The following is a 115,343-nucleotide window of genomic DNA, read 5'->3' on the forward strand; positions in this document are numbered from 1 at the left end:
CACCAACCCTACTTTAGGGAGTGACCTTGGTTGATAGTAGCGACCACAGCCTTAAGGAGTGACCTTTAGTGCAGTCACCAACCCTACTTAAGGAGTGACCTTTAGTGCAGCCACCAATCCTACTTAAGGAGTGACCTTTAGTACGGGCACCAACCCTACTTTAGGGAGTGACCTTGGTTGATAGTAGCGACCACAGCCTTAAGGAGTGACCTTTAGTGCAGTCACCAACCCTACTTAAGGAGTGACCTTTAGTGCAGCCACCAATCCTACTTAAGGAGTGACCTTTAGTACGGGCACCAACCCTACTTTAGGGAGTGACCTTGGTTGATAGTAGCGACCACAGCCTTAAGGAGTGACCTTTAGTGCAGTCACCAATCCTACTTAGGGAGTGACCCTGGTTGATAGTAGCGACCACAGCCTTAAGGAGTGACCTTTAGCGTAGGTGGCAACCCTACTCTTAGCGACTTGTTGTGGTCAGAGTAAAAGTACTTCTATAGGGCAACTATTTATAAAAGATTTAAGGAGAGACCATTGCTACAGCTCAAAATGCAAACGATAAAATCTGTGCATATTACTGTGCTAATACTGTTAGCATTTTGTGAAGATACTGTTTATACGTATGTATAAGAATTATTTTTAGGTAGCGACCAAAGTGGCTGTTAAGTAGTGACCGTTTGACATTTTAAGTAGTGACTAAACCTTTTACAAGTAGTGACTATAGATTGGTTAAGTAGTGACTGTTTCTCTATTTACGGAGTGACTATTTATTTATAAGTAGCGACCATTAGATATAAAGTGTGACCATTCCAAATTTAAGTAGTGACTGTTTGTTATCCACAGTCTAACTCATTGTTTTTTAAGGGTTTTTTCTTTGTCGTATTATATATCTAACTAGTATCTATAAACTTTATATATTGGCTCTATTCAAAGACCTACTAAGGAAGATATTGGCCACAAAGTATTTTTTAATTTAAAAAAGAAAATAAGCACAAATTTTGATCAACTTCTAACGGAACAAGCATTCATATAACTAGAAATTACTTTGGTCACCCATAATTCCTTGAACTCTACGACTCTAATAGTTATTCTTTGGCAGAATAGTCACAGTTCTACCTTCGTTACTACTGGTGATAGAGGCTTTAAACATCAATAACTAGGTGAGCAATGCCAGCAAAAGCAAAATCAGGAGGGTCGGTCTATCGAGTTAGACAGCGCCACTTAGGCCAGCTGAAGCTTTATAGTGAACTCGAGTGCCTCACCAAGATAGAACGAAAGTTTCTGCTTGGATTAATTGAACTCTGCTCTACCCGTGAAGATACGATGGATCCGGAGACCTCTGCTATTGATGTCACTAGAACTGAACTTCAGGAATGGCTAAGTGAAAAGAGTATTGGTAGCGGCAATACCATCATCAAGAAACGATCTAATGCATTGACAGAAATCGGGCTTTTCAAAAAGGAAAAGTTCCAGAGACCTAAATGTAAACCAGCCGATTTGTTCATTCTTACTGATGCATCTGAAGTCATAGATGCACCAACTCAAGTCAAGCAATTTAAAGATCACCGCCCTCACCGGCTAAAATTGAAAGAAATCAAGACTCAGCTTATAGAGGCCGATTCACAAATTCTCGATACCTCTCAAATACGCCTTGCTCGATCCGAAAGACTTTGGAATGGAGTGTTTGGTTCGTGTATGCGTTCGTCGCGGACCGATCCTCGAAGAAATCAACACTTTTCCACTATTTATCGTTTTGGTAGTGACCAAATAGAAATTGTAACGTCGAGCCAGACTGACAGTGAAATTTGCCACGTTGATGACCAGCGTACTATCCGCGCAATAATCACTATGGTTTGCTTGCAAATTTCTGAACGAATGGATCTCAGCAAAGAGATAAAAAATGAGTTTTACATAGATATTGTTGATTTGTGCAGAATCATGGGGCTCGATGGTTCTGGTGCAAATCGTGATACCGTTCGAGACTCTATGAAGCGGTTATATAGTACAAATTTCAATGTACTTATTGATTCTGATAGTGAGACGGGGCACAAATTTGCTGCACAATTCGGAATTACTCCTGGTGCTGATGATTTAAACTTTCGCTTCCTTACAGAATTAGATTCATCGATTGATCGAGAATATGGGGGTGGATCTATCAGACGTCCTCGTTGGTATAGGATTGCGTTACATTCAAAAACCTTTCAAGACATTGCCGATGTAAATGTCATCTCAACTTTTATTGATAACAAAGATATCCTCACTGTTTCTTCTGGGTTGATCCATATTTTTTATACTTGGTGCTGCATTCATGTTAAGCGTCACGGGAATAGAAGCGTAAATATTACTCTTCCAGACCTCCAGCGGTATATGATCCCCAGCGCCCGCTATGATAATTTCAGAGATAGATTTCTGATGGCACTTAAAAATCATCAGGAAAAATCCAATGAACCCTGGAATAACGATGGGTTTAACATCATCAAGCTCTTCGGATATGTAGTAAAGATGGAGCCCGATATGGCTAATGAATTTATTTTCAACGCCTACCGAGATAAAAGTGATCCAATAATAGGTGACAAATCTATCCATAACCGATTGCTCAAATCCAATAAAAGGCAGGGCCAACTCGAACTCGATTAGATAGTAATAGTGACTGATGGGGCTGGCAAATAAAAATAACAGAAACCCCCAAAGCTGCTCCTTTTATACAGCACTACCCTCCCAACAAATAGCTAACTATGTTTCACATATGTCGACCTGCTACATATTTGTAGCGATATCTCCTGCCTTCTTTATTAAACATAAATAACTATAGTAACTTCCTTTCACTGTGTCTTTAATCTGTGGAGGGTATTTCATGTTGAATTGGGATAAAAATATCAGTGAAGATGTAACATCTAAAGGTTCTGATAAACCTGGGGCTCTTGAGCTGGCCAGAAAAAACCTAGACTCGTTGGATATTGAGCAGGGTATAAAAGAGCTTGAAATGGGTGCTGCCCGGATACAGGTTGATGATAAACGTATGATCAACTGCAGGGCAGACCTAAACCAGCTAGTTCCCTTCAAATACGACTGGGCCTGGCAAAAATATCTAGATGCCTGTGCAAACCATTGGATGCCTCAAGAAATTTCAATGGCAAGAGATATTACTCTATGGCGAGACTCCGGTGGACTATCAGATGATGAGCGATTGATTATTAAACGCAGCCTCGGTTACTTTTCCTCTGCAGATTCACTGGTTGCTAATAATCTTGTTTTAGCTATTTATCGCTTAATAACCAACCCTGAGTGTCGCCAATACCTACTCCGTCAAGCCTTTGAAGAGGCAATTCATACGCATGCCTATCAATATTGTGTTGAGTCACTTGGAATGGACGAAGGTGAAGTTTTCAATATGTATCGAGAGGTACCAGCAGTAGCGAAGAAAGCAGCTTGGAGTCTTTCCCATACAAAATCCATCAGCGACCCAAACTTTAAAACAGGCTCAAACGAAACTGATCAAGAACTTCTACGAAATCTTATAGCTTTTTATGTGGTGACTGAAGGAATCTTTTTCTACTGCGGCTTTAGCCAGATTCTTTCTATGGGCCGACGTAACAAAATGAGCGGGGTTGCTGAGCAGTTCCAATACATTCTTCGTGATGAATCAATGCATTTGAATTTCGGTATTGACATAATCAATCAAATAAAATTAGAAAACCCTCATCTTTGGACTGATAGCTTCCAAGAAGAAGTAATTCAAATGATTCTGGAAGGTATGGAGCTCGAAATAGAATATGCGAGAGACACTATGCCTCGTGGAATTCTTGGGATGAATGCTATGATGATGGAAGAATACCTTCAGTTCATAGCAAATCGTCGACTTAACCAATTAGGATTAAAAGAGCATTTCCCGGGTAAAAATAATCCATTTCCCTGGATGTCTGAAATGATAGATCTACGCAAAGACCGGAATTTTTTTGAAACACGTGTAATTGAGTATCAAACTGGAGGAGCATTACAGTGGTAATATATTGTGAATCACAATATTCCTCATATTTTTCGCTGTAGCTCTGGACCCAATTACATTATCTAGCTAACTAGCTAGCAGCAAATAAATTAAGCAGATCGACTAAACAATTAGGGCTAAAGACTAAACTACACCGTTTAGCCAATCTGCTTCTTGCCTTTAATGTGTAACATGTTACGCTTTAAATATTACATCGACACCCAATCATTTGCCATGGACACTACGAAAAATCTCATAGCAACTTTGCTTATTGCGCTCCGGAATTACCAAACAATGCTCGCCCTTGATCTTTTGCCTTCCTTTATAAAAGAATTGGCCACCAAGCTTGATATAGATGGTGAGTCAAAGCATGAGACCATTATTAAGGTTGAAGCTTTAGTTAAACTCTTTAACAAAAGGCTTTCTAGCAATCCAGGGGCCCAACCTTCCTTAAACGTCAATGGCGTACAAACTTTATTTATAGCCATTTCTGCTATACACCTGCACTATAGTCTGACTTCTGATCATGATCTAAACTATATTTCAGACGTCTGTGCTGAGTTAAGTATTACAAAACCAACCCATCAAAGTATTTCGCGAATTTTTCAGCGAATTTGTGAAGGAATGAAAATGAGTGAATATAATCGTCACCAACTTCAAGAGGCCTTTGCCAGAAATAGATCAACTCAAATTGAAGATTTACTCAGCCCTATCATGGTGCCCGCAAGGCCTATCTTTTATCATTATTGTTAACTTCATAAAGTTCTGCCGCATCATTATTATTAATCGGTAAAATATTTGTTAATTTTTTACCAATGATCTCCCTAATTTGCTCTTTGTGAAATCTCGATCTATTAAGAGCCTCAAGATCAACTCTATACAGATGAAGGAATGGTGCGGTTCTTCGATACTCTCTTAAAGAGCCATTCACTAATACTGGTAAAAACTGTGATCGCCGTAACTGATTATTAACCATTGCAAATCCTTGAGCCAAAGGTATTGGCCGTGACCTCATGAATCTCCCACGATGTTTGATAGGAATAGTCATCATGTGGTTATAATCCAAATTAAATAGCCATCCTGGGTGAATGTAGATACCTGTTGGTTTAATTGACTCTTCATTAACTCCTATGAATTTCTCAGTACCATAAATTTCCGGTAAGACAACCAATGTCTCAGATCTAACTCCAGTTACATTGATGGTATAAGTACCGTACAACTGGGATAGTCCAGGTGAATATACACACAGTCGGCATTCAAATTTCAGTACAAACTCCAATGCCATATGCTTCTTTTGGAAGTCGTCTATATCCCATATTAGATCCCTATTCTCCTGTAGATACCAACGTTTCCTTTCGGATGTTTCTTCCATTAAGAAAAGTCTCTTCCTAAATAAACATTTAGTGGATTAATCGTTGTAATTTATGTAAGTAGTTCGCTTTAGAAGCCACTCTACTACATGTTAATCAGGGCTTATTGATAGGCAATTAAAAAATTCACTTTTTGAAAGTTTCTAACAGAAATTCCCAAATACTTTTGAAGTACAAAGAAGTGTGATGATTTCCAGAGTAATTGACACTCATGCTTTATGCGTTACTTTCGATACATGAATCATTGATCATTGGTGCAAAGATTATGACCAGGACATATTTGGATAGAGCAAAAGATTGGATTGAGAAATCTGAAGATGTTGATGTTGAGAATATTGAAGCAACTATTCAACGTTTTGAGATTGAGATGAAAAAAAGTAATTCCGGTACATTTAAAAACGGATGCAGGTTTCTAGATCTAGGTATGACAATTGATTATCTGAAGGAACAACTGCATGAACTAGGTGCACTTCCTTGTGATCAAACAAGAAATAATAAATCAATTCAAAAAGATCCTGTACCTGATGAGCATGATTATAAATTTGATCCATCTTCACTTGTTGATATGAGTAAGGTCGAAACTGTAACACTTAGTGATCAGGAGCGGGAGACGGCACTTTCAAAAATCAAGCAACTGCCGGGAATCATCTCTGGAACAGATTTAACTGAAAAACGCAATTCAGCATAATTGCTTAAATAGTAGTGTGTTGTCTTAAAGATAGGCTTCGCGCAATACCGCTGCCTATATAAATCTGCATCATGCATTAATGCTGCACGTATGCCTTTTTTATGATGCGTTTTTTTCTTTTTCTTCTATTTTTTCGTGTTGAATAGTTGCCATGTACATATACTTGAGCCGTGTTTTTACGACAGATGTTTACTTTCCACCTAATTTGGCACTTTGCTCAGACGGAGTATGTTGCTGACAGTGGTGAGTTCAGCATAACAAGGGACGGAGGAAGTTATGGGCGTAGATGAAGGCCGGAATATCATAAATAATAATTTGGACATCAAAGATCGCCTTTCAAGCTGGAGGCGAGATACACAAAGCAACATAGAAACCTCTACCCAAAGGACCCTAGAAACACATGCGCAGGCCCTATCATCTCCCACTCGTTCCTTGAGTTCTCATGATCAATTAGAAGTTGAAATGAGAAAGATCATGCAGACAGCTGTCGATAAAGCTGATGAGATGAAAAAGTTTAATGTGAATCAGGATGAAATACGTAAAGCTATTCTCCCGGCGATTCAAGATCTGAAATCTCCATATCCATCGGGTTCTCCCGAAACAGCAAAATTTGAAGCACTACAAAAATCTATCTCTGACCGAGTCGATGCCGAGATAGTTGGCGTAAACTCAATTCATAGACGCAATATGCGGACATAATTTTCTCAAAACCATAATGAATGGAGGCAGTATGTTGATACTTACAAGACGTATAGGTGAAACTTTAATGATTGGTGATGATATCACTGTGTCAGTAGCGGGGGTTCAAGGAAATCAAGTTCGCTTAGCCATCGATGCTCCGAGGTCTGTTCCAGTGCATCGTGAGGAGATCTATAAAAAAATTATTAATGGTCGCCAGCAAGGAACTCCTGAGCCTGAAACTTCACAGAGTACCGCTGCATAATAAATTAAATGTAGAGTTTTACCTGGGAAGGCGTCGCTGCCTTCTCAGGTAAAAATTTCATTAAGTGGGATTTTGGGGTTCTATAGTTTCTAGCAAATTTGCTAAGTGATTTACTCCAGATACGTTGGTCTCATTCTCATACAGGAGATCAGCAATGAGCAACCAAAATCAAGATGTAACTTTTTATCATACCGTAGGAATCCCCGAAATCACCCCCTTACCAATGGGGGCTCCAGTTAAATTCTTTGCCCCTATAATTGATGTTGCAATTCAACGTGGAATCATAAGGTTAAAACACCATATTCAAATTAACCCTAAATCAGAAGAGTGGATCTCATTCGGATGGATGGACGGCGGATTAAGTTCTCCATTTGTTGGTAGCGTGATAGGCGCATTTCGGAAGAGATGTGAGATGGTTGATTATGCACCTGCTCGAGAACAATATTTTCAACCTGAATTTTCCATTCAATTTAGCTGGGATTGGGAGAGAATTGCGGATTTAGCAAAAGAGACATTGATTCAAGGGTACGACATTAGTTACCAGGAGAAAAAGGTGGAGCTCCTGAAGAATGTTAAGGCATTAAATATTAACCCTGAGATGTAATCTCAGCTAGTCCTCTGGTGATATTACATGAATATAGAGAACCTAATTGCAGATATTATCAATTACTATCAAGAAGATAACATGAGGGTAATTGGTTTGATTACTTGGTTAATAGCCTGGCGTGCAGCATACCTTCTATCAAAAAGTCCAGTTCATGCATTTAAGGCACACATTCTTTACACGTTGTCAAATATCTGCTTACTAATTTTCAATCTCTACTATGAACACTTTGAAATGTCTTTGATGGCTCTAACTTTCCTTTTTACATCTTTAAAAGGTTGCTACACATACCGCTCAGAAAGTAAAGAGGAATTGCTAGCGAATACAAATTTATAAACTAGTAACGCCCAGACACCCAGATTAGGTTTATCCACAATTATTGTGGAAAACCTTGTGAATTAGGTTTGATCTGTTTGGAGTTCATTAGCTTTACGTAACTGAATGTTTTTTAACCACAATCTTGTTGTAGTCGGATAGGTATTTAGAAATAAGAGAGGCTGTTTTAGTGAAGACAAATAGAATTCATTTCTGGGGTTCAATTTCGATACCCTCAGGCCTAAGCAGTATTAGAGTAAATGCTGTTGGACTTGAAATTAACAAATCAGAATGCGGTGAACATCTAAAGCTTCACATAGTAACCGATCAAGGTAATGTTCTACCTGGAGGGATATTGATTCCCTTGAACGGAAATTTCATATGCGAATGCTGTGAAGCTTTATTGACCCATACTCAGGATACTTCAAGTATAGATGTTTGGGATTCTATTTCAATTCCCTCAAATGGTAATGAGGTAACCTCCGATAAACTAGAAATTATCCAGTCTGAGTGTGGTAAATATTTAAATCTTCGAGTAGTTAGTGATAAAGGTAATGTTCTACCTGGAGGAATATCGATTCCCTCAGAAAGCAATTCGATACGTGAATGTTGTGAAGCTCTGCTAGCTCACACTCAGGATGATGCGGACATAGATATAAAATCTACAAGCCAGCACTCTAGAATTAGAACAGAAGCGACCGAAACACTCTTAAGATAAGGACTGGAATATGATTACAGGAGAAGTTAAGCGATATAACGATTCACGGAAATTTGGTTTTATTCGCAATGGAAGTGGGCCCGACATTTACGTTCATGCTGCTGAATTAAGGAATTGCAAGTTTTTAAAAAGTGGTGTTCGTGTTCGCTTTGAAGTAGAAGCTACTGACAAAGGGCTTGAAGCAAAAAATGTAAACTTGATTCGGCGTTCTCGCAATAATTCTATTCAAGATCAACACTTTGCTCACTGTTCCTAGGTTTAAGATCCTGGATCCGTTTTTGTCTTTTCTATCGCGACTCCTATCGGAGTCGCTCTCATCAAGTGGCCTCTTATAGGAAGCTTCAAGCCAGTTTGGATGTTCCATATATTTGGTTACGTTGACTGCCTGTTCCAACAACAGTCAACGAGGTCTTTTAATGGTTCAGGAGTTAATAACAGGCACTACTTTGCCTAGTATCTTCCGGCAAGTTTCGCTAGTTCCATGTAACAACACAGTTTCTTATCGCCTTTTAATTGGTAATGTTTGTTTAGAGGTCCGCAACTTAGATTTAGCTTCCTATGCAACTTTCTCTATTCCGGAGAAAGAGCATGAATATCGAATTTCAATGTTTGATATCACTAGTCCATATAATGAAAATAAGTTGTCGACGCTAAGAATCCTAATTATGGCTGCTTATTGTATCTACTGTAAATTGAATGTCGACTCTGACCTTGAATTTCAAATTGTAGATGACGAGTGCCTTGAACTCGAACATTTCACACGAGACATAGCTTCCTCTATTCCCGATTCTATTCTTGAGGAAGAATTGGTTATAGACGATGAAGAGGGGAAAGCGTCTGGCATCTACTATTTTGTACTAGCAGAAGAGGTAGAGAAAAATAACACTAGCTATTGCTTTATTGAGTTGGGCCTAGATATGCCTGGCTACTGTGACGATAATTATGATGCCGCAGTAAGCCTATTTGTACTTCCCAACTTGGATGAAAATTCTAAGCGTAAATTGATAGGGCAGAGGCGAAAATCATATGTTGATCGTTATCTGTTCAATATAGATTACCTCTTTACAAATTTTAAGACAGAAACTTTTTCTCTCTTTGGCGACCAATTTTCAAAAGCTTGCATGCAGTCGGTATCAGAATTCTTAGCTGAATCTGCCCAAGAGTGGTGCTACTTAGCGACTAAGAATGCTCTCAGAAGTTTGTGTCCATCTCTTGTTGAAATACAAATTGAAACAGATTCATCATATGACGATGGTGGAAATTATTTTACTTACTTATCCGTGGTTACATTCATTTCGAGAATTAATGAATACCCGTACCATTATAGCTCTGAGGGCTTTTTAGCTGACAGTGATTTACTGAATGATAAAGGTGAATTTGGAGGTGAGGAATTTGAGAATTTATCTGAGATTCTTGGTACTGACTTCGTTACTAACCAGGTTTTCAAACTAGTGGAATCACTCACTAGGTTAATGATGTATAACGGCATACATTCGGAATTATTTAATATTGGTATTAATGAGGACATAGAATGAAACTACATGCTGCGACAGCTATGTTCCCTGGAGACAGCTATGATTCGGCTCTATCGAAGTTGGCGTCAAATAAAGTCATCGATGCTGGACAGTCGGTATCAATTGCACACGTACAACTATGCCCTCAAAACCATGGAAAATTGTCCATCGAGGGCCTTAATCTCTTAAAGACGCGTTTTAACGATAGTCAGTTTCGCTTACATGCTACCTGTAGGCTCTCGGTCAATGGTTACCGGCGTTATGATGCCTCTACGCCTTTTGAGGCAAGCCGGTCCTATTTTCAAGAGATGTCTGAATTGTCGAAGTTTGTTAATGCTCCTGCTTACTCTCTACACTCAGGGCGAAGAAGTGAAAGCACTCTTGAAAGCATGATTAGTAATGTATTTTATATCCAGGACCTATTTGACTGTCCAGTTGCAGTTGAAGGGCTTTATCCTGCGAAAGGGAATAGGCTTCTAGTATCCACCTGGGAAGAGTATAAAAAACTCATGCTTTCTGGTGTCTTTTATGCTTTGGATATGAGTCATCTAAATATAGTTGCTACAAAGGAAAGATATTGGGATCTTGAGCTTCTCGTAGAGCTATTGTCCCACCCACATTGTATTGAGGTACATATCAGCGGTAATAATGGATATGCAGATAAGCATGAGCCCATTTTTGTAGAAACTTTACCGGCTTGGTGGCAGTTCATGGATCACGTAGGACCTAATGCAGTTATTTTCACTGAGAGTAATCAATACATGTATTCTAAAAAGGGAGTAGGACAATGATAACCTTAAAGGTCGAAGCTAAAGCCCTATCTAATGAACTGCACTTTTTGGACAAAGATGTGGCTGGAACTTATTCTGTTTCAGTACCTGATGATATAGATGGGCAATCTCTTGCTAATGTTGCTTTAGATATTTTCCACACTTCTATTTCTGTTAAATGTTTAGAAGATTTCTCTTTTCAAGTAAGTGATCTAGATGGAAATCGCATACAGTGCCATGACGGAGATGGGGGCTACTCCTATTCTGGAGAGGGGACTGTAATACCTGATAGGTAAGTTGCTATTTGGGCAGGGTTCCCTGCCCTATTTGTAAGTTCCACTTCTTTTACTTCAAATACGGCACCTATCGCGGCCCCTATCGGGCCCACTCTCATAAAGTGGTCTATGCCCGTTCCCAGCTAAATCACTTCTAATAGCAAGTTGCTTTACGTTCATAAGCTCATTTAGCAAGTAAGAGAAATTGATAATGAAGTATCAATTTACAGTTTCAGCAGAAGGTATAAAGCGTACATTGGCGGATACTTTCACCAGCGACATAACCTTTCTCACCGAGCTTTGTCAAAATGCTCAGAGAGCTGGTGCTTCTCAGGTCAGTATAGATTATCTCGAATCGGAAAGGATCTTGATTATTACCGATAATGGGGTTGGTTTCTCAGAAACTGGCTGGGAGTCATTCTTTACTGTCGGCCAAAGTGGATGGGGTAAAGAGGTAATACAAACGCAAAATCCTTTTGGTATTGGCTGTGCAGCATGCCTTTATTCTGCTTCAGAGATTTGTATTAGGTCCGGCGAATATCAAGTGCACTTTTTTACGGAAGCTCTACTTGGGGGTGATGATGTAGAGCGGGAAAAACTGGATGATGAAATCACTGGTTCCATCATCATGCTTAAACTAAAAGCAGAGATCAATATTGATCAGATACTTCACTCAGTAAAATCTACTTTTGAGGCTTTCTCCATTCCAATCATTCTAAACAATGAGATTATCTCAAGACCTCTAGCATTAGATTCTGATAGAAATTTCATTGAAACTGAGCTTGGTCATCTTACATTAGTAAAGCCGGATTTAAATGATTCTGTTAGTCGATCATCTATAAGGGGTTTCAACGTAGGTTATATTTTACAAGGTTTTAAGCTGAAGGATTCAGCCAGTATTCCTAATGCATGGATACATTTAAGACCTGAAAAATATAGAGCCCGTGTCCCCGATAGGGATTGTCTAGTTGGGGATGTCTCATCTATTCAAAAGAGAGCTAAGGAGATCCTAAAGGAAGTTTACCGACAACAACTTGAAGATAAGCATAAACAGGTCGGACTCGATGAATTTTCTAAGCATCATTGGTTTGAAGCAAATGCTTTTGCTCCCGAGCTTATTGAGAAGGCACCGGCTCCAAGCTTTTTATTCTTTACACCTGGGACTATACCTTTTGAGGGCTATGACGATAAGTTTAGTAATGGCGAAGTCTATAACGGGAATTCAATAGAGCTTTATACACCTAAAGATTTTTTGGATAGATATGTATTTGAATTGAACTCAGAGTGTGTTTTTGATGAGTATGACGCTGATTCTTTCATATTTGGTAATTATGCCCATTTGCTCAGTGATCTATATCTCGATCCTCGCGATATACCTTTCAATCATTGGTTACAAGATAAATTAGTTAAATGGAATAATAATGATGAGATCGGCTCAACATTATTACCTAAAGGTGATGTAAGAGAATTTACAGTATCAACAGCAGGTTTTTTTAATAAGCAAGTAGTTCTTTGTGACAGTTATGAACTCACGGTAGATGGGCTAACGAATAAAAATGGTGAGCCAGTTAATCTAGGTTCTGTCACCTCTGAGACAGTAGCTATTAGTTTTGCAAGTGCTATCTATATACCTTCGAAATGCACGTCAATTGAATCTGTCTGTCGCCAAACAGTTAATGTAAACAAAGGTCATTGGGAGTTTGAGGTGGATGAAGAATACCTCTCACAAATAGTAAAAGAACTATGGTCCGTCACTCATATTAAACGAGGGGGGAGTATTAGCGATCTACTACTAAATATTATTAGCGAGCATGATGCAGAAATTAAGGTGCTCGCCAATGAGTTAGAAAACAAGGAATACCACATAACTTTTACTCCTGACGCTTCAATGGAGATAACAGAAATTTTTCATTAGGTCTATTTATCGGCTGGAGGTTTATCTCCAGCCTCCTTTCAGCTGCTCCGCCGCAGATTGCCTATCGGCAATTTTTAATTGGGTTAATTGGGTGGAATATTACGCATTTCCTTTCTTTCATGCTTATTTCTCTTGCTTTGGTATGTTGTTTCAAATTAATTAGAGGTGAGTATTTATGACCCATATTGAACTGTGTTTACTGAATCAGTATTTAATAAATTACTGTCGATATGAAATGGAGCCGGTACTGCGTTGCATTAGAGATGAAAGCTGGAGTTTGTTCTTTCAGAAGTGTGATGTTGGTTTCCCTTTTTTAGAATTTCATGCTGTTGTTGTAGAAGGAGGGGAAGTCTCTGAGATGCCTTTTAATAAATGGCTGGGTTATCTGCAGAGCATTGACTGTGTGAAAATTGATTTACGTCACTCTAGTGATACATAGCTATATGCAAAAGAACTTTTGAAAAGATGTGAGAGGTCGATTAATGGTGAAGCGTCGAATTTTAATCGTCTATTTTCACGGGATACATAACGCCTAATTTCTATTTAGTGGGTGGTGGAGGTATTTGACAGTGAAGCGCAACATGTTACGCTTTTAAACGTGTGGGAGACCACCGTACCGGAAGGGTGTTAAAGGTTCTTGTTTTTATGAATCAAACGAATTTTAGTTCGCGATTCTGTATTGCTGCTCCTTTGCGTACCAAAAGTCTCCCACCTTTTAGTTTGTCTGTGGTTCATCGTTCATTTTGTGTGGTCCTTTTAAATACTCTTTTCTGGAAGAGTTACAACAATTAAGTGGAGACTATGATGAATTCTGAATCTTTTTATTTAGAGTGCTTTGAGATACTTCGTACAGGTAAACCTGCGGTAGTGGTTGAGGTGGCGGAATTAATTGCTGCCGGCGTTCCACCAGTTCAGGTTCCAGAACGTATTCCAAAAAAAATGTTACAGAACAACCCTACCTCAATGCCACTTCTTATTGAGAATGCGGCCTGTTACTTGAGATCAGTTGTGCCAATAGTATCTGGGACGGTAGCTCATCTCCTACATTGAAATTACTTTGGGAAAAATATATGGCCTCACGAGAACTTAGTCTTAGTTATAGCCCCTCAAATCGAGCAAAAGTAAAGACGTACTTGCAATTAGTTCTAGGGGCTGTGCCTGACGATGCAATGGTTGATAGATTTTTAGGGAATATCCATGTCTTAGATCGACTTTTTCGTGAAATTACTTTTGCCGAGAAATCAAAGTTAATTGAAATGGAAACTGCCTACCATTCAATAGTTGAAGGTGGTGAGCACACCCAACGCGCATCTTAATTGCGGGTTATATGGCTGTATCATTAAATATCATTTTTTTTGTAGCGTATTTGGAGACCTTACCGCTTACTTGTAAAGAACTACCTAATAATCACATCTTGCATGGGGAGTAAGGAGTTATGAATTCGGTGATTCGAAAAGAGGTTGAGCTGGAAGTTCCTAAAAGCCAAATTGTCAAAGAAATTCATTTTTCATTTGCGCATTTGCATCCTGATGACTCTGATATTTTGAAAGAAATATGCTTATTTAATTCTGGCCCAAGTCTTGTTCAGGTTGTCCCTATAACGGTTTCTCCATGGCCTGGAGGTTGGAAAGTGGAGCTTTCAGCCGATGCTAAATGTATTTTTTTACAAGGTGGTTTTTTTACAAAGCATTTTATACGTCTTTGCGATGTAGCCTTTAACTATGATTGCAGCAGAATACTTTTTCTAAAGAGTGTTGCACCAATCCCACATCTCCAGATATTTGAACATGAATACTGATGAATGGGTTATCGCTTTAAATTTGTGGCAATTTGGATTCTGCTATCTGGACATCATGGACCCATTTAAAGCAATTTCTTCCTTGGTTTCTAAGTAGCTTAAGACTTTCTCGTTGATTTGACGTTTATGCATGTTGCATTACTTTGTCATTTAAAGGGGGATCAAACGGTTTATATGTAGAACTTTTAAGTTCGCTGATATAGATCGTTAATTCCCACTATATGTTTTTGCAGGTGGGGAACCACCGTACTCATGGAGAGGGATTGTGGCTTCAAAATTAGTTTGTGACCGGAGACGGGCATCGGTTGAGAATATAGCATTTATTATTACAAATCGACTTGTTGTGAATGGGCCTACGGTTAAGTCTTGGGAAGAAGCTGAAACGAATGAAGGAGCAGCTTTTTATAGACCCGTTGTAGAACAACCCTTTCTGGATTTTGTGACCGTTCGTCCACATCTTAATCCTAGAACTTACAAAATATCAGTCGAGGCTTTGGGGATTTCTGTCACCTTGTTTTTACAGGATTTTCTTAAAACTGATAGCCGGTTTCGTGATTTCTCGGATGGCTTTGAGGCACTTTACAGTTCGGCCTTAGCCCATCCAGAAATGGAGCCGATATTAGCAACTATGTCATAAGGGAATGGACATGAAGATCTTAGAAATTGATGGTACCGAGAACCCGCTTCGCTGGATTGGTTCAGAGTCTGAACAGCTCCAGTTTGAACAGGCAATTTTTTTAAAAGCGGCTTCGATGAGTTCAGATTACAGAGGTGGGGAATGGAGGTATCTCGGCTTCTTGAATAGAGCAGAGAGTAATGTATTTATGGCTCCTCGTACTGACGTTCAGTTTTATATCAAAGATGAGCAATTCTTGAGGTTTAACATGTGCGCGGAGTCCTTTGGGTTAGAGGCCACCATCCGGGCGATGGAAGGCTTTGCCCGGCAAAGGAAATTTAACTTCCTTAATTCACGAATTAAGAGTCTTAGAGGTATTCAGAGGGTTTTAGGTAAAAGAGGAAATGTCTTCGGCGGTGGTTTCAATAATGCCTGTGGTTAAAGCTACTGCCCTCGATGCTCTGTATGGACTCTTTCTTAGAGAAGGGCGCTTTGATTATTCAGACGAATTAATTTGTCAAAATCAGATAGAGAAGTTCTTGACTGCGAGAGATATTAAATACTTTCGGGAGCATAGCCTTAGTGGCGCCGAGGTAACAGATTTCTATTTCCCAAACTCGAAGCTGGTATTAGAGGTTAAGGCTGGAAAGAACTGGAGTAAACGCCGAGTTTATCGCCAGGTGGAGCGATATTGCGCCCACCCTGATGTTGAGGGGCTTCTACTCGCTACAGGTAAGGTCCAGGGTTTACCCGAAGCGATTAACGGATGCCCAGTTCGAATTTATCAAATGGGGTTAGGCTTTCTATGACTTCACGCACCTATGGCAATCTATTTTTTTCATCGGAAAGTGGGCATTGGATTATCGATAAACTCGAACCTCACGTCGCTCTTCGGTTTAAGCAACTTTTCCCTCGTGTGCCTAAACATTCCTCTGGGCCATTTAATCTTAATGCGAATGTTGATACCGCTGCTGACCTTCAATGGTTTTTAAAGCGATACCCTCTGTGTGTCAGAGGTGATGATGCGGACCTTCTAGAAGGCCACGCTTCGGCTTTTTATGCGGAGCAAGCTGAGGCTGAACGCATACTCCTCCCTGAATGGGAACCTACTATAAGGCCTGGGTTATTACCTGGTGAGAGGCATCGTAATTACCAACTACAGGCATTGGATTTCATAGACAGAGTAAGGCAGTTACTCTTAGTTGATGATATTGGACTCGGCAAGACATACGAAGGACTCGGTGTTGCCTTGCTCACTAATGCTTTACCACAGATTATTGTGGTGGAGCCTCATAACCAAATTCAATGGATACAGAAAGCTTCTTCTTTTATAAATTTGAGAGTGCATGCTGCTAAGGGAACTAGGCCTTATGATTTACCTAATGCGGATATTTATATTTTTAAGTATACGCAGTTGGCAGGCTGGGTTGATGTACTTACAACTGGTTGGCTTCAATCCATTGTTTTTGATGAAATTCAGAACTTAAGAAATGGAGCATCTTCGGCGAAAGGTCAGGCAGCTTCTGAAATTATCCAGACGATAGATATTCGTGTCGGGCTTTCTGCTACACCTTTATATAATTTCGGAATTGAGATTTTCAACATCATTGATTGTTTCATTAAGCCTGGTTTGCTTGGATCACGCCAGGACTTCCTTCGCGAATGGTGTACGGATTCTGATGGAAGAAGAGGAATTGTTCAGGACCCGGACGCGCTCGGAACCTATCTTAGAGAATCTCTGGTGTTTTTAAGAAGAACTAAGGCTGATGTAGGCCAAGAGGCTAAACAAGTTGCACCTCATATTGAATGGGTTGAAGCCGATCAAGACGGGGTTAAGGAAAGTGAAGAGCTTGCTGAACAACTGGCGATCAGAACTCTCAATAGCGGATTTGCAGAAGCAGGCCGGGCAGCAAGGGAGTTTGATCTACGTCTTCGCGAGTTGACCGGTATTGCAAAAGCTAAGGCGACTGCAGGTTATGTCAGAATGTTAATTGAAACGGGCACCCCTGTTTTATTATTTGGATGGCACAGAGAGGTCTACCGTATTTGGGCCAAAGAGCTGGCGGACTTGAACCCGCTATTTTATACCGGTACTGAATCGCCCACTCAGAAGGAGAAAGCAAAGAAGGATTTCATCGAGGGTAAATCTGACCTTTTGATCATGAGTTTAAGATCCGGTGCCGGGGCTGATGGAATACAGCATCGCTGTTCAACAGCTGTTTTTGGGGAGTTTGATTGGTCACCAGAAATTCATAAACAGTGTATTGGTCGTCTTGATCGTGATGGACAACTGTATGAGGTTTTTGCGTTTTATGTTGCAACTAATTTTGGTTCCGACCCACACCTCATTGACGTCCTTGGTCTAAAGGCAGGTCAGAGTCGAGGTATTAAAGATCCAGGAATGAAGGAGAAAGTGTATCAAGCGGATGTTAACCGTATTAAGAATCTCGCCCGTGATTATTTGAAATTAAGAGGTTGTGCTCTGCCGGATGTAGACGCTTTATCGAATGCTTCGAATGATGGAATGGAGTTGCCAGCTAAAGACCAACTGGCTTTAATTTGACTCGTCTTGCCTTGCCCTGCCCTGCCTTGTTTCAGATACCGTCCTGGGGCACAGACAATTTATCAATGATATCTAGGTTCCCTGTCCTGGTTCTCGGAAACCCGGGGACAGGAATATACAGAAAGTGTCTGATGAATCGGTATGTAGAAATTATCAACCCACTTAAGATTTAATATTCTAATGCGCTGAAATGACCGAGGCTTTGGGTGCTATAAGTCTGCGGTATCACAGGTTGTATAAAGGTGAGGGTCTATCACAATAAAAACTTCCTCGTCGGATGGATCATAGAGCCACGTTTTTATTACGGTGAACTCAGCTAGTTTCTTTTCTCCGAGCATCATTATTTTATTCGTTGATTGACGCCTCAGCCATTTCAAGATTTCATCCTTGGATCTCAGGCCGCTAGTAGCCTCTAAAATTTCCGTGATTGCTACCCACCTGGTGTCATAAGCACTCAATTTTAGGATGGTCACTTTATCGGTATCAGATAGTTTTTGGCATGTCTTAGCGTTGTCTAGGGCTGACCCCGATATTTTTTTAATCATTTTATATAACTCAAGCAGAAGTCATCAGCTTGTAGGTACCTTTCTGAAGTGTTAAACCAGTTTAACGATTCCTATTCGATGTCCAGATTTGGATGAGAGTGAATATGCGAGATTTCGATATACTGGGGATTCGGGATAGCATGATTCAACTCATCATTCGAGAGAGTTACAGTAAAACCTATTACTGAAAATAGAGCTATAGATGGCTATACAGGTAGAGCTAGTTTTGTCGTTTTCCATTAGCCTTATCATTTGTAAACCCATCATTAAGACCTAGTGCCCTTACCGAATTCACTTTGAGGGATACTACAGGCTCCCCTCCCTTTTCCCTTCCTTGCCCCGTAATAAAAACACCGTGGATGTTCTTGGAATTCCAACCGTTAAACTGGTTTAACAGCTGATTAGTGCGTTTTTCAGCACGACGCTCCGGTTGCTATCCTCCTCTGCTCTGTAAAGCTCAAATATTTGTGCGGTTTTCGTCATGTATCTTCTATCACATATAATCTGAAAACCAGGTACTTTTGTTTCTGCGCAGAAACATACCCCTCTGTCCGACACAGCCCTAGGGTACCTTTTTACACCTTCAAAGTTAGCGTGGAGACGGCTGCAACCCCGATGGCTACTAGCTTTCCTGTAAAACTAAGTAATATATGTTTCTGCGCAGAAACATATTTTGAAAATGAGGAGCAAGGTGTTTTTCGTGCCTAACACACCAAGCTTGGCTACTAGATAGAGCCCCTTTTTTCTTGAACTAATTGATTTAACTCACTTTTTGTTTCCGCATACCTATCAATGGGACAGGCACTGTAAATCTGTGTTTCCGCGCAGAAACATTTTTGCTTGGAGAAGTTAGGCATAGAGGATATTATCCTTGAATGCTGTTTCTGCGCAGAAACAAAAGGAGAGTATACGAATGAGCCTAATAGCACCTACACCCCAAAGAGGTACCGGCCCCAGAAGGGAGAACCAACACTATGATATGGTTCGTCCTGCCCCCTACCTGTCTAAGGTTCAGGTTGATAGTCTGACTTACGACCGTCTTTTGGAACTGACAAAAGAGTTGATGGCACCAGCGGGAGAGATTATCGCCAGGCCATACAGGGATCACTATGAGGTGATTTTTGGTGTGGAGTACTTAAGGGCTTATCAGGAAATCTTACCAAGGGGGCAAGCTCTCCTAACCATCTACTCGTATTCAGATCAAGAGGCGGTAAAGTTTGCTATAGATCGTGCAACAACCCACTTCAATTTAACGCCAATACAGATAGCGGAAACATATAAAGACGTACTGAAACATTTTGGTTGGCGTAATGCTGAATTGGCAAGAGCTCTAAATTTACAAAGATCTACAATTTCAAACCGCTTGAAGTTGACTGAGTTAGTGGATCAAGTACGGCAGTATTTACAGACGGGGCAGCTCCTACATGAGCATGGCAAGATGCTTTGCCGGTTACCCCCCAAGGAACAGATTCGTTATGCAAAATTAGCAGTTCAACATAACTGGGATACGAGGGATTTATATAAAAGAATTCATCCCGACTGGAAGCCGAAGGGTGGTGTAGGTGTAGGCGAGGCCCAAATAGACAAAGGTGCGGATCATCTTCGCCTGGAAACTATGATGGGAGATATTCTCGGGTCCCCTTTTGCCATCGATGTTGATAAACGAAAGGGTTACAAAGGAAAAGTAGGGGTTAAATTTTTTAGTCTTGCGGAGCTTTCTGGACTGATTGAGAAAATTGGAGCTAGTACCTCTGATGAAAACCGGTGGAAAGGTTCAATTCAACTGACTATCGACGGTCACGACCATCTCAACCATATCCTTTCTGATTTATCTCCTAAAAAGGACTTTGATTGAGAGTGAACTGGTGTTGCGCTGAAGCCTAGGGTTTGGAAGTTGAAACTTTTAACTGTGTGATGGGGGTGGCGCAGACCGTTAAGCCCGTTTAATCATCATTATGATACCCTTCGGACCTTTCTGCTTTGGCCGTCCTTATTTACTGACCCTTCGGCCAAGCATGAAGTAGTCCCCTCCCCCATATCCTTGCCTTTGTCACTTCCAAATTGAGTTATAGTCACTACCTAACCTAATTACGCTACATGCATGCTCTAGCTTTAAGCACTAATCTTTTTGACGGCGATCACAACGCCGCGCAACGTCGTTCGGTCATAGTCATGGTCACTACCATTGTCTCTATCCAGTATTCCCGCAGTCCTTTCATTGTTGGTGTTAAACCAGCTTAACACTTAGTGTTCACCCAAGCTCAGAACGGTCACTACTTAAGCCTATCTAGTGGAGGCTCCTGGTTACCTAAAGTGCCTAGAGGATCGCACCTAAGACATTTTAGGTGCTAGCGGGATATGGAATGGACAGTGCGTCCCGGGCCAGGGGATTAAATAAGAAAGTGGAAAGTGATGAGGTACTTATCGGTCGCTGATACAAGCCGTGCCCTGAGTGAGATTTGATCACTCCGTATAACAACCAAGTAACGAACTAGCACCTGGATAAACCTAAAGTGGATCTTGGAAAGTCGAGAGTGGTAGTAACGGCCCCACAAAAGTGACCAAAGGTTATATCGCGGTTATAGAACCCACCTTAAATATTGGGGGTGGGGGCGCTTTGTTAAACTGGTTTAACACTGCTTCAATGCCAAATTTGAATGCTGCCGTTAAACTGGTTTAACAGGGCTTAGTGATATATCTAGGGTGTCGAATGCATAGTTAACTGTTAAGTTGGTTTAACGCTTGTAAAAGAATAGCCGTGTCCTAGTAAGTAGGGTTCGTTAAATTGGTTTAACACTCTCTAGAATCGAACGCAAAGAACGCAAAACCTGCATCCCTCGTACTCTAACTCCTCCCATTGATTCCGTAGTGAAGACCCGTTCACCCCCACATCACTCGCCCTTAGGGCTGTGAAATATAAAGAAAACTGAATCAGACAATGTAAAGAAGATAATTTCCCGCAAAATTTACAAGTCCAAATCTGGGGGTACGTTACTATCTGAAACCAAGTAAGGGATACAAAGATGAATAACCAAGTCAATATGCTCCAAAAACAAGGTTGGAAATCCTTAGCCGAAAAGGAAGCACACGAAGCATTTCTAGATTGCAGGCCGGGACGCAGAAAAGAATTTGAGTTGGTAGCCGATCAACTGGCTAATAATGAAACTTGCGATGATGAAGAACTGAAAGAGTTTTTCCTGGAGAATGGTGTGGATGAAAGTACCGCCGCACAGGCTATAGGGTTGCGAAGTAAATTTCTTGAAAACCCTTTATCCGAATTGTGTTACAGAGAGGGGAAATTGGCTGTTAGATATCATCGTTTATCTGATAGTTAAGATTGGGACATGCCCAATCTTAACTCATACGCGATTTTGCTATAGAGATAACTGAGAGTTAGCCGGGCTAGGATTCATTAGCTTGGCTACTATCTATTTCTTTTTCCTGCGAAGACTCTGCTTGAACTTGCCCTTTAAAAATGAGACCAGTTAGGAAGTCGCGGCCGAAATAAACTGCAGCACCTAAACCGATAATCGATAATATAGGCAGAGCAAGGAAAGTAGAAGCGGAGAAGCCGAACAATAAAAAGCCCATTAGCGCTGTGAAAAAAATAGAGCATACAGCTACTAATGAAAGCAGTACTATTGCACGGGACAAGGACTTAGTAACCGTTTTATCCCCCCAACTAATAGTTACTTCACCCGATAAATTTTTAAACATACTTTAGTCCTTTTAAGGTTAACGAATAGATAGCCAAATAAAGCAGCAACCATGCTATGCAGCTGTATATTGAAAAAACAGAAAAAACTGGACTTTTCGATAGTTTGCTTTTCATCACGCCTTTAGCCGGCCAGTTGAATACCAATTAGATTCATAATTAAGTGGCCAAGTCAGATTCCTTCCGATTTGCGATTAAGAGAAAATTCGATACGTTTATTTCTTCTGGCGGGAAATCGCCGTACCTTTGTAGGGGGATAAACAATGACTAAATATCTACAACACACATATACCAAAGTGGCAGACCATCGCGGGAAAAAAAGGATTTGGCTACAAGGCCTGAGACTTGAACTAGCAGGCTTTGTGAAAGGCGCTACCTACCGTACCGATTACGATATTGAACGAGGACTTATTGAACTAACACTAGATGAAGAAGGTAATCGTAGGGTTTCTGGAAAGAAAAAAGGTGAGGGTTTCCAGTCAGTTGTCGATATCTGTAATGCAGATGTTATAGATGTTACACAAGGCAAAGAGCTCGTGCGGGTAGATTTTGCAGTAGGGTTTGTACGTATATCTGTACACCACTTGGTAAATAAAAAAACAGAGCGTGAACAAAGGTTTGTACAAAACCTAAATGCAGGGAAGCTTACAGAAGGAACACTATGTTCTGGTATCGGAGTGGCTACAGCTGCAATTCATGAAGGCTTAAGAGAGCAGGGAATAAAATCATCCGTAAGCTGGATAGTTGATAGAGAAAGAAAATATCTCCAGGTTGCTAGTGACAATAATAACGCGATTGATAACAACACGACTATCTTCGAGGCGACCCTTGAGGAACTAGAGCCTGAACTATTATCACCGGTTGATATCCTCCAGGTTTCATTGCCTTGTACCTTACATTCAAAATCAGGAAAAGCTAAAAACAAAAGACAGGTAACTGAGGATCACGCTGATGCCACCAGTATTTTTGGTTTTATAAGAGCGCTCGATAAAGCTAACCCAAGCGTAATCGCCTTGGAGAATATCGTAGAAGCGACATTTTCAGCCACCTATGCACTAATCGAAGGCATGCTTGAGGTGCTTGGGTACAGAGTGTACAAAAACCAACTGGCTCTAGATTCGGAGCAGGCTGGTTCATTTGAACAACGCACTAGAGACTGGTGCATTGCTGTATCTGCCGGGCTGCCAGAACTAGATACAAGCAAAATCCCAGCATTTAAGCGTCGCTACCAAATATTAGGAGACCTTAAAGAGCATGTCGCTGACGATGACCCAGCGTGGTCAGACAATGCTTCTTTGAAAACTAAAGCGGTTAGGGATAAACAAAAGGGTAATAACTTCCAGCGTCATCTAGTTGATGATGATTCAACCTTTGTTAAGTGCATAGGCAGGTACTATTCCAAACGTCGATCGACGGAAAGTATGATTGTAAGGGAGGATGGCAAAGAGCGCTTGTTAACCCCGACAGAACACTGCCGGGCAAAAGGAATTCCTGAGTCATTCATCCAAGGAGTATCAGCTACCACAGCTCATGAAGGGTTAGGTCAATCAATTTTATGGGGCCATGGTCGCGGGGTAGGGCAGCTGATCGCTAGAGATATATGTCGGCCTCTACTGTCTAAATTGACTCCGCTCCCTGATGTGACTGATATGTACACATTGGTCAATGAGTCTGCGCGCCAAATGAGTTTACTGTAGCAAGATATTAACGCCTCTGCCCCGCATCGATAATTGATCAGCGGGGCAGTTTTAAGGGTTCTGTAGTAATTGAAAAGTATTTGGTGTAAACGCTATTCGATTTGTTTTGGTTTAGTGGTGTTAAAGCCAGCTAGAAACCATGAAAGCAAGGTTGGGTCTCTGGATGGCAATTAAAAAGTATTTAGAAGCAGGACTGGAATGGATTTCTGGCAAGTCCAGAATAACAGTCGTCTTTAACGGGAACTTCATCATCATCAGGGTCTACCCTGACTACCCGTCTGATCAACATGAAGTCTCTCTATTTTTGAAAATTTACGAACATGAGAAAAGTGTCAAGGTTGTTGATCTAGTAGGTAATGGGTACGGCTCGGGTTTACAGGAAGGTGGATATGGAGCTCTGATTTTTAATCTGGGTCTTCAAGCAATCTACTCCTTCTTTGAAGTTAAATATGGCTCTGATGAAGCAACTAGTATCCGAGTGCATGGATATTTATCTTCCGTTGGGGACCCGATAAATGAGCCAGAAAAATCACAATGCAAGGAGCGAAGAAAAGGATTTTGGAGTGGCTTTGGTTTTGAGCTGAAAGAACTTAGCAAAAGTACAATTCAAATGACCGCGTGCCTAAAGGAGTTAAAGTTAAGACGTGGTACGCCTACAATTAATGGCACCCCCAGAGTAATTAATCTTGATAATTTTTGGCCCCAGGAAAAGCGGCCCAGCATCTTAAGTGAAGACATAGATGCCCTTAAAGAAATTGACTTAACCAAGTTCAGTCTCACCTCTTGTCCAAAGGAGGTAGATGTAGAATCTGCCTGGAGAGGGTTACTAAAGTGGTCAAAAGTAGTTCGATATACAATATGGTTAGGTTTTTGTACTTTGATTGGCTATCTCTCTTTCCTTACTCCCAATACAATAGATTCGCTCATATTTTTAGCCTGCGGTACTTTCTGCGGGTATCTTGTCGCAGTCTATTTAGAGAATCGATTGTGGCGTTATCTCCCATCTTATAAAAGACATCAAGTCCTTCAAGATAAGAGGTGTAAGAAGATTGCCGAAGTTAAAGAATCTATTCAGTACCTTGAAAGGTCAAATAATGGATTTCTATGGCGTCTTAAGGTGGCAATTCCACCAGAGGAACGTAATAGGTTTGATGTATTTGAAGAAATGATTAATGCATCGAACAAGCAATATTTTTCCTCGGTTTCAGAATATTATGTAGAGTATGAATACTACCTAAGTAAAGCTCAGAAAAATGTGAACTCGGATGAGCGACGCTTAGAGAAAATCTAGCCCAATAAGATACATTTCCAACTAAGTTGCAGATTGTTATCACACGGATACGTTGGTCTCTCCAACTAATGACCGTAGGTGAATACATGTACTGCAGACACTATGACCTGCCCATAGATGATGACTACGAGTTTGTCTATCAAGCTCATCGACGTGAAACAAAAACTGAGCGATATACACCCACGTTTCAAGTTGATTCTCACAGGACAAAGATTTTCCCCGTTCGAACTTCAGTAGAAGTAGCCGTGACGGACCTTTTGAGTAAAGGCCTGGACGGTCAGGTGATACGTTCAGTCAAAACGGCAAATATCGGAAGTGGTGACGAAAAAATTCCAAAAATTCCAGCTGGTTGTGCTGCTAGGGTTTGGATCGATACAAGTGAAACTACTGCAGATATCAACCATAAAACAAAAGAAGAACATGAAAAAGATGGGTTTATTGTAAGTGAGTTATATAGGGGGCCCTTTCCACTGTTAGATTGCTACAAAATAATTTCTGAGCTTAAAGATCAAATTCCCGACCTGGGGGTGATCAAACTTGGCCCAGCATATAACGTGGCTGAAATAATAAAATTTGAGGAAACAAGCACGGTACATATAGACAACGGGTATTTATGTATACGATTAAGCCGTAAAACGTTAGAGGAAAAAATTGATGATTGGCACAACGGTCCAGGTGATACTGAATTGCATGAACACCTCATTATGCCATTCAATGCATATTCATATTATGCCCGCCACCCTGGGAACTGTATTTTTTTAGAAGAAAATACTGGGAGCTGAACGTATGTCACTTAGACTCACTGAAGCCCAAGTTCTTGACCACCAAAAGCGGATCGCGAGAGGTAGAACAAAAAACATAGGTTCAACCGATGCTGCAACGCATGGCTACAACCTTCAGCAGCATACAGTCAATGCATTAGAGCTCGGCACAAGACGTTGCCCGAGCTCGCCCCTTATCGTAACACTTAATCTCGGCTTGAAGGCTCTAGTAGCGGATGATGGAAACCCAAAGCCTTATGAGCGTATTGAACAAGCCATAACCCTCTTGTGGCTGGAATGTATTGTACCCGAGGCCTATACAATGACCACTGCAATCCCTTTAGGCGGATATCGTCCGGCTGGGGTAGGGGGACAAATGAGAGGGGAGGGAGCAAAGCATGGGTTTCCTGATCTTCTCATGGATAAAGTAAATCAGGACTACCATGGTTTACGGATTGAAATGAAAAAGTTTTGCCCAAATGCAAAACCATCAACAGAACAGCATGATTGGCTTACTAGGTTATCAAAAGAAGGTTACCGAGCTGTTCTCTGCCGTGGACATCAAGCAGCGATTAAAGTATTCAGTGAATACTTAGAGTTAAACACCCCCATACAAAAAGTCGATCTTCCCGAGTGGGCTATCGTTAACTATTAATCTTGGAACGTGACTGAGTATATCTTGAGTAGGAGATATACTTAGTTCCGTTAAACCAGTTTAACGTATCGGGAACTTGCTATCGCAAGCTCCCTTTATTAAGTGGGTTAACCCTACCCATACGATTCTAGCAAGATCGAATAATCCCATAGTGCTGCTACGTTACAAAACGTATTCGAAATGTAAGCGATTAAACAGCGAGATATAAATATGGGTTGGCTTTTTGGCTGGGATAGTAAAAAAGATCTGATACAACATTTAGAAACAAATGGTTTTTACTCGCCAGGGTATAAGTTATTAAGGAATAGTCTTGTTGGGAATAATCACTGGAGTTTGTTAGAGAGGCCAGATGGGACAGTAACAATTTCTTTGGAACTGATTTCAGTGTCGGAAGGTAAATGGGGTTATAAAGATTTATGCGAAGATATGGGGCCGACGCATGTTAACTGTCCAATCACCTTTATAAATCTGGCATCTCCTTCTCAATCAAAATATGCAAAGGAATGGCGTGAGCGAGTACATTCCTATCATGAACACAAGAGAAACAGGCCTAAATATGCCAATGGGCAAATATGGAATATCTATGGTAAGGAATATAGGTTAGATAAGAAGGCAGAAAAAAGAAAAGGTTGGGTTGGAACTCTAATAGAAACAGGACAACTTTTTAGGATACCGTTTCGACACTTGGCAAGCGGAGAGTTAATTTCTTAGCAGTAAATCGGTGCTCAAACAGCTCAAAACGATTAAAAAACTAGCACTAGATAAATACACGTTGAAGGAAAAAATGGAAATAGAAGTTACAAACTGCCGCACTTTGAGAATAAACGCGCCGGAATGGTACCAGGCCCCAGATTTCCTAAGGTGGCTAAATAATCAGGATCAAGAAAGTAATCCACTTATGACATGGCATAGAAAAGGAGCCGCTCCTACAGAATGGTCCGACATTATTGTATTTGTTGACCCAAGTATGAGTGGGGAAGGTTCAGACCAAAATGTGATGCCTAAAGTGTATTGGGATTTTATTATAGAGAAATGTCGCTTGGTATTCACCAAACAGACAGCACCAGAATTATTTTCTATGCAGACAAATCCCCACATCATTGTGAGAATCACAAATTTACAAGAATAGTATCGTCCACTAGCAATATATGGGCCGTTAAGGAATGTTTATTCCTTTCCATGAGCTAGGATCGTTCCTTAGGCCCAATATCTCTAATGCCTAAAGGCATTTATGTCTCTAAAACCTATCTAAACAATACGAAATGTATGTTGGTATTCTCTGCCTCTTGCATTTTTGTGAGGTCATTATGTCAAAGCAAATTCTCCCTCATGAATTAGCAGAAATAGTCACAGGACTTTTAGTGAAGCCTCAGGTACTCGGTGAATTAGAATCTACTCAAAAACACCAAGCATTTTTTCTTGATATTGGTTACGTTGTTGCCAAACATTGTGGTGGTTCGGTGAACTGGGTTCATGACACTGATACGAAAGAAAACTATCTCTCCGATGAATATAGCTCTCCACTATTAAGTATTAGACCAAACGAGTGCCTTCCCAGCCTATGCAGCAATATTTGGTCTTACTATGACCCCCAAGGATGGGAAGATGAATATCTTGATTCTGAAGAAGCTGAAACAATGGAGCAGCTATCAACAGAATCTATTTCTTTAATCAGGAGCGAATTACAGGGGTTACTTTGTAATTTTCAAGTGACAGAAGAAAAAGATTGCCAAGAAGAGAACTATAAAGTGGTTGCTATAAGTACCGGCCATTTGTCGATAGAAGATCGTGATACCTTGATTGAGGCTGGAAATAACGGAGATCAAATGGTGATGCAACGGGACTCAGGATTTTTCCTGAAGCTCTTTGAGGACGAGACTCTAAATAGAGGACGATTTGGTAACAGCGAAACAATGGAGAATATAATTCAGTGGGCTTACAAAGCCAATTATCGAATGATAGAACTCGATAGCTGTGCGGAAGCGGTGCCGCACTTTCCAATATTTGACTGGTAGAGTGAAAAAGGGAAAACCCTAGTCAGCTATTATCTAAATAACCGCTGTGAAGGTATTTATCGTATACCTGGTTTACAGTAGGAACTTTGACATTTCCACGATTCAAGCAGCCTAGATCATTCACTGATACGTTACATCTGTCTTCGGAAATCACAAGGTAGATTAGCAATGCAAGAAATTAACATAATCCCAAACGATGAATCTGTATCTGTGGCTTCGTTGGAAAGAGAAGCTATCAATATGTTGGAAAGTGTTTTAGCTAATTATGAATTGGAATCAGATGTATATTTATTTGAAAGTGCGCATGGGCATATCGCTAAATTCAAGTGTAAAGAAGGTTGCTATATTAAGCGTAATGAAAATAGTCCTCGAAGGCTAACCAAGGAGGACGCTGAATTCTTTCTTACGTTACCAGGCCTACGTTGGTTCAATTATTGTGAGGGATTCATCGAAGTTGGTTTTGATGAAGAAGCCTATAAAACAGTATCCAGCAAAGAAAGAGATAAATTCTTCCATGCAGGTGTAAATCTATTTGCCCACACACAAGCAATTCAACTGCCTTTAGCTGGGAAAAACGCTGAGTGAATATCATCGCTAATACAGTGTGCCCCTATGAGTGGTATTTTTAGGGGCTAGAAACTTGTAGACTTAAAAATAATTATGTAAAGGAAAGTTATTTATTGTGATGCATCCTGAATCTAAAAAAGAAAGTTCTTTAAAGAGTAGAGCGGAAGCCATCTTTGAATCGCTTGGTTCCGATAGAGGATTTAAGGCACTCGAAGACTACCACGACAGGTTGATTTCCATAGAAGAACTAGATGTGAACCTAACAAGAATAGAGGCGGAAGAAAAGGACACCTCCCAAAGGCGCAACCTTCGATTTGACAATTACATCAGGGTAGCGGCTAATGATGTATCTTCCCTACGTCGCGTCGACGTTTACCGCGTTATGGACTTGTCTTGCAGTAGAACTGGAATGGCAAAGTATTTAAAAAGACATAGGCCGGATCTGAATGATGAAGTTGATGAAGTACATGAAGAATTAACGGGTTTCAAACTGAAGTGACTTATAGACGGCATATCTGCCGTCTCCCCTACATGCACCATGCGTGCACGATACAATATATTCCTACTTTTCGAAACATTTTACTTTTATCCGCCCACCTTAGCTTCTATTTTTTGTTTACCGAAAAACACAACTCCTAATTAAGAAGTACTAAACACAGATTACTTTGCGTAAAAAAGAAAATACTTTTTGTTAGGTCTTGTAGATCAATTTAAGGTGCATTTATGAATCCGAATCCTGGGACACTAACCGGCGAAAAAGAAACAAAGGTTGCAAATCATGCGCCAGAAGCACTATGGAAAATATGTGACCTAAGCAACATGACAATGGCGCTAAAGTTTGTTACTAGTTTAAATGAATCACTTTGTGCGTATTCACAAACACAGGAACATGTTTTCGGTGAGTATACTATAGAGCCAGTAAAACAGGACTCGGTATCCCTCGTCGTAGTGCCAAAACCCCTAAGCCTTGAACGATTCAGCCAGGTTCCAAAACATGCTATTAGTCCAACAGGTATACGTATATATCCAGGTTGGTACTTCGATAAGAGAGTCCCTTATTTAATAACTGTACCTGTAAACAACGGCAAGGAGACAGTAAGAAGTAAGCCACTGCTTCCAGGGAAAGCATTTTCACTTTCTGATAAACATCCAGCGACTGAAAAAAACAAACGCTTTTTGCCCGTGTTACTAAAAAGTGAACTTAGGGAATTCAATCAACGTGAACCCTATGTCCACTTACATAGATTAATGGTAGATAAGATAGAGATGTTATCTTCTTTCGATCGAGGTCGACTTTCAGCTTTAATTCTAGAGCGTCGTAGTAATCTCTATCATCATGAGTCGAGCTTGACTCAGAAAGGCTGATAGCTATCGCTATCCTGACAAATTTAGAAACTAAGCCTTGGGAGTAATTAAGCGAACCAAATAGAGGGTATCGTGAAAAAGTATAATCCAAAATCCACTGAAATATCCCCTTCCGGGGAGCGAGACAATCATGTTGGTTCAAGGGAAGCTGGAATAGGGATAAAGTACGGCATTCATGAGTATTTCAAACGGAGAATGTTGCGTAGTTCCTTATCTAGTGAAACTTATATACGATCTAAACCAACCATCTCAAATAGCACAATAAATTCCTCTACAGCATCACTTGTTTAAACCATATAGCATCACATTTGGTGGTGCGTAAGATTTCCTCAATAGATGCAGCATTATTCTAGCCTGATACGTTGCTCCCATAATTAACTAGGAGCAACGTGTTATGGCATTTAGCTTATTCAAAACCATAGAACAAGATCTTCTGATCAATACTGACGATAAAACGATCTCAGTAATTCCAGAATTGGCAACGAAAGATTATGCCAAAGTTAAATCCATATTAAACCGTCTTGGAGGTGTCTGGAGAAAAAGCCAGCAAGTTTTTGAATTTAAAAAATGTCCTAAAGCCTTAATTGATCGAGTTCTTACGCTAGGATCTCGCCAGATTAACAAATTTCAATTCTATCCAACACCTGCTGAAGTATTTCAGTACATCACTGAATACACACCTTTGAGCTACATTGGCGCTTCTGGAAAGACTATCCGCGTATTAGAGCCCTCGGCAGGTGAGGGTAGTCTCGTTCGCCAGCTGATGGATTTCGGAAGGCAAGAGGAACGGGATTTTGTTATAGACGGTTATGATATAGACCCATTAAACGTCATTTTTTGCCAGGAAGCTGGATTAAATATTTCTCAAGCAGATTTTCTTAATACTGAACCTAAAGCAGATTACGACCTAGTATTGATGAATCCTCCATTTAGCGGTGATGTATTTATTAAGCATCTCCGTCATGCTCAGAGATACTTGAAGTCAGATGGAATCTTGATTTCTGTAGTACCTACTGAGTGGATTTTAGATCATAAAAGTAGGAAAAATCGATCTTGGTTATTTGAGCAGGCACAGCTGGATAGCATTGAGGATATGAACCCTGGTAACTTTTTTGAGCCAGGTACCTTCAAAGGTGTAAGTATATCAACCACTGTAATTTGCCTACGCTCTGAAGAGGCAGCAAAGAAAACTTTGAATAGTGATGAATTTAAAGTATCAGCGGTAGAGACGTTCGACGCTTGGATAAGCAACTGTGGTGCAATGGAAGAACACTCAAATAAGTTGATTGCGGATATCGAACAGCGACCCAGTGAAATTATTGATAGTGTCGGTGCATTAGTTAGCAATATCTTAAAAGTTCGGGATTCCGACACCATACACTTATATGACAGATTTGAAGCCGACTATATAAATTTACTGGTAGAGAAGTGGTTCCCAGATCACGCTAAAGTACTCAAACCCTCCTCCGATCCTCAACAATTGGACCTGATATCACTGTTTGATAGTGGTCGAGCAGCATAACCACAGCCTTGCTGTATATATACAGCAACCTCACCCCCAAAGTCTGGTTATCAAAAGGTTCGAACCCTAATATACGGCATGTCGTCTTCACGATGAATTGGAGACGACTTTCTAAGGGATGAGAGCCCTACAACCAACTAAAGATCTAAATGGTGTCAAAGATGACTACTTTCTTTTTAGCTTACTCCGCCCTGGTACTGTCACCATTTGCATTTTGGCTAATCAAGCCGATCCAAGCTACTGAAGCTTAATTTCTAGTGTGTCACTAGAAGAAATGAAGCAAATAACTATATCTCTAACCAGTTTGAACTAAACATTCAGTTGGAAATGGCAGCCAAGTTCCATTTCCACTAAAGATGCAGACCGAGTCATTTTCAGTACGTTTAAAACATAAAGTTAACGAACTGGAGAAAATAATGACTACTTTCTATTTAGCATATTGTGCCTTAGTCCTATCCCCATTTATCTTTTGGCTAATACCTACTAAATCTTCCATTCCAGGCAGGTAACAACCCAAATAAGGCCCTCCGAGTAGGGCCAACTCTTCTTTGACAATGCAGAAAGTGTTCTAAATCACAATAAGTTATAAAGGTTTAAAGTATGAATTACCAAGCTAAGGTACAACAGAACTTATTACACCTTGGTACTCCCTCTAAGGACTGGGAAGCACTACCAATTCTTGGAATGGAAGATGTGCAAATCGATGGCAGTAAATCTAAGAAAATGCCCCGATTCTCTTTTCCAGCGGGTTATAAAACAGCTCCATCACTGTATACAGGCAAATGCTGTAATTTATGTGGGACAAACATCAAAAATGTTTACTGGATTAAGAATGATAAACGCCGTTGGACTATGCCTGTAGGTAGTGAATGTGTAAGTCACTTTGGATCTGGCGATTCCGGTCATAACATTGTGCAAAAAACTATCTGGGAAAGAGATAGCGAGCTTCTAATAAGCCTGATTGAACTACGTAGAGATCTTTGGGGAAGATATAGCAAACGCAAATTAATCGGTCCTGGTAGATACGAAAGTAAAATTTACCCTCATACAATTCAAGAAAAAAGGGCGGGTGACCTACATAAAAAAATCAATAATTGTCTTGGTAGGATGACTAGCGAAAGTGGTAAAGCTGCTACTACTCGTTGGGCAAATAAATACCGAGAACAAGCGGAGCTATTAATGAAAGAGAGTCTGAGCATGATGAAGGGACGGGAGACACAAATTGATATATAAGGTGGGACTTAACTGAAGGAAAATTAGGGCAATATAGCCCTACTGTAAATAGTGAGGGTTTGAGAATGATTTCAATCACCAAAAAATCTTTGAGAGAACTAGCAAATAATGACTGGGATCAGACACTGATTACTATAAATTTTAGAAAAATAGATTACCTAAGTCGAGTTGCTGAAACTGCAATTAACTTTCCTAACTTTAGCTATTTAGTGAAGCCCTGTTGGGAGCTTAAACAGCAGGTAGCATTCTGGATATACTGCTCAGCATTAGCCTTTCAATTTTGGGAGTTAGATATAGACGGAGGGCTAAAGAAGTACTGCTATGGAAATATGACCGGATCTACAGCTATGTTTCGATGTCTCCGTGATAATTGGATCGACGGAGAGCTACCGTTGTCAGACGTATCTTATGTGCTTTCAAATTCGCCAAATAGCAATATGCGAATAGAGATTGCTATCGAACTATCGTCAGAGAAGAAAAAACTCTATGAAATCGCTGAAATTCTTATAGCTAGAGCTACACGTGGCCAAGTGAGTGTTTCAGATGCATCTTTGCTGGTGGATGCGTTTCCAAAATCCTTTTCAGATCCCTACCTTAAAAAGGCCCAGCTGGCACTTACGGCCATAGCTAGCCTTGTATATGAATCAATGGGGGTGCCTGTAAACTGCGATCTTACAGCTCTAGCAGACTACCAGGTGCCGCGAGTTCTACGTGCATTAGGAATAATTGAATATTCACCAAAACTAGCCACTCTAGTTGACAATCAAATAGAGCTTGAAGTTAATGGTTGTTTAGAGCGAGCAATTCGAGCTGCTACTATCGTATCAGTCGAAAATATTGCCAATAGATTTAATCGCCCAGAAGTCATTATTGATAATATCCTCTGGCAAAGCCAAGATCTAGCGAAATCAACAAAATTCCATCTAACTCAGACTACTTTCTATTAGATGGCAGAGTTGACTAGACGATCTAGGTTTGTCTGAAAGGGAAGTGATAGTAGCTTCTAGCCTGTTTGACCACTTTGATATTTTAAGTACTTTTATTCCATCGAAAACACAGGTGGGAACTAATTTTGAAAAAACAAATTCTTAGCAACTTGAAAAAAAATAGAGTTTTAGACAGCCACAGAGCCATGGTTGACGGATACTCTACGCCCCTGGCTGGTTGCAATTCCACAATTTGTCAAAGAGATTGTTTGCGGAAAGATCCACAGTTGGCGTGTAGAGAAATATGGAATCCTGAAAAATGCACTGTTTTTATACCAGTAATTAGTCATTAGAAATGTTTATCATTTAGTGGGTCATGGGTTCATATTTCCTGTGAATTTGTAGCGATAAGTAAATCGGGTACATTGAAGGCATGTGGTAAGCCACGGTACTGACTAACAGGAGATCCCAATGACACAAAATAACACTTTGAAACAGTTGCAAACTCGTGATGACTGGCGTGAAATCTTAAACTCACACCATACAGACCGTCTGTATGTGTTAGGTACAAATATTAGCGTTTCCTGTTCTGATTTTTCGACACTAAGGCTTGGCGATTACACAAATGCTTTCATGCGCGGAAAAGTGTGTGTCGATTATGCTTTTTATGCTTCCGGCCCAGAACAACTTTTTGATTTTCTAGAGAAGTATAATTTTGATCCTCAAATTATATTGAGTGCCTGCAATAAGGTAGAGTTTGAAAACCCGTATTCTCAAGTTCCTTTTGAAGGACTAAGACTAGCCAAATCAGAAAAAAAAGGTGTAAATACTTTTTCCCCTCTTCTATTGGATAGATTAAAACCTCTAAAAGTAATACCCAAAAAATGGATAAATAGTCATGTGGTGCGTTTACTAGCTAATGGACAGTTCGAGGACCTACGCATCACAACCCGTCTAACAGATGATTATGCTTTTGATGCTGCGTATAACTTCGGAGCCGGTAGTGTTGACACTAACTCGATGATTAAGAAGTTGGTCGAAAGTCCCAGTGGTTGGTGGTTTAGTGGTACCACAGAAGATGGTGGGGAGTTAGGTATAAATTGCCATCACTTTGACTATAGAAGTTGTACCGTTCGGCTAAATGCCCCCGCGCCTTAATTGTCTGTAGAGCCTTCGATTACGGAGGCTCTAGCTCTTTGATCTTATAACCATTAGCTCAGAAAAAACCGCATGATCACCGAAAAACACATAGTGACTACTTTCCATCAAGTATTAAAAAGAGTTGCAGAAGTAGTACCACTTGAAAGATGGACGCTAACACCAAAGGGGGTAGACTTTACAACAGAAAAAACAAAGTATGGTTTGGCTACGCCACAAGGGCAAGTACTCATCAACCGGGCTTTTATTGGCACTGAGGCTTACACCAAATTAGAATTCACATTGGCCCATGAACTCGCCCACCTAGCGGTGGGCTTGCATCACCACCACGACCGATATTTTCGAGAAATGGAGCGAGCTTTTGGTGTAGACCTGGAGCGCGACCTGTCAGATGAAATTAGCCAAGTTATGCGACAAATTGGTTTTAAGTACACATTGTTGGCGCATCTAAAGAATGGTGATGTTTTTGAACTTGGAGGAGTACACCGAAAATCCAAAGCTTACACTGAATACCCTAAAAGTGGCCGTTATACAAAGAGTATAGAAGGGGTCGGTGTAATTCGATTCGAATACCTAGCCAATACTACCTAAACCTCCGTGCAACCCCGGTCTATCGTCCGGGGTTGATTCACACCTCAAAATACTTTTCAAACTCTACATACTGAGGGCTACGTTCCTTATGGCATCGAGTGTCCGTGTGTTCAAATATTGCTCAGCTAGCTACCCAAGAGGATGGAGTTCACAAAAACCTCTTGTACCGATTTGATTAGGATGGCTGTAACCTGGCTTCGGTCGCTATCGCGACCTAAAACGGACGGCTATCGCCGCCGTAAAGGCAGCTAGATGCCGACTTTCCCTACATTTCTCACTTTTTCAGTAGCTTCGATGAGACCACGGGCCCCAGAATCATTTCATGAAGTGGGTAAAAGGGCTGCGTTTCCACCTGATTTGAATCTTGGCTTAGGGCGGGTACGTTCACCCTAGATCTTAAAAACTATCTCAAGTAAGGAGAGAATGGATATGGGTATCCCAAATAGCTTGCGTGCGATGCACGGCGCACATAAAGGAAAGATGACAAAGGGCAACATGTTCTTTGCGGAGCTTGATCTCCTGAAGGAAGAGGAAGGCTTCAATATAGGTCGAGATTATGAAGATCCTGATGTGATTCAGCATATTCGTAATCTGGCTGATGCCTATAAGGCTGGAGAAACGCTGCCCCCACTCACTGTCCAAGTGAGGGATGGTGAAATCTATGTCCGTGAAGGTCATTGCCGGCGTCGAGGAGCCCTGTTAGCTCGATCTGAGGGAGCAGAAATCTCACGTCTTCCCCTTATCGAGTCAAAGGGTGATGATATTGACCAGACAATGATACTACTAACGAGTCATGACGGTCTGAAACTTAAGCCCGTTGGGCGTGCGAAAATCTATGCCAAGCTCATTAATATGGGCCTAACTGAGGAAGAGGTGGCAAAGCGCAATAAGAAAACCGTCGCCCATGTTCAGCAGTACCTTCAAGTTCACAATATGCCTTTGAAGATGAAGGATCTAATTAATAAAGAGGTCGTTTCTTGGAGCATGGCGCTGGATCTGTATAAAGAGTATGGAACCAAAGCAGTTGATATTTTGGAGGCTCAAATTCAAGATGATGATGAAGTTAAGCCTTCTGCTAAGAGTGAAGATGGCCAAGGGACAGCGACTAACCAGGACGTTCCAGGGACTGTAAAGGCTAAGCCCAAGCGCATCACTCGAAAGGCTATTGATGAAGCAACGGGCTTCCGTTCCAGATTGACTGGGGGAGTAGTTAAAAACGTAACCAATCAACTTGGATCAATAGTGAAGAGTTTGGATGCTGCTGAAGATGAAGGCGATCACATTGTGATGCGTATAAGCAAGGAGGAAGCCGAGTCCATACGCAGTTTGCATAAAACTATCCTTCCTGGAAGTAAGAGCAGCGGAAAGACAAAGCACCAGGATAAAAGTGAAACTACTGACGTCGATGCGGCTCAAGCTTTGGCGCAAGCCGAGGAGAAGTTGAAAGACGAAGGCTGCGATTTCTCAGATAGAGACAAGTGTATTGAAGTACTTCAACAGAAACCTCTAATTGCTGCTTATGAAGCTAAGTATATAGGTGAAGGTGCTGTAGCTTAGTTGGGCAACCAGTGATTAGTCTCTTTTTAGCGCTTGGTTATATCGTTAAGTTGATAAAACATCTAAGTGATTTGACTCATATTGTTAGGAATAACGACCAAGCGCTTAATATGAATCCTTGTATATAAGACCATAGAGTATTGATTTATTGGTGTTTACTGTTCAGGTATCTTACTGGTGAGGTAGGACATGGCTATAACGAATACTTTATTAAAAGCAGGTGTAGCAGTTTTCATATCTACTCTGCTTTTACCAATTATTGCTTTCTCTAAAAGCAGTAAAGATATTGATTTTTCTCCTCTGGATAGAAAACTTTTCATCTTCCCTGTGTGTAATGTTAAAAATCTTGGGAAAACAACAAGTGTTTTGCTGTCTAGTGACTTGGTACAAAGCTCTTACCTCGATGAGCTTGGGGCAATCCCTGATGGTGCCTACACCATATTAAAGTGTCTTCCAATATTGCCGGAATCTAATGCAGACAGACAGAAGTATTCATGGGTGATAACCCGGGCTGGCGATGGCCTCGGAATGACATGGAATTGGCATGAGGGAATTCCCTAGTAAATCTATATCAGATTAAATCGTAATTTTTCTAGAAGTATCAACAGGCGGTACCAATAAATTAAATCTCACTAAAGGAGAAATACAATGGGTGTTTCACATGCTCCACGCATCAAAAGATTTGCCGTAAATCACGGATGTATTAACTACTTGAATGATGGTGGTCGACGAAATTTTAAAAAATCCTTCCATAAACATAATGAAGCCATGGAGTACGCTCAAGAACTCGGTAAGAAATATCAAAGCGGTTGGATTCAGATTGAAGATCGAGCGAAAGAAACTTACGAAGAATACAACGTAACAGTTTATGGCGACTTGAAAATTCGAGAACCAAGCTGTGAGTCAAGACAAGAGAAAATTGCGTAGTAAAGTTCTTTGTCACTTATAAAGCCCGCATACTGCGGGCTTTAGCTGTAAAGGAGAGGGAGAAAGAGTCCAAAATACAGATTAATCCCTCAGGAAATAAAACTCAGCTGAAAAGATGACATCTAACATGAATGATACAGTCAACGTTTCACAAATTGATATTGTCTCCGCTATTTTGAATAAAATACATGAAGCCTGCCCGAATCAATTATTGTCCCCTTGTCAGGTAAATACTATTCACAACGCAGCTACTATGGTACTTGAAGTACTACACACACGGGAAGTACGAGCTGCTCCAGGAATCGGTTTAGAGGCTTGGTTAAGAACAGAAGATGTTGGGGCTAGTAGCAAGTTCATGGCTTCAATTTTGGCACAGGAACACGGCATTAAAGCTATGCCAACTCACCCCATTGATCCAAGTGACTTTGCTCGGTGCAGAAAATTGTTGTCTGCAGTTCCAGAGTTGGAGGATAGGCTCGAGCTAATGGCAGACCAATCTGAAGTATGGAAGAGGTTGGTTGAGCGCTGGAGTGAGATTTGTGAATTGATGGATGAAGAGGCCCCAAATTGGACTTCTGGTGAAGGACGCTGTCCTAAAACATTCTCCCTTATGAAAGAGCTCGGCTGTTAGTAGTGTCTATAGATTTCCTGAAAACCCAGGCTCTAATCTAGATGGAGTACGGAACGTGAGAAATAAGTATCGCTACGGTTTATTTTTTTCCCAATACCAGATGATCCATCAGTTGCTTTACTAGAGGAAGCTGAAAGTAAGGCACGTGAGATGTCAAACAATAATAACGGTGCGGCCGTTGCTATTTGGGATGAAGATGATAACACATTGATACTTTATGCTGGTTATGAAGTATTTGAGCCTGCATGTTAGTGAAAATTGATTAAATGCTTAGCTATGAAATAATCATGTTCATAGCTTTCAGAAAATATACCGGCTACAAATTATTGGAGACTGTAACTATGCTGGAAGAACATCCGGAAGTGAAACGATGGGTGTTGACCCAAGGAACATCTAAGCCCCTTACTGTAGGTACGAAAGTTAGGTTGCCCGATGATCATGACTTCAAGAGTGATTGGCCTGATACTTATCTCATAGTTGGATTAATAGCAGAGGGTGAAGGTAATTTAAATATTAGTATCTCAGATTCATTTGATAATGCATCGACTGATGGCTGGCAAGTGGATGACTTTATAGCTGTGTAAAGATGCAAAACCAGGGTTAGCACTTTTTATGAGAATTATTTGAACTTAGAATTATTTTCATTAGGTGGGTAGTGACTATTTCTTTTGTTCTTGAAATGTACTGATGTTGGGGTACGTTAATTCATCAATTGAAAATAGTGAAACTGGTTAAAGGAGTTTCTGGTAATGAAATTAGCCAATGATCTGAGAGCCTTGGTTTGTGAAATTAAGGAGCAGGAACAACTAGCAGAGCTCCATAATAAAGACATGTGTACGGGACTTAAGTTCGCGCGTGTCATGGTGGAAACTCTTTTAGAACAGCATGGATATGACCGGCCTGTAGATGTACGATCAGAATCAAAGAGCAATGGTTTGGTTCTAGAAGGACCACCGTAACATTGTAAGAGTTATTTCTCTCTGCTGCTTTGAACCCCAAGGTCTGGAAATTTTTTGAAAAGCCTTTTTACATTCTCCTTGGAATCAGCGTGTATATCTCTATCACGCACTGGTATTTCAGGCCAATTATCGCCATCCAGCTCTTTTTTGAGCCTTTCAATGTCTTCGGGATTGCTGACCACAAACTGTTTGTCAAACGATGAAGTAGGCATATCGACCTCATTCAATAATGATTTAACTGATTATATATATCATGCAGGAGATACAAAATGGGTAATTATGTAATTGTGAAGAATGATAAGGGGCAAAAGATAGGATCAATGAATTTATCACTGGACTGCTTTGCAATTGTCAATCAGATTACCGTGAAATACACGGGGTCCTATCTTCCCTTGGATGGAGATATTAATACAGCACTAAAAGCCGTTTATTCTCATTGTGAGAAGCATGAAGAAATAATGTTACTTTTATTTATCAATGAAAAATCAACTTTTGATAGGAATGACATGCCTCATTTTGAAAAGGCGCTATCTTCCTGGGAGTATAGTAATCAAAACCCAAAAAAGTTCTTGTCTTTTATTCTTGGCCTTTTGAGAGATCATGAGAGCGTTTCAACAGAATATTCCGGTGTGAGCACATCTACGATTAGTGTAACAAGTTAATTTTTATAGGTGATTTGATAGCCTGTGCCTGGAGAAGGCACTGGCTATCCAGGATAGAAGGTATTAATTAGCTGTTTACTTTAAAATAATTGACTCTGCAGCCCATACTTTAATAAAGAACGAGAGCCAAGATTTTCTTCTATATGTCTGGTTATTGATTGCATCAATGCATGATGTAATCTGTAATCTATACTTTGTCCCAATGTTTCAATAGCCTGTTCTTTTGCCATCCAGCTTACATTGAAGCTTTCAGGGATACTCATCAATCGTTGCATTAGTCTCTGACTCGGCTTATAAATGCGACCTTCGTGCTCTATATAAACTCCATCCGATATCCCTCTATCCTGGCTTTTTAAAAAGGTTGGAGTAAATAAAGAATCAATAGTGACGAAAGGTGGCATATTACGAGATTTAGTTTCCCTGGCTTTTATAAATTTTCTGTCTGTGACATCGTTACACTCGGACAAATGCTCCAGTATTTCAGTCTTTAGAACACTGGAGACCTTACCAGTCGGTTCAGGTGGAATGTAATTCGGATAGATTGAACCCACCATATAGTAACGTTCTCGATTTTGAGTGGCCCCATAGTCAGTTGAATTTAGAGTCATCTCACTGACGTTATATCCGAGACGACGCAGGGTAGTCGTCATAATTTTCCCTGCACCAGAACCTCTAAAGCTTTTAACGTTTTCAACAGCTACCACTGCGGGATCAATAATTTCCACTTGCTTTAGCATTGGATAGACCATGTCATACATGGTGGATAAATCATCAAAGGATTGTTGTTTTGCTTTGGGGGATTTGGTAGGGGAATGGTCATCACAGCCGAGTGAAAAATGACAAAGGCTAATCGGTGGTGCATCAGAAAGAATTTTTGAAAGTCTATCAAGTTCTATATTATAGATATCTTCATTTAGCAGAACTTTAGGTGACCCATTTACCAGTGTATTTAGCGCATGTACTTCTGTTAGATTTCTTCTTTGTGAGATGTCCCTAGCCTCTATAGGCCTGTGCTCTAAAACAATCTCGGCTTTCCATCCCATAGACTCCATACAATGGATATCCACTCCACCGGTTAAGCCCACAAAGGCATTAAAAGGTGAAGTTTTCTTTAGTTTGGAGTGTATTGCATGGACCCGATTGGCCATCGGTGTGAACTTGATAGCTTCCTTCCTCATCTCAACATGAAACCGTTCAGTGTAGGATGGGAAAGTTTCCCCTATTAATTTCTGACTGCCGAACTCAATTACTGACTCTAAGGGATTGTTGGATCTGGCACGCTTATAGCCCCTACTGTAAACCTGATATTTTCCGTCTGGGTCATGAACCACCTTAAAACCCTTTAAGCCTGGTCCCGCTTCAACAACAGATAGACGGTCGCCAGGTGTGTACCCCATAACCTGCAGAAAATTTGTTGATAGCCTTGCCTTCCTTTTACCACTGACGACATTAAAGGCTAGGTTTTTGGTAATAAGATCAGGTGTACTCGTATGCATGCTTTAACCCAGGGATACTAATTATGGTATCCAGTGTAACCTTGAAGAGTGTTTTTGCAACAGATATTTTAGGCGTGTATAGTTATATATAGGGGTTTTGGTTACCAAATATGGTATTTATATGAGTAAAGGGCTATCTGGTAGAAGAGCTCTATCAGAGCATGAGAAAGAAGCTAAGGCTGCGTTTAACAGGCAGGCATCTGACTGGATAAGGAGCGAAATTCTTCGATCAGGTCTTTCTAGAGATGAGGTGGCACGACGCCTGTCAGAAAAGCGAGAAAGAGATATCTCCGTAAAACATTTCAATAAAATGCTTAGCAATGGGACAAATGATCAGGGTTTCATATTCGAAATTGCCAGCATAATAGGTATAACAATTATTGGAGTACCTACCAGGTAATATACCCAAGGAAGGAGTGACAATGAAGAAAAAGGGTAGGGTAGTTCGCGTACGTCCTGCAGGTCATGATCACCAAGTGGTTAGCGTTGAAGGTGTGTCTGGCAAATATATGAAAAAACCTTGTGGTGATTGTCCTTGGAAAAAAGATAGTGTTGGGATATTCCCTTCAGAAGCATTTAGGCTTTCAGCCCCTACTTCATATGATATGGCTAAAGAAGAATTTTCGTGCCATTGTGCAGGGGTCGATAGTCCGAAAACATGTGCAGGATTTCTTCTGAAAGGGGCGGATCATAATTTATCTGTGCGCCTTGCTCGTATGCGAGGCGAAATTAAGGATGACATTCAAGATGGTGGGGTGGACCTCTTTGATAGTTACCGTGAGATGGCCATTGCTAATGGTGTTGACCCTGATGATGAATGCCTAAAGGAATCACGAGAGGATTAATAAAAGCAAACTATTAGTCATAGTGGAATGTATGGATGCCAGGAAGGTTATCAAATGAGTAATTCTAACCACGGATACACAACAGGCCATAATGGTCACCAGTATGAAATTCTATTTGATTCTCTAAGGCGACGCTTGTGGATCAATGCTGATGATGGTTCTGCTGTTGCCAGATTCAATACAGCTACAGGTGTTGATATTCACAATACAGCCAGTGACCAAATGGCTGGTGCCCCTGAGTGCTTATGGTGCACTCATGGAAAACCTGATTACAAAACATGGCAGGAATTTATCAAGTTCGTGAGACATCAGTTTGGCATAAAGTTGTTTGTAGACGATATAGATGTAAGCTTACTACTCAAGTAATTAGTTGGGTGAAGAGGCTTGAATAGGCGGAAAATGCACGGCCACTATTGATGGACCAATATTCTTGATGAATTTTGGAGATTGAGAGTATATTCCTTGATTTCCCCCTAAAACTAAGATTACTAGCTTCGTTAGTCTGGTGGCGCTAATAGCTAGAATCGACAGTACTTATGTATATAAACTTAAAATTGTAAAAGGCTATATTTAGCGATCCTATCTATCTTCACTTTTAGGAAGATAATAATTGAAGGCCCATCTCCCTCTTGTTAAATACTCTATTCCGTAATCAAAATCCGAAAGGGATAAAGAAATGCGTACTTGGCTAAAAGCGAGTGGTTGGAAGCGGACTCAATCTTCATCGGTAACAGTAGAAAAGCTCGATGCACTGGGAGAGTCAATCGAACTTCTCTCATCTTACTGTACCAACCCAAAACTAGAAGACCTGCAGGTACTTATAGCAATAGGTGCTGAGTGTACAGATAAGCGTGAAGTACTGGTTGAGACGATTATTAGTAAGCTGCCAGGCATTGACAAAAAACAAGTTGCCAGCAGTTTGAAAGAACTTCAGGGTGCTAAAATGTCTTCTAGCAATTCACCCTTGATTGATATCAAAAAATCCTCCGACGCCTCCGGTGAGAAGATAAGCTTGACCTCATTTGGAATGCAGATCCTTAACAGAGTGCTACAAAGACTTTCTCCGCCTAGATCAACGGATGCGGTGAAGCCTGCAATTGGAGGAGGTGAAAATGAATTTACACCTGTTATTGAGGGGATAGGGATTAACGGAGAAAATATTCATATTCCAAGCTCTTTTACCATTATCACGGGCGCTTCTTCAACAGGGAAAGTCGACCTATTGATGACTAGTTTAGCTCGACAAGCGATCGAACAGGGTGCTTTCACTTATTGGTTGACTGAAACATCAGAACCGAGAGTCTCTTGGGCTTTGTATGGTATAGCTGACAGGACATGTAGAAGCCATGCTTTTTATGTTAATGGCAACTACTCATATATGGATGAAGCATTAGAGGAAGTGTTTATTCAAGATGGTATATGCATAGATATAATAGATAAGTCAAAGGGGGCTTCAATAAAGAGCCGGCTGGCCGATCTCGTGGAAATGACAAAAAAACTAGAGCATCTTGAGCGTAGCTGCCTAGTTGTAATTGATGCTGATGATGCTATAGGGCAGCTTGATAGGGAAGATTTAGTAAATATAGAGATATTACAAAAGGCAAGATTCAACATCATAATATCTAATGAGTGGAGCGATCCAAGTTCTTACCAAATTTTACGCGAGGAATTTGGGTTTAATCATCTACTAATGCCCACTGCTGCAGAAAAGTTATCGGCTCTAGTGGGTGATTTGGTTGAACAAGATGATGTTTATGAGATAGGAAAGTATCCAGGTAGAGCATTGTTGCTTTCTGGTTCGCCTAGTTCAGGTATAGATTCATCTCCCACAATGCTAGAACTAAAGGTTGAATCCCCTACAATGCCTGAAAAAATGCGCCTATCTAATAAAAAAATGGAAACTCCGCTAAAAGTCGTAAATTGCTAGATAAACATGGTTTTTAAGACGGCATGAGTTGCAAGGCCTGTTGTTATGGCCTTGCATGGCTCAAGGAAGAGAACTTAGAAAGTGAAAAGGCTTATCAAGATATACGAACTTACTAAATGGCTTTTAAAATCTGAAGGCCAACAATTAAAAGAAAAACTTCAACTTAGGCCTCTAAAGCCCTTTATACACCCCCATAGAACACAACTACCAACTGTAGATTATGAAACTCGATGCTTTTTAGAGCAGTTCCGGAATTTCGAGTTAGATGGCTACCTCCCCGGGCTTTCCAAAGAAAATTGGACATTGACACAAACCGCTTTAAACAAACTTATTTCATCAAGGTCATATAGAACCGAATTCCCTATGGCTTTTTTACATGGCTGTATGGCTAGCAAAAGCAATATGAGCACCAACCCAGATCGAGCGTCACAGAACTCTATGGCCGCTATGGGGCGCTTGGTAAACGACTTACGGGATTTAGAAGGCAAGAATGGTGAAGATGTTATTAAGGCCTGTATGGCTTGGAGAGAGCTCAGGTTAAGCCAGGGGATCCGGTTAGTTACAGATAATTGGCATAAACGATTCTACTGGGCAAATTCTGGTGGCTCCCACCACATGGCAGTATTGTGCCATGAGCTCCTAGAGCAAAATAGGAGTTGGGATCCAGAAGTAGAAATATGTGAATACTCATTGAACCTTGGGTGCTTAGACAAGCTCACCAACCATGTTTCCATCATCGTTGTGATGCGAGATGAAGAGCTGTTTGGGGGTGACCAAATATTTCAGAGATTACCTAAAACGCTCTCACATGAAGATATAAGGGTCGGCTTGGGGGTGTCTGTACCGATGCCTAGTCATTATCGATCTCCATTTAGGGATTACCAGATGGTCCTAGTGGATCATAGCCAGCGCCACTCAGATCTTGCTTGGGCACACCTCAAAGATGCTGTAGATAATGGGGTGGCCTTACATTTCAAAGACTTTTTAACGGCTTGGGTCTCACCAAAGGCAAGCCAACTCAGCATGCCGGAACACACGCCTGTAAGCCCATCATAGACCTAAGCAAAAAACACAATATATTGTGTTTCACAAAAATATAACCCCGCATTTTCGGGTACGTGACCACTATATGTTGTGTTTATACCAGATAGGGTAAGGACGATAGTCCAGCGCGAGGCATATATGTTGCGTTTTCAACACAATTTGTTTGTTTCTTACTCATCTACTCATTAATCTCTGAATGTTCAAAACTAAAGAGAGGGGATTTGGTGTATGAGTAAAGATAAAACAGATAATAGCCGTACAAAGACACATACTCCTGGATTTATCGTTTCTCAGGAAGAGCATGAAGAGCTCAGCCAGGAAGATAGAGAACGATTTAAGCATATTATAAAAGAACCATCCTTGACCCCACCTGAGCACTTTAGTACCCCAGAGGAACAAAGTAATGAATAAGGGGCTTACAGAGGGGGAAGCAAAATCTATTATTATGAACTTTGCAGGCCTACTAAACTTTAAGACTCCTTTAGATTACCGAGTCAGAGCTAGTTGGAAAGAGCTTTACGGGATTGATGGAACGGGTGGCGGTGGCTACCACTCCGCCAAAGCTCCGGGAGAGCGAGGAATTATAGCAATTGCTGCCGGGAACCATAAAAGTGCTACGGCATTAAAGAAAACCTTGCAGCATGAAGTTTTAGGTCACTTCCTAATCAATACTTATTCACCCACAGAAAAACGACAGGTACTTGAGAATATTATTCTCTCGCAAGAATCCCCCTCTCTCATGGGTAGTTGGAATAGGGTTAGAGCGCTATATCCAGAAATGTCCATTTCAATGCAAGCTGAAGAGGTATATGCCCGAGTCTCTGAGCATTTAAATCTCTCAAAAAAACCAATTTTTCATGAAGATCCTTGTCTCAAGAAAGAATGTCAGCCTTTAACTCTAAATGATTTAGAGAATAGTATTTTAAATCGTATATGTGATTTGAAAGAGGGTTTATTAGAGCAAAAGACATTCCCGGATAATGATGTTCACAAAGGAGTATTTATCAGCTCGAGCCTAGAAAAAAAACTGGAAAGGTGGAGGAGTGATCATGGGGTTGTCAACGACGATCCATCTCCCCCAGGTACTGGGCCGAGAATCTAAATTATTTAGCTCATGTAATCTTTAGCACCTTGTTATATTAAAAAGGAATCCATCATGCTCAAATCTAAAAGTGTATCTGCTACTCAATTAATGTCTGCTTTAAACGAGGCAAATCAGGAAATAGGGGAGCTTAGAAGTGATCTTAAAAAGAAGGATGCAAAAATTAAAACATTGGAAGTTGATGTTTCCTCAAAAAAAATGAGAATAAAAGAGCTTGAAGCTAAATTAGATTGTCAAAGTAAGGTTGTGGAAGATACACTTGGATTAAATCTTGCCAGGATGGAGCCAAAAGGGAATAACTCATATTTTACAGATAAAAGCTTGTCGCTTATCAAGTTCATATTTAAAAACTTAATATGCGAGACTATTTCTAATCTATCTGCCGATAAATTAGCAGAAGATAAAATATACAAGGTGTATATGAATAAAATGCCTGGTTACATCGATTCAACGCCATATGAAGAGCAGCCGAAGGAAGTAATGAATCAGATACAGTTTTTAGTAGCGGGCGTAAAAGCATTTATAAGATCATGAGTTGAGTTTTCGCTTATTACCTTTAGTTGTTCTTTCCAGGTGGATGGAGGTACAATTATATGCAAGTTTAGAATGACGAAGAAAAATTAGAAGTGATTGGGTGGGTTATAATAATTTTACCTTTCTGCAATCATTTATAATCTATAGGTTTTAGTGTGAGCGCACTAGGAAAATGCAAGGATCTTGGAGTATGAGCAAAAAACAAACTATTTCTTCCCTGGAACTTCTCTCAGAATTAAATAATGCAAAGCAGAAAGTAGCTTACTTGATACGCGAGAGAAAGGATCTGGAGGAGGCCATTAAAAAAATTGAGAGCAACCTTTTCAAAGTGATTGAACTAGCTTTCAAGGATGATAGCGAGGAAAGAATAAAAAGTCTGAAAAATAAATTTAGAGTATCAGAGAAAAAATTCCAGGTCGATGAAGAATATCTCAGTAGCGAAAACAATAAGACACTACTATATAGTCTCGACGGAAAAAGTTCAGTTTGTGGCCTAAAGGGTGAAAAGGTTCTTGAGACTGGAGAATCAGATACTATTTCAGTGACTGAGCTTATGTCAGCCTTGGATACGGCTAACCAAAAAATAGGTGAACTGACAAGTGAACTTGAAAACACCAAGATATGCAGCGAACAGAGAAAACATAGAATTGATGATCTAGAATCTCAACTGTCTAAGGCAAAAAAACCTCAACTAAGACGGGTTTTATAAGCACTAGAGCAGTGTAAAACCTCTAACAATTAACCCTTCTGATTGATGTCATTCTTTTTTCCTTTTCCTTGTGAATTGACGGGTCCCCCAGCTATTGTACGTTAAGGGTAACTAATAGGGGGGACTCGATAATGTCAACACGCTCGCTAATTGTTGTTAAAACTCACCTAAATTCATTTAGAAGTATTTGTGTTCATAGCCTGGGTTACCCAGAGTACCAGGGTGAAATTCTTGTAAAGTATTTCAATAACCATGAAAAAGCTTTAGATCTTGTAAATCTGGGAGATCTATCTTACGTGGGAGAAGGTTCTAAGACTAAGGTTCTGTCCAATGGTAACGCATTTCATGAAAGCAGCTCATTAGAAGGAGCAATCTTGGCCCATCCCTATGGCAAGCAAGAATATAATTACTATTTTGACGGTCAGCAATGGCATATAGAAGATCCTCATCGAGGATCTGATTCACCTAACAGTTTTGAGCAGCTTAATGAAGCTTTAACTCCATGTGAGGAGGGTGTTAGCTACCAGGAATATAAGATAAGTAAAAATAGCAAATTTCTAGCTAAGAAAGTAATTCTAAAATTTGGCGTTTATACAAATAATAAAGTAAACAAGCAATCAGAGTGGTCAGGCAGATACCGTGCAAATCTGAGGTTAGTTGGCTCGATTAAGGATTCATGTTTTCGAGATTATTAGTAGGGGATGTCACAACATGGTACCAGGTGAAAAAAACAGAATTCCGAAGCCAATTGACCAAGGAAAGCACTGTGAAAGTGGCATCTATTATCTTTGGGATAATTATAAAAAGTTCAACCGGTTAATAAGATCTGGAGATGAACCTCTTTTAACTGTTGAATCTGATCGATATGTATGCGGTCTTCCATTGCCTAGCTTTCAAAGAACTTTTTGTTGGAGCGAGGCGCAGCAAGTAGCTTTCATTGAGAGTGCATGGTTGGGCCTGCATCTTGGAACGTTCACGCATCACCATATAGATTGGGAGATTGATGGTACTCCAAAACCATTCTCTGGGTGGGTAATTGATGGGCAGCAACGCCTTACCTCAGTTCAAAATTATTTGGAGGATAAGTTTAAAATTTTTAATCTGTATTTCTCGGAACTGAACAAGATCGAAAGATCTCGCTTCATGAGAATAAAATTTGCTCATTATGAAGCTAAGCTCTCAAATGAATTGCAAATCAGAAACCTGTATAATCGGCTGGCTTTTGGCGGTACTGCACATAAAGCACATGAAAAAGCATAATACTTTGCTGTTAAAATGTGGCTACTGTTGCCAGTAGCCATGGTGAGCAAGTCCAGTTTATTTCCTATCTAGGCAGGAAATAATGTAATCCATCAATTTAGATTTTTACCCGCACACCCGCCGTGTATTTAATGCCCGAATAATATCATTAAGCCCCTTGTTGGCCCCACCTGGCATTTTTGTAGTCTCCAGGGACCTTAGTAGGGTGGTTGCTTTTGATAATTTAACGTATGAGTTATAGGTTTTGTCTTCAATGGCTAAGAGTAGAGATAGAATTTTATCAGCATCGCTATCTCCGAATTCAAGGCCTCTGTATTTATTACCGGCTTCTTTTACGATTGCTCTGATATCTGAAATAGAAACATAGTAAACGGGTTGCCTACTTTTATCACCATCATCAGGAGTAAGACTATTTTGGGTGGTTGGCCTCCCATGGTATCCACAGACAAGACAATGAGGTTCATTGTTATCAATTGCACCGATAATTTTATGCTCGCAAATTGCCGACATTAAGCTTGAGCCAGTTTTAGGTAGCAATTGCCGAATTCTTCGGCGCTCCCGCTTAATCTCCTGAATACTGCCTTTTGGTTCGCTACTTGGAGGAATAATAATATCTGTCCAAGATTGATTATCAGAGGGAGTTTTACTGGGTAAGGTGTCAAGTAAGGATTTATTAAAGTTCTCCTCTAAAACCTTAATTACTTGGTTCCAGGGCAGATCGATGCCATTTTCGGCAGCTAGTCGCTGCTGAGCAACAGCTAACTGAATATTTTCGGCCTTGGCCAATTTTTTAGCGTCTTTTTTAACATTAATTAAAGTGCGGCCGGATGGGAATTTTAGATATTCCTGAGTCATGCAATCACCCATTGAGTATGTATAGCGATGGCTGCCGACTAACCACACGCCTATAACAATGTGTGATTAAAATTAAATGGAACTGCGACCTGAAGTAGTCTTTGCCTACACTTAGCGTAGTCGGCTAGCGGGCTTTGCAGTGAGCCCATGCATAAGATTGTATAGCAACTCTGACAGTTTCTACAGCCGAAAAATAAAAAAGTCTACTTTCTCTCTAGATGCGTTATTTCTCCATCTTCTGAAAATTTAACAGTTTTAAGCTCATAGAACTCAGATAGTAGATCCAGCATTTGAATTAAGGCCACATCTTTAGCCGTTGTGCCCACAGAGCCACGGACTTTACGGCTAACGTTCTCTCTAGTCTGCTTTGTGTCCTTTAATGACATCCATTTGGCCACATGGCCCTGGCTTAAGCCAAGTTTTTTAATAGTTCCATCAAATAACTTACGGCGCTGTTCAGCGGTTGACATAGATATACCTTCTCGATATACGAAACCTTGCCGTGAAACAATAATTCTTCACTCAATGGTAAGTCGCCCCGGTAAGGTCTACTTGACGAAGACCTCCGAGGCTCTATTACTACTTAAGCAGCTTTCTGAAAACCTAATTTCAGAATGTTAGACGGCTCTAATTTAAAGTTTGTTTTAAAACAATCAGCTGCCTCTGCAACGGAAATATCCATCTCCTCTGCAGCCTCTTGGGCTGTCTTTAACCAACCCTTGAGCCTGCCAAATTCTACATTCAAACGACACATGAAAGCCTGATTAAATTTGATGTGAAGATTACCGTTCATAAAGGCTTTTACATTCATTAAGATCATGTCTTTTTGGGTATGGTGATCACGGTAATAAAATTCACAGGATTTGTTAGCTTCCCACGTAAAATCCATAGGTCGTGTATTGTCAGTCGTATCAAATCCAAGATTGTTTGCAACTATGAGAATATCCACCAAAAACCAATACGCCCGCTCGGAAAGACCGTTGTATTTAGACTTTTCCCAATTCCACTCAGAAATAAATAGACCGCCTTCATGCTGAAGAATAGCACGAGTTTCGAGTGAAAAACGGCACAGGTTATAGGGTTTTCGAACGTAGCGCCAGTCCTCGTCGCGGAAGATCTGTTGATTAGACTTGTAAAGAGTAACATTGGCGCGCTCCACCATTCGTTCAACGATGGATACAAGTTGATCATCGTAATAATAGTTCGCGTTCTTAATCACCCAGATAACAACGGCATAGACGTTAGATACATTGAAATCAACATCAGTGTGTGATGTAAGCGTATTGAGCAATTTTTCACGTGTCGATTTAGTGAGCTTGCTGGTTATCGTGTTTAAATTGTTAAAAAGTTCTAGCCAATACTTATTTTTCAACCCTGAAATTTTTGTGCGCAATCCTTCTTTCACAGACCTTAAACTCACAGCCAACTCTGTTAATAGCACCGGATCAAGAGTTTCTAATGATTTATAATTGTTAACCAGCAAATCCATATCATGCTCGTAAAGACTGACTAGAGCAGTGACTACATCTGATCCAACAATTAGTGCTTGATCCAAACGTTCCTTCCAAGGGCTTATATCAATATTTTCGTTATAACTTTTATCCTCCGATGTCTTGATGTCAAAATTCGCATCGAACCACAACTCAAAGGGGTCGGTATCAGCAGAACAATCACGCCTATTGGAACCGCGTGATGCCAACTGGACCTTGACGATTGCCACTTTGGCGCGGGCTTGTCGTTCAGCATTAAGAAAGTCGAAACTGCCGATCACTTTTGCTTCTGCGTTACGCAACATCAAAGCGTTCTCTATATTTCTATCTGACTCCCAGCGCTCTGGTATTACAAAATAGGCATAACCCGCTTTGGTCTCTCGAATGATTTTTGCTGTCCACACCGAATATTCACTGTAGGGAGGATTGCAAAATACGATATCAACAGATTTGTCTATCAGTATTTGTTGCTGAAATTCAGCACCAATCACGAAGATAGAATGATCCATAGCGGCAACCAAAGGTTCCGCTTTTTCGATGGCATACCGCTTGCCATCAGTGAGATACATTAGGCTTCGCCCGTCACCGGCACCACAATCCAAAACTGATGGGTTGGATTCGATAGCATAATTATTGGTCATTTCATCAATATCACGCTTTACTGCATTAAGGATTTCTTCTGTGGTTGGATACCATTCAAAATCTTGATCTTGGGCCTTAATTTGAGATACCAGTGATGAAACGGATGGTGAGGTTTCGGTGGAGGGTAGTTTCTGCATTGTTTTTCCTCGCTAAGTTTTATATCGATAGCTGGTGGTACCAACACCAACTAAAATCACTATACCCGCATAATGCGGGTATAGCAACGCTTTTACTTGCAAAAGAAAGGCTTCTGATAGTTTGAATATGTAAAACGACTACGGGTTTACCCTCGCCTGACTTGGCCTAACCACTGAGACCGCTAATCGCCAGGCTAATCTGACGAGGAGGAGGGTACTTATGCTGAGGTCTTCCAGTTGACACAGAAACACCATACTTTGACAATGGAGCCCTTACCTCATAGCAATTCCTCGCTAAGTGGTAAGTAGCCCCGATGGGTACCACCTGCTTGCAGGCCATCGGGGCATCTTATTAGCCTGCCTTTAAACATTGGCATTCTGAGCACTCATTGGATAAAGCCATCCCTGAGCCTTTAGGTAGTTGATTTGCTCCTTATGAAGTAAACGATAGGGATTAACATGGAACAACTTCTCGCTTTGCTCGCAAGCTACGATGTGCTGTTCCTCGGCCACTCTGTCCCCTTATACGTTGTCTTAGCTGCTGCATTATTTGCCTTTGTATTTCTAGGCTCTTACCCGCTTAAACGAAGAAAGCCCTGGAGAATAGCGGCATCCAAAAAATGGCTGCGACAATTCAGGGCCAACAAAGACAAATACACCCCTGTGCAGCGTTTCACCTACATAAGAAAAGTGGATCATTTCCTCTGGGAAGAGATTTTAATGAGCTGCTTTGAGGAACGAGGCTACCCCATTATCCGAACCAAGATGACTAGAGATGGCGGTAGCGACGGCTTCGTGACGATTAATGATGATTTTGTCGTGATACAGGCAAAACGATATAAGGGCCGGATATCGAAAGCTCATGTGGTTGAACTTGATCGCTTGGTTAATCACAACAGACGCCATGACAAAGGGCTTTTTATCCATACAGGTAAAACCTCAACCCCCATTATGGAGTTTTTCCGGTCGAATGATCATATGGAGATCCTTAGTGGCGTAGATCGTATTTTAAGCTTCCTCGACGGTGAGGAATTATCGCTATTTGGAAATAGGCTTAACAAGCCAAAGGCTATGCGTTGAGATAGTCTAGGTATCGATCAACCGCTAAGAAGGTGACTCTTACTTGCAGGGAGCCTTAGCTATCCATGAAGAACGGAGATAACGTTGTATATTGACAACTGTTGCAGTTATGCAATAGTTGCACAAATGCAACTATTATTTAGGGGGTCTCCGTATGAAAAAATGGCTACGCGCTGTAGGCTGGAAACGCTCAACAACCTCATCCCCTACAGCGCAAAAATTAGATGTACTCGGCGAGTCTCTAGATCTATTAACGTCGTTTGGTGAAAAACTAAACATTGAAAGCGTTCAATTGCTTATCGCCATAGGTGTTCTTAGTTCGGAGGACTCATGGGTAAGTATAAAGTCGCTTAAAGAAAAATCTCCGATAGCGGCTAATCATCGAATATCTCGATCCTTAAAGCAGCTTCAAGGAGATTTTGGCCTGTTCAGCGGTGTCACTAAAAACGCCCCGCTAATTAAAATGCGCCCCTCTTTGGCTTCCAGTCGTGAAAAAGAGGTCAAACTGACCGACTTTGGCAAGCTCATACTTCATCGCGTACTTCAGCTTCTCCATCCAGCCTCGGCGAGGCATCCAGATGGGTACGATAATTCGATAGTTCCTTGTTACATACCGCTACTAGAGGGGACTATTGATAACAAAGAAATTCAGCCTATGGCTGCTCCTAGACTGCTGCTTACTGGTTCAGCAGGTTATGGCAAATCTACAGTTGCGCTAGCGCTGGCAGCTGACGCCATTCGTAATGGTGCCGTCGTGTTCTTTATTGATACGTTCAGGTCATTAGAGTCAGCTCAAACACTACGTATTGCCGCAGATGGAAGCTACCGTGCTCATGCTTTTTTTGTAAACAACCTCGATCAAACGGACAAGACACCCGTTGAAGAAGTGTTTTGGCGGCAAGGTGTATGCGTCCATCATCTCGTCCCTCATCTGCATGGTATGGAAAAGGCACCAGGAATACTCAAAGAGCAGCTTGGTCTGCTTATAGCGCAAATTGCCAAGGCTGCACGAACCTCTCAAAACTCAGTGCATGTGGTGATAGACGGACTAGGAAGCCTTTCTGTGCTTTCCGGCTGCAATAAGCACATTGGAGAGCTAATTGAACTGGGTGCCTCCGTTCATATCTCAGAGCAGAATTCCAGTGCGTCGGATTACGAGACATTTTTCGATCTGGATTTTGCACAAGCCATCTTTAGAGTTGAAGATAACGATCTTTATGCAAAGCAATCAAAACTCGATCCACGAGTTTTTGCCGAAGTGCCCGAAGGGCAAATTGTTTGGCGGTCTTCCGGTGGGGAATACAACGGCCCAATCCAATTACATATAACTATTTAATGGACATTTTGTGCTTAGAGCGAGCCCTTATGTCCATCAATATAGGAAACACATGGACTTAAAATCTTTAAGCCTAGCAGCCCGTTTATAACGCTCCAGTGGGACAACTCACGGTGCCGGCGACGGAGGTATTGAGGAAGGGAAACTCACGTGCAAAAAAAGCCCCAACAATCTTTATTGGGGCTTTTTATATTATCGAGCTCAAGATTTACTTATGAATCTTTATTACTCACCGACTCTTTCGTGATTGCTTGTTTAGGGGGGGGTATGAAAAGTTCTTTATCGCTACCGCCATTTGATTCGGAGTAAGTGACGGTTTTAAGAACTCCGCCAGGGGAAAAAATAAGTTGAGCGTTTCGACTAACCGACTCTGTTTTTGTCAGGAATGAGCCAGCAACCGGAATCCATTCAGCACCATTACTCTTAGCTTCCGAATAGTAGTAAGTCCAAATTTCCTCGCCAAAGTTTCCCTTGGTGACTGAATTTGGACTTCCCAATTTTGTACGGACTTGATCACTGGTGGTTACGCCTTGTTGAAAAGAATTAATATCATCAGCCGTAAATTGTGTGCCCTGTTGGACATTGGCACAAGCCGTCATCAGAAGTGCAGTACACAAGAAAACAAGTATTTTCATGTAAAGGTTTCCCTTAAAATAGTTTTAAAAAGTAAGAAGCTTTTCCGATCAAGAAATTAGATTATCTTTTACGGCATAGGGATTTAACAAGGCTATATAGCTGCCAAGTTAACAAAAAGGCATATTTTTCTCTAAAAAAAATCTTTCATGCTGAATAGCTGCGTGTTGCAAGCTGTGAGCTTTATTATTTTTATGTAAAAGAAAAAGGTTTCACTTTTTACTTCGAGTGGCGATGCAGTGAGTATGGGGGTGATTAAGTATATTTAAATCGATTGAAGCGTATTGGATAATTTAAAGAGTCATTTAGTGGGAACGGGGATGACTTCCTTGTAAGTCTGACGTTGAGATCAACTGTAACGATATGAAAATAATTTTATCGGATCATCTTTCGTGTAAGTATCATTCTTTTATTAAGGTGTCGTAGTTCTTAGGCTATCTGGTGCCTGTATTTCAAGATTACAAGGGAAAGCACCTTAGCAGCAAAGAAATTATGAGGATTATAGGAAGATGGCAAGGCGACTTAACCGAGCAGAGCTAATAGAGCGATTTTCAGAGCTTCGATCTGGATATTGGGATATAATATTTCACACCAAGATACCCGAAAATGAAAAGCGAGGTTTTGCCTCATATTTTAGATCTGCCGATGCCTATGTTGTTGAGTTGGGTGGGACTAGCATCATGAAAGAATTTAATGGCACCTGTGCTGATTGCGGATTTACGTCACTTATTAGGGAAAGGAGCACTTAGGGGAGATGAAAATTAGTTATTTAATAGCTCTCTTATTCGTGATACCACATCAAGGCCTTAGTAGTGACTTCGATCCAGGCGAGATCAGATATATAGGAGAGGTGAAGAGGATTACCAAATCTGGCTCTCATCTGGATTATCAGCACTACTGTCACCTGAATACAGTCTACTTAAGTGGCAGTGAAACTAAGCTTGAGTCGATGGCGTTAGTTTGGAATCACGAAACAGGCCAACCCCTGAAGTGCTCCGAATACGAGACGTATACCAAAAGGCGACCTGTAGAGCAGTAATGGAAATTCACCGCTCTAACAAAGAAGAAGTCCTGGGAGCATACACGCCGAGGACAAAAGTGATTTGTAACAAATCAGCCCATTTCGTAACCTAATTTCTTAGCTATCGGCAGAAGTATCTCCTCTAGGTCAGGGTCACAAAGCAGACGATTGAATGTCGGATCATCGGGTATTGCCGTTTGCGCCTGCTCATATAATGCTACACAGGGCTCATTACCATTCATGCTGGAACTGTACAAAAGCCCCTCTATCTTGCCTACGGTAGCGTAATATTTGTAAAAGGCTTTGGACCAGTTTCTTGCTGATGATCTTGTGCCAGTATTAATTGCTTGTGAAGCCCCAACTCTTGTTGGGAATTGACCCGTAAGGTCCAGCAATTGAACATCACGATCAAGCATAAAGATACCTAAGGCTGGTTGATTGCCTTCACGATCTACAAATCTCTTCTCCTGATAAACTTCAGCCAGGCAGGTTTCTATTGCAGATTCTCCCAGTGCACCATAGAGAATTCCCCTTGCTTGTACATAGGAGTTATTCCCCTCGTCGCTTTCATGGTGATCAAAGCGATTGCCCGTTGGCCCGTAATACCGAAATCCCCCCCAGCTCGATTTGCCCCGACCGCCGCGCTTGTAAATCCGAAATATCCTCGATCCTTTCTCTAGTACCACAACTTCAGGAGGAGTCTCTTCTATTTTTTTTATGTCTGGTGTACGCGGTAGTTTCGGCATCCATTAAACCTCTGCCAATTCAATTACCATTTTCGGATCCCCGCCGCTCACTAACCACTGAGCCGGGGTATATGGCTGACCATCTGGACCTATTAACTCTTCACTAGCGCTTGTAAAAAATCGGTGTACAGCCAATGGGTGCCAGTCGCGGACAATCTCAAGAAGCATGGGTAAGTTAGGCAGCGGTCCGTTTGAATCAAACTGGAAGAGTGGTAGTCGGCGATCTTGCTGCGTACCGATCGCGTATAACTTTCCTGTCAGTACCAGCTGCCGAATACGTGAAGGGCTAACCCCTAGTCTATCTCCAGCTTCTTTTGTGGTTAGAGACTCACCATATAGTTTCTTGTATTCACTCGCCGTATCACTTCTGGCACGAAGGATATCTACTACGCTGGCGCGCTCTTTTGCTCCACCGGCTGCTAGCTCTCCAAGTTCAGCTCTAGTAAGGCCCCCTTGTGCTGGAGCATCGTTACTAGCCATATCCTCCAAGGCCTGATCTAGTAAGGCGTTGGGTTCCACCCCCAATTCTTTAAGTTGGGCTGCAACCTTTAACAAGCGATCCAGATCAACGCCTTCGCTCAAGAGCTGCTTGCTGACGGCCTTTCTATGCTTACCACCTACTTTTGAGCTACCTTTTCGTGCTGGCAGGCTCTTTTCAGCCCCTCCGGCCATCATTACTTTTGTGCTTACTCCGTTCATATCGGTCCCACCTTTCCTGAAACCTGAGATTTGCGATGTGTAACGACGTTACATGCCGTTAGTATAGCGATATTACTGCCGATCACCAAGTGATCAAATGGCCTTTACCGGGCGATTGCCTTTCGGAAGGTGGCATTACCTGGTCCTGATGGGGGCAGGCTCGGATAGATAATGGTTTGGCTTATATATACGACGATGTACCAGTAGCCAGGTTGCGTGCAATTTGTGACTGCTCAGTCGGTAGTCGCATATTTAAAGGTGTGAAAGCCCAGTTTAAGCGCTTGCCGATATAGAAGTTGATGGGCTTTAGGCCAACTGGTTTACGGAAAGGTGTGTATCTCTTACTGGAATCTGGGAAGGGCGTGCCCTAACTAAAGGTCATAAAAATAGCCACACATATTCTTTTATTTCTAGCCATCAATATCACTGATACAAAATAACATATCAATAAGTTAAAAAAGCTTCGTGCAATCTCCTCCTAGATTTCGTCAAATAGACCTACAGGAATAGGGCTTATTCAAATTTGAAAGTATAGGGGGATTAGAAGTGGAAATAACGACCGATGGAAACACGGCTAATAAAGTAAATAGTTTACCGCAACCGCATTCACTAGAGGCAGAGCGGTTTGTTCTTGGTGGCCTGATATCGGATCCAGACCGTATCGATGCGGTCACCGAACAACTGGATAAAGAAGATTTCTTTAGTATGAGCCATCGCAATATCTTTGCGGTAATTCGCGAGATGAAAGATGATGAGCTGTCCATAAATATCGACTCCCTCGCTGAGGCGCTAGACCGCCGCGATCTAATAAGCCAAGTGGGCGGTCCCGCTTACCTAGAAAGTTTGGTTGCGAATACTCTCTCTGCAGCGCATATAGTTTCTTATGCCAAGATAGTGAGTGAGCGCTCCACTTTGCGCCAGATGATCACCGCTGCCGGCTAGGTTGGCAGGTCCCTATTTACCCCTGAATAGCAGCAAGATGCTAGGAGCGGTCAAAGTGTGCTGTTGAAAAAAAAATAGTAAGATCTGCTCAGGAATGTTCAAAGGATTGATTTGTACATGCTATCTCGCCTATTTGCCTCACGTCAGCGTCCCTTTATCCCTCGACGCCGTGAGAGTGAAACCATTGCTATCGATCTATCTGGCAGCCAGCTGGCATTCAGCCTTCCGCCAAACTCCTGTCATGACAGCTTTGGCGATTCCAGCCAGGAGGCACCACAAGGCATCAATATTTTTGATAACAGCAATTACGTTGATGATAGTGGCTATGAAGACTGGAAGCGCGAGGGGGTGGCCAGCCAGACGCTAATGAAGCGCAGCTGGGAGCTGTTTGGCCCCATATGGCGTGGCCGTCCTATCGGCACGATTGATTATGTGCTGACATTGAATCGTCATGACAAGTTGCCCAGCAATATGAGTTGCTTTAATCCACAGCACTTTGAGCAAGTGATCATGCGCAGTCTGTATTACTGGGGGCCCTGCCACCCTGACGATTATGTGCAAAAGGCTCCCCTTAATTGGCAGCTGCGCAAGCTGGATGGGGCAACTGCTATCTTTTTTGAGAAGCATGACGATCATCCCCTCCAGAGTTTGGAGGCAAACCCTTACTACCGTACCTACTTTTCTAGTGAATTTTTTATTCCTATAGATCGGCGTCATTACGTTGATCTTCATTTCCGTTATCTGGGCTATGCGCCAGTAAAGCCTTGCCTCGCTGCCATGAATAGTATCCGTGATGCAGTCTGCGATAGTGTCTCTATTCAATTCGGTAGTGGAGCTCAGTCACAACTATTACAGGCGCAGGAGCGGTGGCCAGAGGCCAGAGCTAGTGATAAGCGGGGAATTGAGGCCTGGACTTATCCCGAGTGGCGCCGAGGAGGGGAGTTTGGTGGTGACATTATTATCACTAAGCCTGGCAGTCCGCCTCCAGCTTGGCAGATGTAAGGTTTTAAGCGTACTCAATACCTAAAGCACCATAAAACTCGATAATAGCAAGGAGCAGCTATGAGATCAGGGAGTGTCGCCTGGAAAGCCATCGTGGAACAAGGCGAAAACCTCAATATCAATCGCAGTGTCTATGTGCTTAAGCAGCACTACCCTATCTGGGATCTACTCAAGCGCGAGCATCCTGGCAACTACTACAAAACTAGTTTAGTGCGAGCTGTATACAGTTTGGCTATAACCCCCGGTGGGCGCGAGAACAGCCTCTGTGCTCTGAACTTGGATGGAGCGCAGATCAACTACCAGATAGATACTGATGGCGATGTCCTGATATACGGCTTAAATATCGATAGCAGTATTTCAGCACCTGAAATGAATCAAGCTACAGGCTTGTATCAGGTGAAGAAAAATAGAAGAGAGTGGAAAACGAGCTCACATCGACAAACCAGCATGGATCATAGCCATCACTGGAACAATGCACATTACGCAGCTGTTAGCGGTAAGTTTGATAGTAAAGAGGAGGCCGGCCGGCTGCTAATCACGCATATTGCCAATGCCTACAATGGGGCTCTAAATTCCCACGACTTATCCGGTAATGGAAAGCACTACTCCCTCTTTTGGCAAAACGGCCAACATAAAGAGTCACCCAACAGTCAGGCCCTCACAGCACTTATCCAGCAGGCTCAGGCCAATAATGCCCGTATCCATTGGTTGGTGCATGGTGAGGGCGCAGGTACTTTTGTGAAAGCTCTACAGTGCCTGGTAAAGCAGCCAGGCATAAGTGACCTAGTAGCAAAGCAAAATAAACTCTCCCAGCAGAGTGTGTTTTTCTCCAACCCCCGTGGTGGAAATACCCGCAAGAAAGACCTAGAAAAGTTCTGTATAGATGCAGGGATGCACTTGATTGGAGTGAATATCAATAGCTTTGACATGAGAAACTCAGATGCCCGACAAGATGCGCGGACAGAAGCAATTCTAATACTCGCCAAGTATGGTATTGGGGGTGGGGTAACTGCCACCGGTTGGGATGATTTCCAACAGGCTCTGGACCATTGGGAAGCTGCAAAAACCACGCTAGCAGTCATTGGATTTAGTTTGGCTGGTTATGTTTTGGGTAAAGATGCACTGTCAAAAAATGGTGGCTATGCCCGTAATATGCCAAGAGCAGTAAGCAATACCTGGGGCAGCGGTAACAAGCACTGGGCCGCATGAACGGAGATTGAGGGTATTGCATGCATGCTTGTATGGGGTTTTAGTTGGCACATATCGATACAATTAGCTTTATCTGAGGGTCCGGCCAGTGAAAATTGAAATAAATCCGAGCGTAGTTAAGGAATTTGAGTACATAGTAGAGATGCACAAAAAGCATGGAGCTCCCAATGAGTTTGGAACCGTTAGCGAATTAATTTCCTATGTCCTCTCAAGCATTGCGGATGGTAGCCGTCGTCCAGGTTCATGGGAGCGCCAACTTCTTCTACCTATGGGCTTGGTTGCACAAACCGAGGAACACGAAGTTTACCGAAGCTTTTATGGAGCTCCGACCGAAGAGGTAGAAGCTCAACAATAAACAAGGAAAGTTTAGTTTTAAGTAGTGGCAACAAGCTCAGGGCAGACTAAAAGTAATTTGTGTGAGTAGTGCTAGAGTAGACAATTGACACCCCCAGATGTGTAAAGTAATCATTACGTGCTTTGGATTACTTTAGCGCCATAGAGGGCTGCTTGTCCTTTGCCCTAAACAGGTCTAGCACAGCATTTATTTTATCCATGATATAACCAGTTTGGATGTCATCACCGTCTGAAAGGCTATTAAATTTCTTTTTAGCCTTTTCCTGCCACTCATGTATAGATGCTTCCAGTGGGCCGGTATCTGATTGTGAATCACGAAGCATTTCGGATAAGCGTGTTGTTCTATCTTTAACCCTGTCAATGAGCTGTGTTGGATCCGCTTCTTTTTTCATGCTCCCGGGAGGTTGGATAGACTCTAGCTGATTCTCTATATCCCTTTGGAGTCCCTTAAATTCCGAATCAACCCTCTCCTTCTTCCATGACTCAATGCTAGAGGGATTAAGGGAGTCATTAGCAGCTAATGCAGCGGGAGAAAAGCGGGTCCTTGGGCTTAATTGATCCTGGCCATCTAATGCTGGCGTATCATCTTTTAAGGCATTAACGCTGGCACCAATAGCCATACCAACACCGGCAAAAACTCCATTCAGTATACGGCCAAAAGCGTGTCCTACGGCCCCTACCAGGTTTGTCTGTTGCATTTGATTAGAGTTAGGGACATTCTGTGTTGCAACTTCTTCAGCGCTGTCAGGTTCGCTTGAATCAAGTTTCGGAGCCGGTTCTTCTTGGGATAGGTCATTGGTGCGTAGCTTCTCTTCCCACTTCTCAACTATAGGAGCCCTTTGGAGTACGTCTCGATCTGCCAACTCTTTACTAGCATTTGCTTCTACAGCTTTCCCAAGTTCTTTGTTATGCCTAACCAGGTTGTCTTCACAAATAGATAGAATATCCTCAGCGTCCTTACCCTTAAAATACTGCTGGCACACCTCGACGGAAACGTGGCCCCCTTGGAGCGCAATCAATACTTTCTCTGGATCTAGACTCCGACCACCGTCATCGATTTCAGATTGTAATGTTTGATCTGAAAGAGTGTGTGCGCCATTGGTACTAATATCGTTTAAGCGTCTTGCGGTAAAATCCTTTTCCTGGGCTTTGTCATCGTCGGTTTTCAGCAAACCATCAATTACTCTATTCCCAGAAAACCCCGTCTCAAGTTTCTCCTTTTCCAGATTAAGACTTTGCTTTTCAGACACTAGATTGAAATCACCGCTATTGACGGCAGTTAGGAGGGCTTTTAGCTTCCCTTCGCTCCCTATGGATGAGTCATTTTGAGAGGTCGGTGCACCGTTATTTTCAATATTTACGCTAGAGGTAGGTGAGTTCATAGTTTTTACTGTTAAGTATATGAATTTGCATACTCTCATATCTCTGTAAGCAATTTATGTCAATGGTTGGTAGGCAAGTTATTTTACATAGGCGCTAATCATGCCGCACCGCTGCACGTTGTGAGAGAAAAATAATACTGTGGGTAATTTGGGGGCGAGCTTTATAAAGTGATTAGATGTCTCTGTTGGTTTTTATGAATCTATAAAACACCCCCAATCTGCTGCTGCCATGCAGGTACAGGAAAAAAGATAAGAATTGAGTGGAAAGAACTGTAATTTCCTGTTGAGTTGCACCCTAATGTTGGTTAAGTACTTTGAGTTCATAGCAAGAGACCGCCTGTTGGGGGTGCCGATTACTTCAAGGGAGATTTGAAATGGCAGCTACTAATAATGCAGTTCTGACAAAGAATGAAGAAATTTACCAACACGCACCTAGCAGTGAACGTAATATGCCTTGGCTGCATGGTGTGGAGTATATGACAGCTGATTCTGCCGGTTATGTTTACTGGAAAGGTCTGCATATTGAGCACTGCGATTCTCCTTATGAATCGTCGAGCGCTAAAGAAATTCAGGATCTTGCAAAGCGCTGTCTGCACCTTGAGAGCCTCGGTATTAGGCCAGGTACAGAGACCGCTATATGGCACTGGAATTGGATGAAAGATCTGACTTCCGATCATCCATGGTTGGGTTTCTTTAAGCATGCTCCAAGGCTATGGGAAAGTGATGGCTCTCTGGCTATTGTGATGGCAGAAAATCGCCTAGCAATCTTTACCAGTGGCAATATTGAGTTTTTTAAAAGCATTGGTACTTTTTTGGAGTCCAAAGGATATGAGTGCGACCCGGAAGAAGTCGACTGCGATAAGTTACGCATGGCTGGTTTTGATACTCCGAAAGAAGGCCAGAAAGAACTACTAGATATTGTTGATGTCCCTCTTGCTAGGGTTGTCTCATTGTTAGAAAAATATCATGTCCCCCGTGACCTTTATCAAATTGATGGGCGCTCGGTACCGGATTTCACTCTGGATGAGTTTGAGGATCTGGTTGAAGCGGTAGGTAACATTGAGCAATTAGAATTTGAGTCGTTAACAAGTGGGCCTGAGGTAACAAGCAAGCAGCATAGTCTAGTGAAGAGAGCACAAGAAGCAGGGTATGTCCGCAACCAGTTTAGCCCTTGTCATTCTAGCTTGACGAAGAAGGGCAAAAAGGCCTGGAGTCGCCTTCTTGAAGAAGCATCAAGGGAATATCTGAAAGTAAACGAATATAAGATTAGATATAACAGATTATGGGGTTCCTGGGTTCTACATCATAAGGAGGTTGGTGTTTGCGGTGAGTACCATAAACGAAGCAAAGCTGTTGAGGTGGCTCAAAAAGGATAGTTTTATTTTTTATACCTTGGAAATTTTGTATTGAAATTTCCTGGTTTCCAATTGAGTTGCACCCTGAATTTAGTTGAGTACTTTGGATTCTTGTCAGGAGGGCGCCTGCTGGGGGTGCCGAATATTTCAAGGGAGATTTGAAATGGTAGCTACTAACGCAGTTCTGAGAAAGAGTGAAAACGTTTACCAGCGCGTATCTGGCGCTGAATCTAGTGGGCCTTGGCTGCATGGTGTGGAACATATGCAGGCAGATCCTGCTGGTAATATTCTCTGGAAGGGGCAAAAGATTGAGTATTATCGATCCCCTTATGATTCGTGTAACGCTGAACAGTTTCAGGGCTTGGCAGAACGCTGTCTCTTCCTGGAAGGGCTTGGCATTACGCCAAACAAAAGCACCGTCATTTGGCATTGGGCCTTATTGAAAGATCTGTCAGTGGATAATCCGTGGCTAGATTTTTTTAAGCATAACCCGACTATATGGACAAATGGTGAGGCTCTTGTTTTTGAGACGGAGAAGAGGCGCTTAGTGGTTTTTTCCGATAATAACATTGAGTTATTTGAAGACATTGATGCTTATTTAGATTCTAAGGGGATTGAGTACAACCCGAAGGATATACATTATTATAAGCTTGTTAAGCGAGCAGGTTTAACAGTCCCTTTAATTCCAGATAGAAGAATTCCGGTGGGCTGTACCGATCTTGCTGAAGTTATTTCGTTTTTGGAAGACAACAAAGTACCACATGATCTCCTTTCCGCCTGAGTTGCGCTCTAAAAGTAGTTGAGTACTTTGGACTCATAACAAAGCGCTACCTGTTCGGGGTGGCGCGAATATTTGGAGAGATCGTATGGCAACTACTAACTTGGATCAAATGAAGCACATCAATGGGCAGCCGGTGACCGAGGCTGATGTAAAGGTTGGTTTGGCGGTAATGTTTCCAACTGCCGTTGGCGGCTCTGTTAAGTATGAGTGTGTATCAAAAAAATCAGATGTTGCTGAATTTAAGTCGCAAAATAAAAATTGGCCTGATTCTTTTGATGTACGTTTCAGCCAGCCAGAGTTTACTGTAGATGAGTTTGAAAATTTAGCTGAAGCTCTTAGAAAGTTTAACACGTCGGGGGAAGCAGTTACGAGCGAGGAACGTAGTCTGGTGTTACGTGCACAAGAGTTAGGGTATGCGCGTCAATTTAGTCATACCCAGGCTAGCTGGACGGAGAAAGGAGTTGAATCCAGCGAGCGAGCGCATGCTGCTAAAAATGCCAGCAAAGGTTAGCTCTAAGTGTTGCGAGCGCCGGCAGTGGTCGGCGTGCATTAATTCTACCAAATCAAGAAGAGGAGAATGGAGTGTTAACGTTTGTTACAGATATCAAATCGCCTGGAGAGCCAGACATTCTAGCGGGCCTTGAAACTTACGATTTGGTTTTAGGACAGCTTGACAGCAACAATGATAGTTTACAGGCGTTACGATTTTCAGCTCCGAAAGGTGGTTGGAATCACAATGAGCTCACCCTATACGCCAATCTGTTAGATGTAGGGGATGCCTATTTAATCCCACCCAGTGAAACGTTGAACTTAGGGATGGCCTGCTGGATAGGAAGTACCGAAGTCTGAATTTCCACTTGGCTTGATGTGTGTGGTTTTTAAGTTACGTTGTAAGCGATAAAGTTCAGAGTTGTTGAGCTTGGTTCGATGGTTTGAAAGAGTCTGTATATTTCTTGGGGATTGATATGAAAAACAAAATTTATATGGTGCTAATGGAGGCCCTTTCAGAAATAGAGGATAGCATTTCGTGTGGCTTTAAGGTCTTATCCATAGGTGACCAAGGGGGTCGGGTAGAGTTTGAAGATCGGTACCAACTTTCAGTTGTGCCGGATGGTGATAACTTCGAGCTAGCAATCTACGGGGTTGATGGAAGGTTGGCTCCAGAGTTATTTGATGATTCAGATAATGTGCATGATGTGAAGCGTGGTAGTGATACGTATGATATTCACTATTACTTGAAAAAACTATCAAGCACTAAGACTCTAACTGAGCGTCTGTGGGCCAGTGAAGAAGCCGATGAACTAACAAATCAGGCTGCATGGAGGATCGAGCAGCTGGAAGTGGATTTAAAAGCCGCACTGCAAAATAAAGTTCAGGCATAATACTAAGTATAGCTAACACAAGGATTAAGTTAGGCGCGTTTCATGAGTCAATCGAAAGAAATTCCAATAAGTATTAAAGGATTACCAATGGATTTGGGGGTGTTGGAGGCCGAGGTTCGAAAGTTGGAGATAAAGCCATTCGCTAACGATTTCTTTTGGGTAGGTGATTGGTGTATATCAGCCAATGCTTGCGGTTACTTCATGAGCTCTAAATGTGGTTCGAAGTTTTCCTTTCGTGAAAATGAAGTTGAAATTATGCTGGGGATACTGAAAGGAATCATAGAGGGAACTCTGAATCAAGTATATTGTGATTATGCTGCTTCAGGTGTATGGATAGATGGTAAATTAATTTCTAGTAAAATTAATAAGAAAGATGTTGGCTTTAAAGATGGGGATTACTTCGAACAGGCCCTTATTGAGCTAAATCTGCAAGTAAAAAAGTATGGTCGTTACACTTGGCGTACTGAGGGTTGTTTAGTCGCCTTAGTAACCACTTAAGGATGTCACCCCCAATAAAGACTTATATAAGTAGTTTAGCGCGTAACTAAAGTAAAGCCTGAAACAAGAGGATGTGGCCAATGTTCATAGGAATGAAAAGTCAGACTAACATTGAAAATGTTGAAAATTGTATTGAGTGTGGTATGGCTGCGAATATTGATCCATGGCTGCATGAGGAGAGATACAAACACCCTCCAGTGGTATTAAGAGATGGGCAGCGCTTAGTTCATGACGGAACAGGTGTATTTGTTAGTGAGGATATCAAGAGAACTGATTAGGTAGATGTATACCTGGGGTTGATAACACCGGCTATAAGGCAGTTGTTTATATATCATAGATGTTAAAAAGGATCGCTGTATGCAGGCTGTAGTTAAAATGTGGATCAGAAGTAAGGGTTATGGGTTTCTCGAGAACGGGAATGGGCCTGATGTTTTTGTGAGAAAGGCTGAGCTTCAGAATTGTCATTACCTAAAGCCAGGCGCCGTAGTTAATTTTGAATGTCACGCAAGTGACCGAGGACTTGTGGCGAAAAATGTGACAATTGAAAAGTTCCCCAGCCAGGGCTTTTCAGAATACGGAAAACCAGCGCATATCGGCGTAATGACATAAGGGCTTTGAAGACAACGGAAGTGAATGATTTGCTAAAAACCCTGCCGCAACTTCCACAGCGCCAAGACTCTGTAGAATGTCAATTGGTAGATCTGTACACAATAGCTAATAAGTTAGGTTTATATGATGCTGTTGATTACCTGACTGCTAGCACTACTAAAAAATAGAACATTCAAAGAACATTAAGTGGAAGTTAGATTTCGCTCTTACATCAATGGATTATCCGTCTACTTCTGATAGGCGGATTCCCTCACACTCTCTTTTCCTTCCAGCCAGTTTGCCTCGATATAATATTTCGATACTTTGAGCCTCTCAATAAGGCAATCCAATGAGGGCTGACTGACTTTATAGCAGGCATTAGTAGACGGATATGAGCCTGATTGCTAAACCAGTGGCAATGGAGCTCCTCAGCTGCGACATAGCTTGAACATCCTCTCCCACTTGATGGGATGTGCACCCCCAAGCATCCAGGCAGCGTAAAACAATGGTAACAAGTATAGGGATATAGGAAATATGAGAGAGGAAGCGGAAACTAAATCTGGTCACACCATCCTTCTTTGTGAACTTAGAAGGTGGAAGCCAGAGCATCCAAGATATGGGATTAGTTATGCAAGCACGGGAATTCTTGAGGGAAATAACAAAAAGAGAATTAGACGTGCATTTGAAGCCCTTAAGAATTCCACAGCGTCCCATATCGATGAAATGAGAGAGGTTGCGAGTTTGGCCTACTAATCGGGATAAAAGGGCTTTAATATCTTAATCTCAGATAAGAGTTCCTTAAAAAACATGAATAAAATCGTCAACTTGCGACCAGTCGATCCTAGCCTTTCATCAGTTGAAGTAGAGCTGGATGCATTAGAAAAAGAGCTTGAAAAAATTAGCGGAGAGCTTGAGAGAATTTTTGGGGTTAGTACATATGAAGAGGAACATAGCATCAAGTATGTACGAAGGGCCCTGAATAATGCTCTTGTAAGGTCTTATAGAGCAAAACAAATCAGTAGAGGTTTAAGAGTAACCAGGACCTGAAATACTTTTCATGAGCTATACATAGTTGAGCTTACTACCTATTGGTCTCTATACCCTGCTTTCCACTCAGTTTGCCTGAACAATAGTTTTCGATACGTTGAGCTTATCAATAAGGTCATCCATTGGGGGTGACTATTTCCTGAAACGAAGCTGGAGCCATTATGACTGTGAATATCACTATCTACACGGACGGCGCATGCCGTGGTAATCCAGGCCCGGGTGGCTGGGGTGCTGTAATAAAGCATGCTGACTGGGAGTATGAGATTAGCGGAGGTGATGCTGAGACCACAAACAACAAAATGGAATTGCTTGCTGCAATTAAGGCCCTCGAAGTTCTTGAAAAGGTTGAACAGAAGGGTGGTTTTGTAAAAGAGCTCGCAGTAGAGATATATACGGACTCGCAGTATGTGCGGCAAGGTATCACTAACTGGATAAAAAATTGGAAACGTAATGGTTGGAAATCAGCTAGTAGGAAGCCTGTAAAGAATGCAGACCTATGGAGGAGCCTTGAAAAGATATCCTCAAAATACAATGTGGAGTGGCATTGGGTTAAAGGTCATGCCGGCCACCCCGGAAATGAACGTGCTGATAGATTAGCAACTAGCGCGATCGGGCAACCAGTAACCAACAAGTCAACGAAGGGACAAAACCTGCTGGTTGAGTAATATTAATTTTAATGGCTGACTATGTGAAAGTCGGCCTTCATTTTCTCAGTTCAGAATACAGGTGATGATATGCAAGCTACTAAAGTGACAGGAACAGGCTATGTCGCTACTTCAGAGATTGATACTGAAGAACAGATTGCCTTTTACGGAGAGGGTGAAACTGCAAAAAAGGCATTAGAAGTCTTCCAAACATCTGGAGAATTCAAGGATTATTGTGACTGTAACAGTGTTAATGACGGGGAGGAAGTCGAAGTTCGTATATATAAAGCTATTTACAAGGACGATCCTGAATGGAATGAGGAAGAGTTCAATGAAGATTTTGATTGGGTAGTTGGTGAATGTGTTGATACTAAACAGTTGACATATTACAAGTGAGATCTATGCGATGCTACTTGATGATTATATTAAGGCTCGCTCTGTAATTGAGTCGCAGCTGATCCAGGAGGTTAAACGAGCCAACGGAAAGAAAGGTTGCTTGGAAGGGCCTGCTGCCGCTAATAAAGATCCAGCTGTACTTTCTCTTCGTTCTAAGCTAGCAAGCCTTGACCTCTCAATGTTCCCGGAGGATTGAGAAGACCTCAACTTTAAGCCCCGCTTTACGACACCTTTGATCTAGCGTCGAAGGTGTCGCTTACCTCCTTATCAATTTGACAGCCTTAAAAAATACTTTACGTTCTCCGCTTCATCTCAGGAAGACTTTCATGGTGACCAGAAGTGTTTAAATATAAAAACTGCATCAAGAATTTTGAGCGCCAGCCGGATTGGATTGAGGTACCCAAAAAAAACATTGTGTATCAGCAGTCAGACTACTCTGTAGTTCGAGTTAGTGAAGGACGTGGATTTCCTGGAGCAGATACTTACCACCTTGTTAAGGGTGATTTATGTGTTTATTCAAGTGAGCGCAAGTCGATAGTAGGATGGCAACTTGTAATAGAAGATATTTGGAACAGGGATGTCGGAAGATCAAGCGCGATTAAAAGAGCTGTCGAAATTCTACTCTATGAAACAGGCGACCCGTTTTGGGCTAATCATAACCTTTAATAAGATTCACAGCTGAACCCGCTTGGTTGGCTTAGCTCCACATCATCATAACAACATTGAGTGGGTAGGGAGGGTTCTACTAGATTTGTCTCCTTGCCCGAGAGCGTTACGTTGAACTCATCAATTAATCAGGCCTACTTCGGTAGCCATACAGCCAAAAGGTGATTCAATGGAAAATCAAAGCACTTCATTCACAAAGTCCTTTCTAAAAGATGTCGTAAACAGTATTCATTCCTTTCTTTATAACGGTGAGCGCAAGAAGTTCAAAAACATTAAAGATGCTGCTAAGGGTATGAAGTCAGTCTGGGAGCAGCTGGAGTTCGGTCTTGAAGACCCTGTTGACAAAGAGTGGCAAGAGGTAGGCCTGGGGGTGTTGGATCGCATCATAAAAGGAGAGCTTGTAGGTTTCAGCGCTGAGGAGCATTTACACGGTGTAAATGGTATGTTCAATCAAACCGCTACATGCGCAACAAATGCTATTTGACCAGACTAAGGGGGGGGAGAGCCCCCTTCAATTCAATCATACAAAATGTACCAAATTGCACGGATCTTCACTTGAATTGTACTAAGTACTGCTGTCCATTAACTTTCCTACGAGAATACTAAGGGAGTAGGACGGACCTAGTAGCTCTAGAAGCCAAACTACGGTACCAACTGCTACGGCCTTTCACATAACTCGTACCAGGCTTAAGCCAATACGCTATCAATACGTCTCTACTAAAAAATTATCGTACATTTTCCAGGCGAGTTGCAACGGGGATCAGAAGGGATACTTTGTGGTGCTCATAAGAAGCACTTATCAGGAATCCTCAATGACTAAGATAGAAAAGGTTAACCAATTCAGAACAGTAATAGTTGAAACCCTTGTAGGGTTAGGGTGGGTAGCAACTGATGGCATAAATACTTTTGCAGTTGCTCAAAGAGAGTACGATACACTGGCTGGCCCCAATACCTGCCTAGCTTGGTTTAACCCCTTCTTCGACTGCCCTGGTAGATTGTCTGCTCAGTACGTCACAGAGGGAGAAAATATCTTAACCGCCTCATCATTTAGTACAGGCCTAGATATGAGCCCAGAAGAAGTAATGGTAGGTACAAAAGCGTTTGCTGCAGAGGTTGAAGAGAAGATCAGAGGCACCCGAATGGTTCGCAACCAAAGCTAGGCCTTGTGAGTATCCATATGGGGGTGAACCGCAGATCGTAAGTGAACTTTCTTCTATAGCCTAGACCGCCGGGATATGGCGGTCTACTGTCCTATCAATCAAACATCGCGAGTAGCTAAAATTATTTCAACTCTCGCAATGTGTATTTAACTGCTGGAGCAAACCCTTGTGCGGCTGCTTCAGATATCAGTTTCTCCCCAAGAACCTTCTGTCCATCATAGATATTTTTTGCGCCTTGAATAAACAGAGCCTCAGGAATCCCTTTTGATATTAAAGCCGGAAGTCGGCCATTCTCCTCTTGGTAATAGTGCTTGACGAGCCACAAAGATGCTTGACTTTGACCATTGTCTGCTAACAAAGTCATCTCCGGTCGCAATTTTTCCAGTTCCACTGATTGCTCATACCTTGAAGCGGCTGTGATTATCGGGTCTTTAGCCAAAACAACAAAAAGAAAAACTGAAGCGATGAATATTAGGATCTTTTTCGAGACTACCGTTTCCTTAACCCCTCCGTCTTTTGTATATGTAATGATTTTAATTGGTGATTTATCTGTAGCGACATAATTCATCAGCTGCTCCCCTATGTATTGATGACCTCAAGGTTTTAAGTGCAAATAACGGTATGGCAAAGGAATTACTTCGCAGTTTTAATAACTCTTAATTGTTTGGCATGATATTAGCCTTCAATCAATTTCAAATAGTTATGTCATTAGGTGGAAATGAAAGTTCTAGTAGATTTTGGTCAATTTCCATTTGATTTTGAACCTGGTTAAGACGGGTTATATTAAAGCTGTAGATAACGAAACGGCGGAGGCGCCCATGAAACAGGTAAATCTTGGAGGTAGAAGTAAAGCTTTTCTAGTTATGCTGCTGATTTGGCAGGTGTTGAAGTTAGGCCTATTCATCTGCGTATGTGCCGCTATCTGTATTGGTATTGCTGCTGCAGCTGGTGTACCCCTATTACTGATTGGCTTAGGTGCTCTTCTGATGTTCCCAGGCGTTAGCCCTGAGCGTAAACGCGCTTGGGCCATAGCCTGGTGGTAACCAAGTGTCGTTAGGTTTTATTCTGAGTTCTGGTGGATCAATTTAAGGAATGTTGGGGGTGTATGTTATGAAAACAGCTGAGCAGCAGTACCTAGCTTTATGCCGGCGAATTCTTGAGGAAGGTGTGCTGATTAAGAACCAGCGGACCAATAAAGGGTGCCTGACGGTAATTAATGCTGACTTTGAGTATGACGCTAGTGGAGGAGGGTTCCCTTTGGTGACCACTCGTAAAGCCTTTTGGCGTAATGCAGTAGCGGAGATGATCGGATATTTGCGGGGGTATGACAACGCTAATCAATTTGCATCAATTGGCTGTAACACTTGGTTTGCCAACGCCAACGAGACTCCCGCATGGTTAGACAACCCTCACCGCAAGGGTAAAGATGATATAGGTCGGGCGTATGGTGTCCAGCTTCGCAACTGGCGGAATCCCGAAGGTGGAAAAGTAGACCAGTTACATAAGGTAGTTGACGCCCTCAAAGCCGGGTATGACAACCGACGCTTAATTATGACATTTCATAACCCTGGGGAACTAGATCGTGCGGCACTTGATGCGTGTATGCATACTCATCATTTCAGTGTGCTAGAGGGTACTTTATACCTTACCAGCTATCAGCGAAGCATTGATGTGCCGCTAGGGTTAGTATTTAACATGCCACAAACTGTATTCTTGCTCAGAATCATCGCTCAAATAAGCGGTTTGAAGCCTGGCAAGGTGTTTCATAAGTTAGTGAATTGCCATATATATGACAATCAAATTGAGCTGATGCGGGAGCAAGTTGAGCGGGTTCCTCTTGAACAGCCGACCCTGCATATCTCAGACAGAATAAAAACACTTAACGATTTAGAAACTTGGGTTGACCCTCAAGATCCGGAACAATTTTGGGTGGAGGGCTATGAACATCACCCTGCTATAAAATACCCATTCGCGTGTTAAAAGGTTCAACAGATAAAACACCCTCTAAGTCATAACGCCCCTATTGGTTCGCCAGCCTAGTGGGGCTTTTCCTTTCTCACTTGGAGTGTAAATTAGGGGTATCCGGATTTAACGATTGACTTGCACTAGCTGTAACATTGGCAACAAATCGGATTCTAGTGTTGGCGCCGGAAGCCAGTTAACCTATCGTTAAAAACGTGGAAGACGGTTTACAAGTTTTGTGGCTCTATGGTGAGCCTGAATATAGCCCAATCAGGGGGCTGATGTTGACTGGCAGCATGAAATGGCTAGAAGGCCAGAAACAAAGGGAGGCTGGAAGATGGCAGGAAACCAGATTGCCGGCTATTTAACAATCAATGGAGAGAAGCTTCTTGTTCTAGCTCGCCGGAGCGGATGGAAACGGTATTTTAAGCTGAGAGTAACGGGCGCTGATGGAGTATTTTTTGAAGATGAATCTGGCTACATCCAGGATCTGGAAAATACTCATGGTGGTTATGTGACCGATTTGAAAGCCGGTCTGACACTGCAAATTGAATAACGCCGGAAGCCGGCATCGATGACGCGGTAGACTTAAAGTGACGGTAGACAGGGAGTGGCAGCAGGGGGTTCGGCCCCTTTCTTTTTTGACCATGACAAACATTTTGATTTGGCCTGACTACAACGTAGTCAACGTGGCAGAGCTGGAACACGACTACCAGGTGCAGGCCGAAGTTTCTGAACCACCCTCACACTGCCCTCATTGTCACCCCCTAAAATCCGGATACCCTAAATAAGTCAGCCAGCCGCTTGCAGAATGGTAGATATAAGGCTGGTATTCTTTATTGTTTATGGCAGACTTACTGGGGGTGATCTAAGGGAGAGGACGACAAGCGGCAATTTTGCTTTAAATTCGATTCAAGTTGAATCGCTATCGCAAAGTTTCTACAACAGCATTTCCCAACGATTTTCTTTTTTCTTTTCATTTTCAATGCAAGTTGAATCTGTTTGCAAAAGTTTTAGCTAAACTATAGCGCCAGCGCTAGCCTTCTATCGAAGCCTAGCGAAATCTAGGCTAGGTTGGCTTCATTCTATAAACAGGCATATTAGCTAGGCTCCTCCTCCCCTCCTGTCTTATCACACACACAGTCCTCAGGCCCCGGTATCCGGTCGTAGCGACCTAGCTGGCGATTCCAGAGCAGGCTCCTATCGAAGCCTAGTTCCCGCCTATTACACACAAGGAAGGCTGAAAAGTTGCTTCCGCCCCCCCTCAATATCAAGTAAACCTCAAAACACAATATGTAGTATGTGGGTATCGGATTTCCCCGGGGTTATACCGATGCTTAGCACAATATATTGTGTTTAGCCCTTAAGCTAATCCGCTTGCAAGTGCTTAATGGAGAGGTTGTTTCATTTAGTGGAGTAAGGATGGGGGTGTTCTGCCTAAATTGCGTGCCCCTCTGGATTGGGTACTTTGAGTGCATATCAAGGTACTTCATTCATTTATTTACATCTGGAGGTCGGCTATGAGCCACGATTCCAAATCCAACTCCCAAGACCCTGTTGCCGCTTTCCTCGCGAAAGGCGGGAAGATTCAAAACATTGAACCAGGTGTTCGCTCGCTTAGCGAAGGCGAGGTATATGCCAAAGCATCTGGTCGTGATGACCTGGCTGGCGATTCTTATACGGACAGTCGTATGCGTGAGGCGGAGAATCAGACGGTGCTAGAGCAGCACCATCCTTATTACCGTTAATAGGTAGATCCTCTGAGCCCAGCGCAAGCCGGGCTTAGCCTATTGCTTAGATCACAATGGACTGCGGAGAAAGAAGATGTTGAATTGGGATAAATACAGTGAAGAGAAGGGCGCTGGAGCCGATATGTGCGAGGCTGAGGCACTTCAAGTACAGAAGATTAATACGGAGACTACGGCAAATGATTTGCTGAGTAGGGCTCAAGCAAGCATTGCCAATATGGATGTCGGACCAGGGCTTGACGAGCTTGAAATAGGTGCAGCTAGAGTTCAAGTTGACGACAAACGCATGATCAACTGCAGGGCAGACTTAAATCAACTTGTGCCATTCAAGTATGAATGGGCCTGGCAGAAGTACTTAGATGCATGCTCCAATCACTGGATGCCCCAGGAGATCAACATGGCTAAAGATATTGCTATGTGGAAAGATCCTAACGGCTTGTCTGACGATGAGAGGCTAATAATAAAGCGTAGTTTGGGCTACTTTTCCTCCGCTGATTCGCTAGTGGCAAATAATTTGGTCCTAGCTATTTATCGGTTAATCACTAACCCAGAATGCCGCCAGTACCTGCTACGTCAAGCTTTTGAAGAGGCGATTCATACGCATGCCTATCAGTACTGTGTGGAATCACTGGGGATGGATGAAGGCGAAGTTTTCAATATGTATCGGGAAGTGCCCTCCGTAGCCCGTAAAGCTGCTTGGTCTATTGCCCACACTAGGGGAATCTCCAATCCAGATTTTAAGTCAGGAACTATAGAGACGGATCAGGAATTACTAAGGAACCTGATTGCTTTTTATGCGGTAACTGAAGGTATCTTTTTCTACTGTGGTTTTAGCCAAATCCTTTCCATGGGCCGTCGTAATAAAATGATGGGGGTGGCTGAACAGTTCCAGTACATTCTGCGTGACGAGTCGATGCACCTAAATTTCGGTATTGATGTCATCAACCAGATCAAACTGGAAAACCCGCACCTGTGGACTAATGAATTTCAGCAGGAGGCGACACAAATGATCCTTGAAGGTATGGAGTTAGAAATAGCTTATGCTCGCGATACCATGCCCCGTGGTGTATTAGGTATGAATGCCAGAATGATGGAGGAATACCTGCAGTTTATAGCCAATAGGCGTCTTAATCAGTTGGGATTATTAGAGCAATTCCCGGGTGTAAAGAATCCCTTCCCTTGGATGTCCGAAATCATGGACCTACGCAAAGAAAAGAATTTCTTCGAAGCGCGTGTAATTGAATATAAAACAGGCGGTGCACTCCAGTGGTAAGCAACGGTGAGTCACAGCATTAAGTGACTCATGCCATCTGACAGCTTTGATAGTATTTCTCAAAAGCTGTTGAAGTTGTTAATAAGCACATCTTCGGGGTACACAGTGTCAAGATCAAAATCCCTTTTTAGCGTTAATCGTATTCTAATCTTGGTATTCGTAATACTTGGACAGGTATCAGATGGTTTGCAACTTGCTGATTTATTTTTCTTTGTGGCCACTGTGCTGTGGATTTGGCTCCCGCTCTGTGTCCGTTACGAAATGACAGCTATAAACCATATCACTCACCAGAACCAAATAACAAAAGAGTGACATGGCTATCCCTAGAAATAATGAAAAAAGAGTAAGGGTTCATTAGGTGAAGTGATCATTTCTATATAAGTTGATGAAGTTAAAGAGATTGATATGTTTAGTCCGATAGAAGCTTAAATCAACAGAGTTAAAGGTAAGCCAATGAATTCTGAAACTGAAGCCAAAAGCAAGTCTTGTCAAATGAATGTAGCTAAACGTGATGGACGTATTGTTCCCTATGATAAAGAGCGCATCCGTGTGGCGATTACGAAGGCATATTTAGACCCTCGTGTAGAAGGTATTGCAGGTGTCGGGTCATCTAGAGTTAAAGATAAAGCTCGAAAAATCTCTGATCTGATAACAAATATTTTTAAATCTCGAGCCTCTTCTAGCGAGATAATAGATATCGAGCAAATCCAAGATCAAGTAGAACTCGCCTTAATGCGTGAGGGTGAGCAACAAGTTGCACGGTACTATGTCATTTACCGTGAGGAACGCGCACAAAAAAGGGCCAACGCTAAAAGTCATTTTTCTTTAAGCGAGAAGCTTATTCAGGTCGTTGGGGAAAATGGAAAGCGATATCCTCTAGCTATAGATCGGCTAAAGAAAATTATATCTGAAGCCTGTGGAGGCTTGATGAATGTGGATGAGAATCTCATCCTGACTGAAGCAAGGAGAAACCTTTTTGATGGAGTGTCAGAGAAGGATGTTTCTAGTGTCCTAATAATGACAGCTCGCTCTCAGGTAGAAAGTGACCCTGAGTATTCAATGGTGACAGCGCGGCTTTTACTTGACCAGCTAAGAACCGAAGCCCTTACTGCTTTAGGAGTAGCAACCAATGCTACTCATTCGGATATGCATCGCCTATATGGAAATGCCTTTAGAGCTTTTATTGACGTGGGGGTGAACCTGGAGCTGGTTGATAGTCGCTTAACTGATTATGACCTTAATTATATTGCAGGTGCTATAGATCCGGATCGAGACAACCAGTTTACTTATCTTGGGTTGCAGACCCTCTACGACCGCTATTTCATTCACCACAAAGAAATACGCTTGGAGCTCCCCCAAGTGTTTTTCATGCGCGTAGCAATGGGACTTGCGGTTAATGAAGAGAACAAAAATGAGCGCGCGGTAGAGTTCTACAACCTGCTGAGCTCTTTCGACTACATGAGCTCCACCCCGACTCTGTTCAACGCCGGCACCCTGCGCCCGCAGCTGTCCTCCTGCTACTTGACCACGGTACCGGACGACCTGCACGGCATTTACGGCGCGATCCGCGATAACGCCATGCTGTCCAAGTGGGCAGGCGGTCTCGGCAATGACTGGACGCCAGTGCGCTCCCTGGGTTCCTATATCAAAGGCACCAACGGCAAGTCCCAAGGTGTTGTGCCCTTCCTGAAAGTGGCCAATGACACCGCAGTGGCCGTCAACCAGGGCGGTAAGCGCAAAGGCGCTGTCTGTGCCTACCTGGAAACCTGGCACCTGGATATCGAGGAATTCCTCGAGCTGCGCAAAAATACTGGTGACGACCGCCGACGCACCCACGATATGAACACCGCCAATTGGGTCCCCGACCTGTTTATGAAGCGCGTGTTCGAAGACAAAGAGTGGACCCTGTTCTCCCCGGCCGATTGCCCGGACCTGCACGACCTGTTCGGCACCGCATTCGAAGAGCGCTACAACCACTACGAGCAACTGGCTGCCGAAGGCAAGCTGCGTCTGTTCAAGAAGATCCGCGCACTAGACCTGTGGCGCAAGATGCTGGGCATGCTGTTCGAAACTGGCCACCCTTGGATCACCTTTAAAGACAGCTGCAACCTGCGCAGCCCGCAGCAACATACCGGTGTGGTACACAGTTCCAACCTGTGCACCGAGATTACCCTCAACACCAAGGCCGACGACGAAATTGCCGTATGTAACCTCGGCTCCGTCAACCTGGCCCAGCACATTGACGAGAACGGCGAGCTGGACCGCGCCAAGCTGGCCAACACAGTAAAAACCGCCGTGCGTATGCTCGATAACGTTATCGATATCAACTACTACGCCGTTGAGGGTGCGCGCCAGTCCAACATGCGTCACCGCCCTGTGGGCATGGGCCTGATGGGTTTCCAGGACGCGCTGTACAAAGCCGGCATCGCCTACGCCAGCGACGAAGCGGTAACCTTTGCCGACAGCACTATGGAAGCCATCAGCTTCGAAGCCATCTCCGCTTCCAGCGACCTGGCAGCCGAGCGCGGTAAGTACCAAACCTACGAAGGCTCCCTGTGGAGCAAAGGTGTTCTGCCCCTGGATTCCATCCAGATCCTGGCGGAGCAGCGCGGTCAGCAATTTATCGAACAGGACACCAGCTCCACTCTGGACTGGGACGGCCTGCGCGAAAAAGTAAAAGCCCAGGGTATGCGCAACTCCAACGTGATGGCGATCGCCCCTACCGCGACCATTGCCAATATCACCGGCGTTTCCCAGTCGATCGAACCGACTTACCAAAACCTGTATGTGAAATCGAACCTGTCCGGCGAATTCACCGTGGTAAATCCCTACCTGGTACACGATCTGAAAGATCGCGGCCTATGGGATCAGGTGATGGTCAATGACCTGAAATACTACGAGGGTTCTGTACAGAAAATCGATCGCGTACCGGAAGACCTGAAAGCGAAATACCGCACCGCATTTGAAGTGGAGCCGCGCTGGATCGTGGACGCTGCCAGTCGTCGCCAGAAGTGGATCGACCAGGCCCAGTCCCTGAACCTCTATATTGCCGGTGCCGACGGCAAGAAGCTGGACCTGACCTATCGCATGGCTTGGTTCCGTGGCCTGAAAACCACTTACTACCTGCGCGCACTGGCTGCCACTACCACAGAGAAATCCACGGTAAATAACGGTACTTTGAATGCGGTAAGCGCATATAGTAATAGATTGGCACCAGATTCTAAGGTATGTGCCTTAGATGCCTCCGACTGCGAGGCTTGTCAATAATAACTGCCCCCACTTAATAATTACCTCCTCCAACAGCCCCTTTCGTAGGGGCTTTTTAATGTGCCCCTCCTAATACTCCATCTTCATATCCGATACTCGACACTTGCGCCGCTCAAGGCCTACCAGGGAGATATAGCCTACCAATTAAACTTCAGGAGCTTCAGGTTAGTGTGGCGCCAAAAGGCACTGATCGCTATCGCGATCCATAACGTAAACAAACCTTCCTTTCTCTGGCTGCAACGAAAAGTAAGGTGCTATCGCACCCTACTTTTGCTCTTTTAAAGATGCATATCTATTGGATCATTTTTGCTATATATGCAATGATTTGTATTGTACAAAACAATATATGATATCTATGGCCTTAACCCCAACTGAAGCGCTTTATTCATCACTACAGATGGCGTATGACCACTTTAATACTGAGCTATTCGATGGGCGTTTGCCGAATGTGATTTTCACAATGCAGCGGCAGCAAAAATGCATGGGGTATTTATCACCGGATAGATGGGCATCTACTGAAAGAGATCAACACTGTCATGAGTTAGCGATCAACCCATCCTTTATTGGAAAGTCATCACTACTTAACACATGCCAAACTCTGGTGCACGAGGCATGTCACGTATGGCAATACAGTGACACAAGTGCAACCCCAAGCAGAAATGGGTATCACAACACAGAGTGGGCTTTAAAGATGGAAGGGATAGGCTTGATGCCTTCCCATACAGGATTGCCCGGAGGAAAGAAAACAGGCCAGAAAATGAGCGACTACCCAATCCTGGGAGGCCAATTTCTTGAAGCCTGTAGAACCTTAATCACAGTTCAATCGTTTAGGATTCCATGGTTTGATCGATGGGCATTCCCTGCCAATGAATATCAGTTGCCCCACGAGATCAAAGAGTACTTAGATGGAAAGCAAACCGGTGCCGGACAGGATGAGCCCCCACAGTCGAACGTGGTTGAATTGCTAGCAACTCCATTAGTTGAGTTACTCAAAGGGGGGAGAGCCGACACATTCTTACCTGCTGCTGCCAAAGCCCCACCGACGAGGACTAAGTATCAATGTGATTGCAAAGACAACATTTGGGGAAAACCAGGATTAAAGATCAAATGCGAGACGTGCAAACAAAGATTCCTCGCGCTGGATTAGACGATTTCGTTAAGCTTTTTTATCTATCACACAATCTCTATTCCCCCCGTTACTGCACGCACGTAACACACTGTTACCCTTACGAAGGGCATCTTGTTACCTATAAATACGTAACGATAAGATGGTAAGAAGAATAGTTATGATGAAGGTGCATGGGTAGACAAGAGAATCCGCTCATGCGGTTTTCGTCACTAGACTCCAAAAGCCACCAACCCACATCGCTTTATTGCGGTTTTCGTCACTGTTCGCCACATCCAACGCAAGCCTGGAAGTTTCACTGCGGTTTTCGTCTCTTAAAGAGAGAAAAGGGTTGTTTTCAAACTTTTAGTGCGTTTTCCGACCTGTATCGATCTCTCTCAGCCACAACACTTATCTATGAGACAAGTGTTGTGGTAAGGATACTTCCTATTTTTTGACGCGAAATGCCAATGTAGCGATTCTTTTTCCCACTTGAATTGAGTTTTGTTTCTTTTCTTTAAGGTAGCATAGTTGCGCTTTTTTTTTACTCCTGCTTAAATATGCGCAACTTAGTACTTATTTTGATATTTATACAAACATCATTTAAAGGGGATATTTATGGATGAGAGTGTAGATCTGGTGGATGGAACCCCTAATTTCGGTCTTCTTAGAAGAAAAACGCAATTGATTTTGAAGCGTCTGCAGCAGGATGCTCAGGGGTATAAGAATTTTACAATTGAATCTAGACCACTAGGCCGCCTGTTTTCTGGCACTAAGGTCGCAACTATGGTTGGCCGTTCGAGAACCACTCTGAAAAAGCTGGAAGATAAAATCATAGCTGATATGAAAAATGGAGAATTACCTAAAGATTTTCTTCCGCCATTAGAAAGGAACTCAGAAACTGGACGAGTTGTTGGTTATCCATTTCCCTGGGTTCAAGCTTTTCGTGAAGCAGCTGGTACTTCGCCATGGCGGGACCCAGCAATAGATGAACCCTTCATTTTAGCCGTATGCCAATTCAAAGGAGGGGTAGGGAAGACAGAGACTGTTTCGAACTTGGCGCGACATTTAGCATTGAAGGGGTATCGGATTCTTGTAATAGATATGGACCATCAAGGTTCCTTAACTGGTTCTTTCGGTTACTTTCCAGATATGGTTTTCAAGGAACAACACACGGTTATTCCATATATCAAAGGGGAAGAAGAAGACCTCGAATATGCTGTCCAAAAGACAGCTTGGCCGAACATAGATCTTATTCCTGGGTGTATGGCGCTTGAAGAATTCAACTGGGCAATGGCCGATTATGCATTGCAGGCTGAAACTAGTGAAGATAGGAAGGAACTCTTCTATGAGTTGCGCCGAGGAATTGAAACCGTCTCTAACAACTATGACATGATCCTAATCGATAGCCCGCCGAGCTCCAGTATTAATAGCTTTGAGATTATCGCTGCAGCGGATGGTGTGATTGTCCCTATTCCTCCTCGTAAACATGATCTAGCTAGTACCGAGCAATTCCTAGGGATTGCTGAGAGGTTGACCCAGACAGTTGATGATGGAAATGGAAACAAGGCGGAAGGAACTTTGTCGGGTAAGAAGTTTAAATTTCTTCGCTTCCTTGTGACCCAGTTTGTAAATGAGGGTAACCGCTCAAAGAATGACTCTAATTTTTATGAAATTTGCCGTGGGATCTATAGCTCTTACTGTTATGAGAAAGTCTTCCGAATGATCAGTAATATCAAAGAAGCTGCTCGTGATTTTACTACCGTATACGAAGTCGAAAAGCCAAATAGCTCAGTTTTACAGGAGCTTGATGCAGTTTTTGAGCAGATTGAAATGGACATTTTAAGACATTGGCCGTCTAAGCAGGATCAGATAAGACAAGCGGGGTTGGGGGGCTAATCAATGGCAAATCCAAAAAAAACATTAGATACCGTCGCGCTCCTACAAGGAGTGGGTGATGGTATGGAAGATTCCTTTGCTAGTACAGCCCATGCCACTGAGGGTCTCAAAGAAGAGATGCCTCAAGAGAAACTACCTGCACAAAAAATCATGTCAGGGGACAAGCTTAGGGAGACTACAAAGAAGAGGACAATGGTGCTTGAGCTGAACCCCGGAATCTGTAGGCGGTGGCGATATTACGACCGATTCGATGAGTGGTTTACTTACGAGCACTGTAAAGACCTAATTGACGACATGTATGAGCGGGAGCAAGAGATTCCTGGCATTGTCCGAAAGCTGGTTGATGATCCTGAGGGCAAGGAGTATGAGGTAGTATTCGGAGGACGCCGACATTTTTCCGCTGACTATATAACTAGTAAAAAGGGTGTTTACAAACCATTCAAAGCAATTCTCAAAGACATCAGTGATAAAGAAGCTGCCCGATTAATGGACTTAGAGAATAGGAAAAGGGCTGATATCTCTGATTTCGAACGGTGCGTTAGCTATCGTCAGCAAATTGGAAAAGCACCTGGTTATGTTCCGATTTTTAACACACTAAACGAACTTCGTGAGGCGATACAGTCTGGAGAGGATGGAGAGTCATCTAATTTTAACGGAAAGTCTTTCACGAAGGCAGCGTTAAGCCAGATGACAACAGCCGGAGAATTGAATGAAATAGAGGAGCTTATTAGTCTATTCAAGGGGCGGAGAATTAATATTCCTTGGTCTTATGCATACAAGTTGATGAAAGTCTGGAACTCTGGCGACGATAGTGCACGAAATAAAATACTGTCTCGAGCCAAGGTTCTAAAGGATATGGCTAACTCTAAATCCCCTGAGTTTCTTCTAAAGGAGTTAATCTCTGCGACAGCTGCGACAGAAGTACAGTCAGCTCTACCTTATAAGGACGACCTAAAAATCGGAGAGAAAGTTGCCGTAAAAGTTAGAGCTACTAACAAAGATCTATCCTTTAAAATCCCACTTAAAATACTCGATGAACACGACGATAAGTCATTGTTAGAATTGATGAAAAAGGCAATGAAAACCTTCTCGACTCAGTAGATATAAGAAGGAAGGGCTAGTGACGCAGCCTTTCCTTGTTTCTATTTAAAGCTGCAGAAGAGCCTAAGGATGGGGGATCCTGATATACTTGCCTGATTCTATTCACTTCATCCGGCAGTGCTCCTGGCAGACCTTTCCGTGTTCGCCCAAACTTTGCTCGGCCATAATGGACGGTTGCTGTGTCATCTGTAGCATGGCCAACTATTGCAGCAATTTCATCCCGACTGTATTTGGCCTTCTTTAAGTTAGCAATAAACTGGTGACGACAAGAATAAAAGGTGACTCTACGGCTAGCAGTGGGGAAGATCTTACTTGTAACACGATAAAAGTGCCCTCTGAGGTGAGTGTAATATTCATGCCAGTTGGTCGCCTTCTTCCCGCTGGGCTTAGACCATCCTTGGGGTGAGTGTGGGTTAGCATATTGCAGTGCAATACGAATATAAAGTAAGTCTATTTCATCTAGATGATTTAATAAAAGATGCCTGAATTCACCATGAGATCGCCCGTTAGTATGTTTAGCATTTTTTACTTTAAGAACAGGAAGAGCTTTAAATTCGTAGTTACCTTGGGATTCATTCTCATTTATTAAGAAAGAGTTTTTTAGTTCTTCAGGCCTGAGTCCAGTAGCTAATATAGCTTTGAAAAGAGAGAGTGTTGGTTTAGCCCAGAAAGATGTGCTCGCAGTACTTGATAGGTACTTTACTATCATTTCTTCTTCTCTTTCAGTTACCGATTTTTTTTTCCGAGAAGAAGTGTTGCGTTTTTGTATAGGAACCTCTCTAATATCCCTACATCCATCGGAAGAGATATTCTTTAGTATCTCAAGTAATTCAACCTCTTTCTTTAATTCAAGAAACCAAATTGTCGAAGCCTTATACTGCCTCCACGTTGAGCTGCTAATTTCTGGCTTTAATGATATTAACCAATCGACAAAATCAGGCAGCGAACTCTTGTGTACTTTTTGTGACGACTGAAAGCGTTGAAGTAATTGTTTTGCACGGACTAAGTAATCAGATTTAGTAGCATCAATTTTAGAAACAGTAATTCCGTCGTTAACTAATGGCATATATCAAAACTCTTTATCTACTCCTCTTGTTACATCCATGCGTAACAGTCATAAGCCAAGATTAATAACAAATTTTAACAATAATCACCATCGAAAAAGTAAATAAAATAGATCGCCCTTCTTGCATCTGTGCGGCACGTTAACGTGAATGAGTTGGAAATGTTATGAAAAGTACAGATTTTCTTTGCTGGTTCACCCATGTATTTGATTGAATGTTGTTTTCGGAACTAATGCGGTTTCCCGCATTTTGTGCCGGTGAGCGGCACATTAGGTCTTTAGTCGTGCTCTGTTCTCCTGGATACTGTAAGAGGAGGTAACAACAGAGAATTTATATCAGGGTGGATTTTTCCATTCAAAAGAGAGAATTTACGATGAAAAAATGGAAGATACTTGGTTTTATCTTATCTACCGTATCGGTTATTTCAGCCTGCTCAAGTACACCTCTTGACATTAATGAACCTGATCCAGCATCTATTAGGTTGGCACAAGTAGCTGAGAGTATTCAAAAGCATGACAATGATTTGGCAGATATTGAGATGGCTCGATACCTAGAAACTCATGGAGCCGGGCCCGAAGAAATAGATGTTTCAAAGATACCTTCTCTTGAAAGGATAGAGTCTCTAGGGGCTGCATGGCATGGTCCGATTGATAAGCTTGTAATAAAATTATCTGTATTAGCTGGACTGAATCCCCCACGCTTTCTCTCAGTAAAACCATCCTCAGATGTAATCGTAAATGTTAATACAGACTATCGAAGAATCATTGACATGTTACATGATGCTGGAACCCAAGCTGGTAGTCGAGCAAATGTTACTTTAAAAGTAAAAGAGCGACTTATTGAAGTTGAATATCTCCCATACTTCTAAAGGAGATTAGACAAATGCTTCATTTAAAAAAAATTCACTTACGTACAGGTGCAATTTTATTGTTGTCCTGTACTGCTCTACTCTTCTCACACTTACTTCATGCAGATAGTGAAAATTTCTCTCCAGACACACAAAAAAAAGAAAAGCCAATAAGGCTAAAAGAATTATATAAGATCACAGAGTCTGTCGACTACAGAAAAAATGATCAAGGTGTAAAGCAAATACGATTAAAAACTCTAAAACAGGCCGCTTTCTCTTGGGGAGTGCAAGAAGGCCTCTATTGGCGTTATGAGGAAATAGTAGAATCTTTAGAACAGCAGTCATTGGAACTGCATACAGTTTTTAGCTTCAATAAGTTTATTGTTGATGGAAAAATGTTAATGCCTTCTGTAATAGAGGCAGAAAGAATATTTGAACAATCAACTGAATCAACAATCAGAACGGTAAATATATCATATACGTTAGATAAACCTGCAAGGATGGTTCCTTCACCCCCCACATGGAGAGATTACCTACTTCGTCATATAGATGAGCCGCAACAACCTCATGAGGTGATTTTCCCAAGGACCAAAGAAGAGGCAAAAGCATGGAGAGAAAGCCTGGATAGTGGCTTCGAAGAGGGTGTGCGTCAGGCAAATGACATTTTTGAAATTGATTTGCGTAGATTACAGAAAGACATTGAAGGGATGTATAGGTTTAGGAAGTTATTGGCAATGGGTATTGTGACTATGCCAAAAATTTCAATGTCCAAATATTCTGTCATCGAATTAGATAATGGTAAAACACTCAACATTAATGATGTGATTTACAGTATTACTACACAAAGTGATTTCAATGAAACAGATAAATGGCAGCCATTCTTTAGGCAAACTGGAGCGTCACAATGACAGGAAGTTGGGAGGACGAAAACTTAACCAATTTCAATAAAGAGGGGTTTGATAAGTTTCTTAGATGGTGCTTTGAGAATGATGTAAGTGATATTTTGATAGAAACCGGTGAAGTGCTCGCAGTAAAAAAATTCGGTGAAGTCACTGATGTTGGCAGCAAAATATTACGTTACGATGAAATAACAGGTATTTTAGGTGAAATTTATCAACCCGCTTCAGCCTCGTTATTAAAATCTGGCGAAGAACTAAATTTTAAATATTTAGTTTGTAAAGAAGACGATTCAGTAATTAGATTTCGGGTTAATGCAACGTCTTGCCAGGGCTCCGAAGGATCGGACGATGGCATTGAAATAGTAGTACGCCCTATACCTGGAACGGTGCCAGATTGTGATGACCTTGATATTGAAGAAGAAATTAGAAAAGCCTGTAGCGCGCAGTATGGGATAATTCTGATTACGGGGCCTACAGGTTCTGGGAAATCTACAACAATTGCGGCTTTGCTTAAAATGATAGGTGTAAAATATCGACGGCATATTGTCACTTTTGAAAGCCCAATAGAATTCGATTTAAAGTCCATTCCCAATCGGAAATCTCGTATTGTTCAAAGTGAAGTTCCGATAAATTTAGGTTCATTTAGCGCAGCGACAGTTAATTCATTACGTAGGGCGCCCGATATCATTTTTTTTGGTGAAGCTAGAGATGCTGAAGTGATATCAGCTTGTATTAGGGAAGCACAAACTGGCCACTTGGTGCTTTCTACCGTGCATACAAACAGCGTGGCAATGACCCCATCTCGTATGGTAGATGAATTTGATCCTGCGGAAAGAAAAGGAGCTACTAGCAAGCTAGTTGATGCTTTACGATTGATTGTACATCAAAGACTCTATCCAAAGATGGGTGGAGGGAGAATTGCGATAAGAGAGTTTCTCATTTTTACTGAAGAAATGAGGAGGAAATTACTATTTGCGTTACTCACGAAAGATGACCTTGGTAGTGAAATCGAAAAGCTTGTCAAAGAAAACGGTAAACCTTTACTCAGTGATGCAAAGAAGAAATTTAGGGAAGGTTGTATAGATTTATCCACTTATATAACAATTGTTAACGAAGTTGGAGATAAAGATAAGGACCTAAAAATTGTTCCTGAGGTCGCTAAAAAACTTTTGCAAAAATCACTAATAAATAAAATAACCTACGACACTTGGATTTCCGACATGAGGATTCTGGAGGAAGCATAGTGAAATTTTATGAATATACTCAATGGCGAAATACAGGGTTGGCTGCCCGTTTGGGGCTCGTTATTGCGTCAATTGATGCTAGGGCTTTTGTATTTATATTTATATTTATATTACATATATCATGGGAGACTCTTTACACATTCCTTGGCATAGTAACTTTTTTCGGATTGCTAGAGTACCTAGGGTATTCAGTGCCTGTAGCAATAAGAAAGGCTAGATCGTTAATAGCTGGCCGACGTAGATTTGTACAGAGAACAATTTCCAGACGCAGGAGAATTATCCATGGCTAAAAAGGTAGCACCGGCTGATTTACAGTTCACACCAGTATATGGCGATGAAATAACAGATGTAGCGGTAGATAATGGTTATGCAGATCAGAAAGTAGCATTCTGGCACCGTAATCATAAGGGGGAACATGCAATCGCAGAAATGCTAATTCCCTCAAGAGCACAAATGGGCGCAATTAATATTAGCATTGATGGTAATTCGTCGGGAGTATACGAAATTGATGGGGATCCATGGACTGTTGGGAGGGATGTTACAGAGCCGGAATCTATTCGCGGTCAAAAATATGCCTATTCAGAGTTAAATACAGTCCTTGTTAATCACTCATTAATAGCTGCAGGATTTTCCGGTAGATCTGTTCGTATATCCACTGGTTTACCATTTGATCACTTTTTTAAAAATGGTCAAAAAAATCAACTTCTAATAGATCGAGTAAAGAAGTCAATGGCAGAAAAAGTGAAACCAAGAGGAGAAATATCTGCGGCGATAATTAAAGAACATATTTTATATCCTGAGTCCACCGCAGCGTACGTTGATTATGCAGTAGATGAAGTTACAGGTGAAATGAAGAACAATATAGAGACAGGGCTCGCTGTCGTCGATATTGGTGGTAACACAACAGACATAACTTACATCAATCCAAATAATACGATCAATACGGATCGTTCTGGTTCAAGAAATCTAGGTGTATTAAATGTAAGAGATCGATTAAGTCGTCAAATAAAAGAAGATTTTGGTGTTGACGAATTGAGAGATGCGCAGCTAGATAGTGCTTTACGTTCCGGAGTATGTCAAATTTTCGGTAAAAAAGAAAATGTAGAGAAGCAAATTGAAACTGCAAAACGAATGAGCACCAAAAAACTTATGAATTATGTTGATGAAGTAATAGGCGATGCAGCAGATCTAGATTTGGTGTTATTCGTAGGTGGTGGTGCTCAAATATTAAGAGATATTATAAAAGAATATCCACATGCTCACGTTCCTGATCGTCCACAATTCGCGAATGCACGCGGGATGTTGAAATACATGACTTTCGTCAACTAATTAGGAAAGCTCTCATGGCAGATGAGCATCGTCTGACGTTTGAATTAAGCTATTCTGGCGAACTTGAAATTTTAGCTTTAAATTCAGTCGTCAAAAAAATGTCCATCTCAAAGCGCTCCCATGAATATATTAGGCGAATTATGGTCTTAGGCCTTCAGTTCAAAAAGATATTGAATAAGGTCAATCATAAAATTCCAGAAATCCAAAAGGCGATAACTGGAAAGGAAATTCATTCCAAATCCAGGGAGTTCAAATTCAGGTTAAACATCGAAGGCGAGAGTAATTTAGCTACAACACCTGAAGAAGAAATATGGACTGCTATTTCAAAAATCTCCAAGAGAGATCAAAGAAAACAATACTTGAGAGAGCTATTTCTTTATGGGTATTGGTTTGAATCCCTAGCCGAAAGAGATATTTCAGTAATAAATCAGCTAATAGGTGGCGGAATGCCGATTACTTCCGCAAATTTAGGAGATATACCAAACGTATTAGCCGAAAATTCAGCCAAAACGAAACTTGGAGGATTAATGCCACAATGAAAATTATCGAGTGTTATAAATTTTTAGTTATTTTTGCTGCTGCTTTAACTACTGTCCCGGCCACAGCAAATTTTTTTATTGATCATCAAGGGACAGAGGAGACTCAACGATCACCAGAAGAGCTTCGCAGGTTAAAAGGAGCCCCAGATGGCTATCGCCTTCTTGAGGATAAGACATATGGTGTCATTCATCAAATAGGAGAAGGTGAAGTAGTAAAAACAAAAAGTTTCGGCACGGACAAGTCCCTTAAAGATGCAATCTCTCTACTGATGCCTTCAAAGTGGATTGCGTACATAGAGGAAAATATTGATGACCCGCGAAAGGTGGATTGGCAGGCAGGTGCCAATGGGGAACCCTGGTTAGATGTTCTTGACCGCGTTGGAAAAAATTATGGGTATCGTTTCGTTGTAGACTGGGATCAGGAGTTATTGCAGATATCTTCAGATGAAGACTATATCGCCCCGGATTACAACGACTCCATCTCTTTAAAAGATCCTAAGTCTGGTAGAACTATCTTCGTTTATTCTGCGAAACCAGTAGAAGAAACAGGCGTCATGGTAGTTGATGGACAAGTTATCCCTGTAAAGTTAAATAACTAGTTAGTTTAAACAATCACTTTACGCACAAACCGCAACATGTTACGGTTTGTGCGAAGGATCAAGGGATGGAACTAGTTGATAATTCTTGGTATTTTACCGCTATAAAAGGAATCGTTGTTTTACTGGCGGGGTCAATATTTTATAGGATTATTAAGCAAAGTCTTTGGAACTTTGGGGCGCGAGTTGTTCGTATTGCATATGAGCACGAGGACGCAAGATTCTTTTGGCTGCTGAAGGAGTTGTTTTCAGCCTTAATTAACGTGATATATATCTGGTTTGTACTCCAAGGGCTAATAATATTGGTCATGGGAGTTATAGGTGTGTCGCCAAAAGAGCTTGTTCAGTGGCGATTTCAAGAGGTTGCACTCATTGCTACACTTTTGATGACGTCTGTATGCGGTTGTATGCGTATGCGTCAAAAAACTGAATCAGATTAATGATTAACTTGGAGGCTAGCGTGGCTAATCCGGAAATAACGCTAAGTGCGTCGGATTTATCTAAATGGGCTGATAAATTAGCAGCGGAAGATTGGTCATTCTCAACCTGGAAATATCTTTTGGGTGATGCGGCGCTTATAGGGTTGTGGGGTATATTTTTAGTTACTCTTATTGCCCTATTGTTACCGCATAGCAGAAAACGACTAGCAATCGGCTCTAGAATGAACATCAATCTGGGTACGATATTTTCCGCATTTATCATTACGTGGATAGTTGGAATCTTTGGTCATGGTGCTATGTTCGGGCCAGGTCCATATAGTTACTGGTTGTATCAATTTTTAGGCGCAGACTTATTTACTTCTCTGTCAGATTGGAGTTTTCGCTACATGACTCTTTTGGGTTTATTATTCTCCTAGCTTTCCCAGTTAAAGTAACTTAATAGAAATAGAGAAACGGCATGCTCAGATGTTCATAGAGCATGCCGTTTTTTTATGAAAAGAAGTTTAATGTTAGAAACCTAAATAATTTTAGGTACTTGGGGATAACATCTTACTGACCTTGGACATTCCTTTAGAAGCTACATTCTTAGCTGAACCACCTAAACTTGGCTGATTAGGTCCTGGCCCACCGGTAGGTCCGCCAGTTGGTCCGCCAGTTGGTCCACCAGGCTGACCGCCCATCATATGTCTGTGTCGTGAAGTTCCATCAACGGCTTTCGCAGCACCTCCAACAAATATACTTCTACTCTGTTGCTCGTTATTTGCTTCTCCTAGATTTTCGGCACCTCCTCCGATATAGCGAAGTACTTTATCAGCAACTTCGTGAATTAGCCCATATGCTCTATGAGCAATCTGAATGATTAGTGCTGTAAATATGGCGAGAAAAGCAACTAATGTTACCAGGCCGGATACATGACCAGCGTTCATAGATGACATAGCAGGAAGGAACAAAAGCATCACTACTTTTCCCATCACTATCATTAGAGTCATAGAGGAGAAGAAGCCAAATAACATAAGAGTGGGGCGCAAAAATAAGGATAACATTACCATATATCCGGCCATGGCTCGTTGTCCTACAAAGCCATTGCCCTCAGGCATAGCGTGAGTAGCAGCCCAAATAGGTGCAGCAATAACAGCTTCAATTAGAAGAATGAACCAACCAGCAACTCCCATAATCCAGAGAATCATGGGCGTAGCAGGAAGATAAAATGCAAGCATGATGGCAATTGGAAGAAGTAAAATCCCAGCTATTACAAGTAAAGTTCTACCCTCCTCAATTAATGACAGAATAGGTGATGCGATAGCCATAGCTGCCCCACCCGTAAAACCGCCAGTAGCGTCTGCAACATCCGAGGCTGTATCAGCGGCAACGTACACAGGTATTGAAGCAAGATAACCAATTTCAACCGCAGTAATTAGTGCGTGACCCACGTTTGCCATTCCTGAAACTGGATCAGGATTAGTTAATGCCAAATCAATAGAAGCCTTTGACATACTTAAAACTTTATCTAAACTCCAATCATCCTCAGCATAACTACTTCTTTCTAAAGCACTAACAGTATTTCCATATTGATCTTGAACTTGCATTTTCGAGAAGTAAGTATTCAGAGCTGATTCAAATGTAGAGTAATCATCGTTTTCCCGAGCATCTTCAGTTGGGCCTTCCATTTTTGGCTTGACGTTAACCATTGTCTGAGTTTCCGCATTAATCCTCTGGAAATCCCAATACCAAGCACCAGCTGTAATCCAGCCGGCGTCACGTGCTCCCATAGTGGTTCCCGCTGCGTCAGGATTTGCACTAGCCCACTTGTTAATTCTGATTGTCGCAATTGATGACATTGCCTCATTAGCTATTCTTTCATATTCCGTTTTATATAATTGAATAGCTGTATTAAACGCAGTAATGTCCGGATCAGGCTGAGATTCATCGACTGCCTTTGAAACTATTGCCCTTGCAAGAGGATCTAAATCTTCATCTAAATTGGCTGTTATTTCTACAATACTTTGTTGAAAGGAAATAACAGCCGGCTCTATAGCAATTCCTTCATCGATTTCAGCAAACTCCAAAGTAACTGAACCACACGGGTTCGCACCATAACTTCTAGGGACACCATTTGGGAATCCAGAAAGCCAAGCAGAGCTATAGGCTAAACCAGCACTTGCTAAGTTATATCTACTATCATATCTTTGCTGAACACGATGGTTTGCAACAGCGGGGGTTGATTGAGTCTGTCCATTACTGGCCATGTTAGAGTTTTGGTTATTATTAACCATCTCGACTGGTTTTTCTTCAATATTGACATGCCTATCTGCCGTATTCACTCCATGCATACAAACCCGAGATTCGAGCATGCTTTTACCAATATTCTCGTAATTTATACTGATTGTTGGTGGATAAAGTGACCCGGTGCCTGACATGTAATCAAGAGCTCTTTCCCAAGTTGAGTTAGCTAGTCCAATACCGTGCCCGGCGAGCCAAATAACGCCCATCTGCATCGTGGAGTAACCACCGGAAAAAGGTAAAACGAGAAGGAGGGCGCTAATCATACGAATGGGAATCCACATGGTGGAATATGTTTTTCCAAGAGGATTGCCTTCGTGAGCGGAATTAAGCGTGCCGGTCACAAAAACATAGCTGACTATCAACCCCGTAAAGACAAGCATACCTGTATTCAGTATTTCAGATAATGCGCCAATAATTGAATCTGGGTTGGCTGGACCTGTCCCACCAGTAATTATATTTATCGCATCGCCGAATATGTACCTAAGATATTCCAAGCTCTTATCCGTCGGGTTGACGTCGGTAATAGAAGCGAGGGAGGGCTCGCTCAATACCATAAGAGCAACAACTAAACATATAGCTTTTCGTGCAACTGTGCTGCCCATTGGGGATTCCCTGCAGTTTTCGTTAAATCAGTATCTCAACTTTTAAGTACTTTTGCCTTGATCAATACTTGATCGAAAGCGCATTATCAACGGTCAGATTGTCAACTCATACACATAGGGTCAATGTAAAAGTGCACATTTATGTAATTACTTAACTGGAGATGGATAAACAATGTCGAGAATGATTGATTTGCAAGACAAGGAAATTAATGATCACTGGGATAAGGTAGAAGAGGGTATCTCCAATATCCTAGAGAACATGCAAAAAAAAGAAACATGGGCTCTTGATAATAATGAGGAAATAAAAAGTGCACTTATAAAATGGGCCGCTAATGTTTCTGATGGACAGCTTGAGGAACTAGTCGCAAATAAAATGGAACCTCTCATAAAAGTATTTGCATTTACTGGGTGCAGGCGAGCTCTGTATCTACTACACAAACTAGAAGAAAGAGTACCAGGTGCTACCCACGAGCTATTGATGGAGTCAGTAGATACAATTGATGCCGGTATAGGGGATGTTAGGCCCTCGAAAATCATAAGGGACAGATTAGTAGCATTATTTAGAGTTGATCTTTTGGAAAGAGTATTTTCCGAAGAAAGATCAGAAAAAATTAAAACTGCAATACAATATACAACTGAAGCCCATGGAGGTATTTATGGTTAATTATAATAAGAAAATAATTAAGGTATTACCGGTTATCATTTCCATACTCGGCGCACAATCCAGTATTGGTAGCACCTCGATCGCAGACCAACAAAAACAACAAGTTGAAACACTACTTGCTGATATGAATCAGAGCGCAAAAGAGGTAGCTGACACCGTGATTTCTGATCCCCAAAGTGCAATTGATGGCGGGTGCTTAAGTGATATTCAAAGTATTGACTTAAGTGTTTTCGCTGTTGATTTCACAAATACATGGGGTGCGCTATATAACACTATAAAAGACGAGATAATAAATCAAGGGTGTACTGCAGCCACAGACTGGGTGAATAGCCAAACAGCTGCTTTAGATACAAGTTTACAAGCACCTTTCGGGCTTGGCTCCATAAGTGTCTCCCAGGGAACAGCTTTAACTGATTGGCAAAGTGCTTTGGCCACCGATGTAGAAATGGATAGCACTGAATTGGCAACTCAAGTTACAACCGAAACTCTCGGTCAAGTACCACCACCTGGAATAGTTTCTGGAGCTGTTAAAAAAGCTTCAGCAAATCAAGATACACCAGGGCACAACAAAGAAGAGTGGGAAGAAAAACTTGAGGACGCCTTAGACTTTAAAACTCTTTGGGAAGAAAATAATTAAAGTGGGAAGTAAAATGATGAAACATTATATTTCTATTGCGGTGGCTATAACATTGGTGATCAGCTCTGGCCTAGCAAAGGCCGGATGTGACCCATGCATACAAGCTGCTGCTCAATCAGCAAATGCCCAAATGACGGCCGCCATTAATACTGTTACAACATCAGTTCAAGCTAATGTTTCAGCAACACAGGCTTTGAATGCCTCATTACAAGCAGTAAATACGTCATTACAAGCCACTTTGAATTTGAATACTCAACAATTACTCCAAGGCTTATCAGCATCAACCAATAGAATAGAGCTATCAATTCATCAGAATTCCAAAACTGTTGAAAGAATGACTGATCATACAGTGAAAAGTATGGTTTCTGCCTTGAAAGAAGTAAGAATTGCTGAAGAGATTGATAAAAATAATAAGATATATAGTGATGAACTAGCACAGCCTCTATCAGGTGAAATAGGAGCAAATAGAGCCCCCCTTCTTAAAGAAGGGTTAGTCCATGCCAATCAAATTTGGCAAAAGATGACGGAAGATATGGATGCATGGAACAATAATACCGATGATGTTGATAAAGCAGGAAAAGGAATGAAAAAAAATCTTCTTCTTTCTGAAGATGAAGATGTATGGAATCCGATCCCCCTAGTCACTCAAAGGCAAATAACAGCTGAAGAATCGATTGACATGCAGAAATTGCTAACGATGCTTGTAAATCCGGTTCCATTACCAAAAGCAACAGATGAGCAGATGGCAGCTAATCCAAAAGCAAGTGCTTATGAATTAGAAAGAAGAATTCATAATGCGAAATTAGGGTTGATTCATGCTGTTTTATCTAAAACGATAGCAGATAAGCAACCTCTTATTCCGATTTCAGAGGAAGACTGGCAGAAAGGGTATGTTATGGCAGAGCCAGATGTGAATGGCAAAGTCTCCATAATGAGCATGCTTGAATCTGAAACAATCGGTAGGATTGGGTCAGAAGGATGGTATCAGGATATTAAGACAAAAACGCCAGCTGGTATTGTCAGAGAACAAGTATATCAGCAAGCAATAAATAATCAGTTAATGCTTCGCCTTATTAATCAAGAAGAAGAAGAGTTATCAATGTTGGCTCTGATGGCTATCTCAGAAATTGAGCAATCTAGACCAACATTACCAAATACGCGGAGGTAGCAGAATGATAAAACTGATAAAATATACAACCATTTTGTTATGTGCCGTCCTCAATTCACCAATTGTAAATGCCAATTTCGGGTTTGGACCGTGCTGTCCACCTTCCGTATGTGGGATTATTCCTTGTGATAGTGGTTGTGCTGGAGCTGCGATAAACCAAATGGGTACAAATGTATCCAACTCACTAACGCAATTAAATTCCGCTCATCAGAACTTAACAAGCGCTGTACAAGACTCAATTGATTCAATGTCTGATTTGGGTACAGACATTAATGATGTATTAATACAACAAAATCAAGACCTCTTAGACGGGTTTAGTGCTTCTACAAATAGAATAGAGCTTGCGAATCTCCAAGCTCTAAAATCCTCCGAAGCAAATACAGAGCATCTGGTTAGATCTTTCGTTCATGCTTTAAAGGAAAGAGAAGTAGCACGTGCTGTTTCAGAAAATAATTTAATCTTTGGTGATGCTTCCCAGCCAGTAAGTGGCGAATCAGGTGCTGAACAGGCTGAAGCTATAAAACGTGTAAACGTACAAATAAAACAGTTACTTGAAGAGTCAACGAATGGATTTATGTCGTATATAAATGATTCAAATAACACTTACTCAGGCGCTGGTATTGGCCAACATCAAGTAAATGCGCTGAAGTCAATAAGTGAGTTCAATAATCTAGCTTCAATATTAACAAAAGATGTACTAGATCAGACTGATTTTCAAAAACTTCAAGTTCTAATCGGACTCATAGTTTCTCAATATCCACTTGCTAACATGGAACTTAATTCACAATATGTTGATTATGAGTTAGAAAGAAAACGTCATATTTCAATGTTAGGAATTGTATATAGTTCTCTGTTAATTCCTGCCACAGCCAGAACCGGATTAGTCAGTGGTGAGTGGAAGAAATATTACCATGATACTGAAGAGAATGAAGAAGGATATCTTGGATTACAAAATCTTTATGATGCAGAAGTCAATGGAAGATTAACGGACCCAGAGTGGTGGGCCTCTGTGTTAAGGCTAAATCAAACTGGACTAGAGCGAGAAAAGATATTCCAAATGGGGCTATCTCTTCAAATGAATGAAAGGCTAAGCTCTATTTCACAGAGCTCAAATCAGCTAATGGCTGTTTTGCTTGCTAACAAATCCGAATCCTACGCCAAAAATCTATTAAAGAAATATGAAAATACAAAAAGTAATTAGTTGCATATTTTGTTTTTTCCCTATCATGAGTTTTGCGTGGCAACCCTGTATGCCATTTTGTGACTCTGCTTGCGGGGGTGTTGCACTTCAGGGGCTAGGGAGTTCAGTAGCATCTGCAATGCAGTCGCAAGCTAGCTCAAATCAAAACCTTCTAACTGCTATAAATGACGTTACACAATCAAGTGTAGACTTTGGTGTCGATATGACCGATGCATGGACATCGTCAAGTATGGATATACTAAGTGGTTTAGATGCAAGAACAAGCAAAATAGAGCTTGCGCAAGCAATGCAAATCAAGGCATATGAATTGTCCACTGATACAATAAATAATATATTTGTTCAGTCACTAAGGGAGCAATATACAGCAAGGAAAGTTAGCGAAAACAATCTTTTATTTTCTGAAAATGCGATGCCAGAGACTGGTGAAATTGGTGCAATAGCTGCGTTAGAGTTCAAAGAAGCCTATTTAAAAACACACCTACATGCTGATGAAACGACGAAAAATCAGATTCATTATGGGGAAGAAATCACACCTGGTGATATAAGTATCGCTCAAAATAAAAAGATATCAAAAAGTGATGAAATATTTAATTCAGCAAAACTTTACTGTGAAAAAACTTTAAGTAATGAAGAATTGAATAATTTCCAAGTTCTTATTAGCTATATAACTAACCCTAATCCTTTGCCACAATATTCGGCGAATGATTTGTCATCACCAAAAGGTCAGGATTATGAGCTAAATCGTAAAATATATAATGCTAAAGTCAGCATAGTATCAGCAATAGTTTATGAGCTGATATCACATAGAGCACAATTTTCATCTCCAGATTGGGTAAGATCTTATGTAGATCGAAGCTCGAATGAACCAAAACTGAGTATAACCGAAACATTCTCAAGTCTGGTTAATGGTCGAACTACTTCAGAAGGATGGTACTTAAATACAAAATTAATGAATGAAACAGGTTTAAAGCGAGAATTAACCTATTTAGAGTCAGAACGAAATGCACTCCTATTTTTACTTACACAAAGAAGGGAATGGCGAAACCAACTATTATCAATAATTGCTTTAGGTAATATATCAAAAACTGGTGAGGAACTGGAGAGAACTAAAATCTAATTTAATTGCACTATATTTAACGCAATTTTATAGAAAATGATTAACTATAGTTTAACCGGTTCGCTGCAGCTCGTTATTATATATTAAGTAATCAATTTGTTACAAAAGGGTTATCTCATGGCCGATGTTCAAGATATAGAAAATATTACTAAAACAAACAAAATATTGCGCACAGGGATAGATTCTACTGAGCTAGAAATCCAAGCTGAATCAGACGGCCTTTCGCAACATGACCGGCAGTTACAAATTGAATATGAACAATATAATAATGAGGGATTAAATGGCGAAACCCAAGACATCTTAAAACCTTTACTAAGTGATGACACTGATGAAAACGCATCTATACCTATGATGGCTATTGATCAGGATGCCGAGATTAGTAGTATTGTTGAGGAATTGTCAGGGGGCAGGCCAGGGGAGGGAAGAGAAACAATAGAGGAGGAGCTAGAGGAGGAGCTAGAGGAGGAGGGATTAAAAGACACTTTAGGGGAAAATACTGGCAAATTATCAACTGATGTTGATCCATTACCAAACCTAGAAATAGAGCATATCGATGAAGATAAAAACAAGGACAAAGACACTGCTAAGATAGAAAATGAGACTTCTACTATTGATGACCCGGTAGGTAAAGATAGTGATCAAATACCATTTGACGATAGGGAAAAAGGTTCAGAAACAGACTCAAAGTATGAAGTCCCAACCAAAGACCAACCGGAATCTGATATCAATGAAAATCAGCAAATGAACGCTCCATTACCAGGTCAAATGGTTCAAACCAATTTAGCTGGTGGCTTAGGTCATGCCTTTGGAAGTGTTTTGAACGGAATATTTAGTGGAATTGGAATGGCTTTAGGTTCTGGGTTGGCTGGAATTAAGCATACTAAGAATGCTCTGGATATAGAGTCAAAACCATCGGTATCCACCAAGTTTGAAGCGGGTGCACATTTTCATTTTAATCCAGCAACTCGAGCTGTTAATGATTCTTTTAACAATGATACAGTCAATGAGTGGAAAAAAAATCGGTTAGATAGTGAATTTGATAGTTTACAGCTAGATATAGATTCTCAGTTAAGTGCCATTGATAAAATGAAAAAAACTGAATGGGCAAAAAAACTAAAGTCTATTGAAGAAAGTAATGATCCAGAAACAAAAATAAGAGCGCCCGCTATACTTAATATGGCAAAAGCTAAAATTGATTTCAAAGATGCAGATAAGGATATGAGTTATTTTATAGATCAAATACAGCAGCGCTCTGAACGAATCGCCACAATAGCTAAAGAATCAAATCAAGGATATGATAGATTGGAAGAAATGATATCTAAATGGCAAAATGAAGCTAAGATTAATCTTGAGGAAATTTCAGAAGCAAAAGAAGGGCAGGGTTTCTTAGAGAGAATTCAAAATACGGCAAATGCTATAATTTCAAAGCTAAGAGCTATTTTTTCTAAACCATCTAATTCAGTAAATATTTAACTACTTATTAGTACATTACCAGCCACACCTAAAGCCATCAAAAATATCAGGCTTTAGGTATGAGTAACTTCGTTAAAGTATTAATGAAGTTTGTCTAATGCTTCCCACAATTCTTCTACATCTTCGGCCTTAGAGACTATATCTCCTGATGGGTAAACAACCGCATCTGTAACCCCATCAATTGACTCGACAGCGCTTATCTTAGCTTCGGTAGAGCTTTGACCAGCTAGCGTATTGATCTCTACCATATTATTATAAATCATTTGTGACTTAGAAAGACCGTCATGATTTGTAGCAGAAATAAATATCCAGTGATTCTCAGCTTTTGCTAAACTCTTTTGAATTTTATTTTCGAGTCTTGATATTTCATTTATACCTTTAGAACTTTCACTAGAAATGACCTTTCCTGGCTCTGGTTGTTTGTTCTCTAGGGGATTACTTTGGGTTGACGAGCTTCCATTTATAAGCACGTCAACGTTCATCCCATCGAAATCTTCAGATTTTGAAGTAATATGCTCATGAGATGTATTAGGAGGGACAGATGCTTTATCTATAGCAGGAGATACTATTCCATTATCATTAGGAACAGCTTCATCAAGCTTATCAATAGAAGAAGATAATGTAGTTTTTTTTGTATCTAATTTTTTAGAAGGTATCTGACTATTACTAATATTGGCTTGATCACTATCAGAGTCCTCTAAGGTTGCAAGAAAACGCCAAGGCCATTTAGATTTAGATGCAAAAGAATTTATTCCAGCTAAACGATCAAGGGAAGGTATGTGAGGAATAGTTTCTTCACAATCATCATTTAAATTTCTTTCGAGATTAATATTTCTTCTAACTATATTTTGCAAAATATCAATAGTATCCGGATCTGGACTTTTAATTTTTAGCATTCTGTTAATACGAAAATTTCTTATCCATTTTTTCTCACTTAAACCCCAATGAAACATCTGAGCTCTATGTATATTTGCCCGTTCGAAAATATGCGCCTGACCTTCCGATTGCTCTTTTAAGTCAAGGAGATTGATTCTATCGGCTTCACGTATACTTGCACTTAAATTAGCTTTGTATGGGCTTAAACCGTCAATATTCTGATCCCAGCCGCCTCCTTCAGCAACTTTCATTGTTCCTCCAAGCTCTTTAAATCTTTTCCATGTTGTTTCTGGGTCTTCAAGTTTCATCAAGACTTTTTGGGTTGTATTGCCAAAAATCATATCAGCTTCTTCTTGGCTAGCTCGAATAAAACCCGCAAGGTCCTGACCTGCAAAAACAACAGACACACCAAGTCCACGACCTTGAGTGGCCGTTACCGCAAAACCCTCAACCGCAACTTCTGCATATTCATCAACAATAATAATAGTAGGTATTCTCAGGTCTATAGGAAGAGCCTCTATGACATCTTCGTAATCGCCCTCGCTTTTGCCACCTAGGCCTCTGGCCATAGCCGAGCGTATGCTTGAGAGAACAATTTTACCAAGTGCAGCTCTCTCTTCACTTGCCTGTTCCATTGCAGGAACTAGTACTATTAATATACGTTTATTTAAAACTATATCTACAAAGTCCGCTTCACCCAATTCTGTCTCATAAATATGTCCATAAACACCGGCAAGAGAAGCTAAAGTTCTTGCGAAGTACCCTTCAGCAAAACCAAACTGTCGATGTACCTCCTCGGCTTGTTTATCAGGAGATAAGTCCGGATTAAAACCAGGTAAACCTTTAAGAAATCCTCTGATAATCTTTAGAGACTTATCAGATAAGGATACATTCGGATAATGAATACCATTTACTTCGATGTGATTTTTTGCGAGAGACATAAACTTGTCAATCGCAATGTACTCACCGATTAAACTAGGATAAATATTTAAAACACCTTTATCGCGAAGCTCCACGAGAGCTGGTAACAGTGATCTAAGGATAGCAATAGCACGATCAAGAAAATATTGATTATCTCCACCTGCCTTTGGTAATAACCCAATTAATGTTTGTTCTGCTGTATTAGCGGTACCTTGAGCAAAAGGATTTGTAGTATTTGATAACCGTTCCCAATAACGCTCTTTTCTAGCACGATTACCAGTAATATAGCTAATTACGCGTGAATCGTCTTCACGGCAAAACATACGGTTAAGGGTACCAAATTGATATAACAGCTTAGGTGCGGCTTTAGCATCTACATAAATTGTTCCACCACCCATGCAAAAAGCTGTACAAGCAGATAACGAAACCAGAGTTTCTGTTTTACCTGACCCAGTAGTGCCTATTAAAAGCATGTGAGTTAGGAGATCTTTACCTGTTAACCAAAGCTCAGTTTTACCTCTACGAAGGTTGCCGAGTAAAATAGTCCCACTAGCTGGATAGTATTGATTCGAAGATCCTGGTACAGGATTATTATAATCTGTTTGTTTACCAAGTGATGCCGGAAGCTTCATTGGTAGTGAACGATTATATCTACTACTTCCTGACCAAAGAGCAAGCCCAATAATAGCTGGTATTGATATACAAGATATCAGTGGACTATAAAAAGGTCCGGCAGTTAAAAGTACTACCGCTCCAAGAGATAAATCCCACTTGGGTAATTCTTGTCTGATGACATCGGAAATACTCCGAGTATCACGATAGGCGAACTCTCTTTTTATACCCTGATGTTGTTCCGGAGCACGATATTGAACTGACATGAACTATCCTCTATCAGTTTTAGGAAGGTCTTCTGCTAAAGGAAGCCAGCCTTCAGTGTTTCTCAAATAGTCTTCATATCCAGCAACAGCGGTATCAACAAAAGGATGATATAAAGGACCTTTTGCCTTTATTTCTGCTAATTTATGTGCGCGAGGTCCAGCGCCTTCAGTCCAAGCACATTGCCCACCCTCCTGATTAAGTGAATACCAGAGGTTTCTGTCTACGACTTTTAACCAAATAAATAATGATGTAGCAAGACTTCCCTTTGTCCTCGCTGCTTCCAACAAAACAGCCATTACAGTATTTACATAAGCGTGATTTGACAATATTTCTTGTACACTATCAGCATGTTCATACTTGGCAATGACGTCATCAACTCCATTAATATTAATGAAAGCGCTTACAGTAGTTTTGTTAAAAAATAACCCGCTTTTTTTGGGAGGTATCCAGCTTCTATTGAATTGATCAAGTAGCTTGATAGAAGTATCCTTATCAGCACAAACAAAAGCAATTAATGCTGCGTACAGCCCCCTAATAAATGGTGGTAGATTATCCGAACTAGTCCACACCTTACCAAGTTGATTTATAAATACACGTTCTGTTTCTTTTGTATCTAAAATACAACGATTATGAAGTTTAGAAATTCCTTTTGAATAATTATCTACTATGTATTCATAGCCTTCTTTATTTTTATATTGTTTATTAAATACTGGAGTCACTATCTCAGAAATTAAGGCTCCTCTAAAGTCCGTTTTATATGCTTTAATAAGTCCATTGATGATCGCAAATCGTATAGGAGATGCCTCACGTCTAAAATAGCCTGTGTCAGGGTCCTTTTTCAATAAATTTTCAATGATGGCAGGGCGAATTTGGGGGAATTGATCCATTGATAGCTTGGCTAAACTCATAATATTCATGACGCGGTTCATTCTTGCGGTTTTCGAGCGTTTTACGATATATATAATGGATATTACAGTTAAAAAAGGGAGTAATATTCTTAATGCATAACTGATAACTTCAAGAAGCTCTACAAATTTTTTAAACTTAATTTGAGATGGATCTATTCTTGGAAGCCAATATTTTAAGTTGGGTAATTCATTAATAATTTCTGCTGGAATCAGCAGGTCAACTGTCTTTGTGGAAACTCCTAAACTTATGGCAATCTTGTAAGAATACGCGTGAGTATACTCAATTACTGGAATACACCACCATGCAATTTTTACTACAGCGATGGATAGATATGTATGGAATGTGAACCACAATACGACAAAAAGTAATGCAAAAACAAATGCAACACCTATCGCTATCATTGTAGTGTCATTACTACCATTGTGGTTTGTATTCCTAGTAACCATAGCTATCACTCTCTAACAATGATTTTAAATTTTCAGTGAAATCAACTTGATATTTTTTATTGTGTTTGGGTGTTTTTGAATGATAATTGGCAACTGTCTTTACAAAAATACCCCACTCGTTATAAACATCATCACCTACAACATCAAAATGGCCTTTTATTAAATATGCCCCTGAAAATAGATTTATACACCCATCATAGCGAATTTCTAAAGGTGTAATACCAAATGAATCATAGAATAACTTCCAGTTAATACTATTAATTTGCATTGGCCCAATATCCCAAGTGCCGTTACTATCATTGTGTCGTATGTGACCTTCGTAGGCACCTTCTGTTAACAAATAGGTATCTAAAATCAACTCTGGAATATCTAACTTTCGTGATATGTTTTGTTTACACTTTTGAGTTATTTTTTTAATTTGATATTCTTCATGGGAAGCTTTAACGGTGATGGATACTAGTTCTTCAAAAGGTAAATCGATCACGTTTATCAGTCCTCTTTTCTTTTTTTCAGTTCATCTAATTTTGATATGAGCCACTTGTAATCTTTCATTGTTTTATATTCAGCAATAAAGCCCACAGTAAAACAAACAACACTTGAAACGAGATATGGGTTAAGCCACGAAATAACAAATTTATCCTTATAACCTGGATGTATCCCTAAAAAAAGAAATAATACCCCCATTATTAGTAAAGAAGCCCAGATGAATATTGATACTATATTAACCTTTAACGCTGATGTAACTGATTTTAAGCTAACTTCCGTTTCTTGATTTGAAGACAAAACATTTTTTTTAAGATCTGAAATGGAGAGCTTTGTCATCATTCCAAAACGATATCCTATAGCACCAAACATATTTGCGTAGCCTTTCTTGTAAACAGGATCTCTCCAAAAAGCTATCGGTGAGGTGAGTGTTCTTTTAAATCCCTTTGGCTTGTAATAAGAAAGAGGTAGAATCAACCCCAAAGTACGATCTTGAATCTTTTCTGATTTTTTAATTTGAATTGAGTGGGCATAGGCAATAGCCCTTTCTTCAGCCTCATTTTCTGAGGCCGCCCATACTGTTATATTACATTCTTCTGTTGTATTACCACTTTCAATAACTATTGGTACTTCATACAAAATACCCTTGCCAGATCTTATTAGATAAAAATCATAAAATCCGTCAATCAATGATCTAGCATATTTAAAATCATAAAAAATATTAATTAGTGATTTTGACATCAGTTAACCATCCTACTATTTACATAAATAGCAGTAACAAATGAATCCATTTCAGCTGAGAAGCGCCTAATAGACTCCCCAATTTGAAACTCGTTAGAAACCTTATCGTCGCTAATTGCATTTAATCGTTGTTGGCTTTCAAATAACTTAAAGTCACAGCTAATTACCGCTGCAAATATTTTACCGGCTTGTATAGTAAAATGGTGCCTAACAAGGTCGGCATCTTCATAGGGGATATGAAATTGCGACAACTTATCAATGGCTTTTTCCACAGAATCAAAAACAGCTTTTATGGAAAGCTCATACGAATGATTATGATCTATAGATGATGTAATTGACTGCAATATACAAAATATTTCCGAACTTGCGACAATATTTGCAACTAATTCATAACCAGACAACATTGAAAAATCATAAGATGAATATTCCGAGCTAATTCCAGTATAAGTTAATGCTTGTACTATAGCCGAGGACCATTCCTCATATACTTCTTGTGATGCCTTCCAGTTTTCAGTAACAACTTTTATGCAGAAGGCATTAATTGCTGACAAAATTTGATCGTCAACTTCTATAGACAAAGTAGAACTGACCTCCTGAATAAGAGACTTTGCAGCGAACAGCATTTCATCAATATCAGAATCAATGTTATTACTGTCAGAAAGAAGTAGGGCGCTTACTATAGGTCCACATGTATTAATCCCATTAACAATCGAAGTTAATGGCCTAGAAACCGTTGAAGTGCTCGTTTGTTCTTCATCTTCCAGATCTCGAAGAGCATTTAGAGCATTTAGAGCAGGATTATTTTCTCTCACCTGGTGCCCCTTTGAATTGTTGCTTTGAGGCTACTTGAAGAGCGCTATGCAGTTTTTGAGAATTACCATACTGAATATCATTAACAGGACTTAATGAAGGCATATAATCAAGGCAGATTTGGTTACCGTAGTATTTTGTCCCAAGAGTCTTCGTTAGATCGATGCTTTCATGAAGCACCTCAACCAGGAATGCAAGATTACTTGATAAATGTAGATTGTTTTTATTCATTACAACCCTGGTAACTAGAAGCCCCTTGATATCCTCCTCAACTTTTAAATCAATACCGACGCCTGGAATATCTGTTAGACCAGATGCGTCTTGAATTTGTTTTGCACGCTCAATAAAAAGTGGAAGTAATCCATTACCTTCCATACATTCACCAACAGTAAATTTGCTGTCTTTTAGGAATGTAGTATCGATTCCTATGCTGTTTGCATAGTTTGTTAAACAACTCGATATAAAAGTAATTACTGAAGCGCTTCCACCTGGCTCGGTATACTCACATTGACTACAGTGAGACTCTCTACCACCAACCTCCGGTGACAAATTCATTAAGTTATTGCATCGTGGACATTTTTCTAGATATGAACTTGGAGTAATTAATTTATTCATGATTACCATTCTGCATGATTACACTCTGGAAATTGGTTACAACCTAAGAAAATACTTGCAGGCTCCCCTTTTTCTAAATTCTCTTTTTTTATTTTTGTGATTAGAATACCTTCACGGCTCGATTGAGCACATTTAGAGCATTTTTTACCATGACCTTCAGTAGGATATAGTGGGGAATGTTTAAAATCTTTATAGATAGTATTACAATCCCTATTAACACATTTCCAATAATTCCCAAATTTTCCACTTCTACGTGTAACGATCGATTTGCATTCCTTACATCTGTATTTATCATCGATACGTATATTGATATCTGGAGGGTTTTCCTTGATTTTCTCTATTTGTGTTTTTGTCCAACTCCTTATATTTGAGTTAAACACATTATGATCTAAGTGAGCTTCAGCGACTTTCCTTAATGCAGATTGCCAGATTGCAGTCATTGTTGGAGTCTTAAAAAAAGACGGTATCGGAGGAAAGACATCTCTCCCGAATGAAGTTACTATAACTTTATTTCCTTCCTTTCGAAAAAGACCAATCTTTCTACATTTCTCAATATGATCTGTTCGAGTAGCCTCGGTACCGATACCATCAGTTAATTTCTCACTTATCTCGGAGGCTTCTACATATTTCTGAATGTTCGCTAGAGCACTAATTAAGGTACCTTCTGTGAAATATTCTGGAGGTGTTGTTTTCTTACTTAATAATTTTGTTGATCTTACTCCAACTTTTTGTCCATAAATAACCTGAGGAAGATCTCTTATTTTTTTTGTAGTATCCTGTTTATCATTAGAATCATCTAAAAAAGACTTCCATCCATTATTTGTAACTATTTTTCCCTTACTTAGAAAGTAATATCCCTGTACAGATGTGGTTATTGTTGTCAATCGATATTCATGCTTTGGTAAAAACTGGGAGATAAAACGGCTTGCAACAGCAGTGTAGACATTTTGAAGTACGGTAACATCTTTGATACCGTAATTATTCTTATCTTTCGTACTTAATTTATCAAACTTATTGAAGTCTGGTGCACAATCTGTAGGAACGATTCCTGTGTGTGCTTTTGTGTTAGCATCATTGTAACATCGAGGTCTTGGGGAAATGTTTATACTCATTTCGCGTAGGTCTATGTTCATTACCTTTGAACAAGTTGAAAGTATAGAGGGGGCGTCCTGATAACTCCCTTCGCTTAAGTATGAGCAATCAGTTCGAGGATAGGTTAATGCAGTTAGGTGTTCGTATAGATACTGTGTAGCTCTTTCTACTTCTTTAACAGAATAGCCCCACTTTTTGTTACAGTGAGATTGTAGTTGAGATAAAATAAACGGAAGAGGAGCAGACTCTGTTTTTGACTCAGTTGTTAGCTCTTTGATCAAACCCTGTCCACGGCTAATCGTACGTTCCACAGACTCAACTAGTTTGCTATCTAAGCAATATCCCTGGTTATCTGTGAGCTCATTAGGTATTTGCCACTCTCCAGAATAAACTCCATTGGAAGATGTAAAATCAACCTCCAACTTATAATGTGAGATTGGCTTAAAAGTATCTATTGCAAGGCAACGATTATATACAAGTGTGTATACGACCGTCTGTACACGCCCCAATGTGAGAGTACCAGGGTAACCCTTAGCCTGTGCTAAACATGTATAGAGCCTTGTAAAATTGATGCCTACAACCCAGTCAGCCTCTGTGCCACATTGAGCTGATAAAGAAATGGGGCGATAGTCAGAATTAGGCTTAATCTGGTTGAAAACTCTCTTAAGACCTGAAGGTGATAGATCATCTGGCCATACTCTGAAGACCGGGCCTTGAAACCGAGAGTGTCTGATGGTCAAATCTACAAGAAATTGTCCCTGTGGGTCTGGGTCACCACAATGGAATACTCTTGAAGCTTTAGCTAATAATCCATTGACAACTTTAAGTTGCTCAGATTTGTCTCCCTTACCGGATGTGCCTTTTCCAGACTTATTAGGTCGATATTTAAATTCTGTGGGGATTATAGGTAGTACATCGATTGACCATGGGCTTCCCCAGGTGGCCTCGTACTCTTCAGCGTCATATAAACCATAGAAATGACCAATACAGTGAGTCATTATCCAGTTTGGACCTTTAATATAGCCCTGACATCTCTCTAGCCTCTGCCCATTGGCAAGATATTCAGCTAATTTTTTTGCTAAAGATGGTTTTTCGGCCAAATATAGATCATATCCGTCCATAAGGCTCACACATGTATGTAATATTAACTTAGTGTGATTGACCCAAATTAAACGAGCAATGAATAACTTTCAAAAAAGCAAGTTTCTATGCTTATGTGCAGCGTTGCGGCTGGTTGGAGGCTAGGTTGGCTATTGCTTTATTCCTATTATGTGATTTAGAACCTCATGCCCCTAACTTTCGGAGTAGTAGTGGTACTTGATACTGAATCCTGATTTCGTCTATTGTCCTGTTTAACCTTATTTAATTGTTCTTCATCTATAGAATGAGCATTGACTATCCGGCGTTGTTCTTCTATTTGTTGCTTATTCTCTTCAGAATTACTGTTACTGTTTATGTTATATACAACCTCCTTTTCTAGATTTATATTAAGATATTTTCCAGTCTTAGATAACATACGCTGTTGAATTGCTACATTACGTACAAGATCGGTTAACTTGGCATATATAGAATCTACATTTAATGAAATATCACTTTGACTTCCCGAAGGAACTAAGCGATAAGAAGCACCTTGCTGAAAAATGGAATAACCTGGAGGAATATTATTTTGCTGTTGTTTGATTCTATCAATGTGATCATGAACCATTGATAGTAATATCTGTGCAGCTATTTTTTGTTTTAGTGAAGTATCTGCGCAATCATCAATTACAGCATTAAAATGCTTGATCAGGTCATTTGGATAACCGTAGAAATTTGATAGAATTTGTTTAAATCTATCTTCTATTTCTAAATCATCATAAACAACCAATTTATTGGCTTCAATATCCTTAACATAAACTCTACCATTTATATCAGAGGAGGATACAGGAATTGATGTAGTACTAAGACAATGGTTTCCAGCTATGTTGCCAAAAAAAAGCTTTTCAGATTCAATCCATACTACTTGAGTACTGTCAATTAAGTAATTAGGCTCTCTATTAGTTTCTGAATAATTTAAGGCAGCTACTAAACTATCAAAGGTGATGCTTTCAGACAATTGAGAATTTCTATTGCTTACCTTCCAGTTTAATTCTTCACCTGAAATGAGTGGAGAAACACGTTTAAAGGGTTCAATTTCTTCGAGCTTGGATTGAAAATCACTCTTAGATAAACCAGATAATGCTAGGATTAAATGCCCAATTATTAATTCACTTGGATTTGAGGATCTAACGAAACCTAAAACATCCCTGACATCGCTAATTGAACTACATATAGTGCTGGGTGTAGGAAAATTATTCACCAATATAAAATCGTGAGTATTGTCTATTTTCCTTTGTGAGTCATCCCGACATTCAGAGTGAATGTCTAATGTTTCTAAATGTAAATTAGGTTTGTCTTCTTTATCAGCAACAATTTTTCCAAACATAAATGTTGTTCTATCATCCTCAAATAATAAAACTATATCTTCGGTTTTTAATTCGATTGAACCAGTTTGTACGGGGTTGTTATTCGTAAAATCGTTTCCTCCATCAGAAATAGAATCACCATAATAACTCTTTGCGATCTCTAAAGCCCCCGGTTTACTTTTTGCGACCGCATCCAACACTGCTTGTTCATGTAAATAATGACCTAGAGACTCATATGTTCCAGATGCTATTTCTATTGGTAATTTCTTTTTCTTCGATTCAGATAGTGTATCCATATACATATGGTTAAGGTTTTGAAAAAGATTGGAGTAATTACTTTTTTTACCAAGAGTATATTCATCATAAATCTTGATGGCATTTACTGGATTAAGTAGATAAAAGTGGTCGATAGAAATTTCTTTTTTTGTATCTTCACTATAAAGGGGTAGGTTCTGTAAAAAATATTTTGCGGAATTTTCTAGTTTGCTAAAGTTCGAGTCCTTGTTCAAAATCTCATTCCAAGATTCCATTCGAAGTCCAATCTCCAGCCGATTTATTATTAAAGCGAGTTTAGTTTTTAAGTCTTCATCTTTGTTGTCACCAATTATTTCAACAAAAGGATCTTCACTAACAACTGCTTTCATCACTACGGGGTCAAATTGCAGCTTATCAATTGGAAATGAAGAAAAAGCTTTGAGCTCCATTAAAGTACTTAACGTCTCGCTTTTTGTTGCCCCAAGCCATTTCTCTATAACTGGGTCTCGATCAGTAAAGCCCCTTATAACTCCTATATTTTTATTTATAAAATCAGTAAAATTGTTAAAGGTTGTATGTGGCTCTAATTCATTTGAACCAATCTTGTATGAGTGCCAATTATTATCACTGTGATGAATGATCAATGAACCCCCTGAGTCATCATTAAAACATGCATAGCCATACTTCATTATCCATCTCTGAATAGGATTGCAAACCGAGATAAGAGCTTGATCAGATATCGGAATTATGTTCTGTGTTCTTAGATTTTCAATGTCAATAGGAGTAGCTGTACCAAAAAGACGGTCACTAAATTTGGAATAATGAGTAATCTCAAAGGGGAGTGTCAAATTTTTTAGATTTGAATTAGAAGGCAATAAATATTCATATTTATATCTAGATAATGAACCTTTAGATTTATCGTAATTGTCGGAATAAATCATTTTTGATTCTTTTTTGTGATTAATACCTATTGCAGTGGCAGAACCATTCTCTATGGAGCTTTCTATAATTATCTTGTGTAAGCTGCGGTCTATGTCTGGGATAGATTCTATAACATTAAGTACACCGTCAATTTTTTTTCTAAGTGCCGCATTGTCTGCATCAATTAAGTTTGAATCGATTAAGTCTAATAGTGTATTTTCATCATGTACGAAAGAGTTAATTGATCGATATGCATAGTTTGGAACCTTTCCAACCATATCATGGTAGTTAATTGTAGCTTGGATATAACTATATTGTGCTAATCTAAGTTTTGATATATTACGTAAATTAATACTATGTTCGTAGAGACGTTCCGAGCGATCTTGATGGCTACCACTGGTAGGAATAGAAAAATGCGCTAACAAATCAGTCAGGTCTGTATCGTCTAGGTCTTGTAGTTCAGCAGTAGACAGATTTGAAATAGATATTCTCATATTCCATTGTGATAGTAATTTATCGACGATGGGACCTAATTCTTGTCCATCTAAATCACTTACACCATGAATATCTGCAAGTAAAAGAATCGAATCACGATCATAAGTTTTAAGAATGAACGATTTATCAATTGTGCTCAAGTCCTCACTGAGAATTGGATGTATCACTCGGAAGGAACTTGGAGAATTCAGCCATTCCTTGAAAGGTGGAAGATAATTACTTGTATTGTTTGATTTGTCGTAGCTTGAAAATAAGCTATCTAATTTCTTAAATTGTGGACGTATAGGCTGATGTTCATCAATTTCGTGTGGTATAAAGCCTCCAACCCTATGAAGAACTGTATCAGTACTTTTTCTGTTATTTATTGTCTGATAGATAGATTCATAAAACTGAGAAAGTGATTTATATCCAGCATATTTTAGATCTTTGAATGCTTCAGCCTTGTTGATAGTATTTTTAGAAGAACTAAAATACGGATTTCTTTCTATTAGAGCCCCATCTAAACTAAAGAAATCTTCAATATAGTCATCATATGTGAGTTCTTTCGCTGCTAAATCAGAAGTAATCTTATATAGATCTTTATAATTTGCTTCAGGATTTTTATAAATAATTTCCTGCTCAGCTTCTTGCTTCTTCAATAACAATTGATATTGCTGTTCGATGAATAATTTAGAACTATCTGGCAGAAGCATTCTATATTCTGTAGAAAGTATTTCAAGAACTTTATCTACTTCAATTCCTCGGTTGGCCCACTCTCTAAATCGTTGCCCTAAGTTTCCTTTGATATTACTGTCAACAGATTTTTCTGTTGGGTTAATATCAGTCTGGTCTTTATTTTCATATGACTCTTTTATTCTTACTGAATCTTTAGGAGAAGAGATCTCTTGACCATATCTAATTTCCCGTGTTCCATTTCTAATGGAAAAAATATCATTTTTAATTTTAGTATTAGCACTATTATTGTACTGATCGGAAAGAGAACGATATAACTCATGTATTGAACTAAAGTCCGTTAAATGTTCCAAATCATTTGAGATTAAATCATAATTAACTTCTCCTTCCATCAAATATGGATGTGACAGTTCACCCTCTAATTTCTGTTTTCCTGTAAGGTACTTATTAAATGTTTTAAAGGTGGTTGCACCATTAATTCCAAAATAGGAATTAATAAAACTTTCTAGATCTTTGACTCGTGATTTAGAAACATCGTTATAAATCGCATAAAAAAGTTCGCTGGTGCTATTAACTTTACGTGGTGTCCAACCTATAATATCCTTCGCGGATGACAGATATTTCATATCTTGTCTATAGAGAGAGTCATCAAAAGATCTACTAGAAATATCAAAATATGGACTACCAGGTTGGACAATAAAGTGATCATATAGATCTTCGGCCTCAAAACCTTTATCAACTACCAATCTAACAATTTCAAGTAGCTTATTTATTCTCAGATCTTGTTCACTTTTTAGAATGTTATCTTTCGGAGTTTTTTCCGATACTTTTAGATCTGTGTCCTTATTATTAATTTCAGATAATTCTGAATTCTCAATAGTTACGGTGTCAGATATTTCTTTTTTATTCAGCTCTTCCAGAAGAACATCTGGAGAAATAACGGGATCGTTAGGTTTCGGTCCAGGATCTAATTCTGAATCTTTACTGCTATCTATCCGTGATGAAGCAGCTTTAGGTGATTCTACCGTCACGTTAAATGCAGATTTATCAGAATCAGTCAGGTTATTTAAGTCTACCGTTGGATTTTCTGTAGTATTTGGCAGGGTTTGGAGACGATTTACAATTTCTTTAAGTCTTACAACAGTTGATTGTTCTAGCTTAGACCTAAGTTCTTCATTTTCCAAAGCAGATAGCACGCTAAGACAAGCGCCATTTACAGCTTTTACATGTCGTGTCTCTGGATCTAAATGTTCAAATGATTTCAATGTACGACTATAGAAAGCCGAAAAAACGAAATCATCATCATTTATTATGCTTTGCTCACCTCTGAATAATAGCGAGTGGTGCGCGAGAACTATATTTGCACGACTTTGACCTGAAATTTTAACAGCTTCATCTAGTTTGACATTCTCTATAGGCATCTTTGCATTATCTGAAATGCTGTCAATAGACTCGACACCTCTTGTTGTTGATATATAATTTCTTAAAGACTCTTTAATATATGGTAATGCGCGATCATCAGGTAAAACAAATCCATATTCTGAGTCTTTGAATGTTGGATTTGAATATGAGATTAATTTATATACACTCTCTTTAAAGCTGACATCTCTAAAATCGCCTCTAATTACATATTTTTGATCTTTATGTTTAGAGCGTGACTTTGTGACATATAAGCGAGGTGAACCAGTTTCTCTATAGAGGTAACTGTTCATCAACCTTATCACTCTATTTGGAGCTACCCAACCACCTAGGTGTTCATTAAATGGAAGAAAATTTGCTCCGACAATGTGTTCAAGAGCTCCTTCGATTGAATTAGAATTTTTCCCTGTATTATCCTTAATCAGAAGATATTTTTTTTTCCCGCTTCCTGTTTCTTCAGTAATCGAAACCGAGAAATTAATATCATTTGGTGTATCACTTAACAACTTATCTTCTACTTCATTTCTATTCTTGTGCGCTTCTGATTCTAAAGCCTCTTTAGATTTATCACTTAGTACATTACTTAGATCATTATATGAGTATGTTATTAACGCACTAAAAAGTAATGTTCTGTAAATACTTCTTTCGTCTACTCCATGAGATCCACTTGAAATAATCTCATTTACGGCATGATTAATGCAATCATCTATCTTATCAAGACCAATAGATTGGATTTTTAACTTATTATATTCTAGAAGATCGTCAGGCGGCTTTTTAGTATTTCTAATTTGATGCTTAACGACATCCAGCCCCGCAATAACGTGTAAGTCGTTGAAGTCTGTCGGATTGCCATGAGTATCTAAACCATCAAAGTTTGGTCCAACAAATTCTGCATCATAATCACGAGCTGTTTTAAGTGCCGCGATTAATCCAACATTTCCATTTTTCTTATTATAGATGTCATTATCATGTGAGATAATAAATGGTGTTTCAGGATAGCTTTTTCTATAGATACCCACTACATGATACAAATTATCTTTATTAAAACATATTACGACAGGCGACTCGAAGTCTTTTGCGGCATAGTTGGTTAAACC

General features: G+C 40.8%; 124 protein-coding genes (1 of these 124 running past the window's edge). 101 read left to right on the plus strand and 23 right to left on the minus strand.

The window, feature by feature from the left end; all coding sequences use genetic code 11:
- Positions 1–1,164: 1,164 nt before the first annotated feature.
- The 3 genes from ACCI49_RS00005 to ACCI49_RS00015 all read left to right on the plus strand — a co-directional run bounded on the left by ACCI49_RS00005 (position 1,165) and on the right by ACCI49_RS00015 (position 4,735).
- Entirely contained in the window at positions 1,165–2,634 is a 1,470-nt protein-coding gene (locus tag ACCI49_RS00005; protein WP_371836904.1) for a replication initiator protein RctB domain-containing protein, read from the plus strand.
- A gap of 217 nt (positions 2,635–2,851) precedes the next feature.
- A complete protein-coding gene (locus tag ACCI49_RS00010) occupies positions 2,852–4,003 on the plus strand; it encodes a ribonucleotide-diphosphate reductase subunit beta (protein WP_371836905.1) in 1,152 nt (383 codons plus the stop codon).
- Positions 4,004–4,276: 273 nt separating this feature from the next.
- Positions 4,277–4,735, plus strand: coding sequence for a hypothetical protein (locus tag ACCI49_RS00015; protein ID WP_371836906.1), 459 nt, complete (start codon positions 4,277–4,279; stop codon positions 4,733–4,735).
- On the opposite strand, the gene ACCI49_RS00020 is transcribed toward ACCI49_RS00015, so the two are convergent.
- Positions 4,713–5,354, minus strand: a complete 642-nt coding sequence (locus tag ACCI49_RS00020) for a hypothetical protein (RefSeq protein ID WP_371836907.1) — start codon at positions 5,352–5,354, stop codon at positions 4,713–4,715. The two genes, ACCI49_RS00015 and ACCI49_RS00020, sit on opposite strands and share 23 nt — an antisense overlap.
- Before the next feature lie 278 nt (positions 5,355–5,632).
- On the opposite strand from ACCI49_RS00020, the gene ACCI49_RS00025 reads away from it, so the two are divergent.
- The 19 genes from ACCI49_RS00025 to ACCI49_RS00115 all read left to right on the plus strand — a co-directional run bounded on the left by ACCI49_RS00025 (position 5,633) and on the right by ACCI49_RS00115 (position 20,471).
- Positions 5,633–6,040, plus strand: a complete 408-nt coding sequence (locus ACCI49_RS00025) for a hypothetical protein (RefSeq protein WP_371836908.1) — start codon at positions 5,633–5,635, stop codon at positions 6,038–6,040.
- Between the two features lie 276 nt (positions 6,041–6,316).
- Positions 6,317–6,739 (plus strand): hypothetical protein, encoded by a 423-nt coding sequence (locus ACCI49_RS00030; RefSeq protein ID WP_371836909.1) that lies wholly within the window; start codon positions 6,317–6,319, stop codon positions 6,737–6,739.
- A gap of 31 nt (positions 6,740–6,770) precedes the next feature.
- Entirely contained in the window at positions 6,771–6,983 is a 213-nt protein-coding gene (gene csrA / locus ACCI49_RS00035) for a carbon storage regulator CsrA (RefSeq protein WP_371836910.1), read from the plus strand.
- Positions 6,984–7,137: 154 nt separating this feature from the next.
- Entirely contained in the window at positions 7,138–7,587 is a 450-nt protein-coding gene (locus ACCI49_RS00040) for a hypothetical protein (protein ID WP_371836911.1), read from the plus strand.
- A 505-nt stretch (positions 7,588–8,092) separates the two neighbouring features.
- A complete protein-coding gene (locus ACCI49_RS00045; protein ID WP_371836912.1) occupies positions 8,093–8,620 on the plus strand; it encodes a hypothetical protein in 528 nt (175 codons plus the stop codon).
- 10 nt (positions 8,621–8,630) lie between these two features.
- Positions 8,631–8,876, plus strand: coding sequence for a cold-shock protein (locus tag ACCI49_RS00050; protein WP_371836913.1), 246 nt, complete (start codon positions 8,631–8,633; stop codon positions 8,874–8,876).
- A 160-nt stretch (positions 8,877–9,036) separates the two neighbouring features.
- A complete protein-coding gene (locus ACCI49_RS00055; protein WP_371836914.1) occupies positions 9,037–10,155 on the plus strand; it encodes a hypothetical protein in 1,119 nt (372 codons plus the stop codon).
- Positions 10,152–10,925, plus strand: coding sequence for a hypothetical protein (locus tag ACCI49_RS00060; protein ID WP_371836915.1), 774 nt, complete (start codon positions 10,152–10,154; stop codon positions 10,923–10,925). Before ACCI49_RS00055 ends, ACCI49_RS00060 begins: the two co-directional genes overlap by 4 nt.
- Entirely contained in the window at positions 10,922–11,200 is a 279-nt protein-coding gene (locus ACCI49_RS00065) for a hypothetical protein (RefSeq protein ID WP_371836916.1), read from the plus strand. The genes ACCI49_RS00060 and ACCI49_RS00065 overlap by 4 nt, the downstream gene beginning before the upstream one ends.
- 190 nt (positions 11,201–11,390) lie before the next feature.
- Entirely contained in the window at positions 11,391–13,094 is a 1,704-nt protein-coding gene (locus ACCI49_RS00070) for a hypothetical protein (protein WP_371836917.1), read from the plus strand.
- Positions 13,095–13,269: 175 nt separating this feature from the next.
- Entirely contained in the window at positions 13,270–13,533 is a 264-nt protein-coding gene (locus tag ACCI49_RS00075; protein WP_371836918.1) for a hypothetical protein, read from the plus strand.
- Between the two features lie 365 nt (positions 13,534–13,898).
- Positions 13,899–14,144, plus strand: a complete 246-nt coding sequence (locus ACCI49_RS00080) for a hypothetical protein (protein ID WP_371836919.1) — start codon at positions 13,899–13,901, stop codon at positions 14,142–14,144.
- Between the two features lie 20 nt (positions 14,145–14,164).
- On the plus strand, positions 14,165–14,410 hold the full coding sequence (locus tag ACCI49_RS00085) for a hypothetical protein (RefSeq protein WP_371836920.1): 246 nt from the start codon (positions 14,165–14,167) through the stop codon (positions 14,408–14,410).
- Positions 14,411–14,529: 119 nt separating this feature from the next.
- A complete protein-coding gene (locus tag ACCI49_RS00090; protein ID WP_371836921.1) occupies positions 14,530–14,892 on the plus strand; it encodes a hypothetical protein in 363 nt (120 codons plus the stop codon).
- 265 nt (positions 14,893–15,157) lie between these two features.
- Complete coding sequence (locus ACCI49_RS00095; RefSeq protein ID WP_371836922.1) at positions 15,158–15,529, plus strand: antirestriction protein; 372 nt, start codon at positions 15,158–15,160, stop codon at positions 15,527–15,529.
- A gap of 10 nt (positions 15,530–15,539) precedes the next feature.
- Entirely contained in the window at positions 15,540–15,950 is a 411-nt protein-coding gene (locus tag ACCI49_RS00100) for a hypothetical protein (RefSeq protein ID WP_371836923.1), read from the plus strand.
- The gene (locus ACCI49_RS00105) at positions 15,937–16,317 is read left to right on the plus strand and encodes a hypothetical protein (RefSeq protein WP_371836924.1); all 381 of its coding nucleotides are present in this window, start codon (positions 15,937–15,939) and stop codon (positions 16,315–16,317) included. Before ACCI49_RS00100 ends, ACCI49_RS00105 begins: the two co-directional genes overlap by 14 nt.
- Entirely contained in the window at positions 16,314–18,071 is a 1,758-nt protein-coding gene (locus ACCI49_RS00110; RefSeq protein WP_371836925.1) for an SNF2-related protein, read from the plus strand. Before ACCI49_RS00105 ends, ACCI49_RS00110 begins: the two co-directional genes overlap by 4 nt.
- Before the next feature lie 1,524 nt (positions 18,072–19,595).
- Positions 19,596–20,471 carry a ParB/RepB/Spo0J family partition protein gene (locus ACCI49_RS00115; RefSeq protein WP_371836926.1) on the plus strand — a complete coding sequence of 292 codons (876 nt, stop codon included), beginning with the start codon at positions 19,596–19,598 and terminating at the stop codon, positions 20,469–20,471.
- Positions 20,472–20,728: 257 nt separating this feature from the next.
- Here ACCI49_RS00115 and ACCI49_RS00120 read toward each other — a convergent pair whose 3' ends face one another.
- The gene (locus ACCI49_RS00120) at positions 20,729–20,860 is read right to left on the minus strand and encodes a hypothetical protein (RefSeq protein ID WP_371836927.1); all 132 of its coding nucleotides are present in this window, start codon (positions 20,858–20,860) and stop codon (positions 20,729–20,731) included.
- A 779-nt stretch (positions 20,861–21,639) separates the two neighbouring features.
- On the opposite strand from ACCI49_RS00120, the gene ACCI49_RS00125 reads away from it, so the two are divergent.
- Positions 21,640–21,951 carry a hypothetical protein gene (locus tag ACCI49_RS00125; RefSeq protein WP_371836928.1) on the plus strand — a complete coding sequence of 104 codons (312 nt, stop codon included), beginning with the start codon at positions 21,640–21,642 and terminating at the stop codon, positions 21,949–21,951.
- Between the two features lie 67 nt (positions 21,952–22,018).
- Here ACCI49_RS00125 and ACCI49_RS00130 read toward each other — a convergent pair whose 3' ends face one another.
- Positions 22,019–22,333, minus strand: coding sequence for a hypothetical protein (locus ACCI49_RS00130; protein WP_371836929.1), 315 nt, complete (start codon positions 22,331–22,333; stop codon positions 22,019–22,021).
- 261 nt (positions 22,334–22,594) lie between these two features.
- On the opposite strand from ACCI49_RS00130, the gene ACCI49_RS00135 reads away from it, so the two are divergent.
- The 21 genes from ACCI49_RS00135 to ACCI49_RS00235 all read left to right on the plus strand — a co-directional run bounded on the left by ACCI49_RS00135 (position 22,595) and on the right by ACCI49_RS00235 (position 40,186).
- Entirely contained in the window at positions 22,595–24,028 is a 1,434-nt protein-coding gene (locus tag ACCI49_RS00135; protein WP_371836930.1) for a DNA cytosine methyltransferase, read from the plus strand.
- A 139-nt stretch (positions 24,029–24,167) separates the two neighbouring features.
- Positions 24,168–25,319: a hypothetical protein gene (locus ACCI49_RS00140; RefSeq protein WP_371836931.1), complete on the plus strand. Its 1,152-nt coding sequence runs from the start codon at positions 24,168–24,170 to the stop codon at positions 25,317–25,319.
- A gap of 86 nt (positions 25,320–25,405) precedes the next feature.
- Positions 25,406–26,101 carry a hypothetical protein gene (locus tag ACCI49_RS00145; RefSeq protein ID WP_371836932.1) on the plus strand — a complete coding sequence of 232 codons (696 nt, stop codon included), beginning with the start codon at positions 25,406–25,408 and terminating at the stop codon, positions 26,099–26,101.
- 4 nt (positions 26,102–26,105) lie between these two features.
- Complete coding sequence (locus ACCI49_RS00150; RefSeq protein ID WP_371836933.1) at positions 26,106–26,735, plus strand: VRR-NUC domain-containing protein; 630 nt, start codon at positions 26,106–26,108, stop codon at positions 26,733–26,735.
- A 210-nt stretch (positions 26,736–26,945) separates the two neighbouring features.
- The gene (locus ACCI49_RS00155; protein ID WP_371836934.1) at positions 26,946–27,446 is read left to right on the plus strand and encodes a hypothetical protein; all 501 of its coding nucleotides are present in this window, start codon (positions 26,946–26,948) and stop codon (positions 27,444–27,446) included.
- 10 nt (positions 27,447–27,456) lie between these two features.
- Entirely contained in the window at positions 27,457–27,864 is a 408-nt protein-coding gene (locus ACCI49_RS00160; RefSeq protein WP_371836935.1) for a hypothetical protein, read from the plus strand.
- 178 nt (positions 27,865–28,042) lie between these two features.
- The gene (locus tag ACCI49_RS00165) at positions 28,043–28,750 is read left to right on the plus strand and encodes a DUF5983 family protein (RefSeq protein ID WP_371836936.1); all 708 of its coding nucleotides are present in this window, start codon (positions 28,043–28,045) and stop codon (positions 28,748–28,750) included.
- 168 nt (positions 28,751–28,918) lie between these two features.
- Positions 28,919–29,335, plus strand: a complete 417-nt coding sequence (locus tag ACCI49_RS00170; RefSeq protein ID WP_371836937.1) for a hypothetical protein — start codon at positions 28,919–28,921, stop codon at positions 29,333–29,335.
- Positions 29,336–29,432: 97 nt separating this feature from the next.
- Positions 29,433–29,816: a hypothetical protein gene (locus ACCI49_RS00175; protein ID WP_371836938.1), complete on the plus strand. Its 384-nt coding sequence runs from the start codon at positions 29,433–29,435 to the stop codon at positions 29,814–29,816.
- Positions 29,817–30,040: 224 nt separating this feature from the next.
- Positions 30,041–30,682 (plus strand): hypothetical protein, encoded by a 642-nt coding sequence (locus ACCI49_RS00180; RefSeq protein ID WP_371836939.1) that lies wholly within the window; start codon positions 30,041–30,043, stop codon positions 30,680–30,682.
- Positions 30,683–31,076: 394 nt separating this feature from the next.
- Entirely contained in the window at positions 31,077–32,204 is a 1,128-nt protein-coding gene (locus tag ACCI49_RS00185) for a DNA methyltransferase family protein (protein WP_371836940.1), read from the plus strand.
- A 600-nt stretch (positions 32,205–32,804) separates the two neighbouring features.
- Entirely contained in the window at positions 32,805–33,437 is a 633-nt protein-coding gene (locus ACCI49_RS00190) for a hypothetical protein (RefSeq protein ID WP_371836941.1), read from the plus strand.
- Between the two features lie 65 nt (positions 33,438–33,502).
- Positions 33,503–34,384, plus strand: a complete 882-nt coding sequence (locus ACCI49_RS00195; RefSeq protein ID WP_371836942.1) for a queuosine salvage family protein — start codon at positions 33,503–33,505, stop codon at positions 34,382–34,384.
- Between the two features lie 450 nt (positions 34,385–34,834).
- Positions 34,835–35,521 (plus strand): hypothetical protein, encoded by a 687-nt coding sequence (locus tag ACCI49_RS00200; RefSeq protein ID WP_371836943.1) that lies wholly within the window; start codon positions 34,835–34,837, stop codon positions 35,519–35,521.
- A gap of 72 nt (positions 35,522–35,593) precedes the next feature.
- On the plus strand, positions 35,594–36,112 hold the full coding sequence (locus ACCI49_RS00205) for a YgjP-like metallopeptidase domain-containing protein (protein ID WP_371836944.1): 519 nt from the start codon (positions 35,594–35,596) through the stop codon (positions 36,110–36,112).
- A 429-nt stretch (positions 36,113–36,541) separates the two neighbouring features.
- Complete coding sequence (locus ACCI49_RS00210) at positions 36,542–37,669, plus strand: ParB-like helix-turn-helix domain-containing protein (protein ID WP_371836945.1); 1,128 nt, start codon at positions 36,542–36,544, stop codon at positions 37,667–37,669.
- A gap of 189 nt (positions 37,670–37,858) precedes the next feature.
- Positions 37,859–38,230, plus strand: a complete 372-nt coding sequence (locus ACCI49_RS00215; RefSeq protein WP_371836946.1) for a hypothetical protein — start codon at positions 37,859–37,861, stop codon at positions 38,228–38,230.
- Between the two features lie 87 nt (positions 38,231–38,317).
- Positions 38,318–38,596 carry a hypothetical protein gene (locus ACCI49_RS00220; RefSeq protein ID WP_371836947.1) on the plus strand — a complete coding sequence of 93 codons (279 nt, stop codon included), beginning with the start codon at positions 38,318–38,320 and terminating at the stop codon, positions 38,594–38,596.
- Positions 38,597–38,723: 127 nt separating this feature from the next.
- Positions 38,724–39,227 (plus strand): hypothetical protein, encoded by a 504-nt coding sequence (locus tag ACCI49_RS00225; protein ID WP_371836948.1) that lies wholly within the window; start codon positions 38,724–38,726, stop codon positions 39,225–39,227.
- A gap of 341 nt (positions 39,228–39,568) precedes the next feature.
- Positions 39,569–39,811, plus strand: coding sequence for a hypothetical protein (locus ACCI49_RS00230; RefSeq protein WP_371836949.1), 243 nt, complete (start codon positions 39,569–39,571; stop codon positions 39,809–39,811).
- Between the two features lie 165 nt (positions 39,812–39,976).
- On the plus strand, positions 39,977–40,186 hold the full coding sequence (locus tag ACCI49_RS00235) for a hypothetical protein (protein WP_371836950.1): 210 nt from the start codon (positions 39,977–39,979) through the stop codon (positions 40,184–40,186).
- Positions 40,187–40,197: 11 nt separating this feature from the next.
- Here ACCI49_RS00235 and ACCI49_RS00240 read toward each other — a convergent pair whose 3' ends face one another.
- Positions 40,198–40,398 (minus strand): hypothetical protein, encoded by a 201-nt coding sequence (locus ACCI49_RS00240; RefSeq protein ID WP_371836951.1) that lies wholly within the window; start codon positions 40,396–40,398, stop codon positions 40,198–40,200.
- A gap of 57 nt (positions 40,399–40,455) precedes the next feature.
- On the opposite strand from ACCI49_RS00240, the gene ACCI49_RS00245 reads away from it, so the two are divergent.
- A complete protein-coding gene (locus tag ACCI49_RS00245; RefSeq protein WP_371836952.1) occupies positions 40,456–40,848 on the plus strand; it encodes a hypothetical protein in 393 nt (130 codons plus the stop codon).
- Positions 40,849–40,928: 80 nt separating this feature from the next.
- Here the strand turns inward: ACCI49_RS00245 and ACCI49_RS00250 are convergent, their stop codons facing one another.
- Complete coding sequence (locus ACCI49_RS00250) at positions 40,929–42,344, minus strand: DNA cytosine methyltransferase (protein WP_371836953.1); 1,416 nt, start codon at positions 42,342–42,344, stop codon at positions 40,929–40,931.
- A gap of 121 nt (positions 42,345–42,465) precedes the next feature.
- On the opposite strand from ACCI49_RS00250, the gene ACCI49_RS00255 reads away from it, so the two are divergent.
- The 11 genes from ACCI49_RS00255 to ACCI49_RS00305 all read left to right on the plus strand — a co-directional run bounded on the left by ACCI49_RS00255 (position 42,466) and on the right by ACCI49_RS00305 (position 49,765).
- On the plus strand, positions 42,466–42,744 hold the full coding sequence (locus ACCI49_RS00255) for a hypothetical protein (protein WP_371836954.1): 279 nt from the start codon (positions 42,466–42,468) through the stop codon (positions 42,742–42,744).
- Positions 42,745–42,766: 22 nt separating this feature from the next.
- A complete protein-coding gene (locus ACCI49_RS00260; RefSeq protein ID WP_371836955.1) occupies positions 42,767–43,189 on the plus strand; it encodes a DUF6283 family protein in 423 nt (140 codons plus the stop codon).
- Between the two features lie 54 nt (positions 43,190–43,243).
- Positions 43,244–43,555, plus strand: coding sequence for a hypothetical protein (locus tag ACCI49_RS00265; protein WP_371836956.1), 312 nt, complete (start codon positions 43,244–43,246; stop codon positions 43,553–43,555).
- A gap of 310 nt (positions 43,556–43,865) precedes the next feature.
- The gene (locus tag ACCI49_RS00270) at positions 43,866–45,116 is read left to right on the plus strand and encodes a hypothetical protein (RefSeq protein WP_371836957.1); all 1,251 of its coding nucleotides are present in this window, start codon (positions 43,866–43,868) and stop codon (positions 45,114–45,116) included.
- 81 nt (positions 45,117–45,197) lie between these two features.
- Positions 45,198–46,172, plus strand: a complete 975-nt coding sequence (locus tag ACCI49_RS00275) for a DUF6685 family protein (RefSeq protein WP_371836958.1) — start codon at positions 45,198–45,200, stop codon at positions 46,170–46,172.
- Positions 46,173–46,388: 216 nt separating this feature from the next.
- Entirely contained in the window at positions 46,389–46,571 is a 183-nt protein-coding gene (locus ACCI49_RS00280) for a hypothetical protein (RefSeq protein ID WP_371836959.1), read from the plus strand.
- Positions 46,564–47,262 carry a hypothetical protein gene (locus ACCI49_RS00285; protein ID WP_371836960.1) on the plus strand — a complete coding sequence of 233 codons (699 nt, stop codon included), beginning with the start codon at positions 46,564–46,566 and terminating at the stop codon, positions 47,260–47,262. Before ACCI49_RS00280 ends, ACCI49_RS00285 begins: the two co-directional genes overlap by 8 nt.
- Positions 47,263–47,316: 54 nt before the next feature.
- A complete protein-coding gene (locus ACCI49_RS00290; protein WP_371836961.1) occupies positions 47,317–47,796 on the plus strand; it encodes a hypothetical protein in 480 nt (159 codons plus the stop codon).
- A gap of 190 nt (positions 47,797–47,986) precedes the next feature.
- Positions 47,987–48,505: a hypothetical protein gene (locus ACCI49_RS00295; RefSeq protein ID WP_371836962.1), complete on the plus strand. Its 519-nt coding sequence runs from the start codon at positions 47,987–47,989 to the stop codon at positions 48,503–48,505.
- A gap of 131 nt (positions 48,506–48,636) precedes the next feature.
- Positions 48,637–49,200, plus strand: a complete 564-nt coding sequence (locus ACCI49_RS00300; protein ID WP_371836963.1) for a hypothetical protein — start codon at positions 48,637–48,639, stop codon at positions 49,198–49,200.
- A gap of 16 nt (positions 49,201–49,216) precedes the next feature.
- Complete coding sequence (locus ACCI49_RS00305; RefSeq protein ID WP_371836964.1) at positions 49,217–49,765, plus strand: DUF262 domain-containing protein; 549 nt, start codon at positions 49,217–49,219, stop codon at positions 49,763–49,765.
- Between the two features lie 105 nt (positions 49,766–49,870).
- On the opposite strand, the gene ACCI49_RS00310 is transcribed toward ACCI49_RS00305, so the two are convergent.
- From ACCI49_RS00310 to ACCI49_RS00320, 3 genes are all read right to left on the minus strand, one after another.
- Positions 49,871–50,620, minus strand: a complete 750-nt coding sequence (locus ACCI49_RS00310; protein ID WP_371836965.1) for a hypothetical protein — start codon at positions 50,618–50,620, stop codon at positions 49,871–49,873.
- A gap of 203 nt (positions 50,621–50,823) precedes the next feature.
- Positions 50,824–51,090, minus strand: coding sequence for a hypothetical protein (locus ACCI49_RS00315; protein ID WP_371836966.1), 267 nt, complete (start codon positions 51,088–51,090; stop codon positions 50,824–50,826).
- A gap of 113 nt (positions 51,091–51,203) precedes the next feature.
- Positions 51,204–52,889 (minus strand): DUF4942 domain-containing protein, encoded by a 1,686-nt coding sequence (locus ACCI49_RS00320; RefSeq protein WP_371836967.1) that lies wholly within the window; start codon positions 52,887–52,889, stop codon positions 51,204–51,206.
- A gap of 459 nt (positions 52,890–53,348) precedes the next feature.
- On the opposite strand from ACCI49_RS00320, the gene ACCI49_RS00325 reads away from it, so the two are divergent.
- Together ACCI49_RS00325 and ACCI49_RS00330 are read left to right on the plus strand one after the other, a co-directional pair.
- The gene (locus ACCI49_RS00325; protein WP_371836968.1) at positions 53,349–53,969 is read left to right on the plus strand and encodes a restriction endonuclease; all 621 of its coding nucleotides are present in this window, start codon (positions 53,349–53,351) and stop codon (positions 53,967–53,969) included.
- 154 nt (positions 53,970–54,123) lie between these two features.
- A complete protein-coding gene (locus ACCI49_RS00330) occupies positions 54,124–55,305 on the plus strand; it encodes an ATP-binding protein (protein WP_371836969.1) in 1,182 nt (393 codons plus the stop codon).
- A gap of 212 nt (positions 55,306–55,517) precedes the next feature.
- Here ACCI49_RS00330 and bamE read toward each other — a convergent pair whose 3' ends face one another.
- The 3 genes from bamE to ACCI49_RS00345 all read right to left on the minus strand — a co-directional run bounded on the left by bamE (position 55,518) and on the right by ACCI49_RS00345 (position 58,404).
- On the minus strand, positions 55,518–55,940 hold the full coding sequence (gene bamE / locus ACCI49_RS00335) for an outer membrane protein assembly factor BamE domain-containing protein (RefSeq protein WP_371836970.1): 423 nt from the start codon (positions 55,938–55,940) through the stop codon (positions 55,518–55,520).
- Between the two features lie 1,111 nt (positions 55,941–57,051).
- Complete coding sequence (locus ACCI49_RS00340) at positions 57,052–57,705, minus strand: RES family NAD+ phosphorylase (protein WP_371836971.1); 654 nt, start codon at positions 57,703–57,705, stop codon at positions 57,052–57,054.
- A 3-nt stretch (positions 57,706–57,708) separates the two neighbouring features.
- Positions 57,709–58,404: a hypothetical protein gene (locus ACCI49_RS00345; protein WP_371836972.1), complete on the minus strand. Its 696-nt coding sequence runs from the start codon at positions 58,402–58,404 to the stop codon at positions 57,709–57,711.
- A gap of 546 nt (positions 58,405–58,950) precedes the next feature.
- Here ACCI49_RS00345 and ACCI49_RS00350 point away from each other — a divergent pair.
- From ACCI49_RS00350 to ACCI49_RS00365, 4 genes are all read left to right on the plus strand, one after another.
- The gene (locus ACCI49_RS00350; protein ID WP_371836973.1) at positions 58,951–59,346 is read left to right on the plus strand and encodes a DnaB-like helicase N-terminal domain-containing protein; all 396 of its coding nucleotides are present in this window, start codon (positions 58,951–58,953) and stop codon (positions 59,344–59,346) included.
- Positions 59,347–59,463: 117 nt separating this feature from the next.
- Positions 59,464–60,348 (plus strand): hypothetical protein, encoded by an 885-nt coding sequence (locus ACCI49_RS00355; RefSeq protein WP_371836974.1) that lies wholly within the window; start codon positions 59,464–59,466, stop codon positions 60,346–60,348.
- A 60-nt stretch (positions 60,349–60,408) separates the two neighbouring features.
- Positions 60,409–61,557 carry a hypothetical protein gene (locus ACCI49_RS00360; protein ID WP_371836975.1) on the plus strand — a complete coding sequence of 383 codons (1,149 nt, stop codon included), beginning with the start codon at positions 60,409–60,411 and terminating at the stop codon, positions 61,555–61,557.
- Positions 61,558–61,645: 88 nt separating this feature from the next.
- Positions 61,646–61,912 carry a hypothetical protein gene (locus ACCI49_RS00365; protein ID WP_371836976.1) on the plus strand — a complete coding sequence of 89 codons (267 nt, stop codon included), beginning with the start codon at positions 61,646–61,648 and terminating at the stop codon, positions 61,910–61,912.
- A 127-nt stretch (positions 61,913–62,039) separates the two neighbouring features.
- Here ACCI49_RS00365 and ACCI49_RS00370 read toward each other — a convergent pair whose 3' ends face one another.
- Positions 62,040–63,293, minus strand: coding sequence for a hypothetical protein (locus ACCI49_RS00370; RefSeq protein ID WP_371836977.1), 1,254 nt, complete (start codon positions 63,291–63,293; stop codon positions 62,040–62,042).
- Positions 63,294–63,667: 374 nt separating this feature from the next.
- Between ACCI49_RS00370 and ACCI49_RS00375 the strand changes: the two genes are divergently transcribed.
- From ACCI49_RS00375 to ACCI49_RS00445, 15 genes are all read left to right on the plus strand, one after another.
- Positions 63,668–64,669, plus strand: coding sequence for a hypothetical protein (locus ACCI49_RS00375; protein WP_371836978.1), 1,002 nt, complete (start codon positions 63,668–63,670; stop codon positions 64,667–64,669).
- Between the two features lie 142 nt (positions 64,670–64,811).
- Positions 64,812–65,429 carry a hypothetical protein gene (locus ACCI49_RS00380; RefSeq protein ID WP_371836979.1) on the plus strand — a complete coding sequence of 206 codons (618 nt, stop codon included), beginning with the start codon at positions 64,812–64,814 and terminating at the stop codon, positions 65,427–65,429.
- 85 nt (positions 65,430–65,514) lie between these two features.
- A complete protein-coding gene (locus ACCI49_RS00385) occupies positions 65,515–65,940 on the plus strand; it encodes a hypothetical protein (RefSeq protein ID WP_371836980.1) in 426 nt (141 codons plus the stop codon).
- Positions 65,941–66,011: 71 nt separating this feature from the next.
- Positions 66,012–66,278 (plus strand): hypothetical protein, encoded by a 267-nt coding sequence (locus ACCI49_RS00390; protein WP_371836981.1) that lies wholly within the window; start codon positions 66,012–66,014, stop codon positions 66,276–66,278.
- A 116-nt stretch (positions 66,279–66,394) separates the two neighbouring features.
- Positions 66,395–66,811: a hypothetical protein gene (locus tag ACCI49_RS00395; RefSeq protein ID WP_371836982.1), complete on the plus strand. Its 417-nt coding sequence runs from the start codon at positions 66,395–66,397 to the stop codon at positions 66,809–66,811.
- Positions 66,812–66,853: 42 nt separating this feature from the next.
- Entirely contained in the window at positions 66,854–67,309 is a 456-nt protein-coding gene (locus ACCI49_RS00400) for a hypothetical protein (RefSeq protein WP_371836983.1), read from the plus strand.
- 80 nt (positions 67,310–67,389) lie between these two features.
- Positions 67,390–67,587, plus strand: a complete 198-nt coding sequence (locus tag ACCI49_RS00405; RefSeq protein ID WP_371836984.1) for a hypothetical protein — start codon at positions 67,390–67,392, stop codon at positions 67,585–67,587.
- 79 nt (positions 67,588–67,666) lie between these two features.
- Positions 67,667–67,918: a cold-shock protein gene (locus ACCI49_RS00410; RefSeq protein WP_371836985.1), complete on the plus strand. Its 252-nt coding sequence runs from the start codon at positions 67,667–67,669 to the stop codon at positions 67,916–67,918.
- Positions 67,919–68,431: 513 nt separating this feature from the next.
- The gene (locus ACCI49_RS00415) at positions 68,432–68,650 is read left to right on the plus strand and encodes a hypothetical protein (RefSeq protein ID WP_371836986.1); all 219 of its coding nucleotides are present in this window, start codon (positions 68,432–68,434) and stop codon (positions 68,648–68,650) included.
- A gap of 54 nt (positions 68,651–68,704) precedes the next feature.
- Entirely contained in the window at positions 68,705–68,944 is a 240-nt protein-coding gene (locus ACCI49_RS00420) for a hypothetical protein (RefSeq protein WP_371836987.1), read from the plus strand.
- A gap of 161 nt (positions 68,945–69,105) precedes the next feature.
- Positions 69,106–69,609: a ribonuclease HI gene (rnhA, locus tag ACCI49_RS00425; RefSeq protein ID WP_371836988.1), complete on the plus strand. Its 504-nt coding sequence runs from the start codon at positions 69,106–69,108 to the stop codon at positions 69,607–69,609.
- A 69-nt stretch (positions 69,610–69,678) separates the two neighbouring features.
- The gene (locus ACCI49_RS00430) at positions 69,679–69,984 is read left to right on the plus strand and encodes a hypothetical protein (protein WP_371836989.1); all 306 of its coding nucleotides are present in this window, start codon (positions 69,679–69,681) and stop codon (positions 69,982–69,984) included.
- Positions 69,985–70,323: 339 nt separating this feature from the next.
- Positions 70,324–70,650, plus strand: coding sequence for a hypothetical protein (locus ACCI49_RS00435; protein ID WP_371836990.1), 327 nt, complete (start codon positions 70,324–70,326; stop codon positions 70,648–70,650).
- 169 nt (positions 70,651–70,819) lie between these two features.
- The gene (locus ACCI49_RS00440) at positions 70,820–71,134 is read left to right on the plus strand and encodes a hypothetical protein (protein WP_371836991.1); all 315 of its coding nucleotides are present in this window, start codon (positions 70,820–70,822) and stop codon (positions 71,132–71,134) included.
- A gap of 328 nt (positions 71,135–71,462) precedes the next feature.
- The gene (locus tag ACCI49_RS00445) at positions 71,463–71,810 is read left to right on the plus strand and encodes a hypothetical protein (RefSeq protein WP_371836992.1); all 348 of its coding nucleotides are present in this window, start codon (positions 71,463–71,465) and stop codon (positions 71,808–71,810) included.
- Positions 71,811–71,931: 121 nt separating this feature from the next.
- On the opposite strand, the gene ACCI49_RS00450 is transcribed toward ACCI49_RS00445, so the two are convergent.
- Positions 71,932–72,378, minus strand: coding sequence for a hypothetical protein (locus tag ACCI49_RS00450; protein ID WP_371836993.1), 447 nt, complete (start codon positions 72,376–72,378; stop codon positions 71,932–71,934).
- A 250-nt stretch (positions 72,379–72,628) separates the two neighbouring features.
- On the opposite strand from ACCI49_RS00450, the gene ACCI49_RS00455 reads away from it, so the two are divergent.
- The 9 genes from ACCI49_RS00455 (at position 72,629) to ACCI49_RS00495 (ending at position 84,165) form a co-directional block, all read left to right on the plus strand.
- Entirely contained in the window at positions 72,629–72,853 is a 225-nt protein-coding gene (locus ACCI49_RS00455; protein ID WP_371836994.1) for a hypothetical protein, read from the plus strand.
- 67 nt (positions 72,854–72,920) lie between these two features.
- A complete protein-coding gene (thyA, locus tag ACCI49_RS00460) occupies positions 72,921–73,790 on the plus strand; it encodes a thymidylate synthase (RefSeq protein WP_371836995.1) in 870 nt (289 codons plus the stop codon).
- Between the two features lie 319 nt (positions 73,791–74,109).
- Positions 74,110–74,328 (plus strand): hypothetical protein, encoded by a 219-nt coding sequence (locus tag ACCI49_RS00465; RefSeq protein WP_371836996.1) that lies wholly within the window; start codon positions 74,110–74,112, stop codon positions 74,326–74,328.
- Between the two features lie 964 nt (positions 74,329–75,292).
- On the plus strand, positions 75,293–75,520 hold the full coding sequence (locus ACCI49_RS00470) for a hypothetical protein (RefSeq protein WP_371836997.1): 228 nt from the start codon (positions 75,293–75,295) through the stop codon (positions 75,518–75,520).
- A gap of 76 nt (positions 75,521–75,596) precedes the next feature.
- Positions 75,597–76,793 carry a ribonucleotide-diphosphate reductase subunit beta gene (locus ACCI49_RS00475; protein ID WP_371836998.1) on the plus strand — a complete coding sequence of 399 codons (1,197 nt, stop codon included), beginning with the start codon at positions 75,597–75,599 and terminating at the stop codon, positions 76,791–76,793.
- Positions 76,794–77,246: 453 nt separating this feature from the next.
- On the plus strand, positions 77,247–80,060 hold the full coding sequence (locus ACCI49_RS00480; RefSeq protein WP_371836999.1) for a ribonucleoside-diphosphate reductase subunit alpha: 2,814 nt from the start codon (positions 77,247–77,249) through the stop codon (positions 80,058–80,060).
- Positions 80,061–80,415: 355 nt separating this feature from the next.
- Entirely contained in the window at positions 80,416–81,207 is a 792-nt protein-coding gene (locus tag ACCI49_RS00485) for a SprT-like domain-containing protein (protein ID WP_371837000.1), read from the plus strand.
- 576 nt (positions 81,208–81,783) lie between these two features.
- On the plus strand, positions 81,784–83,064 hold the full coding sequence (locus ACCI49_RS00490; RefSeq protein WP_371837001.1) for an AAA family ATPase: 1,281 nt from the start codon (positions 81,784–81,786) through the stop codon (positions 83,062–83,064).
- Positions 83,065–83,127: 63 nt separating this feature from the next.
- Complete coding sequence (locus ACCI49_RS00495; RefSeq protein WP_371837002.1) at positions 83,128–84,165, plus strand: ParB N-terminal domain-containing protein; 1,038 nt, start codon at positions 83,128–83,130, stop codon at positions 84,163–84,165.
- A gap of 16 nt (positions 84,166–84,181) precedes the next feature.
- Here ACCI49_RS00495 and ACCI49_RS00500 read toward each other — a convergent pair whose 3' ends face one another.
- Positions 84,182–85,231, minus strand: a complete 1,050-nt coding sequence (locus ACCI49_RS00500; protein WP_371837003.1) for a site-specific integrase — start codon at positions 85,229–85,231, stop codon at positions 84,182–84,184.
- Positions 85,232–85,602: 371 nt separating this feature from the next.
- Here ACCI49_RS00500 and ACCI49_RS00505 point away from each other — a divergent pair, with 371 nt between their 5' ends.
- The 9 genes from ACCI49_RS00505 (at position 85,603) to ACCI49_RS00545 (ending at position 91,539) form a co-directional block, all read left to right on the plus strand.
- Entirely contained in the window at positions 85,603–86,097 is a 495-nt protein-coding gene (locus ACCI49_RS00505) for a DotD/TraH family lipoprotein (RefSeq protein WP_371837004.1), read from the plus strand.
- Positions 86,098–86,111: 14 nt separating this feature from the next.
- A complete protein-coding gene (locus ACCI49_RS00510) occupies positions 86,112–86,984 on the plus strand; it encodes a type IV secretory system conjugative DNA transfer family protein (protein ID WP_371837005.1) in 873 nt (290 codons plus the stop codon).
- Positions 86,981–88,219: a type IV pilus twitching motility protein PilT gene (locus ACCI49_RS00515; protein ID WP_371837006.1), complete on the plus strand. Its 1,239-nt coding sequence runs from the start codon at positions 86,981–86,983 to the stop codon at positions 88,217–88,219. Before ACCI49_RS00510 ends, ACCI49_RS00515 begins: the two co-directional genes overlap by 4 nt.
- Complete coding sequence (icmT, locus tag ACCI49_RS00520) at positions 88,219–88,509, plus strand: IcmT/TraK family protein (RefSeq protein WP_371837007.1); 291 nt, start codon at positions 88,219–88,221, stop codon at positions 88,507–88,509. Before ACCI49_RS00515 ends, icmT begins: the two co-directional genes overlap by 1 nt.
- On the plus strand, positions 88,502–89,548 hold the full coding sequence (parM, locus tag ACCI49_RS00525; RefSeq protein WP_371837008.1) for a plasmid segregation protein ParM domain-containing protein: 1,047 nt from the start codon (positions 88,502–88,504) through the stop codon (positions 89,546–89,548). Before icmT ends, parM begins: the two co-directional genes overlap by 8 nt.
- Positions 89,549–89,562: 14 nt before the next feature.
- Positions 89,563–90,087 carry a hypothetical protein gene (locus ACCI49_RS00530; protein WP_371837009.1) on the plus strand — a complete coding sequence of 175 codons (525 nt, stop codon included), beginning with the start codon at positions 89,563–89,565 and terminating at the stop codon, positions 90,085–90,087.
- A complete protein-coding gene (locus ACCI49_RS00535; RefSeq protein ID WP_371837010.1) occupies positions 90,084–90,686 on the plus strand; it encodes a hypothetical protein in 603 nt (200 codons plus the stop codon). Before ACCI49_RS00530 ends, ACCI49_RS00535 begins: the two co-directional genes overlap by 4 nt.
- 65 nt (positions 90,687–90,751) lie before the next feature.
- Positions 90,752–91,123, plus strand: coding sequence for a hypothetical protein (locus ACCI49_RS00540; protein ID WP_371837011.1), 372 nt, complete (start codon positions 90,752–90,754; stop codon positions 91,121–91,123).
- A 20-nt stretch (positions 91,124–91,143) separates the two neighbouring features.
- The gene (locus ACCI49_RS00545; RefSeq protein WP_371837012.1) at positions 91,144–91,539 is read left to right on the plus strand and encodes a hypothetical protein; all 396 of its coding nucleotides are present in this window, start codon (positions 91,144–91,146) and stop codon (positions 91,537–91,539) included.
- A gap of 111 nt (positions 91,540–91,650) precedes the next feature.
- Here ACCI49_RS00545 and ACCI49_RS00550 read toward each other — a convergent pair whose 3' ends face one another.
- The gene (locus tag ACCI49_RS00550) at positions 91,651–94,008 is read right to left on the minus strand and encodes a DotA/TraY family protein (protein WP_371837013.1); all 2,358 of its coding nucleotides are present in this window, start codon (positions 94,006–94,008) and stop codon (positions 91,651–91,653) included.
- Positions 94,009–94,180: 172 nt separating this feature from the next.
- On the opposite strand from ACCI49_RS00550, the gene ACCI49_RS00555 reads away from it, so the two are divergent.
- From ACCI49_RS00555 to ACCI49_RS00580, 6 genes are all read left to right on the plus strand, one after another.
- Positions 94,181–94,672: a type IVB secretion system protein IcmW gene (locus tag ACCI49_RS00555; protein ID WP_371837014.1), complete on the plus strand. Its 492-nt coding sequence runs from the start codon at positions 94,181–94,183 to the stop codon at positions 94,670–94,672.
- A complete protein-coding gene (locus tag ACCI49_RS00560) occupies positions 94,665–95,309 on the plus strand; it encodes a hypothetical protein (protein ID WP_371837015.1) in 645 nt (214 codons plus the stop codon). The genes ACCI49_RS00555 and ACCI49_RS00560 overlap by 8 nt, the downstream gene beginning before the upstream one ends.
- Positions 95,310–95,322: 13 nt before the next feature.
- Positions 95,323–96,477 (plus strand): hypothetical protein, encoded by a 1,155-nt coding sequence (locus ACCI49_RS00565; RefSeq protein ID WP_371837016.1) that lies wholly within the window; start codon positions 95,323–95,325, stop codon positions 96,475–96,477.
- 4 nt (positions 96,478–96,481) lie between these two features.
- Positions 96,482–97,678 (plus strand): hypothetical protein, encoded by a 1,197-nt coding sequence (locus tag ACCI49_RS00570; protein WP_371837017.1) that lies wholly within the window; start codon positions 96,482–96,484, stop codon positions 97,676–97,678.
- Positions 97,656–98,795, plus strand: coding sequence for a hypothetical protein (locus ACCI49_RS00575; RefSeq protein WP_371837018.1), 1,140 nt, complete (start codon positions 97,656–97,658; stop codon positions 98,793–98,795). Before ACCI49_RS00570 ends, ACCI49_RS00575 begins: the two co-directional genes overlap by 23 nt.
- A 117-nt stretch (positions 98,796–98,912) precedes the next feature.
- The gene (locus ACCI49_RS00580) at positions 98,913–100,268 is read left to right on the plus strand and encodes a hypothetical protein (RefSeq protein ID WP_371837019.1); all 1,356 of its coding nucleotides are present in this window, start codon (positions 98,913–98,915) and stop codon (positions 100,266–100,268) included.
- A gap of 80 nt (positions 100,269–100,348) precedes the next feature.
- Here the strand turns inward: ACCI49_RS00580 and ACCI49_RS00585 are convergent, their stop codons facing one another.
- From ACCI49_RS00585 to ACCI49_RS00620, 8 genes are all read right to left on the minus strand, one after another.
- Entirely contained in the window at positions 100,349–102,943 is a 2,595-nt protein-coding gene (locus tag ACCI49_RS00585; protein WP_371837020.1) for a TraM recognition domain-containing protein, read from the minus strand.
- 3 nt (positions 102,944–102,946) lie between these two features.
- Positions 102,947–104,254: a secretion/conjugation apparatus DotM-related subunit gene (locus tag ACCI49_RS00590; RefSeq protein ID WP_371837021.1), complete on the minus strand. Its 1,308-nt coding sequence runs from the start codon at positions 104,252–104,254 to the stop codon at positions 102,947–102,949.
- A gap of 34 nt (positions 104,255–104,288) precedes the next feature.
- On the minus strand, positions 104,289–104,783 hold the full coding sequence (locus ACCI49_RS00595; protein ID WP_371837022.1) for a lytic transglycosylase domain-containing protein: 495 nt from the start codon (positions 104,781–104,783) through the stop codon (positions 104,289–104,291).
- 5 nt (positions 104,784–104,788) lie between these two features.
- A complete protein-coding gene (locus ACCI49_RS00600) occupies positions 104,789–105,523 on the minus strand; it encodes a hypothetical protein (RefSeq protein WP_371837023.1) in 735 nt (244 codons plus the stop codon).
- Positions 105,523–106,335, minus strand: a complete 813-nt coding sequence (locus ACCI49_RS00605; protein WP_371837024.1) for a hypothetical protein — start codon at positions 106,333–106,335, stop codon at positions 105,523–105,525. The genes ACCI49_RS00600 and ACCI49_RS00605 overlap by 1 nt, the downstream gene beginning before the upstream one ends.
- Positions 106,322–106,948 (minus strand): hypothetical protein, encoded by a 627-nt coding sequence (locus tag ACCI49_RS00610; RefSeq protein ID WP_371837025.1) that lies wholly within the window; start codon positions 106,946–106,948, stop codon positions 106,322–106,324. The genes ACCI49_RS00605 and ACCI49_RS00610 overlap by 14 nt, the downstream gene beginning before the upstream one ends.
- Before the next feature lie 2 nt (positions 106,949–106,950).
- Complete coding sequence (locus ACCI49_RS00615) at positions 106,951–109,161, minus strand: DNA topoisomerase (RefSeq protein ID WP_371837026.1); 2,211 nt, start codon at positions 109,159–109,161, stop codon at positions 106,951–106,953.
- 155 nt (positions 109,162–109,316) lie between these two features.
- A protein-coding gene (locus ACCI49_RS00620) for a primase/helicase family protein (RefSeq protein WP_371837027.1) crosses the window boundary here: on the minus strand, positions 109,317–115,343 show its 3' portion. Its footprint extends 2,385 nt past the window's final position; 6,027 of the gene's 8,412 nt are visible here — the last part of the coding sequence; its start codon lies off the right edge, out of view; it ends in the stop codon at positions 109,317–109,319.

The sequence above is a fragment of the Microbulbifer epialgicus genome, assembly GCF_041447265.1.
GTDB classification, from domain to species: Bacteria; Pseudomonadota; Gammaproteobacteria; order Pseudomonadales; family Cellvibrionaceae; genus Microbulbifer; species Microbulbifer epialgicus.

Bases quoted from the DNA above. Each gene is read 5' to 3' on its own strand.
- ACCI49_RS00005 (WP_371836904.1), top strand. From the start codon at position 1,165: ATGCCAGCAAAAGCAAAATCAGGAGGGTCGGTCTATCGAGTTAGACAG.
- ACCI49_RS00010 (WP_371836905.1), top strand. From the start codon at position 2,852: ATGTTGAATTGGGATAAAAATATCAGTGAAGATGTAACATCTAAAGGT.
- ACCI49_RS00015 (WP_371836906.1), top strand. From the start codon at position 4,277: ATGCTCGCCCTTGATCTTTTGCCTTCCTTTATAAAAGAATTGGCCACC.
- ACCI49_RS00020 (WP_371836907.1), bottom strand. From the start codon at position 5,354: ATGGAAGAAACATCCGAAAGGAAACGTTGGTATCTACAGGAGAATAGG.
- ACCI49_RS00030 (WP_371836909.1), top strand. From the start codon at position 6,317: ATGGGCGTAGATGAAGGCCGGAATATCATAAATAATAATTTGGACATC.
- csrA (WP_371836910.1), top strand. From the start codon at position 6,771: ATGTTGATACTTACAAGACGTATAGGTGAAACTTTAATGATTGGTGAT.
- ACCI49_RS00040 (WP_371836911.1), top strand. From the start codon at position 7,138: ATGAGCAACCAAAATCAAGATGTAACTTTTTATCATACCGTAGGAATC.
- ACCI49_RS00050 (WP_371836913.1), top strand. From the start codon at position 8,631: ATGATTACAGGAGAAGTTAAGCGATATAACGATTCACGGAAATTTGGT.
- ACCI49_RS00055 (WP_371836914.1), top strand. From the start codon at position 9,037: ATGGTTCAGGAGTTAATAACAGGCACTACTTTGCCTAGTATCTTCCGG.
- ACCI49_RS00060 (WP_371836915.1), top strand. From the start codon at position 10,152: ATGAAACTACATGCTGCGACAGCTATGTTCCCTGGAGACAGCTATGAT.
- ACCI49_RS00065 (WP_371836916.1), top strand. From the start codon at position 10,922: ATGATAACCTTAAAGGTCGAAGCTAAAGCCCTATCTAATGAACTGCAC.
- ACCI49_RS00070 (WP_371836917.1), top strand. From the start codon at position 11,391: ATGAAGTATCAATTTACAGTTTCAGCAGAAGGTATAAAGCGTACATTG.
- ACCI49_RS00075 (WP_371836918.1), top strand. From the start codon at position 13,270: ATGACCCATATTGAACTGTGTTTACTGAATCAGTATTTAATAAATTAC.
- ACCI49_RS00080 (WP_371836919.1), top strand. From the start codon at position 13,899: ATGAATTCTGAATCTTTTTATTTAGAGTGCTTTGAGATACTTCGTACA.
- ACCI49_RS00085 (WP_371836920.1), top strand. From the start codon at position 14,165: ATGGCCTCACGAGAACTTAGTCTTAGTTATAGCCCCTCAAATCGAGCA.
- ACCI49_RS00090 (WP_371836921.1), top strand. From the start codon at position 14,530: ATGAATTCGGTGATTCGAAAAGAGGTTGAGCTGGAAGTTCCTAAAAGC.
- ACCI49_RS00100 (WP_371836923.1), top strand. From the start codon at position 15,540: ATGAAGATCTTAGAAATTGATGGTACCGAGAACCCGCTTCGCTGGATT.
- ACCI49_RS00105 (WP_371836924.1), top strand. From the start codon at position 15,937: ATGCCTGTGGTTAAAGCTACTGCCCTCGATGCTCTGTATGGACTCTTT.
- ACCI49_RS00110 (WP_371836925.1), top strand. From the start codon at position 16,314: ATGACTTCACGCACCTATGGCAATCTATTTTTTTCATCGGAAAGTGGG.
- ACCI49_RS00115 (WP_371836926.1), top strand. From the start codon at position 19,596: ATGGTTCGTCCTGCCCCCTACCTGTCTAAGGTTCAGGTTGATAGTCTG.
- ACCI49_RS00125 (WP_371836928.1), top strand. From the start codon at position 21,640: ATGAATAACCAAGTCAATATGCTCCAAAAACAAGGTTGGAAATCCTTA.
- ACCI49_RS00130 (WP_371836929.1), bottom strand. From the start codon at position 22,333: ATGTTTAAAAATTTATCGGGTGAAGTAACTATTAGTTGGGGGGATAAA.
- ACCI49_RS00135 (WP_371836930.1), top strand. From the start codon at position 22,595: ATGACTAAATATCTACAACACACATATACCAAAGTGGCAGACCATCGC.
- ACCI49_RS00140 (WP_371836931.1), top strand. From the start codon at position 24,168: ATGAAAGCAAGGTTGGGTCTCTGGATGGCAATTAAAAAGTATTTAGAA.
- ACCI49_RS00145 (WP_371836932.1), top strand. From the start codon at position 25,406: ATGTACTGCAGACACTATGACCTGCCCATAGATGATGACTACGAGTTT.
- ACCI49_RS00150 (WP_371836933.1), top strand. From the start codon at position 26,106: ATGTCACTTAGACTCACTGAAGCCCAAGTTCTTGACCACCAAAAGCGG.
- ACCI49_RS00155 (WP_371836934.1), top strand. From the start codon at position 26,946: ATGGGTTGGCTTTTTGGCTGGGATAGTAAAAAAGATCTGATACAACAT.
- ACCI49_RS00165 (WP_371836936.1), top strand. From the start codon at position 28,043: ATGTCAAAGCAAATTCTCCCTCATGAATTAGCAGAAATAGTCACAGGA.
- ACCI49_RS00170 (WP_371836937.1), top strand. From the start codon at position 28,919: ATGCAAGAAATTAACATAATCCCAAACGATGAATCTGTATCTGTGGCT.
- ACCI49_RS00180 (WP_371836939.1), top strand. From the start codon at position 30,041: ATGAATCCGAATCCTGGGACACTAACCGGCGAAAAAGAAACAAAGGTT.
- ACCI49_RS00185 (WP_371836940.1), top strand. From the start codon at position 31,077: ATGGCATTTAGCTTATTCAAAACCATAGAACAAGATCTTCTGATCAAT.
- ACCI49_RS00190 (WP_371836941.1), top strand. From the start codon at position 32,805: ATGAATTACCAAGCTAAGGTACAACAGAACTTATTACACCTTGGTACT.
- ACCI49_RS00195 (WP_371836942.1), top strand. From the start codon at position 33,503: ATGATTTCAATCACCAAAAAATCTTTGAGAGAACTAGCAAATAATGAC.
- ACCI49_RS00200 (WP_371836943.1), top strand. From the start codon at position 34,835: ATGACACAAAATAACACTTTGAAACAGTTGCAAACTCGTGATGACTGG.
- ACCI49_RS00205 (WP_371836944.1), top strand. From the start codon at position 35,594: ATGATCACCGAAAAACACATAGTGACTACTTTCCATCAAGTATTAAAA.
- ACCI49_RS00210 (WP_371836945.1), top strand. From the start codon at position 36,542: ATGGGTATCCCAAATAGCTTGCGTGCGATGCACGGCGCACATAAAGGA.
- ACCI49_RS00215 (WP_371836946.1), top strand. From the start codon at position 37,859: ATGGCTATAACGAATACTTTATTAAAAGCAGGTGTAGCAGTTTTCATA.
- ACCI49_RS00220 (WP_371836947.1), top strand. From the start codon at position 38,318: ATGGGTGTTTCACATGCTCCACGCATCAAAAGATTTGCCGTAAATCAC.
- ACCI49_RS00225 (WP_371836948.1), top strand. From the start codon at position 38,724: ATGAATGATACAGTCAACGTTTCACAAATTGATATTGTCTCCGCTATT.
- ACCI49_RS00230 (WP_371836949.1), top strand. From the start codon at position 39,569: ATGCTGGAAGAACATCCGGAAGTGAAACGATGGGTGTTGACCCAAGGA.
- ACCI49_RS00235 (WP_371836950.1), top strand. From the start codon at position 39,977: ATGAAATTAGCCAATGATCTGAGAGCCTTGGTTTGTGAAATTAAGGAG.
- ACCI49_RS00240 (WP_371836951.1), bottom strand. From the start codon at position 40,398: ATGCCTACTTCATCGTTTGACAAACAGTTTGTGGTCAGCAATCCCGAA.
- ACCI49_RS00245 (WP_371836952.1), top strand. From the start codon at position 40,456: ATGGGTAATTATGTAATTGTGAAGAATGATAAGGGGCAAAAGATAGGA.
- ACCI49_RS00250 (WP_371836953.1), bottom strand. From the start codon at position 42,344: ATGCATACGAGTACACCTGATCTTATTACCAAAAACCTAGCCTTTAAT.
- ACCI49_RS00255 (WP_371836954.1), top strand. From the start codon at position 42,466: ATGAGTAAAGGGCTATCTGGTAGAAGAGCTCTATCAGAGCATGAGAAA.
- ACCI49_RS00260 (WP_371836955.1), top strand. From the start codon at position 42,767: ATGAAGAAAAAGGGTAGGGTAGTTCGCGTACGTCCTGCAGGTCATGAT.
- ACCI49_RS00265 (WP_371836956.1), top strand. From the start codon at position 43,244: ATGAGTAATTCTAACCACGGATACACAACAGGCCATAATGGTCACCAG.
- ACCI49_RS00270 (WP_371836957.1), top strand. From the start codon at position 43,866: ATGCGTACTTGGCTAAAAGCGAGTGGTTGGAAGCGGACTCAATCTTCA.
- ACCI49_RS00280 (WP_371836959.1), top strand. From the start codon at position 46,389: ATGAGTAAAGATAAAACAGATAATAGCCGTACAAAGACACATACTCCT.
- ACCI49_RS00285 (WP_371836960.1), top strand. From the start codon at position 46,564: ATGAATAAGGGGCTTACAGAGGGGGAAGCAAAATCTATTATTATGAAC.
- ACCI49_RS00290 (WP_371836961.1), top strand. From the start codon at position 47,317: ATGCTCAAATCTAAAAGTGTATCTGCTACTCAATTAATGTCTGCTTTA.
- ACCI49_RS00295 (WP_371836962.1), top strand. From the start codon at position 47,987: ATGAGCAAAAAACAAACTATTTCTTCCCTGGAACTTCTCTCAGAATTA.
- ACCI49_RS00300 (WP_371836963.1), top strand. From the start codon at position 48,637: ATGTCAACACGCTCGCTAATTGTTGTTAAAACTCACCTAAATTCATTT.
- ACCI49_RS00305 (WP_371836964.1), top strand. From the start codon at position 49,217: ATGGTACCAGGTGAAAAAAACAGAATTCCGAAGCCAATTGACCAAGGA.
- ACCI49_RS00310 (WP_371836965.1), bottom strand. From the start codon at position 50,620: ATGACTCAGGAATATCTAAAATTCCCATCCGGCCGCACTTTAATTAAT.
- ACCI49_RS00315 (WP_371836966.1), bottom strand. From the start codon at position 51,090: ATGTCAACCGCTGAACAGCGCCGTAAGTTATTTGATGGAACTATTAAA.
- ACCI49_RS00320 (WP_371836967.1), bottom strand. From the start codon at position 52,889: ATGCAGAAACTACCCTCCACCGAAACCTCACCATCCGTTTCATCACTG.
- ACCI49_RS00325 (WP_371836968.1), top strand. From the start codon at position 53,349: ATGGAACAACTTCTCGCTTTGCTCGCAAGCTACGATGTGCTGTTCCTC.
- ACCI49_RS00330 (WP_371836969.1), top strand. From the start codon at position 54,124: ATGAAAAAATGGCTACGCGCTGTAGGCTGGAAACGCTCAACAACCTCA.
- bamE (WP_371836970.1), bottom strand. From the start codon at position 55,940: ATGAAAATACTTGTTTTCTTGTGTACTGCACTTCTGATGACGGCTTGT.
- ACCI49_RS00340 (WP_371836971.1), bottom strand. From the start codon at position 57,705: ATGCCGAAACTACCGCGTACACCAGACATAAAAAAAATAGAAGAGACT.
- ACCI49_RS00345 (WP_371836972.1), bottom strand. From the start codon at position 58,404: ATGAACGGAGTAAGCACAAAAGTAATGATGGCCGGAGGGGCTGAAAAG.
- ACCI49_RS00355 (WP_371836974.1), top strand. From the start codon at position 59,464: ATGCTATCTCGCCTATTTGCCTCACGTCAGCGTCCCTTTATCCCTCGA.
- ACCI49_RS00360 (WP_371836975.1), top strand. From the start codon at position 60,409: ATGAGATCAGGGAGTGTCGCCTGGAAAGCCATCGTGGAACAAGGCGAA.
- ACCI49_RS00370 (WP_371836977.1), bottom strand. From the start codon at position 63,293: ATGAACTCACCTACCTCTAGCGTAAATATTGAAAATAACGGTGCACCG.
- ACCI49_RS00375 (WP_371836978.1), top strand. From the start codon at position 63,668: ATGGCAGCTACTAATAATGCAGTTCTGACAAAGAATGAAGAAATTTAC.
- ACCI49_RS00380 (WP_371836979.1), top strand. From the start codon at position 64,812: ATGGTAGCTACTAACGCAGTTCTGAGAAAGAGTGAAAACGTTTACCAG.
- ACCI49_RS00385 (WP_371836980.1), top strand. From the start codon at position 65,515: ATGGCAACTACTAACTTGGATCAAATGAAGCACATCAATGGGCAGCCG.
- ACCI49_RS00395 (WP_371836982.1), top strand. From the start codon at position 66,395: ATGAAAAACAAAATTTATATGGTGCTAATGGAGGCCCTTTCAGAAATA.
- ACCI49_RS00400 (WP_371836983.1), top strand. From the start codon at position 66,854: ATGAGTCAATCGAAAGAAATTCCAATAAGTATTAAAGGATTACCAATG.
- ACCI49_RS00405 (WP_371836984.1), top strand. From the start codon at position 67,390: ATGTTCATAGGAATGAAAAGTCAGACTAACATTGAAAATGTTGAAAAT.
- ACCI49_RS00410 (WP_371836985.1), top strand. From the start codon at position 67,667: ATGCAGGCTGTAGTTAAAATGTGGATCAGAAGTAAGGGTTATGGGTTT.
- ACCI49_RS00415 (WP_371836986.1), top strand. From the start codon at position 68,432: ATGAGAGAGGAAGCGGAAACTAAATCTGGTCACACCATCCTTCTTTGT.
- ACCI49_RS00420 (WP_371836987.1), top strand. From the start codon at position 68,705: ATGAATAAAATCGTCAACTTGCGACCAGTCGATCCTAGCCTTTCATCA.
- rnhA (WP_371836988.1), top strand. From the start codon at position 69,106: ATGACTGTGAATATCACTATCTACACGGACGGCGCATGCCGTGGTAAT.
- ACCI49_RS00430 (WP_371836989.1), top strand. From the start codon at position 69,679: ATGCAAGCTACTAAAGTGACAGGAACAGGCTATGTCGCTACTTCAGAG.
- ACCI49_RS00440 (WP_371836991.1), top strand. From the start codon at position 70,820: ATGGAAAATCAAAGCACTTCATTCACAAAGTCCTTTCTAAAAGATGTC.
- ACCI49_RS00445 (WP_371836992.1), top strand. From the start codon at position 71,463: ATGACTAAGATAGAAAAGGTTAACCAATTCAGAACAGTAATAGTTGAA.
- ACCI49_RS00450 (WP_371836993.1), bottom strand. From the start codon at position 72,378: ATGAATTATGTCGCTACAGATAAATCACCAATTAAAATCATTACATAT.
- ACCI49_RS00455 (WP_371836994.1), top strand. From the start codon at position 72,629: ATGAAACAGGTAAATCTTGGAGGTAGAAGTAAAGCTTTTCTAGTTATG.
- thyA (WP_371836995.1), top strand. From the start codon at position 72,921: ATGAAAACAGCTGAGCAGCAGTACCTAGCTTTATGCCGGCGAATTCTT.
- ACCI49_RS00465 (WP_371836996.1), top strand. From the start codon at position 74,110: ATGGCAGGAAACCAGATTGCCGGCTATTTAACAATCAATGGAGAGAAG.
- ACCI49_RS00470 (WP_371836997.1), top strand. From the start codon at position 75,293: ATGAGCCACGATTCCAAATCCAACTCCCAAGACCCTGTTGCCGCTTTC.
- ACCI49_RS00475 (WP_371836998.1), top strand. From the start codon at position 75,597: ATGTTGAATTGGGATAAATACAGTGAAGAGAAGGGCGCTGGAGCCGAT.
- ACCI49_RS00480 (WP_371836999.1), top strand. From the start codon at position 77,247: ATGAATTCTGAAACTGAAGCCAAAAGCAAGTCTTGTCAAATGAATGTA.
- ACCI49_RS00485 (WP_371837000.1), top strand. From the start codon at position 80,416: ATGGCCTTAACCCCAACTGAAGCGCTTTATTCATCACTACAGATGGCG.
- ACCI49_RS00490 (WP_371837001.1), top strand. From the start codon at position 81,784: ATGGATGAGAGTGTAGATCTGGTGGATGGAACCCCTAATTTCGGTCTT.
- ACCI49_RS00495 (WP_371837002.1), top strand. From the start codon at position 83,128: ATGGAAGATTCCTTTGCTAGTACAGCCCATGCCACTGAGGGTCTCAAA.
- ACCI49_RS00500 (WP_371837003.1), bottom strand. From the start codon at position 85,231: ATGCCATTAGTTAACGACGGAATTACTGTTTCTAAAATTGATGCTACT.
- ACCI49_RS00505 (WP_371837004.1), top strand. From the start codon at position 85,603: ATGAAAAAATGGAAGATACTTGGTTTTATCTTATCTACCGTATCGGTT.
- ACCI49_RS00510 (WP_371837005.1), top strand. From the start codon at position 86,112: ATGCTTCATTTAAAAAAAATTCACTTACGTACAGGTGCAATTTTATTG.
- ACCI49_RS00515 (WP_371837006.1), top strand. From the start codon at position 86,981: ATGACAGGAAGTTGGGAGGACGAAAACTTAACCAATTTCAATAAAGAG.
- parM (WP_371837008.1), top strand. From the start codon at position 88,502: ATGGCTAAAAAGGTAGCACCGGCTGATTTACAGTTCACACCAGTATAT.
- ACCI49_RS00530 (WP_371837009.1), top strand. From the start codon at position 89,563: ATGGCAGATGAGCATCGTCTGACGTTTGAATTAAGCTATTCTGGCGAA.
- ACCI49_RS00535 (WP_371837010.1), top strand. From the start codon at position 90,084: ATGAAAATTATCGAGTGTTATAAATTTTTAGTTATTTTTGCTGCTGCT.
- ACCI49_RS00540 (WP_371837011.1), top strand. From the start codon at position 90,752: ATGGAACTAGTTGATAATTCTTGGTATTTTACCGCTATAAAAGGAATC.
- ACCI49_RS00550 (WP_371837013.1), bottom strand. From the start codon at position 94,008: ATGGGCAGCACAGTTGCACGAAAAGCTATATGTTTAGTTGTTGCTCTT.
- ACCI49_RS00555 (WP_371837014.1), top strand. From the start codon at position 94,181: ATGTCGAGAATGATTGATTTGCAAGACAAGGAAATTAATGATCACTGG.
- ACCI49_RS00560 (WP_371837015.1), top strand. From the start codon at position 94,665: ATGGTTAATTATAATAAGAAAATAATTAAGGTATTACCGGTTATCATT.
- ACCI49_RS00565 (WP_371837016.1), top strand. From the start codon at position 95,323: ATGATGAAACATTATATTTCTATTGCGGTGGCTATAACATTGGTGATC.
- ACCI49_RS00570 (WP_371837017.1), top strand. From the start codon at position 96,482: ATGATAAAACTGATAAAATATACAACCATTTTGTTATGTGCCGTCCTC.
- ACCI49_RS00575 (WP_371837018.1), top strand. From the start codon at position 97,656: ATGAAAATACAAAAAGTAATTAGTTGCATATTTTGTTTTTTCCCTATC.
- ACCI49_RS00580 (WP_371837019.1), top strand. From the start codon at position 98,913: ATGGCCGATGTTCAAGATATAGAAAATATTACTAAAACAAACAAAATA.
- ACCI49_RS00585 (WP_371837020.1), bottom strand. From the start codon at position 102,943: ATGTCAGTTCAATATCGTGCTCCGGAACAACATCAGGGTATAAAAAGA.
- ACCI49_RS00590 (WP_371837021.1), bottom strand. From the start codon at position 104,254: ATGATAGCGATAGGTGTTGCATTTGTTTTTGCATTACTTTTTGTCGTA.
- ACCI49_RS00600 (WP_371837023.1), bottom strand. From the start codon at position 105,523: ATGTCAAAATCACTAATTAATATTTTTTATGATTTTAAATATGCTAGA.
- ACCI49_RS00610 (WP_371837025.1), bottom strand. From the start codon at position 106,948: ATGAATAAATTAATTACTCCAAGTTCATATCTAGAAAAATGTCCACGA.
- ACCI49_RS00615 (WP_371837026.1), bottom strand. From the start codon at position 109,161: ATGGACGGATATGATCTATATTTGGCCGAAAAACCATCTTTAGCAAAA.